Source organism: Thioflexithrix psekupsensis, from assembly GCF_002149925.1.
Taxonomy (GTDB): Bacteria; Pseudomonadota; Gammaproteobacteria; order Beggiatoales; family Beggiatoaceae; genus Thioflexithrix; species Thioflexithrix psekupsensis.
Genome location: NZ_MSLT01000012.1, coordinates 634,387 through 749,729, shown reverse-complemented (window position 1 = coordinate 749,729; position 115,343 = coordinate 634,387). Strand labels below are relative to the sequence as shown.

Sequence of the window (115,343 nt, the reverse complement as noted above, 5' to 3'; positions counted from 1 at the left end):
CTGCGCCTTGTGTGACAATATACAACTGAGGTGAGCTATTTAACCATTCTCGCTGCACCAACGCCTGCGCCAAATGCAGCGTCCCCCCCAAAATTGTGGGCAAATTCCACTGATCGGGTGCAGAAAAATCTACATGAGAAGGCGTTACCCCCCACATTTGTACCACACCATGACAAGGGCGCAGATTTTTGGTAAAAATATCGTCTAACAAACGAGCGAATTGTGTAGGCTGTTTGGGATCAAGTTCAAAGCGATGATCATCGATTTGACGATACGCATCGCCTGCGCATATTTGCACACACACTTCGCCAATCGATTGTAATTGTTCAATTAAACGACGAGATAAAGCCGTATCAGGCGCGAAAATCAACCAACAACCTGTATTTTCTGGCAAGGCTAAGGCTTGCGATTTGGGTACATTTTGCCATGAAACATCATACAATAGCGCATTCACATCCTTTTCAAGACTACGCAATAATGCACTACGATTGGCTTTGCGACACTCCAAACCTATCGCCTCCGCCATCACCCAGCCCGATTCATCAAATAAACAAATGTCAATCGCCAATGAATTACCATCAGCCGACGGTTTAATTTTCATCCAATTCCATAACGTACTCTGATTAGCTTGGCGATGAAACACGAATTTTTCCAAACTGAATGGCACAAATGTACTATCCGCTTCTATCGGAAAACTCAGGAAAAAAGGTTGAAAACAAGAATCGATTAACCCCGGATGCACTTCGTATTCATCTGCATCATCAAGTCCTTGCGGGCGTTGTAAACGGGATAAAATCTCATTTTCACCCCGCCACAAGGTCTCCACCCAATGAAAACTGTCGCCTAAAGCAAATTGATGTTTAGACATCGTTTCATAAACGAGATCGCCCGCCAATTGCTCCGTGCAACGGGCTTGAATGTCACTCAACGACACTAAAGCCGTGGGAGGCGCACGATGCGCTAAAATACCACTTAAATGCTCTGCCCACACATGACGATCATCCGCTAACCCATTGGTAAAACTGATTAATTTAAACGCATGGCGATCTGGTTTCTCTGACTTTTCTGTTTCTGGAGTCAACACCACTTGTACAGTACGTGGTTGATTTTCTAAAATAATTAAGGCTTGGAAAAACAAGATTTTTTCCAAAGTGCAGGCTTTTTCTTCAAATAACAAACCTGCTGCCGCAATCAGCATAGAAATATGACTCGCCGCCGGCACCACACACTGTTGAAAAATAATGTGATCCGATAAAAAAGTGGGCGATTCAAAACTAAATCCCGTTTCAAAAACATTTTCCCGCAATAACGGCACATGCAATTTTTTCTGCCATAAAGGATGCAATGCAGGACTGTTATTGTCGGCGGAAATAGCTGTGGAATAAACAGACTTTTCTAACCAATAATATTGACGTTGGAAAGGGTAAAGCGGGAGATTAATCTTTTTCACCAATTGACGCGCTTCAATCGCTGCCCAATCTAATGCAAATCCATTGACAAATAAAACGCCTAAATTATGCTGTAATTGCTGCCAAGCCGACACATTGGGGCGTAAACTGGGCAACCATAGGGCTTGCGTGGGATGCTGCACGGCTTGCGCGCCCATTCCAAGTAAAACGGGTTTTGCGCCAATTTCTAAGAAAATATTACAACCCAATTGTTCTAAGGCTTGCATTCCTTGCGCAAAACGCACGGCTTGACGCAAATGTGTCACCCAATAATGGGGCTTTGTCATGTCAGCCGTAGCATCACCTGTGACGTTGCTCATAATCGGCAAACGCGGTGGATGTAAAGTAATTTTTGCCACATAAGCCGCAAATTCATCTAATATCGGCTGCATTAAAGGCGAATGAAACGCATGAGAAACCGTTAAATAAGTGGTTTTAATATTTGCGCTTTGTACATTATTGGCAATGGTTTTAATGGCCTCGCGTTCGCCTGAAATAATAACGTTATTGACACTGTTAATGCCTGCAATATCTACCCGATCTAAATAAGCAGAAATATAGTGCTGTACTGTTTTTTCATCGGCTTGCACGGCCAACATGTCGCCATTTTGTGGCAAGGATTGCATCAAACGCGCTCGCGTGGCAATTAAACGCAATCCGTCTTCCAAACTGAACACGCCCGCGATACAAGCAGCCACATATTCGCCCACGCTATGACCTAAAACGGCCACAGGTTGTATCCCAAAAGAGTGCCATAAACTCGCTAAAGCGTATTCTAAAGCGAATAAAGCGGGCTGCGTGTATTGCGTCTCATCTAACAACGCGCTGTCTTCCCCAAACATCACGGATAACAAGGGCTTAGGCAACTCATCGGCAAGGATTTGGGTGCATTCGTCTAAAGTTTGACGGAAAACGGGTTGTGTTTCGTATAACTCCTGCCCCATTCCTGCCCATTGTGAACCTTGTCCCGTAAACAAAAAGGCCACTTTAAATGCCGTTTGTGTTTGTGGTACACCATAGACGCTGTCGGGGTGTTCCGCTCCATCGCGTAATGCAGAAAGCTGCTCTAATAGAGCATTCGTATCACCTGCAATGAGCGCAGCACGTTGGGATAATGCAGTACGTCCTAAACGAGCCGTATGCGCTAAATCGGCTAATTCTATACTCGGATCGGTGTGGATTCGTTCATAATAACGCCCTGCTAATTGACGCAAGCCATTGATTTCTCGTGCAGATAAAGGAATGCAATGATAACTGGCTTGGGCAAGGGGAAGGTCATGGGCAGGAGGCGGATCGCACTTTGGTGTATTTCCCACGATCACATGCGCATTACTCCCGCCGAAACCAAAGGAACTCACTCCCGCATAGCGTCGCCCTTCGGTATCACTTGGCCAAGGCGTGGGCGCGGTGGGAATGTGAATGGTTTTATCTAATTGAATCAAGGGATTAAGTTGTTTAAAATGCAAATGTGGTACAATAGTTTCATGCTGTAAACACAAAATCACTTTGATTAAACCGGCAATGCCCGCGGCCGCTTCCAAATGTCCCACATTTGTTTTTACCGATCCCACCCAACAAGGCTGTTCTGGTGAGCGATTGGCGCGCAGTAATTCACTTAACGCATTCAATTCTATGGGATCGCCCAGTGGCGTACCCGTGCCGTGGGCTTCGACATAACTGATTTGGGTGGCGTTTACTTTTGCTGAATGTAATGCAGAATTGACTACAGCTTGTTGGGCTTTGCCATTGGGCGCGGTCAAGCCGTTGCTGCGCCCGTCTTGATTCACGGCTGAACCATGTAAAACAGACCATACCGTATCGCCATCACGTTGTGCTTCACTGAGTCGTTTTAATACCAACACCCCACACCCTTCCCCGCGTACATAACCATTGGCTGAAGCATCAAATGTTTTACATTGCCCATCGGGCGATAACATGTTAGCGGCTGCAAAAATTTCTGAAAAATCAGAGCTTAATATTAAATTCACTCCACCCGCCAAAGCCAATTCACTCTCCCCTTGACGCAAACTGACACAGGCTTGATGCACCGCAACCAGCGAAGAAGAACACGCCGTGTCAATCGCCATGCTCGGCCCTTGTAGGTCTAATACGTAAGAAAGGCGATTTGCAGCAATACAAAATGTATTGCCTGTTCCCGTATGCGCGGTGAGTGGCTCGCCTGCACGAACTTGTAAACGGGTATAGTCATTGGTGCTGATGCCAACGAATACGCCTGTACGACTGCCTTTTAAGCGATCTACGGGTAAATTTGCCGCTTCTAAGGCTTCCCAAGTGACTTCTAATAATAGGCGTTGTTGGGGATCGATTTGTTCGGCTTCGCGTGGGGCGATGGCGAAAAATTCGGGTTCAAAACCAGTAACTTGCGATAAAAATCCGCCACGGCGCGGATGTTCATCATGGGGATTTTGTCCTTTTCCGTAAAACGAATCTTGTTTCCAACGTTGACTGTTTGCGGGAACGACGGCGTTTTGTCCCGTGTGTAACAATTGCAAAAACGCCTCGCTGTTTTCTGCACCGGGAAAACGACAGGCTAGGCCAATAATGGCAATGGGTTCATCATTTTGTATTTCTGAAATTGCAACAGGTGTAAAACGTGAGGTGGCGGGCGCGCCCGTTAAATGGGCGAGCAATGCGTTTACATTTGGGTAATCATAAAGCAGCGTAGGAGAACACGGAATGCCTAAATTGTCTTCTAATTCACCCGCAATGCCCAAAGCCGTGACCGAATCCAAACCATAACGGAATAAGGGTTCATTAAAATCTAACTGTTCTGGGGTAATTTTTAAATACAGTTTAATCAATTCCAGTAATTTATTTTGAATTTCTGCCGTTGATTTTTGTGGGATATTTTTTGTAATGGAAGACGTGGCGACGGCAGATTTCACGTCTTGCTGCTGCCATCGTGCGACAACGTGCAATTCTTCTTTTAAAAAGGCTTCGCGGCAGGCACTGCGCTGAATTTTTCCGCTAGACGTGCGGGGGATTGAGTCGGTTTTCAGTAAAACAATAGCGTAAATTTGTAAGTCATGTACCTCTGAAACTGTTTGACGAATCGCCGAAAACACCGCGTTGCTGTCCAATTGGCGTAAGGCTTCGCGTTTGACTTCTTGTACAACAACAAGGCGTTCTTCTCCGTCCACTTGAATGGAAAAAGCCGCACCATGTCCATTTTCTCGCAGCGCAGAATGCGCCATTTCTACTGTATATTCAATGTCTTGCGGATAGTGATTGTTGCCACGAATCACCATCATGTCCTTAATACGTCCTGTGATAAACAATTGATCTTCTAATACAAATCCCAGATCGCCCGTGCGGGCGTAGGCTTTGCCGTGTAATTTTGCACCAAATGTCGCCGCAGTTTCATGGGGTCGCTGCCAATAACCATGTGTAACACTGGGACTGTTCAGCCAAATTTCCCCAATTTCCCCCGCCGCACATTCGTGTAACGTGTCGGGATTGACAATACGCAAATCGGCATCCGCTGCGACCACGCCTGATCCGACAAACCGTTGTTTTTCTGGATGTTCTGGGTGTGCGGCGACGGCGATGTGTTGGGTTTCAAGCAAATCGCCGCGAATATGAATGATATGGGGTTCATCTTGATAACGTGCGCCTGCCACCACTAATGTGGTTTCGGCTTGTCCATAACCTTGTGAAATTACAGTGTTTTTTAAGCCGCATTCTTTAAATGCCGCATAAAATTGTTCATAAGTTTCAGCCCGCACTGGCTCGGCACCGTTTAGGCTCATTTCCCACGCGCTGAGGTCAAGTTGTTGTCGTTGTTCTGGTGTAATCTTTTGCGCACATAAATCGTAGGCGAAATTCGGCGCGCCGCTGTGTGTCGCACGGTAATGCGAAATGGCGTGTAACCAACGAAACGGACGTTGTACAAAAGTCGCAGGCGACATCAAATAACAGGGATAGCCGTTATACATCGGGTGCAGAATGCCATAGATTAAGCCCATGTCGTGAAATATCGGCAACCACGTCACCATCACGCTGTCTACAGAACCCCCCCAAATATCTGCCATGTATTCGTTATTATGCAGCAGATTGCCGTGGCTAACCATGACCCCTTTTGGAGTACCTGTTGACCCTGATGTGTACTGCAAAAAAGCAAGCGTAGATCGTTCAATTCCTGTCGGTGCTGTCCAATCTGATGCGGCATCCAGTGACACGCTATCCGTCGCCAACCAAGGCAATTCGCGCAAACTGGGCGCATAATCTAAGTGTTGTGTAACATTTTGCTTTACATTATCCACCGTCAACACAATCGCCGCTTGGCAATCTTGCGCAATGGCTTGAATACGACTATCAGTGGATTTTCCTCGCGGCGGAAATACTGGAACACCAATCACTCCCGCGTATAAACAACCAAAAAAGGCCGCAACGTAGTCAATTCCTTGTGGATAAAGCAGTAAAGCCCGATCCCCAATTTGTACTTTTTTTTTGTAATTCTGCTGCAATGGCTTGGGCGCGTTGTGCCAGTGTTTTGTAGTCAATAGGAATCTCGCGGCCAATTTCACCGTCAATTAAAAAACTATAAGCCAGTCGATTCGGAGTCGATTCGGCACGCTGTTGTAATAATTCAATAAGATTGCAATAAGACATAATTATGAATATTTCCGTGTGATTGAAAGCTGTCTGAATTAGAATTAAGTAGTTAAATAAAAATATTCAGCTATACCAAAAAGATAGGGTTCGTAGAATCCTTATTTTGTCAGAATCAGAATTTACAGGCACAAGAATTTTCAAAATTAATTCTTGCCGATGATTTATTTTAAACAGATTTTTTATTCTTTAATTCTGAAAATCCTGAAATTCTGTAAATTCTGATTCTGACAGAAAATTTTACGAATGAATAACCTGAATTGGGTCATTCTCTCACAATTACGCTCCTGCTGCATGTAGCGCATCCACCAAACGCACTACGGGAATAATTTCCAATTCGGGTAAAGATTCTCTGGGCATATTGCCTTTGGGAACGATAGCCCGCTTAAAACCATGTTTAGCGGCTTCGCGCAATCGCTCTGTGCCGTTGGGAACGGGGCGAATTTCGCCCGCTAAACCCACTTCACCAAAAACAATCAAATCTTTCGATAACGGCGCATTGCGTAAACTAGACAACACCGATAACAACACCGCTAAATCGGCAGCCGTTTCCGTCACCTTGACCCCCCCCACGACATTCACAAAAACATCCTGATCATAGGTCACAATGCCCCCATGACGACTCAACACCGCCAATAACATCGCCAGCCGATTTTGATCCAAACCAACAGTGATACGTCGTGGATTGGGCGCGTGCGATTCATCCACAAGGGCTTGCACTTCAACTAACATCGGTCGGCTCCCCTCTCGCGTTACCATGATGACACTGCCCGCCACCTCCTCCTCATGGCGAGAAAGAAAAATCGCCGAAGGATTATTCACTTCACGCAATCCCCGCTCCGTCATGGCAAAAATACCCAATTCATTCACCGCACCAAAACGGTTTTTAATCGCCCGAATCACACGAAAACGGCTATCACTTTCGCCTTCAAAATATAACACGGTATCCACCATGTGTTCTAGCACACGAGGGCCAGCCAATGCGCCTTCTTTGGTCACGTGGCCGACGAGAAAAACAGCGGTATCCGTTTGTTTGGCGAAACGTACCAATTGTGCCGCGCTCTCTCTGACTTGTGCCACAGAACCCGGTGCGGATTGTAACAATTCAGTATAAACGGTTTGAATAGAATCGATCACCATGACCCGCGGTTGTTCTTGCTGTGCCAAGCGCAAAATATGTTCGACATGCGTTTCGGTGAGCAGCTTCAGCCGCGACACATCCAAGCCCAAACGATTGGCACGCAAACTGACCTGTTGTGCCGATTCTTCGCCCGTGACGTAAAGCGGAAAAAAACCGCTTAACTCACTGATTTTTGACAAAGTTTGCAATAATAACGTGGATTTACCAATACCGGGGTCGCCCCCAATCAGCACCACTGAACCGTTCACCAAACCACCCCCCAAAACCCGATCCAATTCGGTCAAGCCACAGGGAATACGTGCAGTGGGTTCAGCATGAACTTGGTCTAATACGCACAGATTGGGGTGCGCACCGCTGTAGTGACCCAAGCGGTGCGTTGTGGAGGCGGGTGTGGGGTCAACGCGAACTTCTTCTAAAGTATTCCATTCGTGACATTCAGGACATTGTCCTAACCATTTGTGTTGTGCTGCGCCACAGGCGGTGCAGACATACTGGGTTTTGATTTTTTTGGACATGAGGCCTTTTGGTGGGTCTGAATCAGACTGTTCAGTAGGAGGGGGAATAACAAGTTGTTTTTATTGTTAAAATCTAACAAGACAACTTGATCTCTTTTCTTCCCCCTCCTAGCAGGCCGACAACTTAGATTATTCTGTGCGCTTAGGGAGTGACCGTAAAGTTTAAGGGTTCACTGCCATAAACTAAAGTATTATCCGCCAATTGATAGCCGATAAAAAAGGTGAATTCGCCCACTAAATCGGTTAATTGACCGTCAAAAATAGGCAGAGTGATTTGTGCAGGCAATGCGGCCATTTCTTGCATCTGTCCCAATCCCAATAATGTCCCATCCCACACTTGCCATTCACTGCCGTGTAAAGCAAAAATACCATTAAACGCACTGCCTTGATACGCACCCACTAATACCAATTTAGCCGCTTGACCTTGATGCGCGGGATCAACGTCAATGACGAAATCGATTGTTACCGCTTCGCGTTGGTTGACGAGATTGGTGGGCAATTGGTCGGCTTTGCGGCTTAACGTGCCGAATAAATGGGCTTTGGTGTCTAGGGGATTGAGTTCGCTATCGACACTTAACCCATTGTTTTTATCCACAACAGCTTGCTCATCAACTTGTACTAAAGCCGCATGACTGCTGAGTGTTCCCGACGGATTGCGGATTTTTACCCAGTAATAACCGCTTTCAGTGACATTTTTCAGTTGTAAAACTTCGCTATTTGTGCCGACGGGACGGCGTGTGTCTCCTGTTTCGCCCGCATACCATTGATAAGTCACGGGTTGCCGTGCGGCTTGCGTTTCGTTGGTGGGAACAATGGTGACTTCTAACGTCGCCTCTGCGCCTGAGGTGATGCGGGTATTTTGCGGCTGTTGTTGGATGGTAAAATCTAAGTCTGCGGCTTCAATGTGTAATTGTAAACCACCCATTTCGCCATCGTAACCACTCACTTGTAGATAATAAATCTCATTCGGACGCGCCGACACGGTCACTTGTGAAGTGAGTTCGCCAAAAGAAAGCAAGCGCGCATCGTCATTACACGCCAATTCAAGGCGTTGTGAGTTGGCATCTTGCGCCCACACGGTCAATACGGTGTTGTAATCAGAATGTTCGGTGCTGATTTTAATTAAGCCCTCATCTTGGGGACGATAACTCAACCACACATCCGCCCCAGCCGACTCGGCACAACTGACCGCGTCTTGCCCCGTCGCACCATAGGTAAATTGGCTGTGATGAAGCGGTAAATTGCCCGTTAAGGCCTGCGCGTCTTCTAAGCGATCATTGGTGGGAATCGGGTGCAGGTTCAAACGCAATAAACCCGTTTCATCATCCACTCCGCTGGCACGTATCCAATACGATGTTCCTGCCGTTAAGCGTGCGGTGACGGATGAAGTGAGTACGCTGCTGTGCGATTCGTTGCAGGCGACTTCGGTGAGCGGGTGCGCTTGTCCCGTCCAGAGCGATAACACGGTGTCGTAATTAGAACCTGTGGTGGTGAAAACCACTTGTTGAGACTCACTCGGTGTGTAGCGATACCACACGCTGGCCGCACCGCCGCCACAACGACTGATGACCTCTTGGGTTTCACTGCTGGCGTTTTCGGTGATTTGTTCTCGGCTAAAAGCCTGTTGGGCGTTGGGGGTGATGGGGATGGCTTGGGCTATATTGTCGTTGTCTAAGCCCGACACTAAACGCGCTTGTAGGGATAATTCTCCCCCAGCCGCTTTGAGTGAATTCACACTGATCCAGTAGCGCGTTCCCGCTTCGACTTCGGCAAAAGCCAGTGATTGCGGCACTGTGCCTGAGTCGTCATTACAGGCTTGTTGGGTTAAGGGGTGCGCGTCGCCTGTCCAGATGGCTAACACGGTATCGTAATCTGACCCAAAAGTATCCACGAGCAAAACGCCCGCTTGAGTGGCGGTGTATTGATACCAGACGCTGCCTTGATAGCGATCTCCCACACAAGTATAAGCGGCTTGCTGGGCTTCGTCGGTGGCGTTGCGCGTATCTTGTTGTTGTGAGAAGGGTAAGGTGGTGATGGGCGTGGCTTGAGTGAGGGTGTTATTGTTGGGAAGGGCATAGACCCCTTGCGGCAATAATACACAAGCCACTGCCCACGCGAGACGATTGATTTGACTAGAGTGATTCATAAAGAAATCCTTCTGGAGTAATCCGTGTCTTGGCGCACGGTTTTTTGCAAATAAAAAAAGCCGAGTTCTAAAACAGTGATCATTTTAGCGACTCGGCTTGACATCAAGCCGCTGTATTTAAACAAGAAACACAGCGGTTATATTGTGACAACTGACAAGGTTCTATTCTTCGTCAGGACAATCTTCAAAAACACCCTTTAAGGCGACACCGTCATTCATGCACTCGGTGAAGAGGTAGGCAGTGAAGGCACCGGTCATTTCTGGGGTTCTGGTGAAGCTGAAGGCGATGGTGTAGAGTTCAGGCGGGTTGCCGTCTTTCATGGTTACGCCGTACATCGCGCTTCTCTTGTCAAACACAACGCCCGCAGGAGTGGTGTGATCGAAGTCATCCATTGCATCTAAGTTAGGTTCTCCCAAGCCACCTAAGAAGTTCCCTGCAACGATACTGGTTGGTACTTTACCGCCTTTGTCGAAGTTTGCAAAGTAGCTGTTGTCAATGGATACGTGACCCAAGGAAGGCACAACAGGGTTGCCTGAGAAATCAACTTTAGCATTGTCCAAGTAGTTCTTGAGGCTACTCCAGCCGTAGTTGCTAGAAACAACGGATTTGTTAGAAATCACATCATACAAACCGAGTTCAGACACGCCAGAGTCGTTGGCTGCACTGAAACGAACCGCGTAAACACCACTCTTTGGCATAACGGGGTTAGGATTTTGCTTAGTGGCTTTAGGCATTTTCATCTCAAAGACTTTGCCACCTTGTGCATTCGCAGAGAAGTCTAGCATCAAGTCGCCCCAACTAATGTTTTTGCCACCGTAGTTTAAGCCTTCTAAAGGCAGGTTGGTACGAATCACAACAGTCACTTCTTCACCCACTTGTTTCATAGACAAGCTGTAAACTTCAAAGCCATTGCCACCAAATACGGTCTTGCCACCAATTGCTTCACTGGCATCGTTGGTAGAATCGACCACGGTTTGCCATGGAGTCACTGGACAAGCTTGAGCAACTGGTTCTTCAACCACGGGTTCTTCAGCAACTGGCTCTTCAACCACAGGTTCTTCAGCAACTGGCTCTTCAACCACAGGTTCTTCAACCACGGGTTCTTCAGCAACTGGTTCTTCAACCACAGGTTCTTCAGCAACTGGCTCTTCAACCACGGGTTCTTCAGCAATTGGTTCTTCAACTACTGGTTCTTCAACTACTGGTTCTTCAACCACAGGTTCTTCAACTACTGGTTCTTCAACCACGGGTTCTTCAGCTACTGGTTCTTCAACCACAGGTTCTTCAGCAACCGGCTCTTCAACTACAGGTTCTTCAACCGCACAGACGTAAGGAGGAACAGCTAAACTTTCGATGTCATAGTATGCGGCAGGCATTGGGATTTTATCCACAATTTCTAAACCACAATTAACAGCGTCAAACTCAGCGCGGTAAATCGCAGGACGTTGGTTGTTATGCAGAGCAAACAACAATGAACCATCCGCTAACATTTCAATCACTTCAGATTGTGAACGGAATACATTAGCACAACGGTTTAATGCCCCAGTTTCCACGTTGAAACTGACGATGTCTCGATTGGCTGCGCCGTGTAAAACGGTGTGGCCTTCGCTGCTCACGCCAGTGGTTAAACTTTCAATGTGCAGTTGTGGTGCATTGGTGTGGTAAGCCACAACTTCGTCTAAAGTGACTTGACCATCACGTAACGCAGCGGCATCAATTTCCACCAAAACGCCATCGTAATCGATCCAACCCCACAATTTTTGACCATCTGCACTAAAGGTTAAAGCAGATACTTCACCTTGATACAGTTGACCTAAACGAGTTGTCGCACCAGTTTCAATATCGACACGATACAATACGCCCATATCTTCTGGGTTGGCTGCATCGTCACCAGAACTAACATACAATTCGCTGGTAACAGGATGGAATGCCAAGCCTTCAATGTCCATACCGAGCTGCTCAGTACCTAAGTTTTCAACCAATACCGCCTTGGTGACTGGATCAACGTAAGTCTTGAACAATTGTGAGTCGTTCAACAAGTTATCTTGTACGCCATAAATCGGCACTGCGGTGACTGGACAATCATCCGTTGGATCAACCACGGCCACTGGAGGAGGTTCATCAACCACAGGTTCTTCAGGAGCAGGTTCTTCTGCAACGGGTTCATCAACCACTGGCTCTTCGGGAGCAGGTTCTTCTGCAACGGGTTCATCAACCACTGGTTCTTCGGGAGCAGGTTCTTCTGCAACGGGTTCATCAACCACTGGCTCTTCAGGAGCAGGTTCTTCTGCAACAGGTTCATCAACCACTGGCTCTTCAGGAGCTGGTTCATCGACAACAGGCACATCAGGCACATTAGGTGTTGTACAATCAGGGCCTGCCATGACAGATTCAGCATAACCGTTTGCAGCTTTCACCAGCACGGGAACGGATGCCGTCGCATAATCACCATCCAGTGTAAAGCTGAATGTGCCACCACTGGAATTCCATTTAATTCCAGAGAACACTTGATCTTTGATACTGCCGTCAACGCCGATTTCTGCACCGGCGGTGTAGCTGACATATTTGCCTTGACAGCTTGGAATACCTAAAACCCAGTGACTTAAATCAAAGCCTTTTGCTTTTGAAACTTGGTACGTCCATGTGTTGCCTTGACGAGATTGCAACACGACTTGGAACGTAGAACTACGGTTGTCGTTAATGGTAATGCTTACACTGTCGGCCGGAGGAGGCGCACCCCATACAGGCACGGTATAAGCCACGCTGGTTAAGCAACTGCTGACCAGTAACGCGGTTAATTTTCTGTTGTTCACGGTAATTACTCCTAAGAGATAACTGTGTCGTATTTAATTGTAAACATTTACAAAGCACAACGCAGTATAAAAAATCAAACTTAATAAAAATACAATCTACGGTTAGGGGCATCGCTTCGGACACTTTACCGCATACAAAAGTATGCAACTCAACCCGAAAATCAAAGCACCCGCGACTGCTCCCCTGCTCCGACCACCAACCCCGCTGCGCTGGCATATTGTGGAGCCTAAGTACAATCTGCACAATCATCTGTCAACGTAGTCAACAGTCGGCGATTCACAGTAAGTCAAAATCGTTATGTGGGCGGGTCTAATTGCTTTACAGCGGCTAAATTTAAGCAAGTTTAAAGCCATTTTTTAGCCAAATGCGAGTACTTCGGAAATTTTTTAATGCTTATTTGTCTGGAGACCAAACCCATTTACCATCGGTTGATGTGTTTTTTGGATTCGGTCACGATTCTAAGTATATCCTGACAAAAGGGCATACACACCAAGTTTTACGGATAAAAGCCAGTTTTTAGTGGATAAACGTTAATAAGATTACATTATCAGTTTCATTAACGCATTAGAAATACTTTTTTCTATGAGAACATGCTGGCTTAAATAGTAGTCCAATTTAAGCAGAAAGGCAAGTAGAATTTGGAGCGTTATTTACAGTTTTGAAAATTTTGAAAAAATGTTTAGATATTAAGATTATTTGCCCATTTTATTTCAAATTTATCTCAAAACTGTTTTTTAAAACAGTCTATTTTCTACATTAGAATTAGCCAAAATGGCAAACATAATGGACAGGCGCATTATTCAATGCTTCAATATCGAAACGCGTGTGTGCAGCGACACTGAATTGTTCACCGGGCTGATAAGTTTTCCATGCAGACTCAGCAATATTGGCGCGACAACTTCCCTCAATAATCTCCATGATTTCAGGCGCGCCCGTATTAAAAGTTAAAACCGCATTAGGCATAATCACCCCAACACTTTTACGAGTACCATCCGCAAATAATAAGGTGTGACTAACACATTTTCCTTCAAAATAAACATTGGCTTTTTTGACAACACTGATGTGATCAAACTGATCCACGATGAAATTCTCCGTTTAGGTCGTTAAAAAAAGGGATAAATAAAGCGAACTTTACGTTATCCCTTTTACGTATATTAGTGCGTTATCGCTACAGCGATTATTTCACCACAGAAACCATATAAGCAACGGCGTTTTTTACTTCATCGTCACTTAACTGAGCAAAGCCGCCTTTAGGGGGCATGACACCGGATTCACCTTGAAAACCATTAAGTGCGTGATTGATCAACGTGTCCATTCCTTTGGCAATGCGGGGATTCCACTGCTCTGGATCGCCAGATTTGGGCGCGCCTGCAATTCCTGCGCTGTGACATACAGAACAGGCTTGGTTGTATGTGGCTGCGCCTTGCTCTAAATTGGCCGTAGCAGCGGGAGTTTCAGCGGGTGCAGCCGCCGGTTCAGTTGCCGCCGCAGGAGCAGCTTCTTCAGTTGCAGGAGCAGCCGCGGGTGCAGCCGGTTCAGCGGCTGGGGTGGCTTCTTCAGTCGCAGGCGCAGCGGATGCGGGGGCTTCTGTAGTGCCACCAGTGACTTGAGCCACCATGTATTCAACAGCAGCCTTCACTTCGTCATCGCTCAGATGGGCAAAACCACCTTTAGCGGGCATTACGCCAGACTTACCTTGAAAGCCATTAATGGCATGATTCACCAATGTATCTATGCCCTGCGCAATACGTGGATTCCACTGTTCTGGGTCGCCAGATTTAGGTGCGCCCGCAATACCTGCGCCGTGACAAGTGACACAGGCTTGGTTGTAAACTGCATCCCCAGTTAATGGCGCGGCGGCCACAGCCGGTGCGCTGGATTCGGTGGCTGCGGCTGAGGCCGTTTCAAGTTTCTCGATGGGTTTTAAACGTTCGGCAGTGGCTTCGTATTGAAATTCAAGACTTTTTTCGCTGGTGGGAAGGGGAATAAATTGCACCACCACAAAAAATACCAAACTCAGTAAAGCACCGCTTACCATGAGGTTAGAAAAGTTTTTCGACATTGCTTCATCGACTTTAGCCATTATTAATTTCCTCTCATCAAAAGTTATTGCAGTTATTTTAAGACCACTTTTTGTGTTTTCTTATAACCGTTCTGCATTCCATGTTACCGCGCATTATTTTGCTAGAATCCAACAGAAAACGCCAGCCCGCGCAGTATAGCACAACGCCGCCCCGATCATCTCGTGGCGGTCAGTGGTTTTCTTGGATCATTCAGGGAACATTTTATGATAAATGCCACCCGATCTCCGCCGCACTCAATCGTCGCACGGGTCTGATATTGAAAAGCCTTGTTTCCATTGCCTCAATGTCTCCGCGCCGGGAACTCCTACCAACAACGCAAAGCTCTCCAACAAATGTATCTCTACTGCACGCTGTTTTTGCGTGGTTATCTGTTCCATTTCAGGTGCGTAGCGTGGTGTTAGACAAATAATCCGTTGATTTGACGATCCCCGTAGGCTTGTTCCCTCGTTTCGCTCTGCCTCATACTGCCCGTCAATCAGCACATCAATGTGCGACAGAAAATTCCTCAGCGCAGCATTTGTTCCTCCCAAGCGCAGCAACTGTTCATACACGTAGCCCGTATAAACGATCACCCCCCATTCCTTTTCTTTCAATTGCGCCACCAAAGCCCCTAACGCCGCCGCCTGAGCGAAGGGTTCGCCACCGGTGATCGTGATCCCTTCCACGTCGGGCGTGGCTAACATCTCCTGCGCCAGCTCCGCCACCGCCACCCGTTCTCCCCCCGCAAAAGGCAAACTCTCTGGAGTCATACATTCAAGACAGCGAAACGGACAACCTTGCACCCATAAGCCATAACGTTGCCCAGTCCCCAGCACCCGCGTCGGTGCGACTCGCGCATACAGCGATAAATAATCCGTTTCACGCGCCATCACGGTAGCCCTTTCACCCGCATCGATAAACGCAACGCCTCCGCATCGCGCCCTGATTCCGCACGAATATCCTCAAATAAGGCTTGTTCTTGGAATTGTCTGATCGCCGCCGCGGGATCAAGAGATTGACCCCGCACCGTGAATTGCAATCGCCCGTTTTGATAAGCCCACGATTCAAAAATGGCCCCGGTCGGCATCACGCCTGCGGCTTTGGCCATGATTTCCAGTTGTGAGGGGTAGCGAATTAAACCCCGTAACGTTTCTATTTGCTGTTGGGTTTGTAAGGCTTGATTGCGCGCCGTGAGAATCGGCACCGCTTGTTCACTGACTTGTTGCGTTTCCTGTTCTAACTGCGCGATGCCCTTTCTTAATTCCCAAATCGGCACCCCTTCCCCTATCCATAACACCACGAATAACATGATCCCTACATAAACCCATAAGCGTTCATCCCGCAATAAAGCACTGTGATCCATTTTTGCCGATTTCGCCCACGGCCGTGCCGCCAAATCCCCCTCGACCACGGCAGGCAAACCCGTCTCCGGTGAGAACTGATTCGCCCGTAAAAAAATGTGCCATTCTGTCACACAAGGCATTTGTGGCCACCAACGACTGGCCACCAACTGATGTTCTCGCCACAATTGTCCCTCAACGCCTTCCAAACACGCCACGCATTGCGCACCCTCTTGTAACGTCGGATGTAGCAGCGTTTCGGGCAGAATATGAAGCGTATGAATGGCTTGAGTCTGTTGTGCGGTGTGCAGCCTTGTTTTGTCCCACATCCACACCCACGCTGCTTGTTTACGCCACACCACATAAGTGTCGTACTCATCAAACGGCGACCATTGGCGAATTTGGCGCATTAAGCTCTGATGACGATGCGCCACTGGCACCTCGCGCAAATCAAAATAACGATAGTGATACAAGCTGCGCGCCAAAACCCACTCCACCCGTCCGCGTGTTCGGTGGGGTGATTGTATCTCATTGCGGGTCTGCTGGAATCTCCGTGGCACAGATAGGGTACGATAAAAGGAGCGGAGTGCGTTGAGCATAGCTGGAATCTAGGGGTAAAGTGTGGGTGTAATGAATTTGCCACGGCATCAGTTCATGGGCAAAAGGCGTTAAGGTCAAATGCCACTGCTGCATGACATTGGCTTTGGGATGCCACAGCGTTATACGTACACTGTTCGATGGAAACAATAAAACCTCTTCAGGGCTGCTGAATTCTACAAAATTAATGGCTTGAGTGTAATCGATAAAAGGTTGTTGGCGACGCATCTCAATCATGAGCTGTGCGGTTTCCGCGCTTAATCCGAAATAGGCTTGTAAGACTAATAAAGGTGCAGTATTCACGTTGGGCGTGGTAAAAGCATCGGTCGAAGTCAATTGTGGCCATGCCGAAGCCTGCCACAACAGCGGATACCGCTCCCAATCTAATACTTTTTTGACTTCCATCGCGGTTAAAAAAAAGCGATTGGTGGGTGGCGGCCGTCCGTGTTGCTTGTAATCATCTCGCTCCGCGCCGTTAAGACGAATTAAATCATCCGTATCCATATAATCTTGCAATTTTGCCAACAATGGCCCCTGTTCTTCCACTGGAATATCGAATAATTGTAATAAACGCATTAATGCTGATTCTGCGGCAAAATTAGGATTGATTAAACCGCGGGCATCCTGTATGGAAAATAATGCTTCCGCACAACCTTGATAAGCCTGATCATCCAGCGCAATTTCTCCCCCAATCGGCATGAGCCAATCGTTACTTTCAAAATCATCAAAAGACACACTGCGCGTTTTATTATCCATGCCCGCTAAGGTTATCCCACTGAAAGTATAGCGTTGTGTGCTGAGTAAATAGAGTAATGCGGTGCGGGTTTCATGATAGGCCATTTGGTGGCGAAAATCCGCTTGCAATTGCTGCACTGCTAATAATTCGCGTTGAATCCACGTGGCAAAAAAACCAATGATTAAGGTGAGAATCAATAAGAACCACAATACGGCAACTAAAATAAAACCTTTTACGCGATGATGTGGCATTTTGATTAAAATTCCATTAAGCGTAAATCGGGTTTTGGATTGCGTAAGGCATTCATTTTAATAAACCAAGTGACGGGATGTCGTCCGCGTTGTGCGGTGAGCAAAATGGCTTCGGGTAATTGGGGGGGTTCAATGCCGAATTGTTGCGGCGGCCACGTGTCGTGCCATTTGCCTTCTCGGTCTGCGTATTGAAAACCCATCGTATGCCCTTCTCCCGACCACTGTAAAACTGACCAAGTCTCACTTTTTGTCTGATATTGTAAAATATGTTGTCCTTTTTCTTCAACAATCGCCCACGCAAACGCCGTAGGAACGCCCGCATCCGCATGAAGCGCGGCTGTCGTTAAACCTGAAAAACGACGATGTTCACCTTTAAAGGCTTGATTATCTTCAATATCGGGATAATCGGCAATTAAACCCGCAGTAGAATGGCGAAACCAAAATTCTTGAATTGCGCCTTGTTGAAATGTATTCAGTTGGCGCAAAATGTGAACGCGCGCTGTGGCGACGTGATGGAGCGTTTGCAATAAAAACGTCATCAATAACGTCATGATCACCAACACCACTAACACTTCTAATAAGGTAAATCCTGTGATAATCGGGTATTTTATGGGTATTGGGGTGATTTTTAGGCGATTTTTGCTAACCATCGAAATCTAACGCCGCAGGTTGCCGCACTTGTTCATAGCCCACTTGAGTCAGGGATAATTGGGTAATGAGTTGATTAAATTGAAAAATATCAATAGTGACTTGATACAAACCCAATTTGTATAAACTTTGCGCGCCCAGATGATTCACGCCATCTTGCTCAGGTTTAACCAAATTAGCCTGCCAACGAAAGGTGTAAACGCCAATTTCTGCTTCTCCCTGTGGGTTTTGCATGGGATTTAGCGTATCGATAAACGCCAGCGCATTACGTGTGGCTTCAATGCGACGTTGAGCGTGTTCCATACGGCTTAAACTGTCAAGACTACTGTTGAGCCAACTCAACAACGCCATGCCCACCGTGGCAATTAATACTAAGGCAACCAGGGCTTCAAGTAAGGTAAAACCACGTTGTGTCATGTGTTTTTCTCGCGCCTACGCGGCGTGGAACGAGAGATAAAGGGGGTTATTGATGATCATTGAGTTTAAAAAACTGAGTTAATTCATTTAATTGATTGGCTTGATTTTTCATTAATAAACTGGTTTTATTAGCGTTTTCAACCAACGTCACATTTTGTTGTGTTAATTGATCCATTTGGGCAATGGCGCGGTTAATGAGTTGAATGCCTTCTGATTGTTCCATGCTGCTATTGGCAATGTCTTGCACCATTTGCAAAACCCGTTGATAAATCTGTTGAATATCGCCTAATGTCGTTTCAGATTGGCGCGTTAATGCGTAACCGCGATCAATGCGATGGGTGCTTTCTTGAATCAAATGGCGAATGTCTTTGGCAGCGGCCGCGCTACGCTGTGCTAATTGTCTTACTTCAGAAGCCACGACGGCAAAACTACGCCCATGATCGCCTGCTCGTGCGGCTTCCACCGCGGCATTTAAGGCTAACAAATTGGTTTGAAACGCAATTTCATCAATCAAAGTGGTAATATCCGCCACGCGGCGACTGCTTTCTGCAATACCAGACATGGCGTTAATGGTGTCATTGACCACTGTATTGCCTTGCTGGGTTTTTTCTAAGGCTTGTTGTGCCAATTGGCGCAATTCTTGAGAATAAGCGGCGTTTTGCTGCATAGAACCCGTCATTTGCTCAATACTGGCCGCAATTTCTTCCAAACTGGCTGCATGTTGGTTGGTTTGGGCATTTAATACATCGCTGTCGGCTGAAATGGTGTCGGCCGCTTCGTCTACTTCGCTCGCGCTGTGCTGAATTAATGATAAAGTTTGATTTAACTTTGTCATGGTGAGATTAATATTTTGCATTAATACCGCTAAACTGCCGTGAAAATCACCTTGTAATGTTTCTGTTAAATAACCTGCGGCCATTTTTTCAAATAAGGTATTTAATGCCGTTAAAATAGTTTGGTTGGCGGTGAGAATTTCATTCATGCGTTGGCTTAATGTTAAGAAAAAGCCTCTTTTATTATCTACTTGAATGCGGGCTGAAAAATTCCCTTGTGCAGCGGCGGTGACGACGTGATTAATTTCTTGTTCAATTAACACTTCAACCGTAATATCTCGCCATTCCATGACCCAACCCAATTGTTGTTGTTTTTGATCCAGCACGGGCGTTATTTTACACGCCAATTCCGTATGTGCCAAAGTCAATCGTGTAGAAAAACTATGAGTTATTGCAGATAAGCTATTGGGAAATGTGCCAATAAGATGTGTTTTTAATTGGGAAAAAGGCTGATTTATTAAAGATTCTGCCGTGTTTTCTTTTAAGTTTTTATTAAGAATTAATTCTGCTGCTTTATTGCAATAAATTAACGTTTCTCGCGTATCAATAATAAATGCGCCTGTTGCCGCATTGTCTAAGGCTTGTTTAATGCGCGACATAGCGGCATGACTGGCTTGCGTTTCGTCATAGGCGAATTGCAGTTTCTCACAAATATCATTGACTAAACGCGCCACATCTCCCACTTCATCTACGCCAAAATCGGGTAATCTTCTTTTAAAATCAATTTGTTCTGCTTGTGAAATGCACTGCATGGCGTGAATCATCATGGTCATAGGACGGATCAGTGTCCGCTTACCCAACCACAAAGTAAATAACGAGGCAATAATTGTTAAAGCCAATGTGGATAATAAAATAATTTTTAAGGTATAAACTTTTTGATTTGATAACTTTTCTAATATCGCTGCGGCTTGCTGAGAAGATTCAAAAATTGCCACCCAATTATCGCGCAATATATCAAGCGCATCATAATAGTTATCAGAGAATAAATTTAAATGAGGGCTTATTAAATACTGCAAGGCTTTTTCACTGAGTTGCCAATGCTGCTCTACGGAAAGTAATTTTTCTTTAACCAGTGCGGGACTCATGGGTAATTCGATTAATTCCCCATTCGTATCTTCTGCTTTTCCACCGTGTAATAACGCCTGCAAACTATGGCTAAAAAGAGCTATAGAATGGCTTAATGTTGCCATTTTTTCTGTGGTAGAAGATTGGCTTTCTAGGGCTAAAATTAACGTATTGGTTTGATTTTGGATGGTTAAAATAAGCGTTTGTTGACGTGCGGCAATGCCTATGGCGGCGGCATCGGAAGTTTGGCTATTCACAATAACTAATGTGCCTAATACCGCGATGAGCATAAATGTCATGAAACAGCCTAAAATAAAAATAAATTTAGTTTGCAATCGCCGAAAAATAATCATCACACTTACCCTCATTTTGTCAGAATCAGAATTTACGGAATTAAAGAATTTTCAAAATTGATTCTTGCCAGTCGTTTATTTTCAATCAGCTTTTTATTTCTTAATTCTGAAAATCCCAAAATTCTGTAAATTCTGATTCTGACAGAAAAGTTTTATAAATGGTTTAATTTTGCTATTTAAAGCATTATTTTACCCCGACAAAACGCTTTTTAATCACTGCTTGTCCCTCTGGAGATAATGTCCAATCTAAGAAATCTTTAACCGCGCCTTTAGGTTCGCCATAAGTAACCAGATAAAGTGGTCGGCTAATGGGATAATTAGGATTTTCTACGCTGGCGATTTGTCCATCAATGGTTAATGGTTTGACTTGAAAATTAGGGTCTAAAAAGGCAAAGCTAAGCTGTCCAATGGCATTGACATCGCGGCTAATGGTCGGCAACATTCTTGCGTCGGGCGTAATCACTTCAACTGCGCCATAATCATGTCCGTCTAAGATGGCATCAGCGAATACTTGGTGTGTGGCTGAGGCTTCTTTGACCACAAAAACGGTAATTGCTGCATCGTTGCCGCCCACTTCTGACCAATTTTTGATGTTGCCTGAGAAAATGCCGCGCAATTGTTCTTTGCTTAACGCATTGATTGGGTTATCTTTATGGACTAAAGCAGCAATGGCATCTTTGGCGATCAAGGTTTTGACTAGGCCACGTTCTAAAAAGGCAGGGGCGATTTCCCGCGCTACACCACCCAAATCACAACGCTGTCTTACTGCGCATTGTTCGCCGCCCGCGCTTTCTGGCACGGTGTTGAGCGTAAAACGCGCATGGGGATAGACTTCGCTGGCATCGCTAATAAATCTGCCGATGGTCGATGAGCCTTCATAAGACAAGGATGTTTGCGCAGAAACAGCCACAGAAACAGACAAAGCCGCAAAGCACGCGGTAATCAGAAAATGAGATCGCATGTTGAATTCTCCTTTGGGGTGGGATATGGATTAAATTTAGCGCATGTGAGATTATACCGTCAAATAATTCTGAATCATGTCATCATTTAATTCGGTCATTTTGCCTGAACTGACTGCGCGTCCTTTGTCTAAAATGCAAAATTCTTGCGCCACACGGCGCGCAAAAGGCAGTTTTTGTTCCACCAATAATACCGTCATTCCTTCATCTTGATTTAAATGACAAATAATGTCGCCAATTTCCCGCACAATATTGGGTTGAATGCCTTCTGTGGGTTCGTCGAGAATGAGTAATTTGGGGTTAAAAGCCAAAGCGCGTCCAATTGCCAATTGTTGTTGTTGTCCACCAGAGAGATCGCCGCCGCGCCGTTTTAACATTTGTTTTAACACAGGAAAGAGTTGAAAAATTTTCTCAGGGATTTCTTTGAATTTTTCTTTGCCTGCCATTAAGCCGATGTGTAAATTTTCTTCCACGGTTAATTGGGGAAAAATTTCGCGTCCTTGCGGCACATAAGCAATGCCCAATTTAGGACGTATATCCGCAGGATAATGCAGCAATTGTTCGCCTTCAAATAAAATTTGTCCTGATTTAGCGGGTAACAAACCCATTAATGTTTTTAATAGCGTTGTCTTTCCCATGCCATTACGTCCCATAAGACATAAACAAACCCCTTGCGGAATGGTGACATTGATGTCCCATAAAGTGTGACTTTCGCCGTAAAATTGGTTTAAACTTTCGATATGCAACATGGTTTTTTCTCAAAATAGAATTATTGGCGAGAATCATGTCGCGCAGCACGCCGCCGACGTAATTCTAATAAAGTGAAGGCAGGCCCCGAAAACGCATAAAGCAAAAAGATAATAAATAATACTTGTGGCGGATCAATAGAAATTAAGACAAAGACTAATACCATCATTAAAATGGCAAAAAAGGGTACTTTACCTTTCAAATCTAAATCTTTAAAACTGCGATAACGAATATTGCTCACCATTAATAAGCCGATTAATACAGTTAAAATTAAGCTGGGAATGGCTAAAGTAGCGGCTTCCATTTCATAATCAGTCACCGTCCACACCAATCCCGCTAAAACACCCGCCGCCGCAGGGCTAGGAAGTCCTTGAAAATAGGCTTTATCCAATTTGCCGACTTGGGTATTAAATCGAGCGAGACGCAGTGCTGTAGCCGCGGTGTAAATAAAAGCCGCTAACCAGCCCGCTTTATCCAAACCCGCTAAACTCCATTCGTACATGACCAACGCAGGCGCAAGTCCAAAAGAAACCAAATCAGACAAGCTATCATATTCCGCACCAAATGCACTTTGGGTATTGGTCATGCGCGCCACGCGCCCATCAATACCATCAAAAATCATGGCAATAAAAATAGCAATAGCCGCTGCTTCAAAGCGATCATTAATCGCCGCTACAATGGCATAAAAACCTGAAAATAAGGCCGCTGTGGTAAATAAATTCGGTAATAAATAAATTCCCCGCCGATAACGCGGCGGTGATGGCGGTTGTACTGGTGGAGGCGTTGATTCATTCATGGTGTTTTTGGAGGGAGAATATGCAAAATGCTATGGATAAATTTTTATTTTAGAAATGAGAGCGTTGCGCGTTATGATTTTAAGAAAACCTTATTTTTTCAGTCATTGACAACGAATAGCCTGCCGATTATAAGCGAAAAAATGGCGTTTTGCGAATTACTGGTGTAGAAAGACACCCCTCACAGCATGCTCAATTTGCCCGATAAAATCGCTGAAAATTTAGACCTTCCATCAATTCTAATTCTGACAAAAAGTGCTACATTAATTGATTCACATCTAATATCCCTTGACAACCGCCTTTTATCGCCAATTTGGCTAAATTATCTAAACTTTCTTTCGGGTTATTCATAATTTTAATTAACATCGGCAAATTAACCCCCGCAATCACGCGCACAGGATAACGATTATGAATTAAACTACAGGCGATATTGCAGGGCGTTGCACCAAATAAATCCGTTAATACCAATACCCCATCCCCTTCGTTTAAACGACTGCAAAAATTCTCTGCATGATAACAAAAACTTAACGGTTCTGATTCATGACGAATGGGCAAGGCTTTAATGGTCAACGGTAATTGTCCAAACATCTGCTCTAAACTGCCAATTAAGCTAATCCCAATATCATCATGGGTAATCAATAAAATAGAAATACTCATGATAATTCCCGATGACGCAATAAAACACCGCGTCGATTCGTTTTAAAATGAAGGGCTAATTGTTCTGCAATATAAACCGAACGATGTCGTCCACCCGTGCAACCAATCGCAATCGTTAAATAACTGCGATTGTCGGCAATAAAAGCAGGCAACCATTGTTCTAAAAAATCTCGAATGCTAGATAACATTTGCTGCACTTGCGGTTGCGATTGTAAAAATTGCTGCACATCGCTTTCTTGACCCGTTTGGTGACGCAATTCCATCTGCCAATAAGGATTAGGCAAACAACGCACATCAAACACAAAATCAACATCACTCGGCACGCCATATTTAAAACCAAAAGATTGAAACAATAAAGACAATTGCTCCGAAGGTTGTAAACCCACCCGCGCCCGAATCATATCGCGCAATTGATGCACGTGCATTTGACTGGTATTAATGCGAATATCGGCTCTGGTCGCCAAAGGAGCTAATAAAGCTCGCTCATGACGAATCGCTTCAGCCAAAGGCAATTGATCTGTGGTTAAAGGATGTTTACGGCGCGTTTCGCTAAAGCGTTTAATTAACACCGCATCTTCTGATTCTAAAAATAAAATTTCTAAAGGCAACGTTAATTGCATTAAAGTATCGAGTAATTTAGGCATTTCATGCGTTGACGCACTGCGCGCATCCACACCCACAGCCACACAATCATGTAACTGCCCTAATTGCGGCACGTGTTCGATAAAAGCAGGCAATAAACAAACGGGCAAATTATCCACACAATACACGCCCATATCTTCTAAGCTATGCAGTGCAATGGTTTTACCCGCGCCCGATAATCCGCTGACAATAATTAATTTCATAAAATCAGAAAAATCACTGATAAAAACAGGGATAACCTCTTTTATGAATTAAAAACCCAATAAAAGACGTTATCCCTGAGAAAAAATTACGATAAGTCACGCATTAGTAGCGATAATGCTCAGGTTTAAAAGGGCCTGTGACTGAAACGCCTAAATAATCGGCTTGTTCTGGCGTTAATTGCGTCAATTGTACGCCCAAACGTTTCAAATGCAGAGAAGCCACTTTTTCATCTAAATGCTTAGGCAACACATACACTTTATTTTCATAACGGTCGCCATGTTGCCACAGCTCAATTTGTGCTAACACTTGATTGGTAAAAGAACTGGACATGACAAAACTGGGATGTCCCGTGGCACAACCTAAGTTGACCAAACGCCCTTCCGCTAACACAATCAAACGCTTACCATCAGGGAAAATCACATGATCCACTTGCGGCTTAATATTTTCCCAACGATATTGGCGCAACTGGGCAATTTCAATTTCTGAATCGAAATGACCAATATTGCACACAATCGCTTGATCTTTCATTTGCTGCATGTGTTCTAAAGTGATCACACCGACGTTACCTGTTGCCGTCACGAAAATATCGCCAATCGACGCGGCTTGTTCCATTGTCACCACGCGATAGCCTTCCATAGCCGCTTGTAAGGCGCAAATGGGATCAATTTCCGTCACCCATACTGTCGCCCCTAAACCGCGAAAGGCTTGCGCGCTGCCCTTGCCCACATCGCCATATCCCAACACCACGCACACCTTGCCCGCAATCATGACATCGGTGGCGCGTTTAATCCCGTCCATTAACGATTCCCGACAACCATATAAATTGTCAAATTTCGATTTAGTGACAGAATCATTGACGTTAATCGCGGGCGTTTTTAAAGTCCCTGCTTTCATCATTTCGTATAAACGATGTACGCCTGTGGTGGTTTCTTCAGAAACGCCTTTGACTTGCTGAATTAATTCAGGGTATTGTTGGTGCATAATTAAGGTCAAATCGCCACCATCATCTAAAATCATATTCGGCCGCCAATTATTGGGGCCAAAAATGGTTTGTTGAATGCACCATTCATATTCTGATTCGCTCTCACCTTTCCATGCAAAAACAGGAATTCCTTCCGCAGCAATAGCGGCTGCGGCATGATCTTGCGTAGAGAAAATATTGCACGATGACCAACGCACTTCCGCGCCCAACGCGATCAAGGTTTCAATCAACACCGCCGTTTGAATGGTCATGTGTAAACAACCAGCGATACGTGCGCCTTTTAACGGCTGTTGTTGTTGATATTCTTGACGAATCGCCATTAACCCTGGCATTTCGGTTTCAGCAATCGCAATTTCCTTGCGACCCCAAGCGGCTAAACTCATGTCAGCCACTTTATAATCGGGCGTTAAATTAATCACGGGTTGTGAACTCATTAGTCTCTAATCCTCAAACAAGATAAAAAATACTAAAAAAATTAAACGGCGGCCGCTTCGCGTAACATATCCGCTTTATCGGTACGTTCCCACGTTAAATCTAAGTCATCACGGCCAAAATGCCCATAAGCTGCCGTCGGTTGATAAATCGGATGTAACAAGTCTAACATGGCAATTAACCCGCGTGGACGCAAGTCAAAATGTTCTCGTACCAAATCAGTTAAACGTTTTTCTTCGATTTTGCCCGTGCCGAAGGTTTCTACCCGAATTGAGGTGGGTTCAGCCACGCCAATGGCATAAGACACTTGAATTTCGCAGCGTTCGGCTAAACCGGCGGCCACAATATTTTTCGCCACATAACGCGCTGCGTACGCGGCTGAACGATCCACTTTTGACGGGTCTTTGCCCGAAAATGCACCGCCCCCATGCCGCGCCATGCCGCCATAGGTATCAACAATAATTTTACGCCCGGTCAAGCCGCAATCGCCCACGGGGCCACCAATCACAAAACGGCCGGTGGGGTTAATGTAATAACGGGTATCTTTATCCAACCATTCCGCAGGTAACACAGGTTTAATAATTTCATCCATGACCGCTTCATGCAACGCCTTGTTGCTGATGTCGGGATCATGTTGCGTGGATAATACCACTGCATCAATGCCCACGGGTTTACCGTCTTGATAGCGGAAGGTCACTTGACTTTTGGCATCGGGACGTAACCAACTAAGAATACCGTTTTTCCGCACATGGGCTTGTCGTCTCACCAAACGATGGGCGTAAGTGATAGGCGCGGGCATTAATACATCGGTTTCATTGGTGGCATAACCGAACATTAAACCTTGATCGCCTGCCCCTTGTTCGTGATCATCGGCATGATCGACACCCATAGCGATGTCCGCCGATTGTTTACCAATAGCCGACAGCACCGCACAAGAGTCCGCGTCAAAACCGATTACGGAACTGTTATAACCAATATTTTTCACCGTTTGGCGCACAAGGGCTTCGATGTCAACATTGGCGTGGGTGGTGATTTCGCCGGCCACCAAAACCATGCCTGTTTTAATCAGGGTTTCACAGGCCACGCGGGCTTGCTTATCATGGGTTAAGATGGCATCCAAAACCGCATCGGAAATTTGATCAGCGACTTTATCAGGATGTCCTTCTGAAACAGATTCGGACGTGAACAACAAGGTATCGGTCATAGATGTTTTCTTCGCTATTGAAACAGTGGAGAAAGAAGCAGCCTAGTTATATTACTAGAGCAAGTAAAATACAATATGCGCTGCCAATTCATGATGAAACTGATTATGATAGCGCAATTTGATGACATTGCGGTGGTTTATGTGATGGGAGTGGGAGTCATTTTGTAGACTCCTCATTTTTAACGATAAGTCCGCAAATAACTCCATTCAAATGCCCGCTTTAACCAGTGAAAAATCGGTAATTTCGGTAATAAACGCGCCCGTTGCGTGTCTCGATACACCAACATGCCACTGTTTAAGGTATCGACAATACAAATCAGTTCCGTTTTAAATACCGCATCAGCCGCTTGACCGCGTTGTGTGGCTAACATATTTTTTACGGCGGTTTCGGCTTGTAAATCGGCAATATGGGCTTGTTTCGGCAACCAATCAGGTCCCGGATAACTCCCCGCATCACCCGCTACAAAAATACTCGCAAAACCTTCTACTTGACACTGTTCTGTCGCCTTAAAAAATCCCCCCGGCGATAACGGCAAACCACTCTTTTCTGCCCAAACCGGCCCCGTCATGCCCGGCATAAATAAGGTGAGATCGCTAGAAATATTCCCGCCTTCCGTCATCACACTGTTGGCAGAAAATCCTTTCATTTTGTGTCCCAAATGGGTTTCGATTCCGCGCTTGCCCATTTCCGCTAACAGGTGTTTAACCGCCTTTTCTCCCAAACGCTTACCGGGTTCAGCCGCTGGATTGAAAAACACCATTTTAAAACGGTCGCGTCGTCCCTGTTGTCGCAGTAGCGTATCGATGCCAAATAAAAACTCAAAAATCGGCCCCCCACGCATTGCTGATTGTTCATTCGGATTGGACGCAAAACCAAAAGCCAATGTCCCACTTTGTAATTCTGCTAAACGATCACTGTAGGCTTTGGTGGGTGCGTAGCCTTCGCAGGGCGTGTAAACATGTTCAATACCGGGCAATTTTTTAATAAAACGCCCTCCCGTCGCAATCAATAATTGATCGTAACTCAGATCGCCCTTATCGGTATGAACCCGCTGTTGATCGGGAGACAAGCCTGTGACGTGTCCCTGATGAAAATGCACCTGATGACGCGCCAAAAAATTATCCAACGGAATATTTAAATCCGCTTCACTGCGCAATCCCGCCGGCACCCAAATGAGACTGGGATAAAAATGCAATATCGGTTGCGGTGATACCAAAGTAATCGAATCCCGACAGCCTGCTTTGCGCAATTGACGAATGGCTGTTAAGCCCGCAAATCCCGCCCCTAAAATTACAATTCGTCGCATTCATCAACTCCTAGAGAAACACATAATAAAGTCTGAATCGCCATAGGAAAATTGGGATTCAGACGAGGTAAGAAAATAAGCTCAACGTTTCAAGTAATCCAAAAACAACGCTTCATCAAGAAAATAATAAGTCAATTCCACGTCTCCATGCGCCAACACAGGCACTTTGCGATCATAACGCGCTTGCAAATCGGGATCAGTGTCAATATCGACGATATGCACGGTAAACGCCTGATCACGCTGTAACGCGGAAAGTTCTCGCATCATGTCTTCACACAAATGACAACCTTCACGCGAATACAGCGTAAATGCCATGATCTCACGGCTCATTTTGGGATTTTTAAGGCCAAAAATGAAGGATTACCGCGACGATTGATCAACACAGGAACAGTGCGGCCGGCTTCTAAGCCAGACACCAATTCACTGAAGTGTTTCACATCTTTGACCCGTTTGCCATCCAACATCACAATGACATCATTGTCACGAATCCCAGCCTCTTGAGCGGGGCCGCGTTCCACTTTCTGCACTAACACACCATCTTCAGCGATATTTAATTCTTTGCGCTGTTCGGGGGTCAATGCCATGACAGAGACACCCATGCGATTGCTGGTGGTGCTGGAGCCTTGACCGCGTGCCGCAGAACGAACTTCTTCTTCTGGGGGCAGTTCAGACACGATCACGTCAATGTTTAACACCTCACTGCCACGCAACACCTCAGCGACCGCAGGTTTATCCAGTTCAGACATACCAACCAATGGCGGTAATTCCGCTGAACGTTCAATTGTTTTACCATTGAATTTTAAAATAATATCGCCGACTTGAAAGCCCGCCGCTTCGGCTGGACTATTTGGCAATACTTGCGCGACCAAAGCCCCTTGTGGTTTATCCATCGCAAAAGACTCGGCTAATTCTCGTGTCACATCTTGAATTAACACGCCCAACCAGCCACGAGTCACTTTACCATTCGCCTTTAACTGTTCTACGATATGTATCATCATATCAACGGGAATGGCAAAAGATAAACCCATAAAGCCACCGGTACGGCTATAAATTTGGGAATTAACTCCAACCACTTCGCCGGCCATGTTAAACAAAGGCCCACCTGAATTGCCGGGGTTAATGGCCACATCGGTTTGAATAAATGGCACATAAGTGTCTTTGGGTAAACTGCGCCCTTTCGCACTGACAATACCCGCAGTCACTGAATATTCAAAACCAAACGGCGAACCAATCGCCAATACCCATTCACCCACTTTTAACGCACTAGAACTGCCTAATTTAACTGTGGGCAAATCCGTGGCTTCCACTTTTAATAAAGCCAAATCACTGCGTTTATCCGCACCAATTAATTGTGCAACAAATTCCCGACGATCATTCAATCGCACAATAATCTCGCCTGATTCTTCTATCACGTGATTATTCGTCACCACATAACCATCCGCAGAAATGATAAAACCAGACCCCAAAGAAGTAGAAGGAAGCTCTTCCATAAAACCGCCTTCGGGTTGTTCATCAAAAAAACGGCGGAAAAATTCGTTAAAAGGGCTGTCTTCTGGAAGTTCAGGAAGGCTACGCCCTCCGCCGCCGTGTTCAGAATTTTCTTCTGTTTTGCGACTGCTGGTGCTGATATTTACCACGGCGGGGCCGTATTGTTCGACCAGTGGGGTGAAGTCAGGCAAATTAGTGGCGTGCAATGATGTATTCCAAAAAATCAGTACACACCACACACTCAACACACCGATCATCAGCCCATTGCGGGTTATCTTCTTTGCGACTGTCGTCATGGACGAATCCTTTTTGCTTAATTTAATCAATTTTCAATTCCTAAATCATCAGAAAAAATACAGAGAAAGAGGGACGTTACGGCACACTTTATGGTAATGTTTTCAACAACACCGGTTGATAACGGCTGTCATCCGCCAAGCGTTGCGACCACCAGCGCACGCCCAACAGTCCCCCCACAAATCCAAGTAAACCACCCAGCAGGCTGTAGCGTTCATCGGCCGCAAATAGCCCTATGCTGGCCAGACTTTCCACCGCGACTGCGGCGGTGAACAGCGTTAATAAGGGCAATAGGTACAGTAATAAAGAGCTACGCACTAAGGCTTGTTCTTCCAAGCCGATCACCACGTGATCACCGACTTGCACCTGTAAGTGATTCATAACGCGTATTTCATTATACTTTTGTCCTAGCACTTGCGCTAAAGTAGCAGTGCCACAGCCGCTGCTGGATGAACAATGACCGCAACTGCTTTGTCGTTGAGTTTTGATCCACGCATAAGTGTCACTGACTTCAACCACAACGCCATATTCTTCAATCATGATTAAGCACTCCAAACGCGACGTGTTATCTAATGGGGAATGGTGAATTATAGCAAAATTAACCGCTTCATAAAATTTTTTGTCTGAAAAAGCATTGACAAAAACTATTATTTGTAAAAACACATGATAAGTAGGTATTAATTCTGTACATTAAACAAGTCGCTCATTTCTGATTCAGACACAACAATCGCTCTATGAATCACCCCCCCTTTATCTTTATAATTCTCAAAAAAATAATTATTCATTATTCATAAAAAAAGGAACTCACCATGAATCAAGAACAACTCGAATGTGACGCGCTGGTTATTGGTAGCGGTGCGGCGGGGCTTAGTTTAGCACTGATGCTGGCTGATTCGCTGCGGGTCGTGGTTCTTTCTAAAGATTTGATTGATTCGGGCAGCACCCAATATGCGCAGGGTGGTATTTCGGTTGTCATGGGAGAAGATGACTCTGTGGCGGCGCATGTACAAGACACTTTAGATGCGGGCGCGGGTTTATGCGACCCGCGGGTGGTGGAATTTACGGTTTCTCAGGGGCCAGCGCGTATTGATTGGCTGATTTCGCAAGGCGTTCCTTTTACGCAAGAAGTCAACCGAGACAATGGCCAAGTGACGTATCATTTAACCCGCGAAGGCGGCCACAGTCATCGTCGGGTGATTCATGTCGAAGATGCCACGGGGCGCGCTGTGGCAACGACGTTGGCAGATCGGGCTAAAAATCATTCTAATATCCAAATTTTAGAACGGCATTTGGTGGTCGATTTGATTACCACACATAAATTGGGTTTGGCGGGTCGTCGTTGTTTGGGCGCGTATTTGTATAATAGAGAAACGGCTAAAGTGGATGTGGTTCGCGCTCGTTTTGTGATTCTTGCGACGGGGGGCGCGGGCAAAGTGTATTTGTATACCAGCAATCCCGATGTGGCCACGGGAGATGGCATTGCAATGGCATGGAGAGCGGGTTGTCGCGTGGCAAATATGGAATTTATCCAATTTCATCCCACCTGTTTATATCATCCGCAAGCCAAATCATTTCTAATCAGTGAAGCCGTACGCGGTGAAGGAGGGCGTTTACTGTTACCCGACGGCACACCGTTTATGTCGCAATTCGATCCACGGGCTGAATTGGCACCGCGAGATATTGTGGCTCGCGCCATTGACCATGAAATGAAACGCTTAGGCAGTGATTGTTTATTTTTAGACATTAGTCATCAACCTGCTGATTTTATTATTAATCATTTTCCTAATATTTATCATCGTTGCTTAGAATTTGGTTATGACATGACGCATCAACCGTTGCCGATTGTTCCTGCGGCGCATTACACCTGCGGCGGTGTGATGACCGATTTGTCGGGACGCACCGACGTAGAAAATTTGTACGCCATCGGTGAGGTCGCTCATACTGGATTACACGGCGCGAATCGCATGGCAAGTAATTCATTGTTAGAATGTTTGGTGTTTGCACATTCAGCCAGTGAGGATATTTTACGCAAAGCGCAATCAGATATTCGGGTGCCGTTGCTACCGGCGTGGGATGAAAGTCGGGTGACGGATTCGGATGAGGAAGTGGTGGTGTCGCACAATTGGGATGAATTGCGGCGATTTATGTGGGATTATGTGGGCATTGTGCGCACGAAAAAACGTCTACAACGTGCTAAACGTCGTATTGAATTGTTAGAAAGTGAGATTTTTGAATATTACAGCCATTTCCGTGTCAGTAATGATTTGATTGAGTTGCGTAATTTAGTGCAAGTGGCTGATTTAATTATTCGTTCGGCATTATTACGCCGCGAGAGTCGCGGACTCCATTATACATTGGATTATCCCAATACTTTACCCGTGGCCGCTAACACAATTTTAACACCAGACAGTTAAACTCATTCGTTCCACCCTACACCATCTACGGAGTATATTATGACCACAAAGTTTTTCTGGCGCAGACTGTGGGTCAGTGCGTTGGTTTGTTTTATATCCAGTCTAGTTGTCGCACAAGAAACCCAAGAAACTCAAGCCCCCCCCACCGAAGAAAATACAAACCGCAGCTATGTATTGGCAACAGCTACTACAGGTGGCACGTTTTACCCTATGGGTGTGGCGATTGCGACCGTGAGTAAAGTCAAGTTAGAACCCAAAACGGGTATTTCTTTATCGGCGATTAGCTCGGCGGGTTCTGCGCAAAATATTGATTTTCTGAGAAACGATCAGGCACAATTTGCCATATTGCAAAGTTTATATGGTGCGTGGGCATGGAATGGCACGGGAGAATTGAGCGCGCAAGGGGCGTATAAACAATTGCGTGCCGTCACCACCTTATGGCATAATGTAGAACATTTTGTTTTGCACAAACAATTTGTGAAATCGGGAACGTTGGCTGATTTACAAGAATTATCGGCGATAAATTTCAGTTTAGGTTTACCGGGTTCGGGGTCAGAGGGTTCTGGGCGTTATATTTTGTCGGCTTTGGGGATTGTGCCGGAGACGGTTTTTACGTTGAATCCATTGGGTTACGGCCCTGCTTCCGATGCGTTACAAAACGGTATTATCTCAGGGATGTACACTCCCGGTGGTGTGCCAGTTAATGCGGTATCACGGGCTTTTGCGACAGTGGGAGAAAATTTGGCGATTCTAAACATCACCGATGAGCAGTTAGCCACCATTAATCAACAATATCCATTATGGTTACGTTATTCCATTCCGGCGGATAGTTATCCTAAGCAAACGGATGTGATAAACAGTATTGCTCAAGGCAATTTATTGGTGGTTCGGGATGATGTGAGTGAGGAAGCGGTGTATCAGATTGTGAAGATGATTTATGAGAATTTATCTTTTTTGCAAACCATTCATAAATCAGCCAGTGCAATTGCGTTGGAATATGCCTTAAACGCCTTGCCAATGCCGTTACATCCCGGTGCTTTAAAGTATTATCAAGAGCAAGGTTTAACCATTCCTGATAATTTGCGCATGACCACGAATTAAGCGCAGATAAGCAAACCTAATAGGTTTTAAAAGCCTATTAGGCTTGTCGAACGTTCTAATGCTCGGCTGAATTTAAGCACAAAATGATACGGTAAAATAATCTTCGACATAAAATTTGCTGAATTTTCTCAGCAAAACTTGAAAAAAAATGCAATGGGACTATCTCAGGCGTTTTATCCCTTTTAATTGTTAAGAGGACTGGACTCATGACCAAAACTAGATTTGCTCGCTATGCTGGACTGACAGTGTCGGCATTATGCGCAGTCACCCTGCTGTCTGGATGTGGCAGCAATAAACAGCCACCAACAGAAAAATTGACCACCGCTGAATCGTTTATCAATACCGCACGTGATACTGAAGCGCGTGAACTGATCGAATTGCGCCGCGCCGAAGACAAATTGGCACAAGCCAAAGCCGCTGTTGCCAATGAAGACTACGAAACAGCAGAACATCTTGCCGATCAAGCCCTCATGGATGCCCGCTTGGCTGAGGCAAAAGTGCAATCTATCCGTGCGCGTCAAGCCACCGAAGACTTGCGTCGCAGTATTGAAACATTACGCCGCGAAATCAATCGCTAATTCCAGTTGAACTCGTTGAACGCAACGCTGAGGAGAATTGTATTATGAAAATGAGCAGGGCAGCCCATTACACCAAACTCGCTATTGGTGTTACGACGTTAAGCGGGCTTTTGTGGGGATGCAGCGGTGTACCCGAAAAAGACAGCATTTTAAAAGATGCCCGCAGCACTTTTTCGACCGCAAAAAATGATCCGAATGTCTCTACTTACGCCCAAACGGCCTTATATGACGCGGAGAAAGCGTTAAAACAAGCCGAAAGTGCCGATAATTCCGTGCAAATGCAACATTTAGCCTATTTGGCACAGCGTCAAGCCGAAATTGCCCAAGCGGTCGGTACGCGCCGCGCTGCCGAATTGGAACGAGATACCTTGTCAAAACAACAAGGTGAAGTGGTATTGATGTCACGCGAGCGGGAATTAAGCCAAAAAGCCCAGCAAATCGACCAAAAAGCCAGAGAAGCCCAATTGGCACAAGAACAAGCCGAACGCGCTCGTTTACAAGCCGAAGAAGCCCAAAAACAAGCCGAACGTTTACTGGCGCAAAACCGTGAATTGCAAGAACAAATCAAGGAGTTACAAGGACGACAAACCGAAAAAGGTTTAGTGCTGACTTTGGGAGATGTGTTATTTGAAACGGCAAAAGCTGAACTTTTACCCAGTGCCACGCATAATCTCAATAAAATCGCTGATTTTTTAAATCAGAATCAAAATCGTAACGTCCTGATCGAAGGTCATACCGATGATCGCGGCGGCGATGCGTACAACCAAGGTTTGTCTGAACAACGTGCCGAATCGGTGCGTATGGCGTTGGTACAACGTGGCGTATCACCGCAACGTATTATTACTCATGGCTACGGTAAAGCCCGCCCCATCGAAAGTAATGCGACAGAAACCGGCCGCCAAAAAAATCGACGGGTAGAAATTACTATTCTTAATGAAGGCGAGCGTTGGTAATCGCTTGTTTTCTCACATTTTTTTAATGTGGTTCTAACAGCAACGCAGCCGCGACCTGTCGCCCTTCAGCGGCAACAATGTTATAAGTATAACAAGCGGCTTGCGTTGCCATCACTTCTAAGCCAATGCCCATTTGTAAAACCGCTTCCATGACACTGCGATGCGGAAAACGTTGCAAAGCCCCCGTACCTAACACAATTAATTCCGGCCGATGGGCTAAAATGACCTCCATTTCTGCCATAGAAATCGCCAATGGATCGGCAATTGTCCAAGCTAATAACTGATGGGGCATGACAATTAAATGATCTCGATACATCGTATCATTAATTTTAATTTGCCCTTGTTGATAAGATTGAATGCGATAACCTAAAATATCTTCTAAATGTAACTTCATAAATAAACCTTTATTTATCCATTAATCGCGTAATTCCATCCCAATTTTCATCTGGAGGATTAGTTAAAAATTCTCGGCAGCGAGTGCAATAAATCTGCACAATATGATCTGTCTCTGGTGCATATTGAGCGATACGTTCAAATTGAGTTAAGGCTTGCGCCCAGTCTTTTTCTTTATAAGATTTTAATGCACATTGATAATCAGACAATGTTGCTTGTTTATAATTCCGCATAATAGATTCATCAGCATCAAAGACTTCATAAAAAGTAATGGCATCTTCTTTACCTTTAACGCGCACCGTATCCATTTCTCGAATTAAAAAAGTATGTTCCGCACTTAAATAAGACAATGTGTTAGCGGTAATAGCGATGTTAATGCCATATTTTTTTGTTAGGCTTTCTAAGCGAGAAGCCAGATTAACGGTATCTCCAATCACCGTACTTTCTAAGCGCGTTTCAAAACCAATAATGCCCAAAGTTAATGCGCCCGTATGAATGCCAATCCCAATATGAATTGGCGGCAATTGTTGGCTTAATCGTTTATTATTTAAGACAGTTAATTGCCGCATCATGCCCACCGCTGCCGCCACCGCATCATATCCCATATTCACACTGTGACCAGGGAATAATGCCATAATGGCATCACCAATATATTTGTCAATAAAGCCGCCATTAACAGAAATATTAGGGCCAATACAATGCAAATATTCATTGAGAAAATGAAAGGTTTCTTCTGCGGTCAAATGCTCAGAAATATCGGTAAAAGAACGAATGTCAGCAAATAAAACAGACATTTTTTCTTGAGACGCATTACCCAACTGCACTTGTTCAATTTCTTGATGTCCTAAGCGGGATAAAAATTCAGTTGGCACGAAGCGTTTAAAAGCAATATTTTTATGCTCAATCCGCTGATAATTACGCGCATTATCAATGGCTACAGCAGTTTGTGAAGCGAGAGAATTAATAATTTCAATTTGGTTACTATCGGTTAAAACATATTTGCCTGTTTTCGGGTCTGATGGATTGATCAATTCCAACACGCCCACAATGTTTTGCAAGCGGTCGAGTAAAGGAACAACTAACATTTGTTGTAGCGGATAACCTACAAATAAATTAATATGTTCTCTCTGTTGACTTATTTCTTGTTCATTCACCACTAAAATGCGCTTTTCTTTAGCACACTTTGCCACAAAAAAATCACTGTCTAACTCAATTGTTTCTAAATTCGCCAATTCGGGTGAATTATCATTTAAAAATAAATTCATGGTGCGATTTTGAATAATTTTAAATTTTAAAACATTCTGTTCTAAAATATATAAATTGCCCGCATCCGCATTCATTAAACGACGCGCCTCAGAAACACACAATTCTAATAGCCGAGTTAAATCATTTTCCGCAGACAATGCCGTGCCAACTCGAGTCAACGTATCTACAGTGTTTTTTAACATTTGGTCAATTTCTTTTTCGCGGGTAATATCTCGAATTAAAATAACGGTGCCTATATAACGCGAGCCAATATAATGATGTTGATGATTTTCATCAAAGGCATCTTTTTGAATAATGGCCGTGGCCACGGCTTTAGCAAAACGCTGTTGTGTTAAGGCTAATTCCACCGAATGGGTGGCGTTTATTTCTTCTTGAGAACGGCTGGTAATGTCGGCAATTTCTGTGTTTAATAACGCAGCAAAAGGCTGCCCTTGCAAATTTTTTTGTTCGGGAAACATTGCTGATAATGCAGGGTTATAACGAATTACTCGCCCTTTGGTATCCGTCACTAATAAACCATCCGCCATATTGTCAATAATTGCCGTCATGTGGGCGAGAGTATTTTGCAATTGGCGCGTGGCATCGGCAATGCGTTGTTCTAAAGTATTAAATAAATCATTAAGTTGGTGAGACATGCTATTAAAAGAATGGGCTAATGTACCTAATTCATCTTTTAAATTAATCATAATCTCGTACGATAAATCTCCCGAAGTGACCCGTTTAACGCCTGTTAATAATTGGTAAATGGGAATTAAAATACTGCGCGCCAATAAGTAGCCTAATAATGAAGCCATTAAAATGCACAACACCATAATGAAAACTAAAGTTTGCGCCGCATGTTGGGTGGTATCGACATAAGGTTGTGCTGAGATATTGATGCCTAAAACGCCAATGGGTTGCTGTAAAATATCAGTTAATACTTTATATTCGGCTAATTGTCCTTGAGAGCGAATGTCTATTTTTTCGGCTTCTTTTTGTTTTCCTGTCATTAAGTATTGATATAATTCAGCAGGAATAACAGGTTGAGTGTGTTCATTAGCAATTTTGGCGTCAATAATGACATTTTCATGATAAATAGCCGCAGTGACATCTAATAATTCTTTAATATTATTTAAAACCACATCGCTGCTATTAAGCAAATAACGCACTAAAACCACGCCTGTAAATTCAGGTTCTGATGAACTGGGATTTGAGTTTTGTTTAACCACATTGCTGCTTTTAGGAATGGGCGCGGCGGCCGAAATAGATAATAAAGGTATTTGTGCCAACATTATTTTTTCAGTAGCCGCCACGGGCTGTTTTCTTAATAGAGCTTGTTTAATTAGCTCATTGTCTTGATAGCTGAGTTGTTCTAATTCGCTAAAAGCACTGGTATTGGCTTGGGCTAGTATTTCATTTTGCGTATTAACCACCACCACTTGGTGATAATCGCGGGTATTTTGTAAAGATTTTTCTAAATATTCATTAATCTTATTGCGTATGGTGAAATTCACTAAAATCTGCAATCCACCATCCGCCGCCATGATAGAAACACCATTGCGAGATTCCATAATTTTATTTTTATAAACCAAATCGGCCACACGAATATATTTGCGCATATTGTACGTGGCTTCTTCATGAATCTTATGCGAGAAATAATAAATAGAAAATAAAGTGGTCGCAGCGGTTGAAAGGGTAGTAATAAGAAAGAAAGAAAATAGTAACTTATTTTTTAATTTTAAATTTTTAAACATGATTTTTTCTCCAAGTGAGGGTATTTTGGCTAATGTGCCTGTTAATGGTAGCAAAAATCATCAGTAATATAAATTTAAAATAGGCCTTAAAATGAAGAATTACATTTATGTGTTTCCATTGCCTCTGTTTGTTTTGTCACGGCTGTATTTTATTGATTGGATTAAATTCAAGCGGCCATTTTGTATGGCTATAAAATGATCCGTTTCGTTTTCGCTCACTGTTAATCTTTTCCCGTGACACCTGCAACATATTGTCCCAAAAATGAAGCACAGCTTTTCTGGTCTTGAATCAAATCTACTTTATGGTTTATCATTAAATTTCTTTTAATATCATTGTATTAGAATATATTTAGTATCGGCCTAGTTCTTGCTGCATAGCAACGCCACAATAAGGGATCGTGGACGCAAAAACGTCTGACTTAACCCTGTCAACAATAACAACACCAAACACCATATTTCTTTATGGCGATTTATGGTGAGGAGAAACTTAATGCAAAAGTCTTTACATATTAATCCCGCTAAATGCACAGGCTGTTTACAATGTGAAATGGCTTGTTCTTACGAAAATGAAGGCGTTTTTAACCCGTCTAAATCGCGGATTAAAGTGTTTAATTTTGAACATGAAGGCCGCTTTGTGCCTTACACCTGCACGCAATGCGCTGAAGCCTGGTGTTTGCACGCTTGCCCAGTGGAAGCCATTCGCGTCAATCGAGGAACGGGCGCAAAAGAAGTATTAACTTCTTTATGTGTGGGCTGTAAAGTTTGCACGATTGCTTGCCCATTTGGCACCGTTAATTACAGCCAAGAAACCGGTAAAGTGGTGAAATGTGATTTATGCGGCGGCGATCCGAAATGTGCCGAAGCCTGCCCCACGCAAGCCATTACTTATGTCGATGCCAATTGGACCGGCCTCGATAAAATGCGCGCTTGGGCTGCAAAAACTGGCACGTCACACGCCGCTTAATCATCATTTTTCACTTTAAATCCCTCGTTTTTAGGAGTAACTGTATTATGGCATGGACAAGAAAAGTACTGCGCGTCAATTTGACCGAAGGCACGTGTAAACCTGAACCTCTGAATATGGAATGGGCAACCTTGTATCTCGGACAACGCGGCTTGGCCAGTAAATATTTGATCTCAGAAATCGATCCGAAAATCAACGCCTTATCCCCAGAAAATAAATTGATCATGACCACAGGCCCCTTGACAGGTACGCCTGCATCTACGGGTGGCCGTTATTCTGTGGTGACCAAAAGTCCCCTGACTGGCACGATTGCTTGTTCTAATTCAGGCGGCTTTATCGGGGCAGAAATCAAAATGGCCGGCTGGGACATGATTATTTTTGAAGGTAAATCCCCCAAACCCGTGTATTTATTTTTAGAAAATGATAAACCTGAATTACGCGATGCCAGTTTTATCTGGGGACAATCTGCGTGGGAAGCCGATAAACTCATTCGCCAAAAACACCAAGACCCATTAATCCGTATTGCTACGGTGGGACGTTCGGCGGAACAAGGTTGTTTATTTGCGGGCGTTATCAATGACTTACATCGTGCCGCAGGACGTTCTGGTGTGGGAACGGTGATGGCTTCCAAGAATTTAAAAGCCGTTGTCGTTCGTGGCACAAAAGGAGTCGCCAATATTAAAGACCCTAAAGCCTTTATGGAAGCCGTGCGTAAAGGTAAAGAAGTGTTACATAACAATGCCGTCACGGGGCAAGGTTTGCCGCAATACGGCACACAAGTGTTAATGAACGTGATCAACGAAGTGGGCGCAATGCCAACCCGTAATTGGCGCGAAGTCCATTTTGAAGGCGCGCATAAAATCTCTGGCGAAGCGATGCACGAACCCCGCGCCAGTGATAATAAACCCAATTTAGTCACCAATGCCGCGTGTTTTAGTTGTACAATTGCCTGCGGTCGTATTTCTACAATCGATAAAGAGCATTACACGATTGTCAACAAACCCCAATATTGGGGCGCATCAGGTGGACTCGAATACGAAGCCGCTTGGGCTTTGGGTTCTGACACGGGCGTAGATGATTTGGACGCGCTCACTTATGCCAATTTCTTATGTAATGAAGATGGCATGGATCCAATTTCTTTTGGTGCAACCGTCGCAGCCGCCATGGAATTGTACCAAGAAGGCGTGTTGACGACAGAGCAAACGGGCGGTTTAGAATTAAAATTCGGCTCTGCGGAAGCCCTGACAACTCTGGCCGAATTGACCGCAAAAGGCGAAGGTTTCGGTAAAGATATTGGTCTGGGATCGAAACGTTTGTGTGAAAAATACGGCCGTCCCGAATTATCCATGACCGTAAAAGGGCAGGAATTTCCTGCTTACGATGCGCGGGGTATTCAAGGAATTGGTTTGGCGTATGCTACCAGTAATCGTGGCGCGTGTCATTTACGTGGTTATACAATTGCTTCTGAAGTCATGGGAATTCCCGTTAAAACCGATCCGTTGCACACCGAAGGCAAAGCAGGATTGGTTAAAGCGTTTCAAGATGCCACGGCGGTGGTGGATTCTGCGGGAATTTGCGTATTCACAACGTTTGCGTGGTCGTTAGAAGACATTCAACCACAAATCGCAGCCGCATGTGAGGGCGATTGGTCAATGGAAAAATTGGTGACCATGGGCGAGCGCGTTTGGAATATGGAGCGGGAATTTAATCTGGCCGCGGGTTTAAGCGCGAAAGATGACACCTTGCCTCCGCGTTTGTTGAAAGAACCCGCCAATACTGGCCCCGCACAAGGCAGAGTCAATGAATTAGACAAGATGTTGCCTGAATATTACCAATTACGCGGTTGGAATGCCGAAGGGGTACCGACTTCTGAAACCCGTCAACGTTTAAGTTTGGGTTAAGGGTCGTTTCGTTTTAATCTGTATTTTTGAATTTCTACCGTTTCTTCTGCAATACGAAAAACGGTAGAAATATCAATATCCATCAAGGACATCCCCATGCAACACATTATTATTGGCGCAGGCCCCGCAGGCGTGATCGCCGCAGAAACTTTGCGTCGTCAAGACCCTTTTTGTAGTATAACAATAATCAGTGATGAACCCGAATTGCCTTATTCTCGGATGGCGATTCCGTATTATTTAATTCAAAAAATTGGCGAGGAAGGCACGCATTTACGTAAAACACCACACCATTTCCAGCATGAACGCATTGAATTGTTACAAGGGAAAGTGGAAAAAGTCGATACCAGACAACGCATTGTCAAATTAACCAATGGCACGCGGCGCGATTTTGATACTTTATTGATTGCGACGGGATCGAGTCCGTTAAAACCACCGGTGCCGGGGATTGATTTGCCGAATGTCTATAATTGTTGGACCTTGGAAGACGGACGCAAAATTGCCGCACAATTACGGCCGGGTGCGAAAATATTGTTATTGGGTGCGGGATTTATTGGTTGTATTGTGTTGGAGGCTTTGGCTTTACGCGGTGTGAATTTGACTGTAGTCGAAATGGGTGATCGGATGGTGCCGCGTATGATGAACAAGACCGCAGGTAATATGATCAAACAGTGGTGCGAAAATAAAGGTGTGGCCGTTCATACATCAACTCGCGTGGTGAAAATTGAAAGTACTCGTGATGCGGTGATGTCTTCAGAGCCTGAAACGGCTCCTGCCCAAGTGCCGCCCGTGCCTGAAACGCATGAACCTAAAGGCTTTTTGGCGCGTTTATTCGGCGGGGGTTCTACGCCTACTGCACCTGCGCCCGCGCCTGTCGCACCGCGTGAAACGCCAAAAGAGATAACAGAACCGTTGTTAGTGCATTTGGACAATGGGGAAAAATTAGCGGTGGACATGGTGATTTCTGCGGCGGGTGTAAAACCGAATATTGATTTTTTACAAGGCAGCGGCATACAAATGAATCGCGGAATTTTGGTGGATCACCATTTACAAACCAATGTTCACGGTATTTATGCCGCAGGTGATGTGGCTGAAGGGCGCGATTTTTCGACATGGAACTTGGATGTTCACGCGATTCAACCCACCGCCAGCGAACACGGACGAGTGGCCGCGTTAAATATGACAGGTGAAGCCACTTATTACCGCGGTAGTTTTAACATGAATGTGTTAGACACTTTAGGTTTAATTTCGACTTCGTTTGGTTTATGGATGGGCGTGAGAGGGGGAGATGCGTCTGAATTTCATGATCCCGATCATTTTCGCTATATTAATTTAGAGTTCGACGGCGATATTCTCGTGGGCGCGACGACGCTGGGTATGACGCAACATGTGGGTGTTTTACGCGGATTAATTCAAAATCGCGTGCCATTGGGTCATTGGAAAGAACGCTTAAAAACTGATCCAACGCGCTTAATGGAGGCGTATATCGCTTGTACTCAGCCTGCGAGTTTGACGGGAATACCCGCTTAATGTGGGGTGTTTATGAAAATTACGCTAAAGTTATACGCTAATTTAAGCGGTTATTTGCCTGCGAATGCGCAATATAATCGCGTAGAAATCGACATCGCCCAAGATAATACACCGCATCAAGTGTTATCGGCTTATCATGTGCCGTTGGCAATGGCGCATTTGGTGTTACTGAATGGGGTTTATTTGTTGCCTGAGCAGCGGGATCAGCCGCTGTTAAAGTCAGGTGATACATTAGCCGTATGGCCGCCTGTGGCGGGGGGGTAATGGGCGTGGTTTACTTTTGCGTATTTTCCCCTAAAAATCCCACCAATGACGCAATAACATGGCGGTGTTCGGGTTCTTGGTAAACAGAAACGACAACCCGACGTAAACGCGGATCGATAGTGTTACTGACTTCGATCCGCCAAAACCAGGATCGCTGTGCCATATCTGTATTTCCTTCTTTTTCGCCTACGGCGACCCATTCATTTTTCACTTGCAATTCAGTCAAAACATTGTGCGCAACCCATTGTCCCAGCGTGCGATCTTGTAAATAACGTTGATTTTCCACTTGCTGCCCTAAGGCTTTAATCACCGCCGCCAAGGCAATCGCCACCACAGCCAAAGCCACTAACACTTCTAAGAGGGTAAAACCGTTTTTTGGGGGGGAGGATAGGGTCATTTTTGCGGTTTTTGTCTGAATCGGGATTAATGGGGGGCAGAATTTTCAGGGGGGAATTAATTTTGTCAATTTTGACTCAGACAAAAAATTTTATGAGTAGCTTAATTTGGTATATTTAGCTCTTTCTGATAGTACCGAAGCTGGTTTACAAAATTTAACTCCAAACCTGTCACATAACGAAAACTTTGGGGAGGAGTAAATGAGTAAGATTCTTGTCTTAAAGATTCTAGTGGGATCGGGTCAGTTAATTCCCAAAATCGGCTAATAAATATAGCAACACCTATGGATGTACCTTGAAAATAGCTGTTATATTCTTGTTTAGAGAGAGCTGATTTCTTTTGTACTTTTTTCCATAATTGCCCAACTGATTCCTCTATCACTTTTTCAACTTCAAAAGTCCCAACAAGAGCCTTTACAGGCGCAGATTCATAAACCCATATTAAATCCCCATCATTTAAATGTTTTGGTTTAATTCGTCTTAATTCAACTGTTTTTGTGCCATCAAATATTTTTCTTGCATATTGTGGCTTTATGGATAACAATAATACATTTCTCATTTGTTTTTATCCGAATTCATTTGACCAATTTGATAGAGTTTATAAAAAATATCGTTAGGGATAGAAATAGGTTGTTGAACACTTGGATTAAATGATTTTTTTAAATCCTCTAACCATATTTCTTTCAACATATTAACAGATAAAGGATTGGAAAATAATTCTGTTTTAGTAAATTCAAATGCCATGATCATCTGCTGCTTATTATTTTTAGCTACCCCAAACACATCTTGCCATTTATATATACCTAAATGCTTAAATTTTCTAAACAAATTTTTTGGCACATCTATATGTATTTTTTCTATGTAAGAACAAGCTCTAATAGATTGTGTTCCTTGAAATTTTCCATCACTTTTTATAACATACCATAATACTCTACTGGGGGCAGTAATAATCTTTTGGCGACTAGAGCGGTAATAAACATTTTCAGTGCTAAACAAAGTGTTTAATTTAGCACCAATTAAATCTTGCAATCGATAATCAAATAAACTCATTGCCCATACTGGTTCTATGGGAACAATAAAAGTAGGTATCTCTATATCTGTAATTTTGGCAGGATACAGAGCATATTCAACGGGTAAAAGATAATTTTTTGGACTTTTATGATAATTTAAAAACTTTTCCAATTGTTCCTCAATAAATATTGATAAATTAGGGGAATAGGTTTTTATTTTATCTAAATGAGGCTGTAAAGAAACAACATTTCCAACATGATAAATATTAATTTTGTACCACTCCGGAACAATAGGAATAAATCCGTATTTTTTAAAAGCAGACGAAAAATCTTCCACGATATGTTTATCTGATATTTTGATAACATTCTTTTTCTTATCAGTTGCATATTGCAATATTTGACCAACCAAAAACTGAGCAATGGTTGGAGAAAAATCTAAGTTTCTTTTAATTCTTAAAATAGGTATTTCTAACTCTTGTTGTATTGAACAAAAAACAATTAATCCAAGCAATTCATTATCATGATTTTTTAGTATTTTAACCTCTGAATGATATACGTCAACTAAAAGCGGTTTGATAATTTCATTAAAGTCTGATTTTTTCTCATCTTGAGGTGCTAAAAAAATTTGCGAGAGTTGGGTAACATATTTATCAGTCACATTTTCAAAAGAAATTGCTTTTCCTTCTAAACGAATGGGCTGATATTCTCTCTCACTAAGCAATTCATTTAGATAGGTTATAAAATGAGCAGGAGATAATATTTTAACGCCAAAACGCTGCTCTATTTTATCTTTTTTACTTTGTAAGGCTTCATCTCTGGTTAGGAAGAAATAAATACCACTTGCTATTGTATGCTCTAAATGTTTTAGATCGGAGTTATCATTATCTGACAGATCAGGGTTAGTATAGAAGTTTCTCAGTTCATCTGCTATGTCCTGATTTTTTTCTTCAATTAGCGTGTATCTACTAACTGCTTCTTCCGCTTTTTTGCGCGCACCATCATCTTCTTTTCTATTTATTTCATTATAAATTTCACTAGTCAGGCAAATTTCAATACTCTCCTGTAACCAATCAGCGAGTAATTCGTGAGATTCAAAATTATTTTTGGTTATTTCATTTTGTAAATCAAAAAACACATTGGCATCAATCACAACTCTTTGTTTTGTGCTTAACTTATCAGGATCGCCGGAGCTAAAAAGAGATGGTGTTTCGTAGCTGTACCACCAAACCGTTAAAATAGTACCTTTTTTACTGCGACCTGGTTTGTTATATCTTGGAGAAAAGCCTAATTTTTCCCAAAAGTTATTTATTCCATAATCACGACGACAATGAACACGAATACCATCATAAAATCCATTGTCAGTTATCTTTTTTAATTCAGTGAATAAACATTCAGCAACACCTTTGCCACGGTATTTAGAGTCAATACAAAGATGTACGATGTAAACCACCCCTCTGCGATTAGAATTATAAAGTAGATAGCCTAAAAGATTAGCATCTTCACTAACAGCAACAAGAATTTGCTTATTTTTAGCACACTGATGAAATGCCCCTCTTGGAAAATGACCTAATCTGCCACTATTGCTATCGCCCAATTCTATAACTGATTCTAAATAAATAGAATTTTCATCTATTATTTCTATTTTGCATTTCATGTTTTTTCGCTACTTTGCTTAATTTAATAAGTCGTCATTAGTAATGATAAATTAACAATTTTATTATAAGATAAGGAATTTTTTTGTCAAGATGCTTAATATCTTGAATGATGTTCGGCATCAAGTTTTACGCAATAATGTGTATCAGCACGTATTTTTGCGCCATTAATCCAGCCATATAAATGTCGCATGATGTATCGCTTATGCAACCTCCGCGAGTTAATTGCAAAATCACATCAGGTTTATTTAACATGGTTGAAAATACTCCGTTTTAACAAAGAATCAGTTTTTTTTAAGGGGTTCATTCTGGAAGTGCTTACTGTAGCAATTTTTTGTTTGGATTAGAAGTATCGTCACGAGAGCGGATGCGCATGGAGATTGAAAAAAGTGAGTTCTTTTGCCGTGTTGGCACTTGGGAATGAGATTAAGCCCAATTTTAACCTATTCAATTGGCTACGGCGCAGCAACGGCAATATTTCACGCTGGTTTTTTGGTGATGTGTCTTAACATTTTGCCGATAGACTGCTATGCTAGAAAACGCTGTCTATTTTCAATGAGACCATTCCTATGCTGACAAGATTTGAAGTGACTGATTTTAAAAATTTTAAAGACAAATTTGTTTTTGATTTAACCACCACTGGCAATTACGATATATTTTTATTTTCAGTCGGTTTTTTATTCTTTCATTCTGAAAATCCTAAAATTCTGTAAATTCTGATTCTGACAGAAAAATTTTATGAATGGCTTAATTTTGGTATAAATGCCTTCCCCCTACTTTTGCTTGATGACTATGGTGCAAAAGAGCTTGTTAAAAAAATATCTCTACTTTAACCCATCTCAGACCCAAACGATTATCCCATCATGCTGAATGCTTATGTAAAAAAAATCTTGCAAGCCAGAGTTTATGACGTGGCGAGAAAAACTCCCCTAGATAAAGCGATTGCTTTATCGCAACGTTTGAATAATCACATTTGGTTAAAACGAGAAGATTTACAACCTGTTTTTTCTTTTAAAATTCGTGGCGCGTACAATCGCATCGCGCATTTATCCGCCGAAGTGCGGGCGCGAGGTGTCATTGCCGCTTCGGCAGGAAATCATGCCCAAGGCGTAGCTTTATCGGCAGCGCGTCTGGGAATTCGCGCCGTGATTGTCATGCCAAAAACAACGCCTGACATTAAAGTAAGTGCGGTGCGGGGATTTGGGGCTGAAGTTGTTTTACATGGTTCTGCGTTTGACGATGCCAGCCAACATGCCCAACATCTCATGCAAGCCGAAGGATTGACTTACATTCCGCCTTACGACGATGAGGATGTGATTGCTGGTCAGGGAACGATTGGCATGGAAATTTTGCAACAGCATACGGGAGAGCTAGACGCGATTTTTATTCCTGTTGGCGGCGGGGGATTGATTGCGGGCATCGCGGCGTATGTCAAATATGTGCGGCCAGAAGTAAAAATTATCGGAGTCGAAGCCGATGATTCGGCCTGTTTATACGCGGCGTTGCAGCAAAAAGAACGGGTTATTTTAGATCAAGTGGGCATTTTTGCGGACGGCACTGCGGTCAAACAAGTGGGCGTTTTACCCTTTGAAATTGCACAACATTATGTCGATGACGTGATCACGGTGACAACGGACGAAATTTGTGCGGCAATCAAAGACACTTTTGATGCTACCCGCAGTATTGCAGAACCTTCTGGGGCCTTGGCTTTAGCGGGATTAAAGCGTTACATTCAACAAACCCGCTGTGAAAACCGCCACTTCGTCACGATCAACAGCGGTGCTAACATGAATTTTGATCGCCTCGGTTACGTCACCGAACGCGCAGAAATCGGTGAACAACGCGAAGCCTTATTTGCCGTGACCATTCCCGAACGTCCCGGTAGTTTTCGTGAGTTTTGTCATACTTTAGGACAACGGCAGATTACCGAATTTAATTACCGCTATTCTGACTCCAGTTTAGCGCAAGTGTTTGCGGGCATTCGTTTAACGCAAGGCGCAAGCGAAAAAGAAGCGTTAATGGCGAAACTGATTGAAAAAAGTTATCCTGTGGTCGATTTAAGTAATAATGAAATGGCTAAACTGCACATCCGTCACATGGTCGGCGGCCACGGGCAACACGTGCAAAATGAGCGGTTATATCGTTTTGAATTTCCGGAGCGTCCCGGTGCCTTGCTGCATTTTTTGACCAACATCGGGTATCATTGGAATATTAGCTTGTTTCATTACCGCAATCATGGCTCTGCTTATGGTCGGGTTTTGGTTGGGATTCAGGTTCCGGAAACTGATTTGCTGGCATTTCAGCAATTTTTAGACACGTTAGGTTATGCCTATTGGGAAGAGCGAGATAATCCCGCTTATCAGTTATTTTTAAATTAATGGTGGCAGTAAAAATAATGGCAGAATCACGTTATTCTTTTTCTGATTATAACGAATATAATGTGTTAAAAATACCTTTGGCATTTATATTAAGTGCAATTTATTTGTTAAAATATTTTGTTATTTTAATTTTACTGCCGATCCTGTCCAAAGTTCCAAAACTCGGCACCTCAATAGAACCGTTAATGCCTTATATTGGACAATTCGCCCATCAACATGTGAATTTATTATTATTATTGCCGTCTATTCCTGCTTTATTGGTGGTTATTGCCGCCACTAAGCGCGCGCCTACAACACAAGCCACATGGATTCGCACGGTGTGGAAAAATGCGCGAATGTTATTATTACTCGCGGTGTTATTGGATTTATTTTTATTAACTTTATTTTTATTGTTGGGCTTAAAACATCTTAGCGGATTACTTATTGTCATTTTATACCTAAATGCGGTGATTTTGCTGTATTTATTGCGTTCAAAACGTTTGCCTGATGTGTTAGCCGAATTTCCCGATTACGTGCCGAGTGAAAATTGAGCATAAAAGAGCCATTATTCTCGACTCTCGAATTTGTGAATTTTGTCTGATTCAGACAAAAATTTTTACGATACCCTAAACAATACGAATGATTCAAATGACCATGACTGCAAAGCTCCTCGATGGTAAAACCATTGCCGCACAACAACGCCAAACTTTACGTGAACACGTTGCCGCTCGCGTCGCGGCCGGGCAATCCGTACCGGGTTTAGCGGTTGTATTGGTGGGCGACGATTCCGCTTCTCAAATCTATGTGCGCAATAAACGTACGGCTTGCGCAGAAGTCGGCATTGAATCCACTGCATATCACCTGACTGCGGACACCTCTACCGCTGAATTATTGGCTTTATTAGACCAACTGAATGCAGACCCGCGAGTTCATGGGATTTTGGTGCAGTTGCCTTTGCCTGCCTCGATTGATACGCAACGGGTGATCGAACATATTGCCCCAGAAAAAGATGTGGATGGATTTCATCCTTACAACTTAGGACGCTTGGCGCAGCGTCGTCCACTCTTGCGTTCCTGCACGCCCAAAGGCATTATGACTTTATTGGCGCATACCCAAGTGGAATTGGACGGATTGGATGCCGTGATTGTGGGACAATCGAATATTGTTGGGCGGCCGATGGCGTTAGAATTGTTGGCGGCGCGTTGTACAGTAACCATCTGTCACAGCCGCACCCAACACTTGGCTGAAAAAGTACGCGCTGCCGATGTCTTAGTTGCTGCGGTGGGCGTGGCTGAATTAATCCAAGGCGATTGGATCAAACCCAATGCCATCGTGATCGATGTCGGCATGAACCGCGCCACACATGGCGGATTATGCGGCGATGTCCAATTTGCCTCCGCTTTACAAAAAGCCAGTTGGATTACACCAGTTCCCGGCGGCGTGGGGCCAATGACTATTGTCAGCTTATTAGAGAATACCTTACAAGCCGCTGAATATGCCCCATCTCACTTGCTCTAGCTGACGTAAAAAAAAAAGCCATTCTTCTCTAAGGTCACTGCGCTTATGAAACCTCGTTATACCGACAGAAACGTGATAGAACCATTAGAACGGTTAAAAGCACTGAATCAGATCGGTGTGGCCTTGTCGGCCGAAAAGGACGGCACGCGCTTATTGGAACGTATTTTAGAAGAAGCAAAAAGAATTACATTTGCCGACGGTGGTACTTTATACACCCGTGCAGAGGGTAATCAGTTACAGTTTGAAATTATGTTTACCGACAGTCTCGGCATTCGCAAAGGCGGCACCAGCGGCGAACCAATCCCATTTCCTCCCTTGTCTATGTACACGGAACAAGGCGAACCCAATTTAAAAATGGTGGCCGTATGCGCGGCGTTGCGCGGGCAAACCATTAATATTCCTGACGCTTACAGCAATACTGAATTTGAGTTTTCCGGCACCCGCAAATTTGATCAACAAACCGGCTACCGCTCCCAATCTTTTCTCACCGTGCCGATGAAAGACAACGAAGATGAGGTGATTGGTGTTTTACAGTTGCTCAATGCACGTAATCCATGCACGGGAGAAATCACGGTTTTTAGTGCGTTTGATCAAGAGTTGGTGGAATCCTTGGCTTCTCAAGCCGCGGTGGCCTTGGTGAATCAACGCTTATTGGAAGAACAACGGACTTTATTTGAAGCCTTTATCGAATTGATCGCTAACGCCATTGACGACAAATCCCCTTATACCGGCGGGCATTGTCGGCGCGTGCCTGAATTAACCAGTATGTTAGCCGAAGCCGCGGCCGCAGTAGAAACGGGGCCACTCAAAGCATTTACCATGAGTGATGAAGATCGTTATGAATTAAAAGTGGCCGGCTGGTTGCACGATTGCGGTAAAATTACCACGCCGGAATATGTGGTGGATAAAGCGACCAAATTAGAAACCATTTTTGATCGCATTCATTTAATTGATACCCGATTTGAAGTGTTAAAACGGGATTTAATTCTCGCCCAACAACAACGCCAAATCACGGCATTAAAACAGGGAGAATTTTTTGATGAAGCCGCCGAACAAAAGATTTTAACTGAACAATTAGCGCGTTTAGATGAAGATCGAGAATTTCTCCGTCGTTGCAATATTGGCAGTGAATTTATGGCCGATAAAGACAAGGCCAGAGTCGAACAGATTGCGACGCAACGGTGGGTGAATCCACAGGGAATTGAAGAGCCATTTTTATCCGAAAATGAATTGTACAATCTCAACATTACCCGCGGCACTTTAACCCCAGAAGAACGCCAAGTGATTAATTACCACATTGTGGCGACTATCAATATGTTAGAAGCTCTGCCTTACCCGCGTTATTTGCGCAATGTGCCAGAATATGCCGGCGGACACCATGAACGCATGGACGGTAAAGGTTATCCTAAAGGCTTAACACGAGAACAAATGTCAGTGCAAGCCCGCGTCATGGGCATTGCAGATATTTTTGAAGCCCTAACCGCCGCAGATCGCCCCTATAAAAAAGCCATGACGTTATCCGAAGCTTTAACGATTTTAGGACGAATGAAATTAGACCACCATATTGACCCTGATTTATTTGATGTTTTTATTCATGAGAAAGTGTATTTAAAATATGCAGAAAAGTTTTTACGTCCTGAGCAAATTGACCATGTGGATGTTACACAAATACCGGGCTATTGTTCGCTGTCTCGTTAATAGAAACAGAGAAAAAGGGCGTAATGTGATTGTCTGGTGTTTATTTTTATTGTGGTCATTGGAAATGGTTTTTGTGGCGAGTATTGCGGCTGACGACCCGCTGGCTCCCAGCCCAGAACAATTGCGACAATTGGAAATTCGTATTCGCACACTGCAAAGCCGAATGCACGATACCCAAACCGAATACGGACAACGACAACAACAATTACAACAACAAGAAGAAGCCATCGGCAAAATCGTAGAACGTATGCAGCAATTGGAACGCGAACGCCACGCTTGCCAAGTCAATCTGGATGAATTAGAACAACAACGCGCCGAACAATTACAACAATTAACCGCACAACGCAATGTATTAGCACAACAAATTCGTGCCGCTTATTTAATTGGTCGTCAAGATTATTTAAAATTATGGCTGAATCAAGAAAGCCCCGACCATATCGGACGCTTATTAACTTATTATGATTATTTTAATCGCGCCCGCGCCGATCAAATCGAAGCCATTAACGACACCTTAGCCCAAATTCAAACCCTAGAGAAAGCCATCGCACAAGAAAAAAATCGTCTTAACGAATTAATTAATAACTTAAATCATCGTAAAATGGCGTTAGATACCACCCAATTAGAACGCCAACGCCTTCTCACCGACACACTCGCATTAATCTCGAGTCAAGAAGCTGAATTAAAGCGTTTACAAGAAGATAAACAACGTTTAAGTACGCTGTTAGGTGGATTAGACAGCGTTATCAAGCAATTACCTCGCCCTAATACACCCCCATTTCACCAACTTCGTGGTCAACTGCCCTTGCCCGTAGAAGGGAAAATCGCACGTCAATTTGGTGAGGCGCGGGCGGGTCGTTTAAAATGGCAAGGATTATTAATTGCGGCTGATTTGGGAGAAAAAGTTAGCGCAGTGGCCGCAGGGCGGGTGGTGTTTGCGGAGTGGTTTCGCAACTTGGGTTTACTGATCATTTTGGATCATCAACATGACTATATGACGCTATACGGTTACAATCAAAGTATTGAAGTCAAAGTCGGTGATTGGGTCAATGCGGGCGATGTCATCGGGCGCGTCGGCGACAGCGGCGGCCAACCTCAATCCGCATTGTATTTTGAGATACGCAGACAAGGCGAACCCATCGATCCCCGACCGTGGTTGCAACCTTAAAAACGTAAAATTTAGATATTATTAATATATTCCATAAGATAGCACAAAACAAAACGGAGGAAGCGAGACAGGCGACTCAACAAGTCGGTGCTATCCCTACTCTGCATGGGCAGAGTTCTCGCGCAGTGATTATGAGAGTTTTGTCTTTGTCTAATTTTTTCACAGGCGCGCTGCTGGGGGGCTTTATTGCGTTGGGCAGCGGCGTGTTGGCCAATCGGGACACACCGTCTGATACCGCAATTCCTTTTGAAGATTTACGCGCTTTCACGGAAGTGTTTCAACGCATTAAAAACGATTATGTCGAAGAAGTTGATGACAAAACCTTGTTAGAATATGCCATTCAAGGCATGTTGACCGGTTTAGACCCCCATTCTAATTATCTCAACGAAGAAGCCTATCAAGAATTGCAAATTGGCATGACGGGAGAATTCGGGGGATTGGGCATTGAAGTGGGCATGGACAATGGTTTTGTCAAAGTGATCGCGCCCATTGACGACACCCCCGCACAACGCGCCGGGATACAAGCCGGAGATATGATTGTGCGTTTAGACGATCAACCCGTGAAAGGGATGAGTTTAGGCGATGCCGTCAAAGTAATGCGCGGTAAACCCGGCACCTCAATCCGTCTCACGATTGTGCGCGAAAATGAAGATAAACCCTTACAAATCACCATTGAACGCGCCATTATTCAAGTCAGAAGTGTACGCAGTGAATTGTTAGAAACGGGCTATGCTTACGTTCGCATTAGCCAGTTCCAAGCCCAAACCGCCAACGATTTAAGCAAAGCCTTAACCACATTGAAAGCGGAAAACCAAGGTGAGTTGAAAGGGTTAATTTTAGATTTGCGCAATAATCCCGGTGGTGTGTTAAATGCGGCAGTCGCGGTTTCTGATACTTTTCTTAATGACGGCCTGATCGTCTATACCGAAGGGCGCGTACCCGATGCCTATTTAAAATTCAAGGCCAGACCCAAAGATGCCTTAGAAGGCGCGCCTATTGTGGTGTTGGTGAATGCGGGATCAGCTTCAGCATCGGAGATTGTGGCCGGGGCTTTACAAGATCATAAACGCGCTATTATTATGGGAAATAAAACCTTTGGTAAAGGTTCAGTTCAAACGATTATTAATATGAACAATAACGCGGCTTTAAAATTAACCACTGCCCGTTATTACACCCCTTCGGGTCGTTCTATTCAAGCTGAGGGCATCGAGCCAGATATTGAATTAAGATCGGTGGAATTAAAACCCAAAGCCCAAGATATTGATCTCAGTGTGACGGAAGCCAATTTGGCCGGTCATTTGGACGGTCGTAAGCCCAGCGATTCTGAAAAAACCAGCGATTCCAAAGCATCTGAGGAATCTAAAGAATCTGACGACTCCCCAGACTCCACAAGCACAGACAAAACCACAGAGACCACTCAGGAAAAAACCCCTTTGTTAGAAACAGATTACGCCGTGCATGAAGCGTTAAATTTGCTCAAAGGGTTAAGTATTATTGAGTCCAGACGCAGCAAAATGTAAGGTGATTGCGGTGTTGGGCGAATCGGCGTGTTCGCCCACAACGACAAACGAAAAGAGGTAAACATGATCACAGTATTAGTTCCTTTAGCGCAAGGATGTGAAGAGATGGAAGCAGTGACCATCATTGATATTCTGCGCCGTGCGGGCATTGATGTTGTCACTGCTGGGCTAGACTCTCGTCCCGTCAAAGCCAGTCGCGGAGTTACTTTGCTCCCTGATACCACCTTAGAACAAGTGGTTGATCGTTCGTTTGACATGGTGGTGTTGCCCGGCGGCTTGGGCGGGACGGAAGCACTCAACAGCGACCCACGCATTCATAAGATTTTAGAAAAAACCTACCGTTCTGGCCGTTATTTAGCGGCTATTTGTGCTGCGCCAAAAGTGTTGGCTGATGCGGGATTGTTAGAACATCGTCATGCCACTTGTTATCCGGGCGTTTTAGACAGCCAACACTATCCCGAGGTTAAATTATTACCCGATGCCGTGGTGTCGGATGAGCGGCTGGTCACCTCTCGCGGTCCTGGTACAGCGATAGATTTCGCATTGACGTTGGTTGAACTGCTCAAAGGCAACCTTGTACGGCAACAAGTCGAAGTGGGGTTGGTGCGCGGTGCTTAACACTTATTCCGATTACGATCTATGCGCCAAACTGGTGATGTGTTATCGTTGGTTACGGCAATACGAATTGAATGATTCTCACAGCGGCAATGCCTCAGTGCGCTCTGGACAAACGGTTTGGGTTACGCCCACCGGTGCGTGTGCGGATACCTTGACCGTGTCAGATTTGATTCAATGCCATTTGGGAGAAAAACCGCCTGCCGGTGCTTCTCTGGATGCGCCGTTACACTTGGCGGTGTATGAAAAAAATCCCCAAGCCCAAGCTGTATTGCATAGCCATAACCCTTACACCGTGGCCTTGACGATGGACGGTAAAGATTTTGTGCCTATTGATTTTGAAGGACATTATTATTTTCCCGTCGTGCCGGTGTTATCGATTCCTTACGCCCGCTACGTGGCGGATGCGCCAGAACAAGTCTCTACGGCATTAATAGGGCATCCGGTGGCCGTGGTGCGGGGACATGGGGTATATGCGCAAGGTGATACATTAAATTTGGCTTATAAGTGGGTCTGTTCACTGGAGTTATCCGCTAAAACGGCATTTATCGCCCGACAAGTCCGATAAATTTTGCAATTCCCATTTACCGTTAATCGTTTTGGATAGGTTCTAAATGGAACGTTTACATGAAGCCTCACCACTGCCGGGATTATGCCCTTATGCGTTGACGCACGCGCCTTTATTCGCGGGGCGTAATGCGGTCATCAATGAGGTGATCACCCAATTACAAGCCTTGGCCGACAAGCATTACCCTTGTTTGGTCATCAGTGGTCAAAGCGGCAGCGGTAAAACTTCTTTGTTGCAAGCGGGGATTTTGCCGCGGTTGTTCGCCCAAGAAGACACCCAATGGCGACATGCGTCGTTACACGCCCGCAGTGCTGATGTATTCGGTCAATTGTCTGAGGCCTTATTACAAGCCTTACCTGAATTAAGTAAAACCCAGTCACTTAATGCCGATGAATTAATGCAATTATTACGCGAACATCCGGATACTGTGCGTTTATTACTTCGCACCACCTGCCATTTACTCAGTGATTTAAGCGCGTCTTGTGCGACGGAAAAAACGAATTCGCCCACGAAAATTATTTTATTTATCGATCCGTTAGAAGATTTTTTACTGGAAGAATTAACGCCCACTTTACGCCATCAATTTATTTATACCTTAAAAGCCTTATTAACCAGCGATCACGTGTGGATTATTGCCGCATTGGATAGCAGAGCCAGTCGTCATTTTTTAGAAGGGCAAACGGTATGGTTAGAATTATTTGCGACGGCGGGACATTATGCGTTACCCGCGCCAAGCAATGAAGAGATACAAGAAATTCTCCAACACACTTTAGAATTAACGGGCTTAACCATTAAGGACAATGAAAGTCAGTTAAAGGCACAAATGGTTCAAGCGACATTAGCCACTTTACCCGTACTCAGTGCATTAGGTTTAGGGCTGCAACAATTATATCAACACCGTGAAGGGCAATACTTCAGCGCAGCCGCGTGGCAGCAAACGCCGATTAGTGAACAATTAATTGCACAACAATTAGAACTTTTTTATCAACAATTATCCCCAGAATCACAAGTGATTATCGCTGAATTATGGCGCGCTTTATCACAACCTTCGCCCATAGGCAGTTATCGTTTGCGTTATGTCAGTGAACGGCGTTTAATTCGCAGTGAATGGCATCAACAATTAATTGATCGTTTATTGCAACAGGGTTATTTGATATTAGATCAACGGCATTATTTACAATTAAGCCATTTGGTGTTAATTGAAAACTGGCCGCGAGCGCAACAATTCTTAACGCTAAATGCCCTGCAAATCACGGGAACATCGTCCACCGCCGCGACTCGCGCCGAATCTCGCCAAGCGCGTCTTATTCAGAAACAACACCATCAGCAATTAATGACTGAAGCCAGTCGTAAATTATTGGCGGTCATGCACCATTTATTCAGTCGCTGGCATCTTCCGCCCCGTCCGATTCCGCAAGCCCAAGGTGGCAATCGCGCAGTGATTACCCTCAGTTTGATTGGAGGAGTGGCGGTGACCAGTGTCGTACTTGGCGGATATGGCTGGACTTATTTCAAGCAACAACAGGAAGTCACGCGAGAAAGCCAACGGGCTTTAGCCCTGAGTTATCAAGAAGTTGGCGGTTTACAACAGCGTTTAGGGCAATCTTCAGCGGCTTTGCAAGCGTATCAACAAGCGTATTCTTTATTACATCGTCTGGAGTCAACGCTGCCGACCGTGCGCTTATTGGCTGAAACGGGCTTGAACGTAGGCGATATTTACCAACAACAAGGCGAATGGCAGCAGGCGTTACAACATTATCGCGGCGTGCAGTTACAATTGCAGACTTCGTTACAACAATCGCCACATTCACCTGAATTTAATCACTTATTGATTCGCAGTTTGCAGCAACAGGGAGATTTACAGCGTCAATTGGGGCATCTTTCCAGTGCCATTCATTTTTATCAAAACGCTTTAGATCACATGGAATTATGGGGCAATCAAGAACATCCATCCCTACGCACTAAAGCCACATTACACCAAACCATTGCCCAATTATTAGACCGCTTAAATCAAAATCAATCCGCCTTATCACATTATCAAAAAGCACAACAATTATTTCAACAATTAGCCCAATACAGCAGTGAACAATCGCTGCAAGATCAAGCAGAAAGTTATCGCCAAATTGCCCAAGTACAGCATTCTTTGGGACAATTAGACCTTGCGGTTATTTCCTATCAAAAAGCCTTAGCTTTACGGGAAAAAATAAACCAAGATTTTCCCTCCAGCGAGGCACAATGGGCATTGGCAGATACGCACCGTCATTTAGCAGAAGTCTATCAAAAACAAGCCAATTATCCCTCAGCGTTAGAACAGGCTGAGAAAGCCTTAGCCTTATGGCAAAAACAAATTTATCAACCCGATCATTTAGCAGCTTTACAGTCTTTAGCCGAATTATACGATCTCATGGGACAAATTCATTTTAAAAATGAAGCCTTTGCCTCCGCATTAACTCAACATCAAAATGCACTTAATACGCGCCAATTACTCGCCACCCGCATAGACAGCGTCAATTTACGCGATTGGGCATTAACGCATGATTATTTAGCTAAAACTTATCTGGCTTTAGAACAACCTGAAGACGCATTAACCGCATACCGTCAATCCCTTGCATTAACCGAACAATTAGCCCAACACGATCAGGAAAATTTAACCTTACAACGCGATCTGTCTATTAGCTATGAACATGTGGGCGATGTCGAGTCTTTATTAAAAAATAAAGAAGCGGCATTAATCGCTTATCAACACTCATTAACATTAGCGCAACAATTAGCCGAACGTCGGCGCATGGAGAATACTGATCCGTTGCTCAGTGCCGAAATGGTACAACAACAACGCGATTTGGCGATCAGTCACGACAAAGTCGCCAAAGCCCAACAAGATTTATACGATTACGAAGCCGCGTTGACCCATTATCGCGCTGCATTGAGCTTACGCGAAGAATTACCCAATGAAAACATCGCGTTGCAACGGGAAAAATTATTTAGTTGGTTTAAAATGGGTGATTTACTGCGTCTGTTGGACAGAACCGCAGAAGCGAGAGCGGCTTATCAATCCGCACTGGGTATTGCGCAAATGCTGGCAGAACGCCAGCCCAATCACGCGCAAACAGAACGTGATCTTGCCACGATTCAACAGCGTTTAGAGCGTTTAAATTAAGAATAGAGAGTGACTGATGCGCCTATACCTCGCCTCCCAATCTCCGCGACGGGCTGAATTGTTGCGACAAATTCGCGTCCCGTTTGAACAGTTCAGTGTTGATCTTGATGAAAGTCGCTTTCCTCACGAATCGGCCAATGATTACGTACAACGTTTGGCACGCGCAAAAGCCCAAGCGGGTTACGCCCAGTGTCAAGATAAGACGGCTTGGGTGTTGGGGGCGGATACGGTGGTGGTTTATCGCCAATACTTATTCGGCAAACCCGACAGCCCGCAAGAAGCCCAAGACATGTTACAACAATTGTCAGGGCAACGGCATCACGTCATGACCGCTGTAGCTGTCGCACATAACGCCCAGTGTTATCACCAGATTAACATCAGTGAAGTGGAGTTTCGCCCTTTAACGCTGGCGGAAATTCAAGCGTACATTGCCACCGGTGAGCCATTGGACAAAGCAGGCGCGTATGCCATTCAAGGCTTGGCCGCGCCATTTATTTGTCATTTATCAGGCAGTTACTCAGGTGTTATGGGATTGCCTTTGTATGAAACCAGCCAGTTATTGCAGGAAATTGGGTTTTCTTGGCTTTAAGATGGAAGGCGGGCTTTATTGAGAATTTGCACCCAATAATGATTAGGAATGGTTTCCTTGCCAATCACGTAAGAAAATAATTCTGGATCAGGCAATTCTAATAACTCTTGAAATGCCAGTTGTTCTTCTGCACTGGCTTCGGGGTAATGTTCATTTAAATAACGAGTTAATAACAAATCTAATTCTCGCATTCCCCGCCGACAATGCCAGCGTAAACGTGAGATAAATTGCGCGTTATTATTGTTCATTTTGTTTTCCTTTAACTCTAAGTGAATCTATCTAGGAAAACGAAAGTTTTCATAAAAATTTTACAACGATAAAGTGGCGCGCCCGAGGGGATTTGAACCTCTGACCTTTGGCTCCGGAGGCCAACGCTCTATCCAACTGAGCTACGGGCGCGTGACTAAAGCAGACTATTCTAGCACGAGCAACTGTAAAAAAACAATGCCATTTTTGGTATTCAATATTTGCACTTAAAACCCTCTCTACATGTAATTCTTGAATCGTTTGAGAGGGATTAAGTTAAGAGTGACTACATCATGGTGTATTAATGGCTTAATTTAAAGTATCAGCCAATTTTTCCGCATGAAGTTCATTTTCTGAGGGGAGAGATTCTAGTTTTTTCTTCTTTTTCTTTTTATCTTTCTCAATAGAGACATGAACTGGCAAACGAATAATAAAAGTGCTGCCTTTGCCTAATTCACTTTCTACCTGAATAGAGCCACCCATTAATTCACAAAAATGGCGCGTAATGGCTAAACCTAAACCTGCCCCATCATGACGACGTGTGGCCGAATTATCGGCTTGAGTAAAGGCTTCAAATAAATGCGGAATTTTCTCTGCATCTATCCCAATGCCTTGATCGCGTACACCAAAAACAATCCAGTCTTGTTTGCCTTCTTTCTCAGGTGCAGCAAATAATAAAATTTCACTGTTTTTAGAGAATTTATTGGCGTTACTTAACAAGTTTAATAAGCATTGGCGCACTTTCATGGGATCGGCATGTAAATGGTCGAAATAATCACATTTAATTGCCAACACATTATTATTCGAGCGCAACATGGGATGAATAGTACTAGCCACTTCTTGCAACAATTCTTGAAAATGAAATGACTCTAAATGCAATTCCACTTTACCCGCTTCAATTTTGGAAATATCCAAAATATCGCTAATTAAACTGAGCAAATGCTTACCCGCTTGCAAAATATGCGATAAATCTCCTGCGAATTCCGTTTCTCCCTGTTCTTCTGCCTCTTCTAATAGCAGTTCACTATAACCCAGAATGGCATTAATAGGGGTACGCAATTCATGGCTCATATTCGCCAGAAAACGGCTTTTAGCGTGATTGGCGGCTAAAGCTTGTTCTGTGGCGGCTTCGGCGCGCATGGTGGTAATCATTAATTCAGCCGTGCGCTGTTCTAATTGCTGCACTTTTAAGGCGAGGGCTTGATTATATTTTTGCGTTTTAATCTCCGTAATTCTACGCAACAAATCCATCACCGTTCCCATACCGCGATAAAGCCCACTTTCGGCAATAATAAAATCCTGTGCAATGGGATGTTGCATATTATTGGTAATGTATTGGCTGGCGATTTCAATAGGTAAATGGCTTTCAATAATTAACGGATTGGCATCCATAAAACGCACAATCTGTTTACGCCCGTGCAATTCACGCCCATAACTGCTTAAATAAACATCCATTAATTGATAACGATGCACGATACCAATTGGAATTTGTTGCTGCACGACGGGCAAAGAATGCAAATCAGGATGCGCAATAAACAATTTACCCACATCTTCCAGTGAGGACTCAGGCGGAATAAAAGTCCGCTCCAAAATAAGATTAGACATTGTTTCAACAATGCGATTTTCTAAATTAGCTAATTCTTTAGCCAATAGTTCTGCTTCTGAGGACATCATGATCACACTCGCAGCTTTACATCAAATACGTTTTAAATTTAAAAGCCCAGATTAAGGGTGTTGAGAGTTTAACAAAAAATAATGACAAAATGATGTCAGTAGCGCACTTTATTTTATTTTGAAACAAAGCCAAATCAATCGGTGTTGGCCTTATTAAAAATAGTACACACCTTTGGTTATTGTCAACGTGAAATCAGGGGATGTAAAAAATTTAACGAATTTGTTTTAATTCCGTCCAAAGTTTATCCACGCGCTCAATAGAAACAGGCACGGCTGTTTTTAATTCTTGCGCGAATAAAGACACGCGCAATTCTTCTAATAACCAGCGAAATTGTTCAATTTGATCAGGCGTGGCTTTTAGCTGTTCACGAGTGGAGCGAAACGCTGACCAATAACGTTCCATTTGTGTGGCGCGTTTGGCATCATTATGAGGAGAATGGGTTAAGCGTTCTAAACGAATTAGAATGGCTTTTAAATAGCGGGCTAAATGATTAATTTGGGATAAAGGCGTATTTTGAATAAAGTGTGGATAAATTAAGGTGTCCAAATGGCTGCGAATTTCGGCTAAAGCAGGATGCGGCGGCGCGGAATTGCTTTTATTTAAATTTTGCGTGAGTTCATGATAAATATCAAAAATTTTAATGAGTTGCTGTGCCGTTTCCGCAGCCAACGGTAATAAACGCGGTTGTCCTGTTTGCAGCCGTTGTAAAAAAGCCTGCGCATTGCGCGGTAAAGGCGCGGTTAAAAAAAGTGTTTCTACCAACTTTTCTAATAGCTCTTGTTTTAAATCTTCACAGCGTCCAATTTTGCTATATTGCAAGCATAAACGGTGATCAATTGGCAGTTGTTTTAATAAAGACTTTAACGGTAAATTTAATAAAAATAACCGTCGCAATCCCGCATAAAATAAATGTTCAGCCTGTTGTGGACTGTCCACTACTTTTAAATCAACATGGGTTTTTTGGTCTAATAAAGTGGGAAATCCTGGAATATCGATCCCATTTAACATTAAAGACACTTGCGACGGCAATTCGCCAAAATCCCAGCGGGTTAAATGCGTGCGTTCGATGCCGCTATGAGCAGCAATCACTTTTTGACATTCGGCACTGGCTTGATCGCCCCATTTGGCTTTTAATTGCAATAAATCTCGGCTTAATGTCAATGCCCGATCTTCGGTATCGACCAATAAGAAACTCATATTTAAATGCACAGGTAAACTGTCTAAATGAAATGGTTTTTCAGGTAAAGGTTCACCTAAATGGCGTTGTAAAAAAAGCGTTAATTCCGTCAATAATGATCCCGTTGGCGTATGGGGATTGCCCATTTTTTCCATTAAGGCCAAAGTCGCCGCTTTAGCCACATCAGGCACGGGTACAAAATGCCGTCTTAATGCTTTGGGTAAACTGCGAATTAATGCCGTAATTTTTTCTTCTAATAACCCCGGCACTAACCATTCAAATGGCGTAGGCGTTAATTGATTTAATAAGCTGGTGGGAATGGTGACGGTGACACCATCTCGATCATGTCCTGGTTCAAAATGATAAGATAAAGGTAAAGATACGCCGTGTAATTGCAAATGATCAGGGAATTGTTGCCGTGCAATTTGATGGTTAGAATGAGAAACCACATCATCATGCGTTAAAAATAATAATTTTGGGTTATTTTTTTCTGCTAATTTACGCCATTGTTCAAAATCATGAATATTATAAATTCCCTCTGGAATTCGCGCATCATAAAAAGCAAATAATTGTTGTTCATCGACTAAAATATCTTGTCGCCGCACTTTATGTTCTAATTCTTGTATCTCTTGAATTAATTGTTGATTGTGACGAAAAAAAGCGGCATTGGTTAAAACCTCTCCCGCGACTAATCCTTCACGAAGAAAAATTTCTCGTGCCAATACGGGGTCTTTAGGGCCATAATTAATGCGTCTTTTTGCCACCAACGTTAAGCCGTATAAAGTGACGCGTTCAAATGCGCCGACTTGTCCGGTGCGTTTTTGCCAATGCGGTTCAAAATAATGTCGTTGACATAAATCTCCGGCGACTTGTTCCACCCATTCTGGCTCAATTTTCGCCACACAACGCGCATATAATTTTGACGTTTCTACTAATTCCGAAGCCAATAACCATTTCGGTTGTTTTTTAAATAAACTGGAACCGGGGAAAACATAAATCTTTAAACCCCGTGTGCCTTGATAATAATCTTCCATTGATTTAGTGGCCACATTGCCCAATAACCCCGACAATAAACAACGATGCAAGGCGATATAATCGGCTTCAATTTGATTTAATATCCAACCTAATTCGCGCACCAATGTTTTTAATTGTTGATGAATATCATGCCATTCTCGCATTCGCAAATAAGAAATAAAATGATCGTGACACCATTGGCGCAATTTATTATTCGATAAATGTTGCGATTGCTGTTCATAGGCTGTCCATAATTTAAGAAAACTTAAAAAATCAGATCGCTCATCCATAAAAGCCAATTGCGCGGCATCAGCCGCCGCGGCAGCATCCAAAGGACGCTCACGCGGGTCTTGAATGCTTAATGCACTGGCAATAATCAACATTTCGGTTAAACAATGTTCCTCTTTTGCCGCTAAAATCATGCGCCCAATACGCGGATCAATCGGCAAACGGGCTAATTGTTTGCCTAATTCGGTTAATTGTCTTTTCGCATTGACCGCGCCTAATTCAATTAATAAAGTAAAGCCATCATTAATCATTTTCGGCGTGGGCATTTCCACAAATGGAAAATGATAAATATCGCCTAAATGCAGCGATAACATTTGTAAAATAACGGAGGCTAATGAAGTGCGTAATAATTCAGGTTCAGTGAATTCAGGGCGTTGTTGATAATCCAATTCCGAATAAAGACGGATACATAAGCCCGGCGCAATCCGCCCACAGCGTCCTTTACGCTGATCCGCACTGGAACGGGAGATTTTTTCAATGGGCAAACGCTGCACCTTATTACGCACGCTATAACGGCTAATGCGGGCTAAACCAGGGTCAATCACCGCTTTAATGCCCGGCACCGTCAACGAGGTTTCTGCGACATTTGTCGCCAGCACAATGCGGCGTTTTTGACTGGGAGAAAAAACGCGATTTTGTTCATTTACTGATAAACGCGAATAAAGCGGCAATAATTCAGTATTAAGCCATTTATGTTTGCTTAATGCGTCGGTGGTTTCTCTAATTTCTCGTTCGCCGGGCAAAAAGATTAAAATATTGGCTTGACGATCATGTTGATTAATTTCTTCAACTGCATCAATAATGGCTTGTTGTAAATCTCGATCTTGCTGTTCTTCATCCTCATTCATTAACGGACGATAACGCAATTCAACAGGATAAGTTCGGCCAGAGATTTCAAGAATAGGCGCATGATTAAAATGCGTAGAAAAACGCTGCGTATCAATGGTGGCAGAGGTGATAATTAATTTTAAATCAGGGCGTTTAGACAAAATTTGTTTTAAATAACCTAATAAAAAATCAATATTTAAATTACGCTCATGGGCTTCGTCGATAATTAACGTATCATATTGTTCTAAAAACCGATCATTTTGCGTTTCGGCCAACAAAATTCCATCGGTCATTAATTTAATATAACTTTGCGGACTTGTTCGATCCGTGAAACGCACTTTATAACCGACGGCATGTCCCAAAGGATGATTGAGTTCTTCGGCGATTCTTTGGGCGATACTTCGCGCTGCAATTCGTCGCGGTTGGGTGCAGCCAATAAAGCCGCGCATTCCCCGACCAATACTTAAACAAATCTTTGGCAATTGGGTGGTTTTTCCCGATCCCGTTTCCCCTGCAATAACGACCACTTGATGCTGTTTAATTAATTCGCCAATTTGCTCTCTGTGCATAGAAATGGGTAATTCTTCAGGAAATGCTGGCACCGGACAATTGAGAATCCGTTGTTGTTTTTCTTGCGTGGAACGCGCAATGGCTTGTAAGAAATTTTCATATTGATCGGCTGGAATGGGTTTTTTATGTTTAAGATATTGTTGCCAATCGCGTAACTGCCGTTGCAATCGATAATGATCACGGCTCATGACTTCGGAAATAGAAGAAAATAGAGATTGTAAGTGTTGTGCAGTGATAGTTGTCATTTTTGTATTTGCAATACTGCAAATCCCTCGTTCTGTGTCACAAAATATAATACATTGCGTCGAGTGTGCGCAAGCCTTCAGTTTTGCCATATTTTCGCAATAAGTATTTCGCGTCCACAGGCATTTCTAACAGGTGTAAAATGATGGGCTGATCCGCGCCCAACATTTCGCCCGAGGCAATGCGAAACAGTAAAGAAGAAGTACCTCATTTACCGAGTCAATCTCGCTATACCGATTATAAGCCACAACGCAGCTCAGGTGGAGTCATTGATGAGGCGATATGACAAAAAAACTAGGGCAAGAAATCATGGAACAGGTTTTAGAATATTTGAAGATAAATTACACTTATTGTTTCAAAAAATAGAAGATATATAAATCATGAAAACTGAAAACAAATATTTAGATACTTCTTGGGATTTTAGAACTGCTAATGTTAAAGAATATACCCATTGTTATCATAATTATCCCGCAATGATGATTCCTCAAATTGCAAATAGATTAATTAATCTTTATGGTAAAAATGCAATAAGGTTATTTGATCCCTATTGCGGCACGGGAACATCTCTGGTCGAGGCCACTTTAAAAGGAATTAACGCTTTTGGGACGGATTTAAATCCAATGGCAAGATTAATTGCTGAAGCTAAAACGACGGTAATAGAATTGCCAATTTTAGATTTATATTTAAAAGAATTTAATGCGTTTTTATTTTCGCTGAATTTTGGCATCAATACGATTAATGTTGTTGTTCCTGATTTTAAAAATATTGATTTTTGGTTTAAAAATGAAACTAAAGAAAAATTAGCAATAATTAAAACTTTTATAGATAATATTAAAGATGAAAAGATTAAGCAATTTTTCTGGGTGGCATTCAGTGAAACGATTAGAGAAAGCAGCTTGACAAGAAATAGTGAATTTAAACTTTATCGAATGCCAGAAAAACAACGGGATAAATTTAATCCTGATGTATTTGGAATGATTAATTCTAAATTAGCGCGCAATAGAAAAGGATTAAAAGACTATATCGAGAAAAGAAAGGATGTTGAAGCTGTTATTTATGCGTTTAATTCTTCTGAAAATATTGAAAAAATAGACGATAATTCTATTGATATTGTCGTCACCTCTCCGCCTTATGGCGACAGTAAAACAACAGTGGCATACGGCCAATTTTCTCGCTTATCAAATCAATGGCTTGGCATTGAAAACGCCAGTCAAATCGATAACCAACTGATGGGCGGAAAGGCCAGAAATGTGACTAAGCTAGGGGTTAAAATCATAGATGAGGCGATTGAAAAAATAGCCGAATTAGACGAGAAAAGAGCCAAAGAGGTTTATAGTTTTTATGTTGATTATAGCCAATCGATTGCGCATGTTGCAAAAGTGATAAAAAAAGGCGGCTATGCGTGTTATGTTGTGGGAAATAGGAGAGTCAAAGAGGTGATATTGGAAACCGATGAAATAACAAAATCATTGTTTCAAGCACATGGATTTGAACATAAAAATACTTTCATCAGAAATATACCCAACAAAAGAATGCCCAGCAAAAACAGCCCAAGCAATATCATAGGAAAAACCGCCAGCACCATGAATAATGAATATATTGTGATTATGCAGAGGCGGTAATAAACAAGGGATAACACCACCACCGATGTTATCCCTATTGAATTGGCTTTTAATTAAGCCTTAAAAACTCGCCATTAAGCCAATAAATCAGCTACCGCATCGCGTTCTTGTTCTAATTCTTTTTGGGTGGCATCCATGCGGGCGCGGCTGAATTCGTCGATCTCTAAACCTTGTACAATGCTGTATTCGCCGTCTTTCGTGGTCACAGGGAAAGAGTAAATTAAGCCTTCGGGAATCCCATAACTGCCATCGCTGGGGATCGCCATGCTCACCCAATTGTCACCTGTTCCCATCGCCCAATCGCGCACGTGTTCTAACGCCGCGTAACCTGCCGATGCCGCACTGGATTTGCCACGTGCTTTAATGATCGCCGCACCACGTTGTTGTACGGTGGGGATGAAATCATTCACGATCCACTCTTGATCCACTAACTCTTTTGCCGCTTTGCCTGCTACAGTTGTATGGCTGATGTCAGGGTATTGTGTGGCAGAATGGTTGCCCCAAACGACCATTTTCTTAATGTCAGTGACACGTGAACCTGTTTTGGCCGCTAATTGGCTTAATGCCCGATTGTGGTCTAAACGTGTCATGGCTGTGAAATTTTTCGCGTCTAAATCAGGCGCGGATTTCATCGCAATATACGCATTCGTATTGGCTGGATTGCCGACGACCAACACTTTTACATTGCGTTTGGCGTAATCGTTTAAGGCTTTGCCTTGTTTGGTGAAAATGTCGCCGTTAATACGCAATAAGTCGTTACGCTCCATCCCAGGTCCACGCGGAGTCGCACCGACCAATAACGCATATTCTACGTCGGTAAACGTGACTTTCAAATCGTCGCTCATGACGATGTCGTGCAGCAACGGATAAGCACAGTCATCAATTTCCATCGCCACACCTTTTAAGGCTTCTAAGGCCACAGGCATTTCTAACAGGTGTAAAATGATGGGCTGATCCGCGCCCAACATTTCGCCTGAGGCAATGCGAAACAGTAAAGAATAAGAAATTTGACCTGCGCCTCCAGTGATGGCAACACGAACGGGTTGTTTCATAATGTATTTCCTTTACGTTGTTTTGAGTGTTGGTGAGGAGTTGGCCGGAGTTCGGTTATTTTTTTGTTGAACCCAGGCCGTAAAAGTCAGGAAGTCGTCGTAAAATCCCTTACAATACGGGATGTTGTCACGATGAATCACCTGCTTTTGAGTTTAAGGGTATGGACTAAGACAAGCCGTACAAATAAACTTCGATTTATGATAACAAATAACTTATCATTATACTTTGATAAAATGATCCAGTGAGCCAAAACATCTTTTGATAGGAACAAAAATGGATACACAAAGCTATCTCTATAATGCTGACTTTATTGATGAATTGTACGAAACCTACTTGATTGATCCCCAACAAGTCGATGTCGGCTGGCGGCAGTATTTCGCACGCTTGCAACAAGAACAACCGCTGTCACAGCCTGAAGTACCTCATTTACCGATTCAAGCTCGCTATACCGATTATAAGCCACAACGCAGCTCAGGTGGAGTCATTGATGAGGCGATGCTGGCGGCGTTTGCGAAAAAGCAAGCAGCGGTGTTGCGTTTAATCAATGCGTATCGTTTTCGTGGACATCAGCGGGCGCAATTAGACCCTTTGAACTTGCAAGAGCGTCATGCTGTCCCTGATTTAGACCCTGAGTTTTACGGTTTAACCGCGGCGGATATGAATGCGACCTTTGACACGGGGTCATTATATGGTACGGAACGCGAAAAATTGTCCAATGTGATCGCGTTGTTGAAAAAAGTTTATTGCAATACTATCGGTGCAGAATACATGCACATTACCGATACCACGCAAAAACGTTGGATTCAGCAGTATTTAGAAGGGGCCAAGGGAGAGTTTAAGCTGGATGTGGAGACGAAAAAACAAATTTTAGAACGTCTCACGGCAGCACAAGGTTTAGAAGATTATTTGCATACGCAATATGTGGGTCAGAAGCGTTTTTCTTTGGAAGGGGGCGAAAGTACCATTCCTTTGTTAGACGATTTGATTCAGCGGGCGGGCGGTTTGGGTGTGGCGGAAGTGGTGATCGGAATGGCGCACCGCGGACGCTTAAATGTGTTGGTGAATATTTTAGGTAAACGTCCTAAAGATTTGTTTTCAGAATTTGAAGGCAAAACAGAACACCAAGGCACACAAGGCTCTGGCGATGTGAAATATCATCAAGGGTTTTCTTCTGATGTCAGTACGCCCGGTGGCAATGTGCATTTGGCCTTGGCATTTAATCCGTCGCATTTGGAAATTATTAATCCTGTCGTGGAAGGTTCTGTACGCGCCAGACAAGAACGCCGCGGCAATAATAAAAATTCAGTGTTGCCGATTTTGATTCACGGGGATGCGGCGTTTGCCGGTCAAGGTGTGATTTTGGAAACGCTGAATTTGGCCGAAACTCGCGGTTATGGCACGGGCGGTACGGTGCATATTGTGATTAATAACCAGATTGGTTTTACCACCAGTGATCCGTTGGATTCGCGTTCGACTTTGTATTGTACTGATGTGGCGAAAATGGTGCAGTCGCCGATTTTTCATGTGAATGGAGATGATCCGGAAGCGGTGATTTTTGTGACACGCTTGGCCATGGATTATCGCATGGCGTTTAATAAGGATGTCGTAATTGATTTGGTATGCTATCGCCGCCACGGGCATAACGAAGCCGATGAACCCGCCGCGACACAGCCTGTTATGTATCGCAAGATTAATCAGCAAGTGAAAACCCAAGCCTTGTATGCGCAAAAGTTGGCACAGCAGGGCATTATCGGGCCAGAAGAAGGCGAGCTGATGTTACAACAGTATCGCGCTTCTTTGAAAACAAAGGATGTGGTGTCGCGTCCGGTGAGTTTGGAATTTAAGAATATGATTGATTGGCGGCCGTTTGTCGGTACGCATTGGACACAGGAATGTGACACAACGATTTCCCTTGATGTGTTGCAAGATTTGATTAAACGTTTTACAACATTGCCCGACGGTTTCCAATTAAATCGCAGTGTGGCGAAATTGATGGATGCGCGGCGGAAAATGGGATTGGGTGAGTTGCCATTGGATTGGGGGTGTGCGGAGACGTTGGCTTATGCCAGTTTGTTGGAAGCAGGGACTCCGGTGCGTTTGTCAGGTCAAGATTGTGGACGCGGTACGTTTGCCCATCGTCACGCTGTTTTACATGAAGCGGAAACGGGTGAAACGTATTTGCCTTTGCGTAAGTTGTCGGATAAGCAGGCGAATTTTTTGGTGATTAATTCGCTGTTGTCCGAAGAAGCGGTTTTAGGATTTGAGTTTGGTTTTAGTTCTTCTGATCCGCATACCTTGGTGATTTGGGAGGCGCAGTTTGGTGATTTTGCCAATGGCGCGCAAGTGGTGATTGATCAGTTTATTAGTTCTTCTGAGTCGAAATGGGGACGCTTGAGCGGTCTCGTGATGTTGTTGCCACATGGTTATGATGGTCAGGGGCCTGAGCATTCTTCAGCGCGTTTAGAGCGGTATTTGCAGTTGTGTGCAGAGGATAATATTCAGGTTTGTAATCCTACTACGCCCGCGCAGTGTTTCCACATGTTGCGTCGTCAGATGTTGCGTCCTTATCGTAAGCCTTTGATTGTCATGACTCCTAAGAGTTTGTTGCGTCATAAACGCGCCGTGTCGCATTTTGAGGAATTTACGGATCGCGGTTTTCAGGTGGTGATCGATGAAGTCGATCCAAATATTGTCCCTGAGAAAGTGAATCGTTTGTTGTTCTGTAGCGGTAAGGTTTATTACGACTTGGTTGAAGCCCGCGAGGAACATGGTATTGATGAAGTGGCGATTATTCGTTTAGAACAGCTTTATCCGTATCCTAAACAGGCGATTGCTGAGGTGTTGGCGCGTTATCCTCATGTGAAGCATCGGGTTTGGGTGCAGGAAGAACCACGTAATCAAGGCGCGTGGTGGTATATGCGGGCGCACATGGATGTGAATTTGGGTCATGAGGAGAGTGGCCGCATTGAGTATGCTGGCCGTCCTGCTTCGGCTTCGCCGGCGGTGGGGTCGTTGCAGGTGCATCGTCAGCAGTTGCTTGACTTTTTGAATGATGCGTTGCAGTTGGATGAGCGGTCGGCTAAACGTCGTACTGCTTAGTTTTTTTGAGTCCGACAGGAGTTTTTTGGGGAATTTCTGTCGGGTGTTTGGTTTTTTTAGTCCACCAAAAGGAAAATAATAATGTCTGTTGAAGAAGTTAAAGTGCCTGTTTTGGCTGAGTCTGTGGCTGAAGCGGTGGTGTTGGAATGGTATAAAAAGCCCGGTGATGCAGTTGCCGAAGGCGAGAAATTGGTTGATATTGAGACGGATAAAGTGGTCTTGGAAGTGGTCGCGGGTCAAGCGGGGGTGTTGACTGAGATTGTCAAGCCTGCGGGCGAGATAGTGGCCAGTGAGGAGTTATTGGGTCGGGTGAGTGTGGGGACGGCTGCGGCCGCTGCGCCTGCGCCTGTTGCGGCTGCACCGGTGGCTGCTGCGCCTGCTGCGGCCGCCAGTGATCCGAAAACAAGCCCGGCGGTGCGTAAGTTGGCCAGTGAGTCGGGAATTGCGCCTGCCTCTGTGCCACATCAAGGGGATCGGGTGACTAAAGCGGATATGTTAGGCGCAATCGCAGGCAAAACCACGGCTGCTCCTGTTACGCCCGCTCCTGTCGGCGCACGGTCAGAAGAGCGTGTGGCGATGACGCGCTTGCGTAAGAGTGCGGCTAAACGGTTGTTAAATGCGCAGCAGGAACATGCGATTTTGACGACGTTTAACGAAATTAATATGAAGCCCGCTATGGATTTGCGGAATAAGTATAAAGATGATTTTGAGAAACGGCATGGGGTTAAACTCGGTTTTATGTCGTTTTTTACTAAAGCGGCTGTCGCGGCTTTGCAGCAATTCCCGATTATTAATGCGTCTACGGAAGGGGATGATATTGTTTACCACGGGTATTATGATATTGGGATTGCGGTGAGTTCGCCTCGCGGTTTGGTGGTGCCAATTTTACGCGATGTGGATGCGATGTCTTTCGCGGATGTGGAGAAGTCTATTTCTGATCTCGGTAAAAAAGCCCGCGATGCGAAATTGACGATTGAAGATTTGACCGGTGGGACTTTTAGTATCACGAATGGCGGTATTTTTGGATCGATGATGTCCACGCCTATCTTGAATCCCCCACAAAGTGCCATTTTAGGAATGCACAATATTGTGGAACGCCCTGTGGCTGAAAATGGACAAGTGGTCATCCGTCCGATGATGTATGTGGCCTTGTCTTATGATCATCGTATTATTGATGGCCGCGATGCGGTGCAGTTCTTGGTGGCGGTGAAAAAGGCAGTTGAAGACCCCGCCCGTTTGGTGTTGGAACTTTAAAGCGTTTTTTTTTCGTCCATTCCCGTTTTCTCCCCTCTGTCGCTGGGAGGGGAGAAGGTTGAAGCGGGGCGGTTTTCTTCTTCATGGTTTTTTTTGAGGTTGTGTTATGTCTGATTTTCAAGTGTTGGTGATCGGCGCGGGTCCCGCAGGTTATGTGGCGGCTATTCGTTGCGCGCAGTTGGGTTTTAAGACGGCTTGTGTGGAAAAATGGATTGATCCAAAAGGCGCGAATGTTTTAGGTGGTACGTGTTTGAATGTGGGGTGTATTCCTTCTAAGGCGTTGTTGGATTCGTCTCATCATTTTTTACATTTGCAAAAACATGCGGCGGATCATGGCATCGCAGTGGATGGTTTGAAACTGGATGTGGCGACGATGTTGGCGCGGAAAGATAAGATTGTGCAAAATTTGACTTCGGGCATCGCGGGGCTGTTTCGTAAGAATAAGGTGACTCGTTTGGAAGGGGCGGCGCGTTTTGTGTCGGCGAATGAGGTGGCGATTACGAAGGCGGACGGTTCTGTGGAGACGGTTCGCGCTGAGAATGTGATTGTGGCGACGGGGTCTGTTCCTGCTCGCTTGCCCATCGCGCCTGTGGATGGGGAGTTGATTGTGGATTCAACGGGGGCTTTGTCTTTTGCGTCTGTGCCTAAGCGGTTGGGCGTGATCGGAGCAGGGGCGATTGGTTTGGAATTGGGCAGTGTGTGGTCGCGCTTGGGCAGTGAGGTGACGATTTTGGAAGCTCTGCCCACGTTTTTAGCTCCTGTTGATCGGAAAATCGCTACGGCGGCTTTGAAAGAATTTAATAAGCAGGGTTTGACGATTCATACGGGCGCGAAGTTGGCCGCGGCTGAGGTGAAAGGCGGTGAGGTGCATTTGTCGTATGAAAAAGACGGCACTGTGCAGTCGTTGGTGGTGGATAAGTTGGTGGTGGCGGTCGGACGTAAGCCTTATACGGAAGGTTTGAATTTGGAAGGGGTGGGCGTTCAGGTGGATGAGCGCGGTTTTGTGAAGGTGGATTCGGGACGTTGGACGGGTGTTGGTGGTATTTATGCGGTGGGTGATGTGATTGGGGGGCCGATGTTGGCGCATAAGGGGTCTGAGGAGGGGATTATGGTGGCTGAACGTTTGGCCGGACAGAAGACGGAAATGCACTATGATGTTATGCCTTGGGTGATTTATACGTGGCCAGAGATTGCGTGGGTTGGTAAGACAGAAGAGGAGTTGAAGGCGGCAGGTGTGGCGTATAAGGTGGGTCAGTTTCCTTTTGCGGCCAGCGGTCGGGCGATGGCGCATGGGGATACGTCGGGGATGATTCGTATGTTGGCTGATAAGCAGACGGATCGGATTTTGGGTGTGCATTTGTTCGGTATTTCGGCTTCGGAGTTGTTGGGTGAGGCGGTGTTGGCGATGGAGTTTGAGGCGAGTAGTGAGGATTTAGCCCGCACGATTCACGGTCATCCCACGTTGTCTGAAGGTTTGCATGAGGTGGCTTTGGCGGTGGATGGTCGTATGATTCATGCGTAGTTTTTCTTAGGTTTTTTGTATTTTATTTTGGGCTTTTTTCCAGCGTGTTGGGTTTTTTTGTTGCGTTTTGGATGAGGCTATGAAATAATATCCCAACTTCGACCTCCGTTTACGCCAAAACCCTAGGGGGTCGAAGTTGATAACGAAGAATACGGTAACGAGAAATCAAGAGGTTACAAAGTATGACTGATTATATTACTTTGCTTAATCGAGCGTCAAGCCGCATTTTTCGGAGGGTTTCAATTTCCCGTTTGGGGTAGAAAGTAACCAGTTTGTGTACCAGTCTTATACTTCTATTCGTTTCAATTTCCCGTTTGGGGTAGAAAGGTAAAAATACAGCAAAAAGAAGTTGTTAAAGAGCCTAGTTTCAATTTCCCGTTTGGGGTAGAAAGTGAGAATGGCATTAGTGATGCCGTTAATAGTGTATTTGTTTCAATTTCCCGTTTGGGGTAGAAAGCAATTAGATGAATTGGAGGCTGCAGGAGCATGTGGAGTTTCAATTTCCCGTTTGGGGTAGAAAGAGATTTGCGTATGGACTGTTTGAGAAGGGCAGTAGTGTTTCAATTTCCCGTTTGGGGTAGAAAGATGACGCATCGTCGCTCTTTTTTAGTTCCTCTATTAGTTTCAATTTCCCGTTTGGGGTAGAAAGGTGATTCATGAGGTATTACTAACTGTCAATAATAAAGTTTCAATTTCCCGTTTGGGGTAGAAAGACTGATAATTCAGATGGCTCCGCGATAGCTTTTGGCTGTTTCAATTTCCCGTTTGGGGTAGAAAGAAAGAGCGTAATCAATGAATTATAACATTGATTTAAGTTTCAATTTCCCGTTTGGGGTAGAAAGTATTGATGATGTCAATACCTATTTTTTGTATTATCCGTTTCAATTTCCCGTTTGGGGTAGAAAGTTAGAACCTAAAATAGTCGCCTTTTGTAAAAACGTTTCAATTTCCCGTTTGGGGTAGAAAGTAAGCTGCGAATCTCATGAAACGTAGGCTTTTCACTTGTTTCAATTTCCCGTTTGGGGTAGAAAGGCACTAATCTGTTGTTTATTTATCTTTGCGCTCGCATAGTTTCAATTTCCCGTTTGGGGTAGAAAGTCAACCTGCACGCAAGGCGTTGTCGGCACTTACATAGTTTCAATTTCCCGTTTGGGGTAGAAAGAAGGTAGGACTTAAAAAAGTGACGGTTTTAGATATGGTTTCAATTTCCCGTTTGGGGTAGAAAGGATGCTATTAAGAGTGAAAAAGATGGCTTAATTGAAGTTTCAATTTCCCGTTTGGGGTAGAAAGAACTCTGACTCAGTCCAATTTTGTAGCTTTTTAACCGTTTCAATTTCCCGTTTGGGGTAGAAAGAGCTTTTCGCTCGGTGATAGCGCGGCGTGGATTTTGTTTCAATTTCCCGTTTGGGGTAGAAAGATGTTAATCATGGGGCTTGACTGGGTGTGGTTTTCTGTTTCAATTTCCCGTTTGGGGTAGAAAGCAGAGATTGTTAAATTTGTTGAAAATATTGAAACAGTTTCAATTTCCCGTTTGGGGTAGAAAGACAAGAGATTTTGGTAGATATTTTTAACCGCTTACAAGTTTCAATTTCCCGTTTGGGGTAGAAAGTAGTGCTGAGCTTGCAAAGTTCATCACTTTCGCAGTGGTTTCAATTTCCCGTTTGGGGTAGAAAGTAATTTGGTGGAATTCCACCAGATTAGCCACATCACGTTTCAATTTCCCGTTTGGGGTAGAAAGTACCTTAAATAAAAATGATTATATTTTAATTATATGGTTTCAATTTCCCGTTTGGGGTAGAAAGTTTCGGTATATAATTACACCTAAATAACTTGTACCCGTTTCAATTTCCCGTTTGGGGTAGAAAGTAACCACATCAGTTTCAATACTTTAGCAGCGTCTTCGTTTCAATTTCCCGTTTTCCTCGTTCCCACATGCCATGTGGGAATGCAGTCCAGACGCGCTGCGTCAGGAATCAAGCACCATTCTGTATCAATTTGTCCTTGTTTATTACTCGACGTGGCACGTCGTGACTGCGTTCCCACATGGCATGTGGGAACGAGATAACGAGATAATTTGAGAATTGACAAAATTGATTCGTGCTGGAAAATAGGAAAAGCAAATTCTTTAGATTCTGAAAATCCTGAAATTTTCCTCGTTCCCACATGCCATGTGGGAATGCAGTCCAGACGCGCTGCGTCAGGAATCAAGCACCATTCTGTATCAATTTGTCCTTGTTTATACTCGACGTGGCACGTCGTGACTGCGTTCCCACATGGCATGTGGGAACGAGATAACGAGATAATTTGAGAATTGACAAAATTGATTCGTGCTGGAAAATAGGAAAAGCAAATTCTTTCCTCGTTCCCACATGCCATGTGGGAATGCAGTCCAGACGCGCTGCGTCAGGAATCAAGCACCATCCTGTATCAATTTGTCCTTGTTTATACTCGACGTGGCACGTCGTGACTGCGTTCCCACATGGCATGTGGGAACGAGATAACTTGGATATGGGTGTGTGATTTTGCATCAATCAAGGCATACCATGCGCTTGTATCAACAAAAAGTTCTGTCATGGTTTTTTTCCGTATAAATGGCTATCATGATTTTCAGCAATCGTAGGGTCATCACTTTCAAAACAGCCTGCTAAAGTATCAAGTGCAGTGTTTGTATTAGTGGTAAAATGTGTTTTTGCTTGATGTTGTTGGATATAGACAAATAAAAGTTGATTAACTAATTGTTCTAAATTTTTTTGCTCGCTATATTGCAAGGCTTGTTGTGCAAGCGTTTCATTTAAATGGACTTGTGTATTCATGAGTGTGATGCTTAGGGTTTGATAGTAAGTACAGATAGACTGAGGCAGAAAGCCCATCAATCGTGTGATTCGACAGATGGGCTTATGGCGGGTGGGAGAGTGCCGTAGGGTGTGCGAAATGCCGCCATGATGTTTAATTTTAGCACGGTGTTTGACGGCATTTTGTTCAATGATTTGTGGTAATGGTGGGCAAATGCCGTTAGGGTTTGTGTTAAAAAAAATTTAATGGCGGCATTTGTTCACTCTACACAGCACACGACTAGAGTATTACTCTATACATTATTTGTTTTCTGCTCGTTTCGTTCTTTTTCTTTGCTGTGCATATATATTATATCTGATACCCATGCTAGCTCATTTTCTTTCATCAATCCATAAAACTGATTGATAAGTGGATGATCTTTTATAGATTTTTCATCATTTAATGGTTTCCCAATGTCATTTTTTTTTCTTGATGTAAATAGATAATTAATGCTATTAGCTAAAACATCAGCTAATAAAGTTAAACCACTATTCTTTGGTTCAATTTCTATTTCATACTCAGTGTTTTGAATCTCTAAAAAACCATATGATTCAGGTATTTCAAAACTTATTATCATAGTCCGTTTGACAATTTCTTGTTTTTTTGTATCATAGCCTGTGAATTTTTTTTCAGTAGGTGAAAAATCAATAATATTTTCAGCGGTTTCTTTAAAATTTTTCAACACAGGATTATCAATATTATCAGATAAGAAAACTAATTCATAATCCTGACCAAAGGTATCAAGACAATATGCAATAGACTTACAAAACAAGCCTTGAAATAGACTGACATGTAAGCTATTATGTTTAGGGTTTCCACTTATTTTTATATCTGATTTAACATTAGCCTTTGAATCATTTTTTATTTTATCCATTCTTCTGTGTTCTGCATAAAATCCTTCCACATGAATAGCTTCATGTATACAAACGAGATTTTCATCCTTTATTATTCCATAAACATCTGATCTTAAAGATTCTTTTTCTGGATCAGGTAAGTCCGTAATGTGCTGTTTTCCATTTATAAAATATGAATTAGCAATGTTATTTAGTTTTTCTCTTATATCCTCTATCTTATTTTCTGGAATAAAAACCCCTGCAAATACCCCTGTTTCACCTTCATATTTTTCAGTTTTATTAGAATATCCCTTTGCACCAGACTCGTCACAAACTAAATATATTTTCATGATCCACCGTTTAAATGCTTATAAAGCACAAAATTATAAGTTGTTTACCATAGAACATCAACATCAATAGTTCGGATAATTTTTTAAAGTATTTAATAAAAGTTAAATATTTAATGAGTTAAGGTTTTTAGCAAAAACATATAACCTATTGATTTAATTAAATACCTTAAAGAACTGTCTGAACCATTGAGATATAGGAGTTATAGCTAACCATCAAAAGATTATAACTTTTGTGAAAAACTATTCGAATTACTTGTGCTATTCTATCATAGAAAGAACCAAAAAGTTCACAAAAAAATAAAACACAACCCCATCAATACCCCTCATAAATTTTATCATTTGCCCATACCAAATACTAATAATACACTGTTTTGCTAAACCCCTAAAAAAACTAACCCGCGTCGAGCCACCACCCAAGCGCGGTAAGCTGCTATCCAATACACCATCACTCCCCTTACAAATCCATTTCCGAATAATGTAAACCGCTCATTTTTTCTTCTAAATTACCCAAAGGGGTTATTTTAGTTTCGCCTGATTGATCGGTCACGTGTAAAGTAAATAATAAATTATCATTCACGGCAAAACCAATGCGCCATTGATTATCCGCATGAGGATTGGGAATAAAATCGCGTAAATGACCGCGTAAATCAATATAACGCCGCCGTCCATTCGCCACATCTAAAAACAAGGTTAATGCAGTGGTATCTAATGCCGCTTCACTCATGACTTTTAACCACATCGCCGTATAATGTGGTTTTTCATAAATCGCCAATTCCTTACCTTTCTCTAATAACAATAAATCCACTTCTTCTAAATAACGATTTCTGGCTTTAATGCCTACACTAATCGGACACGTTAAAGTCACCTTAAACGACTCATTAGCAATTAAAGCCGCGCCCTTGGCAATCGCCAATGCCGTATCGGTTAAATCAAAATAACTGTGAAATCGCTGATCGGCTTCAGTACGCGAGGCGAAAAAATGCCGTACCGTTTGCCGTGTTAAATAAAAATTAGAAAATCCCCCAACTAAAACCACATGAAACTGTTCACTTTCTTGATAATTAACTTGATGCTGTTCTAAATAACTTTGCATTTCTTGCAAGGCTTTATCTAATTCAGGTTTAATTAGCGTATCAAAAACGCTGGCCAAATCGGCCGCTTCTATCGACATATCCCCAACTTCAAAAATCTTTTTATTCGTGGCCGCATTGCGGTAATAACGTTCTAAGGCTTTAGAAATTTTCTCAGTTTGTGCAATTTTTTGTTCTTCAAATTCTTTTAAAGCACGATAAAAATGGCGCGGTGAATGTTCGTTAGAATAGCGTTGTTGTACTTTTTGCAACACGGCTTCATCAAAAGCGACTCCGGCCGCGCCCAGCGTTTGCCCAACTTCGCCGCGTCCCGTGCCTTCTAAAATGGTCACCGCTCGATCTTGTACGTGGCATAGACTTAAATCCAACGTTCCCCCACCATAATCGCAAATTAACAAATGACCTTGATACGTCCGCTGTTCTTTTTGCTGATAACAATGCGCAAAATAAACCGCCGCCGCGACCGGTTCACTCACCAAGCGCACTTTATGCGACAAGCCTAATTCATCACAAATTTGTTGTAACGTTTCGCGGGCGGCATGTTGTCCTTCTCGCACCCAAATTTCAGGCACAGTCAGCACTAAATGCGTAATGTCCTCAACTAAACCCATTTCTTGACAATAACGCGCTAATAATTGTTGTAAATAAATTCGCGCAATCGCCCGCGGCGCATGTTCCGAATAACCGCGGTTTTTTAAATAATCCTGATTATTTTCTGCCAATAACATTTTAAAATGACTATACCAAAATTAAGTCATTCATAAAATTTTTCTGTCAGAATCAGAATTTACAGAATTTTAGGATTTTCAGAATTAAAGAATAAAAAATCTGTTTAAAATAAACGAGTTGCAAGAGTAAATTTTGAAAATTTTTTAATTCTTTAAATTCTGATTCAGACAAAATAAGGATTCTATAAATCCTATCTTTTTGGTATATAAACCCAATAATCATTATCGCCCTGATTTAAACGCGCCGCTTGACCGATTTCAATTTGTTCTTGATCTTCTTTTTCCAGCGACAATACCGAAGGAATATAAGGCGAAGCGGCCGCCCCTCCCAAACTAAAAGCCCGCAATTGTTGACCGTCATGATAGGCTAATATGCTGGTGGTGGTGCCGAAATCTAAACCTAAATGCTGCATTATAAAAGGTCTTTATGAAGAATGAGGACGAGGATTGGCCGTGATATTTTTCGGTAAAAATATTTTATAATCAAAAAGTTATATTGATTTTTTCTGCTCTATTTTACAGATTCTGGCATTCTAACAGCTTGCACCCCGCACGACAAGAGGAGAAAAAATGAAGGTTTTTATTTTTCAATCGCAAAAAATAGTAATAGGTTAATGTCAAGAAACCGATTTTTGTTTTAACATGCGGTTATCGGAAAGTTGATAAACCCAACGATGTAGATAAACGCACTTATTCACGCGCAATTTATCTGTGATGGGTCGGTGAATTATCCGTGTTTTTTTGTTTATTTAAGTAAAGATTGCCTGAGCTATTATGAAACCATCAAACGAATCTCATGATGCGGCTGTTGAAGATGTTCAACAGACTTTATACGCAAAACATCAAAAAATTTATCCCCGTAAAGTCACTGGGTTATTTGCTAATTTAAAAATCACCAGTGTCTTGGTGTTATTGGGAATTTTTTATATTTTTCCTTGGATACAATGGGGAGAAAGACAAGCGGTTTTATTTGATTTGCCAGCACGTCAATTTTACGTGTTTGGTTTAGTGTTTTGGCCGCAGGATTTTATTTATTTGGCGTTTTTACTGATTATTGCAGGCTTATCGCTGTTTTTCTTTACGGCATTAGCGGGACGATTATGGTGTGGTTTTGCTTGCCCGCAAACGGTATGGACGGAAGTTTTTTTGTGGATTGAGCGCATGGTGGAAGGCGACCGCCCGCAACGCATGAAATTGGATAAAACCAGTTTAGATGCGCGTAAATTGCGTTTAAAAGCCACTAAACATACACTATGGATTCTCTTCTCTCTTTTTACAGGATTTACTTTTATTGGCTATTTTACGCCGATTCGGGACTTGGCCGCAGGGTTGTATCCTTATCAATTAAGTGGTTGGGAAACATTTTGGATGTTTTTCTATGGTTTTGCCACTTATGGTAATGCGGGTTGGATGCGCGAACAAGTGTGTACTTACATGTGTCCTTATGCCCGTTTCCAAAGTGCCATGTTTGATAAAGACACCATGATTATCGCCTACGACACCAAGCGCGGTGAACCCCGTGGTTCGCGTAAACGTGGCGAAGATTACCAAGCAAAAGGTTTGGGTGAATGTATTGATTGTACCATGTGTGTGCAGGTTTGCCCGACGGGTATTGACATTCGCAACGGTTTGCAATATCAATGTATTAGCTGTTCGGCCTGTATTGATATTTGTGACGAAGTCATGGACAAAATGAATTATCCCAAAGGGTTAATTCGCTATACAACTGAACACGCCTTGTCAGGTACGCCCACACATATTTTTCGTCCGCGTATTTTCGTTTATGGTGGTTTATTGTTGCTGTTAATGGCGATTTTAGTGGTCGCTATTGCAACGCGCAATCCTGTGCAATTAGATGTGATGCGTGATCGTGCCAGTTTGTATCGAGAAACGCCTCAAGGTTTAATTGAGAATGTCTATATTGTTAAAGCGATTAATAAGAGTAATATCACCCGCAGTTTTGAATTAACGGCCAGTGGTTTGGACGGTGTTCAAGTGGTTTTAGATCGGGAAATTATGGTGGAAGCGGGTGGTGTATTGGATGTGCCTGTGAGTTTAGTGGTTGCACCTAAAGCGATTCCTGAACGCAGCAACACGGTGATGTTTAAATTAACCGCTAAAGATGATCCCAATTTGAGCAATGAAGAAGAGGCTCGTTTTTTGGGGCCAGTTTATCGTTAAGCGGCTTTTCTACCGATGATTCCGTATTGAAATAACACCGCATGAGCGGTGTTATTTTTTGGCAATGAAATCAGCCGCTTTTTATTTTTCACAAACAGAGGAAATAGAACGTGACAGCATCGAAAAAAGCATGGTATTCAGAGCCTTATGTCTGGTTAATGATTGCGATTCCCTTCAGTGCAGTGATAATGGGTTTTTTTATGCTGCGTTTAGCCATTAACAGTGATGATGGGGTGGTGGTTGATGATTATTATAAGCAAGGTCTAGCGATTAATGAACGTTTAGAGCGAGAGCAAATGGCGCAGCAATTGGGATTGCGGGCGGAGGTGGATTTTAAACCCACACAGCAGGTTATCTTCGTTTCTTTAGAAGCGCAAGCAAAAGATTATAATTTGCCTGCGCAATTGGAATTGCGTTTTTTACATCGCACGCAAGCAGGACATGATCGCACGGTGATATTAAAACGCATTGCCGATACGTTATATCAAGCTGATTTACCGCAATTAATTGCGGGCAATTGGTACTTGCAATTAACTACAGACGACTGGCGTATGTTGAAATCGGTCACGTTACCGCGTCAAACGCCTGTTGAAATTTTACCTGAGCTTTCTTAATTTTTTATTATGATGACACAAGAATTTTCTTTATTAACGGCCTTTATGATGGGGTTATTGGGATCGGTGCATTGTATTGGCATGTGTGGGGGCATTGTGGGGGCATTAACGATGGGATTAGGGGAAAATATTCGCCAATCTCAATTAAAATTAATGCCTTATTTAGCCGCTTATAATATTGGCAGAATAACCAGTTATTCTATTGCGGGCATTCTCGTTGGTTTCCTCGGATCGCAATTCACGCAATTATTGCCAGAACCCATGTTAATTGGGCGTTTATTTGCGGGTGTTTTTATGATCATTTTGGGATTATATATCGCGGAATGGTGGCGGGCTTTGGGTTGGTTAGAGCGGGGTGGGGCGTATTTGTGGCGACAAATTGAGCCATTGGGACGGCGTTTTTTACCCGTAAAAAATTTACCTCATGCGTTGGCTTTGGGTTTGGTGTGGGGGTGGTTGCCTTGTGGTTTGGTGTACGGCGCGTTGGCGTTGTCGTTGGCTTCAGCGAGTGCGACACAAGGCGGTTTGTTAATGTTGGCGTTTGGTTTAGGCACGTTGCCCACACTGGTGACGATTGGCAGTGCCGCGTCGTGGTTAAACCGAATCACTCGTAAAGCAATTGTGCGGCAAACGATGGGTTTATTGATTATATTATTCGGTTTATACACCCTCTTTGCGCCACATAAACACGGCAGTCACGGTAAACATCATGCTCCCGCGCCCGCACAGCAGCAACCCCTTGAAAAGGAAGCAATGCCACAGGGAGAAGTAGGACATCAGCATCATTAAAAAATGACCCTGAATCATGATGTTCAGGACTAATCCATTCCGACAATAAATGTTATCTCGTCCCCACACGCCGAGCCTGTAAAAGAACTCCTAAAAGCCCCATTTTTTCGTTCGTAAGCTCAGGTTTCGGCATGTGGGAATGAGGAAAAACAAGATTAGCGCGAACAATACCCATCTAAAGATAAACGTAAAGGCTGAGTTTCGGTACGGCGTAATTGACTTTCAAAAATCCGCGTATAAAACAATACTCGTTTCACATAAGTACGGGTTTCTTCAAAGGGAATTAATTCCACAAAAACATCCGTAGGCAAACAACCGTTGTCCTGCGCCCAACGTTTGGCGCGGCCGGGACCTGCATTATAAGCGGCGGTGGCTAACATATAATTGCCATTAAAACTCTGCAACATTTGTTTTAAATAAGCCGTTCCTAATAAGACATTATTATCCAGTTTCAAAATGTCGTTATTATTACTAATCGACAAGCCAATTTTACGCGCCACATAACGTCCCGTTGTGGGCATTAATTGCATCAAACCTAAAGCCCCCGCATGAGAACGCGCCGAGTGCATAAACGCACTTTCTTGGCGCGTAATGCCATAAACCCAAGCCAAATCTAATTGCTGCGATTTTGCACCATTTAATAATTCATCATAATAAGCCAGCGGAAAACGCACATTTAAATCATCATAAAAACCCGCTTGCGCCATCGTAAAAATAGCCCGATCATACCACCCCCAACGATTCGCCAATAAAGCGGCAATTGCCACTTGTTCATTCGGCAAACGTTTCATTAAATATTGCCATTCGCGGCGGGCATGAGTTTGCAAATCCAAATGATAAAATTCTTGTGCCGCCGCCATGCTGGGATGTTTCAACAATTGTGCTTCTTTTGCAGGAGAACTGGGCGTTGGAATATGCAGCACATTGTGCGGCAATTTAAGCTGATCCGCCGCAAGAAAACCGTAATAATCCCGCTCCTTTGCTAATAAACTTAATAACGTTTTTCCCTCATTTCCTTCCCCATCTTTCTTACCTGTTTGCATTAAAGCCCGCGCATACCAATAACGCCATTGATAATCACTTTTTTCATCTTCAGATAATTCCATCACCAAATCAGCAATGGCTGCCCAATCTAATTGTCTTAATGCAGAATGAAAACGAAATTCATGCAATCGTGGCGTTAATTCATCTTCAAATAAAGCCGTAATTAACGCATAAGCATCAGGATGTTTTTGTTGCTGTGCGGCGAGGGCTAATGCGGTTTTTATCGCGCCCAATTGCGCCACATCAAAAGCATAACGAGACCGCAAAGTTTGCCAATGGCGATTGGCTTCGCTGTAATTATTTTTAGCAATTAAACCAATGCCATGCACAATAATATCGCGTGCCATCGGGTGATCGCTGGCATTAAATTGACTTAATGTCGTGGCTGCATTGCGGTGCATAGATTGCCATAAAGGAATCCATTGCGCTTGGTGAGAATCGCGGAATTGATCGCCCAAACGAGTGGCAAAAGTCACCTCTCCATTCGCCATGGCCAAATGAATGCGTTGCCAAATTAAATCATCGCTAATAAAACCCTGTTGACTCAACGCATTAAACGCAGGATCACAGGCCGCAGGCTGCGATTTACCGACCAACCATAACGACATCGCCTCATCTTTTAAATTATCAATATTCTGCCCGACATTAAGACGCGCCGTTAAATAATGACAACGCAATGTCACTAAATCATCGTCTAAAGTATGTCCGTGCATTGCCGTAACAAAAGTTGGCCAATCATTACGTTTTGCCAATACATACAACCACTTACGACGCAATAAATCACCATGTCCCGTATCGCCATAAGGCGTTAAAAAGCCAAGCAATTCAGTATTGCTTAACGTTTCAACTTGCGGTTCTAAATAACGATATTGCAAATAAAAATAAAGGGGATAATTCGTCAATTGCTCGCTCAGATTTAAAAAAGAATGAATATCTTTTTTATCTAAAGCCTGTTGTGCTTGCACAAATAAAGCGCGTTGTTGTCCTAAAGTATTGGCGTGTGCCAACGAATTAAAACAGATAAATATCAAGCTGAATAACAGCCAATAAATTCGTGTGGTCATAAAAGAAATCCTGCCTATATTATAAGTGGGAGTAGGAATAAAATTAAAATAATGGCTATAATCTAGTTTTGCCTTGCATCATACGAATATATTGTTTGCCCCATTCCAATAATGTTTCTGCCTCCAAAGGTGGTGCGTAAAAATAACCCTGTACAAAATCACAGCCGTGATCAATGAGAAAATCGCGCTGCTCATCTTTCTCAACGCCCTCCGCAATGACCGTTAAACCCAAAGCATGCGCCATATCAATAGTCGCCACAGTAATGGCGGCATCTTCTGCCGTTGTTACAATGCCTTTAATGAAGGAATGATCAATTTTAATGGCATCCACAGGAAAGCGTTTTAAATAATTTAAACAAGAATAACCTGTGCCAAAATCATCAATCGTCACTTTAAAACCAATATCTTTAAAAATACCCAATGTTTTTACCGTTGATTGCACATCTTCTAATAACAAACTTTCCGTAATTTCTAAAGCCAAATTCTCTGGAGAGACATTAGCCATTTTAACCGCATCAACAATTGAACGAATTAAATTACTATTACGAAATTGATGCGGCGATAAATTAATAGCAACGCTATTTAAATATAAATCGGCATGTTGCCAATGTTTTAATTGTTGGCAGGCGGTTTGTACAATCCATTCGCCTAATTTAACAATTAAACCTGTGTCTTCTAGTACATTAAGAAACTCAAAAGGCAGAATTAAACCATTTTGCGGATGTCGAAAGCGAATTAAAGCCTCCACTCCCACTAACTGCTCGGTTTGCAATTCGATTTGCGGTTGATAAAATAACACAAAATCTTGTTGTTCTAAAGCGCGATGAATATCCGTTTCAATTTGTAAGCGGGACATGGCTTCAGTGTGCATGGTTTTATTAAAAATTGCATAGCAAGATTTACCCATGCGTTTGGCGTGAAACATGGCGGTGTCGGCATCGCGCAATAAGTCGGCACTTTCTCCCGTCTTTGAGTCGTAAGCAATGCCAATGCTGGCCGAGGCAATTAATTCATAACCGTCTAAAACAAATGTGCGGCTTAATTCTTGATTAATAAAATTGGCTAAACGGCTGGCTGTTTCTAAACTTTCTATTCCTTCTAATAAAATCATAAATTCGTCGCCACCCGAACGCGCTAATAACGCATTTTCAGGCAAACAATTTTGCAAACGATGCGCCGTTTCCATTAACACCCAATCGCCCATGTCATGCCCTAAACTTTCATTAATCACCCGAAAACGATCCAAATCTAAAAATAAAACTGCCACGTGATAATTAGAACGAGAATGGGCGCGTTGAATGGCTTTTTCTAAATACTCAATAAATAATTGTCGATTCGGTAATCCCGTTAAAGGATCGTTTAAATTAGCATGTAATAATTGTTGTTCAATTAATTTATGTTCGGTTAAATCTCGCCCTTCAATTAATATCCAATTAACACGCTCATCCGATAAGCAAATTGGAGTCATGGTGACATCAATGGTTACAGACTCTTCAGGAGGATTGTCGATGTTAATTTCATAGCGCACAAAACGATTTTTTTGCGCCGTTTCAAACATACTGCGCAATTGGGCTTGCGTTTGGGGGCGACGTAAAGCCAGCGGCGTTTCCCATAAAATTAATTCTTTAATGTCGCTGCGAATATCGAGAAATTGACGCGCTGCTTGATTGACCTCTTTTAAATAACCATCACGGTCTAAAAGAGCCATAAAAGTAAAAGCATGATCGAAAATTAAACGAAATTGTTGCGTTTCAGCATGACAAGATAATAAACTTTTTAATCGCTCATAACTGGGTAAAATTTGTTTCCAAGAAAACTTCTCTTTATCTAATAATTCAAAATGCAAGTCATTGAAATAATTATTTTTAAAAACCTGCCCTGATAGCGTTAAAAAAATGAGGGGGGTGGATTTAAGATTTTTTAATGTCGCAGTAAAAGGCAAAGTGCTTAATGTATCGTAATAAGCAATCAGTAATAAATCATAATTATTTTTTTGCAGCATTTGGCTGGCTTTATCATAATTCGGTGCCCAATCCAAAGTTAATATATCACTGGATTCTGCATCTAAGGATTGACGCAATTTTAAATAATCTTGCGCACTTTCTTCAACCAATAAAATATACACAATATAATCCCCAATAGCGGGTTAATGTAAAAAGTAGAAAATAACGAGGGGTAAATGAGAAAAAACGCTGAAATTTATCCCAAATAAACTCCAGCGTGTTTTATGCCATAATGGTGCAAAACGACTTATTTTTGTCGCCATTGACCGCTATTGTCTTGATACCACCAGCCTTTTTTAGCGCGTTCAATCCAACGGGCAGCAAAAACATTGCGAATTTCTTGTTCCCATTCAGGATGACCATTAGCGCGGGCAATTTCTCGATATAAATCAGTGCGATCTTGGTTTTCTTCATTCACCCAGCGGTTGACATTATTGCGATCTTTTAGTGCAACCACTTTGGAATCGCGCACCGTAATGAAGCCGTCCGCTGTCAAACCAATGGCACCATTGTCATAAAATTGTTCTAAATTTCTATGACGCTCGCTCATTCGACTTTGAATCACTTGAATGGCAGGACTGGAAATGTCGATATTGGCTGAAGCCTGCGCTTCTTGAAGAAAGAAATGAAATAAAACTGAAAAATAAGCAGGAGATAAATCCGATTTTTCAGGCGTTAAAAAAGTAGAATCAGGCATTTTATCTGCGGGGGAATCTGTTCCCCATACTTTATCGATAATTTGATCAGCCGCTTTCTCTGCGGCGGCGGCAGGAAAATAGACGTTAATCGTCACGCAAGCAGTGATGAAAAAACTCGCCCAAATAAGCAAAAAAGAAGGCAAATAACGCATCATAAATCCTCTTAAAAAAAATTACTCAATCACAGGAGTGCGAATATCTTTAATGTGATTAATTCGCTTTAAACGTTCTAATAACACTTTCCAATCGACTTGTTGATTATAACCAATTAAATTAATGCTGGGCAAACCGCCCCCTTTTACAATGTAATAGCCATTATTAGCCGCTGCCACGCCGCGCATTTCACAAATGCCACTACGCAAACGACAGCCCAAGCCTAAGCGTTCATAAGAAAAATTATCAAATAAATTGAGAACGCCCCTAGAAATCGCATTGACCGTGCCACCACCGCCTAAACTGGATAAATTATTGACTGCTTTTTGATTAATTCGGCGTGGCACTTTGCTATTTTCCGAAGTGCTAATAAAAGCATCAAAAGTGATAGGCTGCCAATTGACTAAATGCAAATCTTTAACGTAGCCAGAAACCTCTCCTTCCACTGCGCCAAATTGTTCAAATACTCCCGTTAATGTGCCTAAATTAATACGCTCTAATGCCACATGTGCGAATAATTGCGGCGTTTTGCTAAATGGTTCAATTAAACGCATAGATTGAATATCAATTTTACCATCAAAAACAGCAATACTTAATTCTCCACCGATTTCAATTTGTTTATCTTGATAATAAATCGCGGGAATATGTCCTGAAAATTGTCCTTTTAATGGTGGCCCCCCTAATGCCGTGCTAAATGCTTGCATAGAAATTGGCCAAATTTTTGAACTTAATTGCCATTCTAATTGTTCTAAATTATCCAAATGACGCAAATGCAATTCATTAATTTGCACCGCACCATCTAAAATTGGAATATACCACGGCCGTAATAAGGCTAATTCATGCTGATTAAGTTTAAAGTTAATTTCGCTATTGCCTAATGTCACATTATTAAAAAAATAAGCAGAACGCCAATACAATTGGCTGGGTAAAACCGTTGCAATCGGATCGGATTGCCAATAAAGCTGTCCATTTAAATCGTCTAAACCATAAGTTTTTTCTGCATTTTCTATACTCACATTGGCTATGCTTAATCGTAAATCGACCGTTTCTTTTTTAGAAAATAATAGATTTAAACTGCCCATCAACATTAAAGATTGAAACCCTAAACTTTCTAACCAATTTTGCAAATAAGCCTGATGAAACCACGCTAAATTAGGCAGATTAAGATTGCCTTGCATCTGTTCAATTTCTATTCCCTGTCCCAATTTTAGTACCATTTCCGCATTAAGCCATAATACTTCGGGATGGATTAATTGTATATTTTTCAATTCTAAGCGATTTTTATTAAAAATAAATTTAAATTTTCCTTGTAACTTTCTTGATTCTGTTGCCATATAAAGCGGCTCAATAAATAATTCTCCGCCTTGTTGATTCAATTCCACATCACCTTGCCATTGCTGATCCGTTTTAATCAAGCGGCTATTAAACGCTAAATTAACATTTTCTCCTAAATGATTGCCTTGTTCATTACTAAAATGTGCTTTATGAATATCTCCTGAAAAGTTTAATTGAAGCCGATCTTTTTTCTGTTGTGCGGTTAAATTTAACGCCATTTCTCCTTGCGTTATCGCATAATCAGCTAAAGTCACATCAAACAGTTTATTTAATTGTTGTTGTAATTGAGATAACGCTATTTTTTTTGCATCTAATTCAACTGTCCATTGTTCTGGCGTATAAGCAAAATGAACTTTTAATAAACCACCCGAAAAAGGCAATTGGGGAATAGTCAATTGTATCGCTTTGGTGATTAGATGATAACTAAATGTGATCGCCATTGGTTTTTTAGCAAAAATAGCATGATTTATTTTTAATGTCCCTTGTTGACAGGTCACTTGAGCTTGGCGTTGTTCAATTTTATTACAACGTAAAGTTATATCCAATAACGGTTGTTTTAATACACTTAATTCTAAGCGTTTTATGCTTAATTCTAAGCCAAAACGATGGCTATCTGGAGCGCGAATATCCAGTTCTAATGCCAATTGCTCCACCCGCCAATCTTCTCCACTGACTTGGGCGAAACGAAGTTCTAAAGTTTCTATCGCCCAAGCCGGTGCAAAACTTAGCCACAATAGCAGTAACAGTAAAAATTTAATCATGCAAAATCAAAGGATAGCGTTATGGAATCCGTTGATAACGTTCGCTTGTGCCATCCGCTTCATATAAAATAAGCAGATCATTTTGCAGGCTAATCGTGGTGTATAAATGCAACACTTCGCCTGTGCTGGTGGTGATTAATAATTGTTCATCTTGCAATTGCCAAATTCCCGCTTCAAAAGGCGCATCATTAAGCCAAGAACTAAATTGAGTTTGTCCATTATTGCGGCTGAAATTCAGTTGTAATTGGTAGCCTTCAGTTAAGTTTTTCCACTTGCCAATTAAATCTTCTGCATTCACTAATTCGGCGGGTTGAGCGGGTTGTAAAAAGGGTGTGTTGTAATCGGCTGGAGGAAAAGCCATTTCAGGCGTAGCATTTCCTGTAAAAAGCGTGGCATATTGACGCTTTAAAGTTTCGGTGCGCTGCCAAGTGATTTCAGTTAAACAATCATTTCTTATTGCATCGTAAATAGAACCACCCTTTGCGTCTAACGCATAATGATCGCAGTGGCTATCACGGAATTTAATCCAAGCCAATTGCACTCCCCGTAATGAATCACGTTGAATTTTAGTTAATGTGGGGCGAATAATTTTATAAGCGTCATTTAACGCCTTATCCGCCACTTTATAATTCGCAAGACTACACTCGGTAATCTCCGCTTGGGTGATCGCATCACGACACAATGCTTCACGGTTATCTTCCGCACCCGCAGCAACAGGTAAAAAACACAATAACAACAGCCAATAACGCAACATGGTGACTCCTCAAAACAAATGGTGAATAAGAAATAATAATGGTGATCAGTCTATCATGTTGCCCCCTTCTCTGGATCAAAACAATCCTATCCCAAGCCACTGTAAACAATCAGCAAATCATAAACGATAAATTATTTATATGCCAAAAATTATAAAAAATTATGTCAATTTGAATATACTTGATACTGCAAGGGTTTTTGCAAAAAAACACACTTTTTTACAAAAATCCCCTATTGACCTTTTGAATATAAGCCGTTAATAATAAAATAATGTCAGCTCAATCACCCGCTGCTGACTCGTCACCCAGTCTCCATTTGCACATCCGCAAGCACAGACCGTGTCTATCCTAAAATCAAAAATTTTAAGAAAAAATGGCTTTAGACATGCCACCATACATTTAACTTATTGCTGGTTAAGTTTAAATAGGGTTATTTATTCATTATTTTGCTTTACTTGAGGGGGGTTATCATGTCAGTTGAACATCCAATTATTTCTGTTACAGGCTCTTCCGGTGCGGGAACAACCACTGTGAAAAAAGCCTTTGAAGACATGTTTCGTCGTAAAAAAATCAAGGCCGCTGTCGTAGAAGGCGATAGTTTTCATAGCCTTGATCGTCAAGAAATGAAACAAGCCATCAAAATCGCCGAGCAAGAAGGGCGCAATATGAGCCATTTCGGAGCTGATGCGAATTTGTTTGATAAATTAGAAGAATTATTCCGTACTTACGCCAAAACTGGTACGGGAATGAAGCGTTATTATTTGCACAACGAGGTTGAAGCCGCGCCATTCGGACAACAACCCGGCACGTTTACCCCGTGGGAGCCGCTGCCTGAAAATACCGATTTATTGTTTTACGAAGGTTTGCATGGTGGTATTATTACGGATAAGGTAGATGTGGCACAATGGGTGGATTTGTTAATTGGGGTGGTGCCGATTATTAATTTAGAGTGGATTCAAAAGATTAGCCGTGATTGTGCGGAGCGTGGTTATTCGGCTGAAGCGGTCACACATACTATTTTGCGTCGTATGCCTGATTATATCAACTACATTGTGCCGCAATTTTCCCATACGCATATCACATTCCAACGCGTGCCATTGGTAGATACGTCTAATCCTTTTATCGCTCGTGATATTCCCACAGCCGATGAAAGTTTAGTGGTCATTCGTTTTAATAAATACCGCGATCAGGATTACACTTATTTATTGTCAATGATTCACGGTTCTTTCATGTCGCGTCCTAATACGTTAGTGGTGCCGGGGGGACGCATGGGTTTTGCGATGCAAGTGATTTTCCAACCGATTTTAGATGAATTAATGGAGAAAAAACGCAAGGCTTATCGTTAATTATCGTTCGTTTTTCTCGTGATTGATAACAAGGGCATGTCGAATAGTACAATTCTGACATGCCCTTGTGTATTTTTCTAACGCGGTAAAAATAGGTTAAAAAAGATGAGGCTATACAAATAAGGTAAATTTATTGTTATCATTAGCGTCCGTAAAATTTCCATACCGCAAACGTTCGCAACGGCGTATAATGGAACGTTTTAGATGCACTTTTGTCACAAGACCAGAGGATGAAACACCGTGTTAGAAGCCTATAGAAAACATGTCGCAGAGCGTGCCAGTGAAGGACTCCCCCCACTGCCCTTGAATGCTGAACAAGTCGCGCAATTGGTTGAATTATTAAAAAATCCCCCCGCTGGCGAAGAACAAACGCTGGTCGATCTGTTGACACATCGTGTTCCGCCGGGGGTGGATCAGGCTTCCTATGTGAAAGCAGGATTTTTGGCCGCCATCACGCAAGGACAAGCCAACACGCCCCTGATCAGCAAACAACGTGCGGCTGAACTACTCGGCACGATGTTGGGTGGTTACAATATTCAGCCTTTGATCACGCTGTTAGACGATAAAGAATTAGCTCCGATTGCCGTTAAAGCCTTATCCCACACTTTGTTAATGTTTGATGCTTATCATGATGTGGTAGAGAAGTTTAAAGCCGGCAATCCCCACGCAAAAACCGTAATCGAATTTTGGGCAGCCGCGGAATGGTTTACCAGTAAACCTGTTTTGGCTGAGGCCATTCAAGTGGTGGTGTTCAAAGTTCCCGGCGAAACCAATACGGATGATTTGTCGCCCGCTTCCGAAGCCTGGAGTCGTCCTGATATTCCTTTGCACGCCAAAGCGATGTTAATCAGTCGCATGGACAATGCCTTAGAAAAAATTGAATCCTTAAAAGCCAAAGGTCTGCCTTTAGCTTATGTCGGCGACGTGGTTGGCACAGGGTCATCGCGTAAATCGGCAATGAATTCTGTCATGTGGCACATGGGAAATGATATTCCTTTTGTACCCAATAAACGCCAAGGCGGTGTGGTGTTGGGTGGCAAAATCGCCCCGATTTTCTTTAATACCGCTGAAGATGCCGGCGCAATGCCTATCGAATGCGATGTGACTCGCTTAGAAATGGGCGATGTGATCACCATTAAGCCCTACGAAGGCAAAATTTATAACGAAAAAGGCGACGTGATCAGCGAATTTACAGTGCGTCCAGTGACGTTACCGGATGAAGTGCGTGCTGGTGGTCGTATTCCTTTGATTATCGGCCGCGGTTTAACCACGAATGCACGGGCAACACTCGGTTTACCCGCTTTAAATTTATTTATTCAACCCGAACAACCCGCCGACACGGGCAAAGGTTATACGCTGGCGCAAAAAATGGTCGGTAAAGCCTGCGGTTTACCCGGCGTTCGTCCCGGCACCTATTGCGAGCCAAAAATGGCAACGGTCGGTTCTCAAGACACCACCGGCGCAATGACTCGTGATGAATTGAAAGAATTGGCTTGTTTAGGTTTTTCGGCCGATTTGGTTATGCAAAGTTTCTGTCATACTGCAGCGTATCCCAAACCCGTTGATATTAAACTACAACATTCTTTGCCCGAATTTATCCAAAATCGCGGCGGGGTGTCTTTGCGTCCGGGCGACGGCATTATTCACTCATGGTTAAATCGCATGATTCTGCCTGATACGGTGGGTACTGGTGGTGATTCGCATACTCGTTTCCCCATTGGGATCAGCTTTCCAGCGGGATCGGGTTTAGTCGCGTTTGCGGCGGCCTTGGGGGTTATGCCTTTGGATATGCCTGAATCGGTTTTAGTTCGTTTTAAAGGCGAAATGCAACCCGGCATTACTTTACGCGATTTAGTTAATGCCATTCCTTATGCGGCCATTCAAAAAGGCTTATTAACCGTGGCTAAAGAAGGCAAGAAAAATGTATTTTCTGGCCGCGTATTAGAAATTGAAGGGCTGCCTAATTTGAAAGTGGAACAAGCTTTTGAATTGGCCGATGCTTCCGCAGAGCGTTCTGCCAATGGTTGTACGGTGCATTTGAGTAAAGAACCGATTATTGAATATTTAAAATCGAATGTCACTTTATTGCGTTGGATGATTGCCAATGGTTATGGCGATGCGCGCACCATGCAACGTCGTATTGAAGCGATGGAAGCCTGGTTAGCCGATCCGCAATTGTTGCAACCGGATGCCGATGCGGATTATGCCGAAGTGATCGAAATCGATTTGAACGAGATTAAAGAGCCATTATTGGCGTGTCCTAATGATCCCGACGATGTGAAGCCTTTATCTGAAGTGGCGAATACTAAGATTGATGAAGTCTTTATTGGTTCTTGCATGACGAATATTGGTCATTATCGCGCTGCCAGTAAGGTACTGGAAAAGTTAAGTGGTCAAGTGCCAGTGCGTTTGTGGATTTCTCCGCCAACGAAGATGGATCAATACCAATTGACGGAAGAAGGGGTTTATTCGATTTTCGGTAAAGCGGGAGCGCGGATGGAGATGCCGGGTTGTTCTTTGTGCATGGGCAACCAAGCGCGAGTAGCGGACAATGCGACGGTGGTTTCGACATCAACCCGTAATTTCCCCAATCGTTTGGGTAAAGGCGCGAATGTGTACTTGTCCTCAGCCGAATTAGCGGCGGTGGCTGCTAAATTGGGTAAATTGCCGACGGTCGCGGAATATTTAGAAAACGTAGAAATGATCGCGCCTTTGGCCGATAATATTTACCGTTATTTGAATTTCCACGAATTAGAAGCCTACTTTAAAGTCGCCCAAGATGTCGTGGCGAATAAGGAAAAATATATTCCTATTAAAGCGGCGTAATTATTCGGTTTAAAGTTTCTGTTTTTGGAAGGGATAACATGTTGGTTGTGTTATCCCTTTTTTTTGGTTGATTAAAAATGCAGTATATTAGTTTTTCTCTACCATTTTTCTCAAACAAATAACGCCCCGAATTTGGGGCGTTATCTATTTCTAATTTATCTCGATTTAGCTTTTATCATTTGCACGACGAACTAACTCGAATCGTCGCTTATCATAGTGAAAAACAAGTAAACCAGATTCACTGTCCAATAGTGCTAAAATCAAATCAAGAGGCTCTCTGTAATAAGGACTGCCTGAGTCTCTACTTTCCTCTATAATCGGTTCTTTCAACACTTCGACCACTTTACACAATTGATCTTCTTTGGGATATTTTTTGTTCTTCAGTCCCTTTTTCCAGCGTACAATATCACCCTTTTTAAACTCAGGTGTTTCTTCCATAAAGAGATTAAACTTTCTTTCCAGATCGTCTTCATATCTCTCTGGTGATTTCTCTATGCTTTTTTCTTGAAAAAGTTTTCCAAGTTTTTTTAATACATCAACATCTTCGGGAGAAATAGACACATCTGCATTGCCGTTGCTCATTATTTATTAACTCCTAATTGTCTGGGGTAAAATCATCTGTATTTGAAATAGATTGAGTGTCGAGAAAAAGGGCAGTATCAACAGAAAGAGCAACATCAATAAAACTATCCAAATTTGAGCCAAATTCTGTACTGTAATGATCATATTCAGCGACATCACTATCAATTAATCCCATTTCATCAAGGAATTTAAATAGAGTTGTGGTCTCAATTAAAATCAAGTAGTTGTGTTTAATCGGAAGTTATGTAGTCCTGCACAGCAGGACAAAATTTTATCATAAAAATCAAGGCAGTGGATTCTCAATCGGTCTGATAAAATTCTAAATACCTTTACTCCGCAAATTGCATTTTCCACAACAATACGCTTTGAAGATAGAATTCTATTCTCCTCTTTTTGTTCTCGAGTAAGCGGCTTATTTTTGGATTTCTTGTGAGGAAAACACACCGATTTACAATCATATTGTTTATCCATACCTAAAAAATCTAAATCAACTAAAATATTAGACTCAATAAAATATTTTTTATCTGGAGAAAGCATTTTCTTTAACACGTTAAAATCATGGCATTTACCATTTACAGGATGGCTTATATACAAAATTTCTTTAAGTTCATTAACAATCACTAACATCTTTACTGTGTGAGTTTTTTTTTACCCGAATAAAATTCCTTTTGGATTTCTTTATCCGATGGACGTTGTATATCTTGCTCTGTCACATCAATAATCAACTCCTCTATATCGGAAAAATAGGCTTTAAAATCATCGATATTGTCTATGTCTCTGGCAGGCATATGCTTTAAAACACACAAGGCATGAGTTAAAATACGCAAGCCTAATCTCTGCGTTTTCTTGGCGTGAGAACCATCCATACCTGCCATCACACCTAAAGCATCATAAGTTAAACTTTGCTTTAAACTGGTTAGCGTAAATAACAATAATTCTCTCTCGCTATTAATGCAGTAAGTGGCTTTATCATTCATCAATCTTGATTTCAGAGTTGCACCTTGCAAAACGAGATAAGATTCTTTAAAAACTTCCAGCAGTATATCAAACTGCTTTGCATCCAGAGCGATTAAGGCTCTCCATTGTCTGGTTGTGTTTTTATTTGTCAGATTGAAATTCATTTTGATACTCCTTTTTGGAATCGGTTGATACTGGATTTTTTTGATACCACAAGTCTAATGATATTTCTAAAGATTTTTTTGCCTGCTCAAATATACCAAAATTATGTGAGATATAAAAACAAATTAAGTTTTAATATCTAGCTAGATATTAGGTATAAGATACTGTTTAATTTTATTAAACTTAAACACTTTACCTGACAAAAAGGTCTCAAACATACTAGTGACTTCTTTAAAGCTTGATAGACGATGAAAATTCTTTCTGACCCAATTCTTACCTTGAAGCCAAATATCCTCGACTGGATTTTGCTCTGGGGCATTGGGCGCAAATCTTAATAAACGAACTTTCCATTCTGATTCTGGAAGTCCCCCATTTAATTTCTCTAAATAAGTTCTTAAACCTTCAGAACGATGATAACTTGCACCATCCCAAATAATCACATGACGGGCTTCTTTATATCTGTAAATGAGCCAGTTAATAAAGTCTATCGTATATTTTGTATCAGCTTTCTTTGCCCTATCTAAAATAAATTCTCCCGTATAAATATTCACCGCTCCATACCACGTTTGAGAAGTGCGATAATTACTCATCTTTATTGACGTTCTTTCTCCTTTTTTCGACCAAACATAACCACAAATATCTCCCCACAACTGATGGCTTTCGTCTTGCATCCAGTACATTACCTCTCCACTTTCTATCTGTTCACGCTCCTTATCTATTAAATCCTTAATCTCTTTTTTTTTAGCTTCTACTTTTACCTCATCTTTTGCCGAATTCTCTTTGTGTGTCTTCTTATAACTTAAATTCGCTTCTTCTAATAATTTAGTATAAGAAGTATTTGAAGAATAGAAAACATCATACTCCTCTTTTAAGTATCTCTTTAGTTCCTCTATTGTTATTGTCTTCTTTTCTTGTATCCAATTAATCACATCTTCTCGTTCACGCGGCTTTAAATACCCTGGCGAGCCTTTATACGCTAACTTTAATCCTTCCACCCCTGACGCTAAATAAATGGCTTTCCATTTATCCACAAATTGCACACTGACACAACACGCTAAAGCCGCTTCCGCACGCACAAAACCAAGCAAAGACATTCTTACTGCCATCGCTCGCTTCACTTCTCTCGCTTCACCTGTTGACATTAACTCTTCTAAATCTTCATATCTCTTGTTCATTATTCTCTCCTATTTAAAAAGTATTATTATACGACTCTGAAAAAATTGGTATATACCAAAAAGATAGGGTTCGTAGAATTCTTATTTTGTCAGAATCAGAATTTACAGACACAAGAATTTTCAAAATTTATTCTTGCAAGTCGCTTATTTTAAACAGATTTTTTATTCTTTAATTCTGAAAATCATGAAATTCTGTAAATTCTGATTCTGACAGAAAAAATTTTATGAATGACTTAATTTTGGTATATCAATCTGTTTTTCCTAGTAAACGCCATCATGCTGTTTTCTCGTTTCCTCGTTCTCACATGCCATGTGGGAATGCAGTCCAGACGCGTCGCGCCAGGAATTAAACACGATTCTGTATCTATCCTTGTTTATACTCGACGTGGCACGTCGTGACGGCGTTCCCACATGGCATGTGGGAACGAGATAAAATTAGTACCAGAATAGACTTGTGTAAATACCTTTGCCTAGCAAGGGGAGCGGTAGAAATGCTAATATCCCAGATTATTTCTATTTGGGTAGTTATGAGAGGAATAACGATGCACTGGACAAGCACATACCGCTCTTGGGGCGGTTTTCCACAGGCGGGGGCTTACGTGCATCCGCTGACGTGGATCAGCGAGGAATTACCGCACAGCGAATTACCGCTATTGGCGCGGGGTTTGGGACGGAGTTATGGCGATGTGTGTTTGAATGACGGCGGCATTTTGCTGGATACGTCGGGCTTGAATCGCTTGCAACATTTTGATGAACAACAAGGTTTACTGCGCTGTGAAGCGGGCGTGACCTTGGCGCAAATTCTTGATGACATTGTGCCGCGGGGGTGGTTTCTGCCGACTTCTCCGGGGACGCAATTTGTGACCGTCGGGGGCGCGATTGCCAATGATGTACATGGCAAAAATCATCATCGCGCTGGCACATTCGGCTGTCATGTGACGCAATTTGAATTGTTGCGGTCGAATGGTAAACGGCTGTTATGCTCGCCTGACAGTCACCCGGAATTATTCCGCGCTACAATTGGTGGTTTGGGATTGACGGGCTTGATCACGTGGGCAGAAATTCGTTTACGCCCGATTGTGCATCGGGCAATGTACACGGAAATTATTCCCTTTTCTAATGCCGATGAATTTTTTGACTTGTCGCAACAGTCTGATAGTGAATATGAATACACCATGTCATGGGTAGATTGTAGCGCGACTGGGGATAAATTAGGACGTGGCTTGTTTATGCGCGGTAATCATGTGACAGAAGAAAATAAACCCAAAAAATGGCGCGCCACCTCTCGACAATTCAATATGCCCATTGAGTTGCCGAATTGGGTTTTAAATCGTTGGTCAGTTCAGGCTTTTAATAGTCTTTATTATCATAAACAACGCGGCGTAAAATCGGCAGGTTTATCGGATTATGTGCCGTTTTTTTATCCCTTAGATGCCATTTTAAATTGGAATCGTTTATATGGCAAAACAGGATTTTTACAATATCAATTTGTTCTGCCCATGAGTGAGCAGAAACAATTGCGCGCCATTATGAATTATATTGCGCAAACGGGACAAGGTTCTTTTTTAGCGGTATTAAAGACTTTTGGCGAGGTGGTTTCACCGGGGTTATTGTCTTTTCCTAGGGCGGGATTTACCTTGGCGTTAGATTTTCCCATTCATGGTGCAAAAACGTTTGCTTTATTGGATCGTTTAGATGAAATGGTGATAGACAGTGGTGGCGTGATTTATCCTGCGAAGGATGCGCGTTGGTCGGGGCGTTATTTTCGTCGTTGTTATCCGCAGTGGGAGGTGTTGGCGCGCTATCGGGACAGTGGTTTTAGTTCTAGTTTTTGGCGACGGGTGACGCAGTCAGCGTGAAAACTCAAGGTTGCCATTTTTGACTATAACGTTATATAATGAAGTGCTTATATTAAACAGTGCTGTTTACAGTACGATTTTTGCCAGCGCGTTACAATACTACACCTAAGGAGCAGTTGTCATGGACAAAACTTATTACGAAACGATCAGCACGATGGAAAAGATGAACGTAGATCGTGAATACAGATTAGGCTGGATGGGTGGATATTTAGAGAATCCCATGCGCGAAGAACAACGTTTAACCGAAGCCTACGAAGCGGGCTATGCCGACGGTCAGAAACGGGATACGAAAGGTTTTGAGAAGTGGGTAAGTGCTGCGGCTTAATGCGACAGGTCGCGCCGCAGACACGGTGATGTTCTCGGTTCTCGTCCCCACAAGAGTTGGGGGCGAGACCAATTCGGTAATTATCGCTAATTACAAGTTTTTCTCCCCCTGCCAATAACCAAATAAACGTTGCAACATAAATTGCACGCTTAACCAAATGAACATCCCCCCCATAACAGACACTATTAAATTTAATAAGGGCGAACTAATACCCAAATCTTTATACAAGATATGGATAAAAATCATGTGTGTTAAATAAATATAATAAGCCGAAGCACTTAAATGCTGCATAATATTTTTTACTGCCCGCCACATCGGTACATAAGGCAACCACAATAAGATTAACCCGCCGCCCACAATCCAAATCAATTGGGAAAGTTGTAAATTTAATTCCACCGCAAAAATAATAATAAAAATTAAACTTAACACGATTTTTTGCTGTGTGGTGTGACTAAAGAATAAAACCCAACCCAAAATTAATAACCACATAAACATGTGCGGCACGCGATTGTACAGATAATTTGTGTCCCACACGTCAGGCACGGTTAAACGCAAAACAATCGCTATGGCTAATAAAATTAAACCAAAATGCCAAGGTGAATATTTCGCCCAATTTCTTACCTGCGGTATCGCTAAAATTACAGTAAAAATAACGATACATTGCACCAATAATTGAATAAACCAAGCAGGAAAAATAACATATTGCGTATCCGTTCCCAATAAGTTCCCATATAATAACAAAACCGCAGGATCGTAATAACCTTTATGCGTTTGATAAATCAATGCAACAATTAAATAGGGAACAACTAAATTTTGTAATAACGAAATGATTGGACTTAATAACTTGCCCTGCAATAATTGCGGCCATTGAAAGCGAGAGAAATTTAAACCCGCCACCAAAAACAATAGCATCGCCCCACCGCTGAGAGAAAAACCAAAAGAAAAGCCCGCATGATTAAAAACCACTGAAACAATCGCCAAAGCCCGCAATAACACACTGCTTTCAATACGACAAACTGGGGATTTTTCTGGCACTAATTTGTCCAATTCCGCCAGCGATACCCGCTCCCAATTCGGCGGCAAATAACCCAATTCTCGCTCTACTAGCATAGACAGTTGTACGTAAGACAAAGAGTCGCCACCCAAAGAAACAAAACTGTCTTCTGGCTTTAATTGTTTTAATTTCAATACGTTACAAAAAATAGTTTGTATCGCTGTTTTACCTTGAAGCGAGGGTGATGTTTGCGTTTGCGCTTCAGGAGTGTATTGCGCAGTGATTGCCCGCCGTTGTACTTTGCCGCTGTCGGTTTTAGGTAGCTGATCCAAATGAATAATATGTATTGCGCTTGTGGCGTTAATGTTCATTTGTTGTAGTTTTTCTAAAACGACATTGTATACTTCTGTTTCGTTTGCAGTACAAGCAGGCGTTAGGGCAATTAAAAAGCCATCTCCGTACAAGGCATCTGAGGTACGACAAACGGCTAAACCTTCTTGACAGGATAACGCCGCGTAAACTTGCGTTTCTAATAATTCTGGTGAAACTTTAATTCCCCCACAATTAATCACATCATCTGCCCGACCTTTATAATATAAATAGCCAGATTTGATGTCGCCCATGTCACTGGTAATTAACCAACCCTCTGAATCTTTTAGTGCTTTTTCTTGACCGTCAATCAGATAATTCGCCGCAACATGAGGGCCACGAATCGCAATTCGATGCTCTGGAGTGAGCGTTATTTCAACATCGCCCATCGCAGTTCCAACAGAATCTAATAATTCCCCTTGTTCTTTATGTATTTCTAATAATGTACTGCGAGAAGCTTCAGTAAGTCCGTAGTGCTGTATTATTTTGGCGTGGGGAAATAATTGCTGCATGGCTTGTTTTTCTTGCAAGCTCATGTATTGGCTACCAATTTCTATCCATTTCACTTTTTTGCCCAAATCACCAATCATTTCTTGGTGCGCTAAAAGAATACGCCAAAGACTCGGCACGGCTGAAATGGCATTAATTTCATCGGCTTGCAATAAGTGAGCAATTTCAGCGGGATTAAAATGATGGGGAATAAAAAATCTCCCGCCCGCACTCGCCACCGCCCGACAGCGTCCTAAACCAAAAGAATGGTAAACAGGCACACCAATGTATTCACTAATGCTGTGGTCAACGTGCATTAAATGGTTTAAGCGTTGCACAACATCAGCCAGATTACGATGCGTAAGTAGCACACCCTTAGGCTGCCCTTCTGTGCCAGAAGTAAAATTAATGAGGGCTATGTCGTCGCTGATTATTGGCGTAAACGAAGGCTGCATCCATTGTTCACCTGTTTGAGGCGTAATAATTTCAGTGACTTGGGCAGCTTGAATGCGATAGTCGTCTGTTTGGCTTCGCAAAGGCACAGCAATTTTACCCTCTTGCCAACATGTCAATATTGCCGCGACATATCCCGTATGATTAGTTGCAATAATACCAATTCTCGGCTTTGAGAATATACTATTCTGTGCTTGCATAATTCACCGTTAAAAATTTGGATTAAAATTGTTTACAATAATACTTGACAACAAGTATTTCCATAAGTTTTACAGCTAATTTACCACAAGCCTGCAATGGACAAAACTAATTTTTACAGATGGGAAGAAGGAAAAACGAGATTGGATTGTCTTGTTAAATTTTAATAATAAAAACAATCTGTTATTTTCTCGTTCGCGGAGAAGCGGGTTAAGGACGTAGGAGAGCGAGGAATTTGAACGATTTTAGCGATTCACTAAGTTTCTTGCGGAAGTGGGAAAGGAAAAAATGAAATGAAGAGAATATGAGTTATCGTCTTTCTACCCCAAACGGGAAATTGAAACCAGAAATAATAAAAGGTGCAATCGTGAGCGAGTTACTTTCTACCCCAAACGGGAAATTGAAACATTCTAATAATAAGCGCAAAAGTAATAATGCTCAAACTTTCTACCCCAAACGGGAAATTGAAACCCTTTTCTTCTGGGTTTAGTCTTTTGAAGTTTTCCCTTTCTACCCCAAACGGGAAATTGAAACTCATTTCTAAAAGAAAGATTGAGCCTGAATCTTTACTTTCTACCCCAAACGGGAAATTGAAACTAATAATGGTAAACTTAGTCTTGCTGTCGAAAAGGTCTTTCTACCCCAAACGGGAAATTGAAACAAACGAGCCATACGCAAGTCTGGTGTCACTAAATTTCTTTCTACCCCAAACGGGAAATTGAAACGCAACAAAAGACAATCCCCCCGTCTTAACTCATTTACTTTCTACCCCAAACGGGAAATTGAAACTTTTACTGCTTTGCTATCATCAATAAATGACAAATCTTTCTACCCCAAACGGGAAATTGAAACTTTAAAATCAATGTCAATTCATTGATTATGCTCTTTCTTTCTACCCCAAACGGGAAATTGAAACTTATTAAATTCAGTTGTTTTCCTGCTGGAAAAAGGGCCTTTCTACCCCAAACGGGAAATTGAAACATCAATGTCAATTCATTGATTGATTATGCGCTCTTTCTTTCTACCCCAAACGGGAAATTGAAACGCGGAGCCATCTGAATCACCAGCGGCTATTGCAAACTTTCTACCCCAAACGGGAAATTGAAACATGAGGCATCATCATCCTGACGCAAAGCTGCTATTAGCCTTTCTACCCCAAACGGGAAATTGAAACGGAGCCATCTGAATCACCAGCGGCAAGAGCTAAAGACTTTCTACCCCAAACGGGAAATTGAAACTCAATGTCAAATTCATTGATTGATTATGCTCTTTCTTTCTACCCCAAACGGGAAATTGAAACCTGATAAAGAGCAAGCAACTTGTTGTTAATAATGATCTTTCTACCCCAAACGGGAAATTGAAACACTAATATTTCAGTATTTAGTGGCTTTTTTATTTCTTTCTACCCCAAACGGGAAATTGAAACTGAGGTATTACTAACTGTCAATGATCTGTTATTACCTTTCTACCCCAAACGGGAAATTGAAACTGGCTTTTTTATTTAACTAGATATAGCGGTTTATATTCTTTCTACCCCAAACGGGAAATTGAAACCACTACTGCCCTTCTCAAACAGTCCATACGCAAATCTCTTTCTACCCCAAACGGGAAATTGAAACCGAATTTTGACGCTATCGAGTTAATGATAAAAGAGGCTTTCTACCCCAAACGGGAAATTGAAACGCCCAACGCTGTCGAAGAGCCATCTGAATTATCAGTCTTTCTACCCCAAACGGGAAATTGAAACATCACTATTGTATCTGCGTATAGTAAATATACTATTTCTTTCTACCCCAAACGGGAAATTGAAACCGAACCCATATTAAGTATTATGATGTGGCACGCAGTCTTTCTACCCCAAACGGGAAATTGAAACAACCGTTACACTTGATGAATCACGACCTAAATCGTGCTTTCTACCCCAAACGGGAAATTGAAACAAAGCCTAAAGCTATCGAAAAGCCTAAAAAGCCAAACTTTCTACCCCAAACGGGAAATTGAAACAAATATGCAGAATCACCCATGGGTATTGAGTATAATCTTTCTACCCCAAACGGGAAATTGAAACTTGATTTAAAAGGTACAAAGATTACCGAGTTACCACAACTTTCTACCCCAAACGGGAAATTGAAACCCTCCGAATTATGCGGTTTGGCGGCGTTACGACTAAGTAGCGTAGCACTGAAACACAACGTAACTTGTTGATTTTTCATAGACCGTATAACTCGCTTCAACTTCGACCTCCTACTGTTTTGGCGTAAACGGAGGTCGAAGTTGGGAAAATTATTTCATATTCATCCTAAAAAGTCAAAAAAAACTATCCCAACCCTAAAATAATACAAAATAACCCAAATTTGTCATTCAAAATCCCATTATTCCTGCAAAAGACGCGTACACGGCAGAAAAATGTAAAACAATAAAAACAAAAACAGAGCCATATCTCCACAACAGCAGATAGACCCATAGAAAAAACAACAGAAAAATGAACAAACTGAAAACTGGTCGGGGTGATAGGATTTGAACCTACGACCCTTGCCTCCCGAAGACAATGCTCTACCAGACTGAGCTACACCCCGACTGCCAATAAAACCGACACACCACAACTAATACGTGCGGTGAATAGAGAAATGCGCCAAACCACGCAATGCCTCAACATAAGGCGAATCTGGCAAAATAGACAACGCAGCCACCGCTTTTTCAGCCTCAACCCGCGCCGCTTGCGCAGTATAATCAATAGCCTCCGTAGATTCAATGGCCGCAATCACCGCACCAATACAATCCCGCCCACCCTGCACAATCGCCTCACGCACCACCGCCTGATGCCCAGAACTCGCATGACGCAACGTATAAATTAAAGGCAACGTCGGCTTTCCCTCCGCCAAATCATCACCGACATTTTTCCCCATCTCCTCTGGAGTCGCACTGTAATCTAAAACATCATCAATCAACTGAAAAGCCGTCCCCAAGTGCATTCCATAACTCGCCAAAGCCATTTCCACCGCCGCGGACTGCCCCGCCAACACCGCCCCCAACTGCGCGGCCGCCTCAAATAACTTAGCCGTCTTAGAACGAATCACCTGCAAATAACTCTCTTCTGTCGTATCAGGCTCATGACAATTCAAAAGCTGCAACACCTCTCCCTCAGCAATCACATTCGTCGCGTTAGACAAAATATCCATCACCCGCATCTGCTGCACTTCCACCATCATCTGAAACGCCCTTGAATACAGAAAGTCCCCGACCAACACACTCGCCTCATTCCCCCAAATACTATTTGCCGTCTGCTGCCCACGGCGCAAAGACGACGCATCCACCACATCATCATGAAGCAACGTAGCCGTATGAATAAACTCAATCACCGCCGCCAGCATGATATGATCGCGCTGGCGATAAGCAGACGCGCCCGCACTCAACAATACCAACATCGGACGTAATCGCTTACCACCGCTGCTGATAATATAATGACTAAGTTGGTTAATTAAGGCAACATTAGATTGTAAACGCTGTTGAATCAAATGATTAACGGCTTGCATATCTTGACTGACAAGAGACTGAATCGCAGCAATATCCATAGATTAGTTTTAAGTGGCAGCTTAGTTTAGTTGAGCATGGACGACAGGAACGGGACCAAGCAAAAAACGCCTACAACCCATAAGTCCGACAGCAAATCAGTATCTCACAAAGGGATGTAACATGAAATCACTATTTACTTATTATACGAATTTATCTTTACAAAAACGCCTCATGGTCGCCGTGACCACCTTAATTTTCTTAATGGTCGCATTAATGACTTCATTTGTTAATTTTCGCCTCTACCATTCCACCTTAGAACACGCCCAACAAATTGCCAGAGAAGCCGCTTATCACTACAGCCATTTTATTGAACAAAGCCTAGAAACTCGACTCAGTGAAGCCAAAACATTAAGCACCGTTCTCAGCGCATTGATTAAAACACAAGACGTGAAAATAAACCAAGACAATATTGCGCTTATTCTACCTTCTTTTTTACAGCAACATGAAAGCCAGATAGGGATTTTATTACTATTAGACTCATCCCTGCAAGCGACAAAAAATGATTATTACTGGCGAAAAAACGCCACAGATGCCATGCCTTCAGTATCAAACATACCTGAATCCTACCGTCCACTGTATCAACAATTGGCGCAAACAAAAAAAATAATGTGGTTTAATCCTTCGGCGCATTTTGACCTTACTTTAATCCCTATTTTAGGAGAAAAGGGCGAGTTTCTTGGCGCATTAGGCATAGAAATAGCCCTGAGCGAATGGCAACGAAAAATTGAACAAATGGATATTAAAGGTTTTCCCGATGCTTACGCCACCTTATTTGACGAAGAAGGGCTTGTTATTGCCAGTAAAAATCACACACGCTATCGCCAATCCATTACCACTTATCAAGAACCTGATTTTACGCAGAAAGTATTGGGTAAAGACCATTTTTACCTTAATCGCCATTCTCAATTATTACAACAAAACATTTTAACTTATGGCGTTAAATTAGATTTAGAAGGTCATTTATGGACAATGACCGTCAACATTCCCCACACCTATTTATTTAGCGAAATGGAACGCCTATTATGGGGAATTATCATGATTGCGGTGATGACCTTGATTATGGCTATTTTATTAAGCTCTCGATTAGCCCGTAGCGTGGTGTTGCCATTAAAGCGAGCGATTGCAGTTTCTCAAGAAATTGCACAAGGTCGTTTAGACACATCCATTCCCAAAGAATCCAGCCCAGAAATGACACAACTCATGTCTGCTTTTGCCGACATGCAAGTGCGTTTAAAAGAACAACAAGATCGAGAACATCACATTATAGATTCAGCGTTACGCATTAATGCGGCATTAAATAACGTCACCACAGGAGTCATGATCACCAATTTACAAGGGCGAGTGATTTACGCCAATCAAGCAGCAATTCACCTGTTTAAAGAAAAACAAGAACTCATTCGCAATGACCTGCCCCAATTCAACGCAGATCACTTATTAGGAGCGGGTTTAGACATGTTCCACGCCCACCCAGAAGTGATTCACCAACGTTTATTGGCTTTAAAAACCAGCCAAAGAGTGACCATGGAAGGGAAAAATTATAACTTAGAATCCCACATTACGCCCGTCGTCAATGAACAAAATGAACGACTCGGCTGGGTGACAGAATTTAAAGATCGCACCGACGAATTAGCCATTGAACGAGAAATTGACGCAGTGGTGCAAGCGGCTGCGTCGGGTAATTTCGATTTACGCATCACTTTAAATCCCCGTTCTCACTTTTTTTACACCCTAAGCGAAGGGGTTAATAAAGTGCTAAATTATAATCAAGCCATTATTCGAGATTTAAACCGTGTTTTTTCTGCATTAGCCAAAGGGAATTTAAGCCAATCAATAGAAGGCAATTATTCTGGGGCATTAAATGACCTTAAAATAGACATTAACGACACCATTGAAAAACTCACGCGAGTCATGGCCGACATCAAACAAACAGTAGAATTAGTCAGTCAAGCCTCAAACGACATTGCCCGCGGCAATTCCAGCCTAAACGAACGCACCTTACAACAAAGCGAAGCACTACAACAAACCGCTGCCAGCATGGAACAAATGACCCGCACCGTACAACAAAACACCCACAACGCCAGCATCGCCAGCGAATTAGCACAACAAGCCTACGACAAAGCCCGCGACGGCACACAGGTTTTAAATCGGGCGATCACCGCCATGCAACGGATCCAATCCAGCAGCCAACAAATCACCGACATTATCAGTGTTATCGACGACATTGCCTTTCAAACCAACTTGTTAGCGTTAAATGCAGCGATTGAAGCCGCCCGTGCGGGCGAACAAGGGCGCGGTTTTGGTGTGGTGGCAACTGAAGTACGTTACTTAGCCCAACGTAGCGCAACAGCGGCGCGAGAAATCAGTGCCTTAATTCACGACACCGTAAAACAAGTGGCCGAAGGCGACCAATGGGTAAACACTTCAGGTAAGACGTTAGTGGACATCATGGAAGCCGTAAAACAAAGCAGTGACATTATTGCCGAGATCGCCCACGCGGGACAACAGCAAATTGCAGGTATTCACCAAGTCAACAAAGCCATCACCCAAATGGACAACATGACCCAACAAAACGTTATCATGGTAGAACAAGCCGCTGAAGCCAGTCATTCCCTGCATCAACAAGCAGTTACACTAGAAAATCATGTTAATTTTTTCCAAACCAAATGGTGTCAATGAGTGAATAACCTCGTCTTATTGCCTTCCTTAAACTCCACGACTCCGTGCTAAACGGAGAAAGTGGAGTACAATAACGAATACTAAAATAATTCTAAACTCACTCCCGATTTTCATACGCCAAAATAGACGCTAACCATTTTTCCATGTCAGCCATACTTTTTCCTTTGCGTTTGGCGTAATCGGCGACTTGATCGGCTTCAATTTTTCCCGTGCCGAAGTAGCGGGCTTCGGGATGAGCGAAATACCAACCCGACACAGAAGCCGTAGGATACATGGCGAAATTCTCCGTTAAATGTAATCCAATATGCACATCAGGTTGCAACAATTGCCACAGCGTCGCCTTTTCCGTGTGGTCGGGACACGCGGGATAGCCCGGCGCAGGACGAATCCCCCGATAGGCTTCCGCAATCAGTTCTACATTAGTCAACTCCTCTTCAGGCGCGTATCCCCACCAATTCTGTCTTACTTCTTGATGTAAACGCTCGGCAAACGCTTCTGCCAAACGATCCGCTAAGGCTTTTAACAAAATACTACTGTAGTCATCTTGTTGCCGTTCAAACCGTTCAATATGCGCCTCAATACCAATACTGGTTGTCACCGCAAACACGCCTAAATAATCGGCTAATTGCGTCGTTTTTGGCGCGATAAAATCGGCTAAACATAAATTAGGACGCTGGGCATCTTTTAACGTTTGTTGCCGCAAATGATGCAACACCGTTAATACCTCTTGACGAGTCTCATCCGTATATAACTCAATATCATCTTCAATTCGATTCGCGGGAAAGAAACCAATCACCGCTTTTGCAGTCAACCAATTTTCTGCAATTAAGCGATCCAATAAAGTTTGCGCATCTTGATACAATTGTCGTGCTTGTTCACCGACAATATGATCGTCTAAAATTTTAGGAAATTTCCCTGCCAATTCCCACGCCTGAAAAAACGGAGTCCAATCAATATAATCACGCAAATCAGATAAGGCATAATTTTCAAAAATGCGAATGCCTAAAAAACTCGGTTTAGGTGGCGAATAAGCAGACCAATCTAATGACATTGCATTGGCACGCGCTTGGCTTAACGTACATTTTTTCCGTTGCGATTGCTGGCTTAATCGTTGTTCTCGAATTTTGACATATTCTTCTCGAATATTTTTAGCATAATCTGCTTTTAAATCATGAGATAACAAACTCTGCGCCACGCCCACCGCTCTCGACGCATCTGGCACATAAACCACAGGATGATCGTAATTAGGTGCGATTTTCAACGCCGTATGAACTTTGGACGTGGTCGCACCACCGATTAATAAAGGAATGCTAAATTGCTGGCGTTGCATTTCTTTCGCCACATGCACCATTTCGTCTAATGACGGCGTAATTAAACCCGATAATCCAATGATATTGCAGTGTTGTTCTTTAGCGGTTTTTAAAATGGTTTCTGCGGCCACCATTACGCCTAAATCAATCACTTCAAAATTATTACATTGCAACACCACGCCGACGATATTTTTACCAATATCATGCACATCGCCTTTAACCGTCGCCATTAAAATCTTGCCTTTAACGGCTTGTTCAATGCCTAATGCGGCTTGTTGGGCTTTTTCGGCTTCAATATAAGGTAATAAATAAGCCACGGCTTTTTTCATAACCCGTGCCGATTTCACCACTTGCGGTAAAAACATTTTGCCCGCACCAAATAAATCGCCCACCACATTCATGCCTGACATTAAGGGGCCTTCAATGACTTGCAAAGGACTTTGTAATTGAGCGCGAGCCAATTCCGTATCTTCTTCAATAAAATCAGTAATGCCTTTGACTAAAGCATATTCTAAACGTTTCTCAACCGATTCATTACGCCACGTTAAATTAACTTTAGTGTCTTGTTGCGCGCCGTCTTCACGATAACGATCTGCAATTTCTAATAAGCGTTCTGTGCTGTCTTCACGGCGATTTAAAATCACATCTTCAACGCGATCTCGTAATTCTGTGGGTAAATCTTCATAAATCGCCAATTGTCCTGCATTGACAATGCCCATGGTCATGCCTGCGCGAATGGCATGATATAAAAACACGGAATGAATCGCTTCTCTAACCGCATTATTACCACGAAAAGAAAACGACACATTAGACACCCCACCAGAAATTAATGCGTGCGGTAAATGCTGCCGAATAAACGCAGTGGCTTCGATAAAATCAACGGCGTAATTATTATGCGTATCAATGCCCGTAGCAACCGCGAAAATATTAGGGTCAAAAATAATATCTTCCGCAGGAAATCCCACTTGCTCCGTTAATATCTGATAAGAGCGGCGACAAATATCAATTTTTCTTTGATAAGTATCCGCTTGTCCTAATTCATCAAATGCCATCACAATAACCGCCGCACCATAACGGCGAATTAAACGCGCTTGTTCAATAAATTTCGCTTCACCTTCTTTGATAGAAATCGAATTAACAACGCCTTTTCCTTGAATGCACTTTAAACCCGCTTCTAAAATCTCCCATTTAGAAGAATCAATCATGATCGGTACGCGAGCAATATCAGGTTCTGAAGCGATTAAATTTAAAAAACGCACCATCACTTCTTTAGAATCCAGCAAGCCTTCATCCATATTAATATCAATGACTTGTGCGCCATTATCCACTTGTTCTTTAGCGATTTCTAAAGCAATATCAAATTGTTCTTCTTGAATCAATTTTTTAAAGCGGGCAGAGCCTGTGACATTCGTTCGTTCTCCCACATTGACAAACAGAGAATTTGCAGTAATATTGCACGGTTCTAATCCCGATAAACGACAGGCAGGCTCAATATCAGGAATCGCACGCGGGGGATAAGATTTAACCGCTTCGGCAATCGCGGCAATATGCGCAGGCGTAGTGCCACAACACCCGCCGACAATATTTAAAAATCCTGATTCAGCCCATTCTTTTAATTGGGCGGCCATTTGCGCGGGAGATTCGTCATATTCGCCAAATTCATTCGGCAAACCCGCATTGGGATGGGCAGAAACATAGGTATTGGCGAGATGAGAAATTTCCTCAATATGTTGTCTTAATTCCGCCGCTCCCAACGCACAATTAAAACCAATACTCAACGGCATCGCATGGCGTATTGAATTCCAAAATGCCGCCACCGTTTGACCCGATAAAGTACGCCCTGATGCGTCGGTAATCGTACCAGAAATCATAATGGGAAATTGGCACTGGTGATCGTCAAAATAACGCATTAACGCAAAAATCGCCGCTTTTGCATTTAACGTGTCGAAAATGGTTTCAATTAATAAAATATCCGCGCCACCTTTCACCAAACCATGCGCCGCTTCATAATAAGCATTAACCAATTGATCAAAATCAACATTACGATAACCGGGATCATTCACGTCAGGCGAAATAGAAGCCGTGCGATTGGTCGGCCCCAATACGCCTGCGACAAAACGCGGACGATCTGGCGTTTGCAAAGTGATTTCATCGGCAATTTCTCGCGCAATTCTCGCTGCGGTTTCATTGATTTCAGCCACCAAATTTTCCATTTGATAATCTGCCATCGCAATGCGCGTGCTATTAAATGTATTGGTTTCTAAAATATCAGCCCCAGCCAATAAGTATTGTTGATGAATCTCACGAATAATATGCGGTTGTGTCAGCACCAATAAATCATTATTTCCCTTGACATCACAGGGCCAATCTTGAAAACGATCCCCACGATAATCCGCTTCCGTTAAGCGATAAGATTGGATCATCGTTCCCATGGCACCATCTAAAATTAAAATGCGTTGGGCTAATTGGTTTTTTAATAATTCAGTTCTGGTTTTATTTGACATAACAATACTTTTTGGTTGAAATTAAATGAAATATACCAAAATTATGTGAGATATAAAAACAAATTAAGTTTTAATATCTACCTAGATATTAGGTATAAGATACTGTTTAATTTTATTAAACTTAAACACTTTACCTGACAAAAAGGTCTCAAACATACTAGTGACTTCTTTAAAGCTTGATAGACGATGAAAATTCTTTCTGACCCAATTCTTACCTTGAAGCCAAATATCCTCGACTGGATTTTGCTCTGGGGCATTGGGCGCAAATCTTAATAAACGAACTTTCCATTCTGATTCTGGAAGTCCCCCATTTAATTTCTCTAAATAAGTTCTTAAACCTTCAGAACGATGATAACTTGCACCATCCCAAATAATCACATGACGGGCTTCTTTATATCTGTAAATGAGCCAGTTAATAAAGTCTATCGTATATTTTGTATCAGCTTTCTTTGCCCTATCTAAAATAAATTCTCCCGTATAAATATTCACCGCTCCATACCACGTTTGAGAAGTGCGATAATTACTCATCTTTATTGACGTTCTTTCTCCTTTTTTCGACCAAACATAACCACAAATATCTCCCCACAACTGATGGCTTTCGTCTTGCATCCAGTACATTACCTCTCCACTTTCTATCTGTTCACGCTCCTTATCTATTAAATCCTTAATCTCTTTTTTTTAGCTTCTACTTTTACCTCATCTTTTGCCGAATTCTCTTTGTGTGTCTTCTTATAACTTAAATTCGCTTCTTCTAATAATTTAGTATAAGAAGTATTTGAAGAATAGAAAACATCATACTCCTCTTTTAAGTATCTCTTTAGTTCCTCTATTGTTATTGTCTTCTTTTCTTGTATCCAATTAATCACATCTTCTCGTTCACGCGGCTTTAAATACCCTGGTGAGCCTTTATACGCTAACTTTAATCCTTCAACCCCTGACGCTAAATAAATGGCTTTCCATTTATCCACAAATTGCACACTGACACAACACGCTAAAGCCGCTTCCGCACGCACAAAACCAAGCAAAGACATTCTTACTGCCATCGCTCGCTTCACTTCTCTCGCTTCACCTGTTGACATTAATTCTTCTAAATCTTCATATCTTTTGTTCATTATTCTCTCCTATTTGAAAAGTATTATTATACGACTCTGAAAAAATTGGTATAGTTAAACACTCATCTTGTATTTATTCAAGATTTTCTCTCGTCCGCGCTCCCGCGTTTGTTGAATATTCAACTAAAAAAGCTCAAAAAAACACCGCCAGTCAATAATAACTGACTGGCGGTGTTTATTTTTGGCATCAAAATAAGTGATTATTTCAATGCGGCATTCAATTCATCAACGGTGGCTTCGTCAGTGTAAATGCCCGCGCTGACTTGATAAGTCGTGCCTGCAACCGCTAAAGCATAAGACAGTTTTTCTGAAGGCTCTTCAGCACCGGGCTTTGGCCACATGTAGCTTACCCAACCGCCAGTTTCTTGTTTGCCCGCTTCGCACAGCGCAACAAACAGTTCTTTGCCTGCTTTGTCCTTGATGTGCATGACAGGTTTACCGGCCAAAGTGGGGTGGGCTAAGGCTTGATCGGCTTCGCAGTCGTAAACAAAAACATAAGTGTCTTTCCACGCCCACTTGCTGTCTTTGCCTTGGAACGCTGCGATACCGGCTTCGCCTGCGCTGGA

85 protein-coding genes, 2 tRNA genes and 2 CRISPR repeat arrays (2 of these 89 only partly in view) are annotated in these 115,343 nt (G+C 42.9%); of the genes, 30 read left to right on the top strand and 57 right to left on the bottom strand.

Features of this window, described 5'->3' with window-relative positions; genetic code table 11:
• The 24 genes from TPSD3_RS17770 to TPSD3_RS08250 all read right to left on the bottom strand — a co-directional run.
• Positions 1 to 5,935, bottom strand: the 5' portion of a protein-coding gene (locus tag TPSD3_RS17770) for a type I polyketide synthase (protein ID WP_245391570.1). Its footprint begins 1,472 nt before the window's first position; only the first 5,935 of its 7,407 coding nucleotides appear in the window; it begins with the start codon at positions 5,933 to 5,935; its stop codon lies beyond the left edge, outside the window.
• Positions 5,865 to 6,080, bottom strand: a complete 216-nt coding sequence (locus tag TPSD3_RS17765; protein WP_217884401.1) for a hypothetical protein — start codon at positions 6,078 to 6,080, stop codon at positions 5,865 to 5,867. Before TPSD3_RS17765 ends, TPSD3_RS17770 begins: the two co-directional genes overlap by 71 nt.
• A 279-nt stretch (positions 6,081 to 6,359) precedes the next feature.
• Positions 6,360 to 7,736, bottom strand: coding sequence for a DNA repair protein RadA (gene radA, locus TPSD3_RS08360; protein ID WP_086488101.1), 1,377 nt, complete (start codon positions 7,734 to 7,736; stop codon positions 6,360 to 6,362).
• 142 nt (positions 7,737 to 7,878) lie between these two features.
• Positions 7,879 to 9,882, bottom strand: a complete 2,004-nt coding sequence (locus TPSD3_RS08355; RefSeq protein WP_086488100.1) for a hypothetical protein — start codon at positions 9,880 to 9,882, stop codon at positions 7,879 to 7,881.
• A gap of 162 nt (positions 9,883 to 10,044) precedes the next feature.
• Positions 10,045 to 12,696 (bottom strand): XDD3 family exosortase-dependent surface protein, encoded by a 2,652-nt coding sequence (locus TPSD3_RS17510; protein ID WP_176329792.1) that lies wholly within the window; start codon positions 12,694 to 12,696, stop codon positions 10,045 to 10,047.
• Between the two features lie 763 nt (positions 12,697 to 13,459).
• Positions 13,460 to 13,777 carry a pyrimidine/purine nucleoside phosphorylase gene (ppnP, locus tag TPSD3_RS08340; protein ID WP_086488099.1) on the bottom strand — a complete coding sequence of 106 codons (318 nt, stop codon included), beginning with the start codon at positions 13,775 to 13,777 and terminating at the stop codon, positions 13,460 to 13,462.
• Positions 13,778 to 13,874: 97 nt separating this feature from the next.
• Positions 13,875 to 14,780 (bottom strand): c-type cytochrome, encoded by a 906-nt coding sequence (locus TPSD3_RS08335; RefSeq protein WP_086488098.1) that lies wholly within the window; start codon positions 14,778 to 14,780, stop codon positions 13,875 to 13,877.
• A gap of 234 nt (positions 14,781 to 15,014) precedes the next feature.
• Positions 15,015 to 15,650, bottom strand: coding sequence for a 4Fe-4S single cluster domain-containing protein (locus TPSD3_RS08330; RefSeq protein ID WP_086488097.1), 636 nt, complete (start codon positions 15,648 to 15,650; stop codon positions 15,015 to 15,017).
• Positions 15,650 to 16,585, bottom strand: a complete 936-nt coding sequence (locus TPSD3_RS08325) for a hypothetical protein (protein WP_086488096.1) — start codon at positions 16,583 to 16,585, stop codon at positions 15,650 to 15,652. The genes TPSD3_RS08330 and TPSD3_RS08325 overlap by 1 nt, the downstream gene beginning before the upstream one ends.
• A 43-nt stretch (positions 16,586 to 16,628) precedes the next feature.
• On the bottom strand, positions 16,629 to 17,684 hold the full coding sequence (locus tag TPSD3_RS08320) for a type II secretion system minor pseudopilin (RefSeq protein ID WP_086488095.1): 1,056 nt from the start codon (positions 17,682 to 17,684) through the stop codon (positions 16,629 to 16,631).
• Positions 17,685 to 17,689: 5 nt separating this feature from the next.
• On the bottom strand, positions 17,690 to 18,334 hold the full coding sequence (locus tag TPSD3_RS08315) for a prepilin-type N-terminal cleavage/methylation domain-containing protein (RefSeq protein ID WP_086488094.1): 645 nt from the start codon (positions 18,332 to 18,334) through the stop codon (positions 17,690 to 17,692).
• Complete coding sequence (locus TPSD3_RS08310) at positions 18,327 to 18,749, bottom strand: prepilin-type N-terminal cleavage/methylation domain-containing protein (protein ID WP_086488093.1); 423 nt, start codon at positions 18,747 to 18,749, stop codon at positions 18,327 to 18,329. Before TPSD3_RS08310 ends, TPSD3_RS08315 begins: the two co-directional genes overlap by 8 nt.
• A gap of 46 nt (positions 18,750 to 18,795) precedes the next feature.
• Positions 18,796 to 21,000, bottom strand: coding sequence for a methyl-accepting chemotaxis protein (locus TPSD3_RS08305; RefSeq protein ID WP_245391569.1), 2,205 nt, complete (start codon positions 20,998 to 21,000; stop codon positions 18,796 to 18,798).
• Positions 21,001 to 21,184: 184 nt separating this feature from the next.
• Entirely contained in the window at positions 21,185 to 21,961 is a 777-nt protein-coding gene (locus TPSD3_RS08300) for a phosphate ABC transporter substrate-binding protein (RefSeq protein WP_086488091.1), read from the bottom strand.
• 51 nt (positions 21,962 to 22,012) lie between these two features.
• The gene (gene urtE, locus TPSD3_RS08295) at positions 22,013 to 22,708 is read right to left on the bottom strand and encodes an urea ABC transporter ATP-binding subunit UrtE (RefSeq protein WP_086488090.1); all 696 of its coding nucleotides are present in this window, start codon (positions 22,706 to 22,708) and stop codon (positions 22,013 to 22,015) included.
• Positions 22,709 to 22,728: 20 nt separating this feature from the next.
• Complete coding sequence (gene pssA / locus TPSD3_RS08290) at positions 22,729 to 23,502, bottom strand: CDP-diacylglycerol--serine O-phosphatidyltransferase (protein ID WP_086488089.1); 774 nt, start codon at positions 23,500 to 23,502, stop codon at positions 22,729 to 22,731.
• A gap of 256 nt (positions 23,503 to 23,758) precedes the next feature.
• Positions 23,759 to 24,157 (bottom strand): PTS sugar transporter subunit IIA, encoded by a 399-nt coding sequence (locus TPSD3_RS08285; protein ID WP_086488088.1) that lies wholly within the window; start codon positions 24,155 to 24,157, stop codon positions 23,759 to 23,761.
• Complete coding sequence (rapZ, locus tag TPSD3_RS08280) at positions 24,154 to 25,002, bottom strand: RNase adapter RapZ (RefSeq protein WP_086488087.1); 849 nt, start codon at positions 25,000 to 25,002, stop codon at positions 24,154 to 24,156. The genes TPSD3_RS08285 and rapZ overlap by 4 nt, the downstream gene beginning before the upstream one ends.
• 103 nt (positions 25,003 to 25,105) lie before the next feature.
• Entirely contained in the window at positions 25,106 to 26,419 is a 1,314-nt protein-coding gene (ahcY, locus tag TPSD3_RS08275) for an adenosylhomocysteinase (protein WP_086488086.1), read from the bottom strand.
• A gap of 41 nt (positions 26,420 to 26,460) precedes the next feature.
• Positions 26,461 to 27,621: a methionine adenosyltransferase gene (gene metK, locus TPSD3_RS08270; RefSeq protein ID WP_086488085.1), complete on the bottom strand. Its 1,161-nt coding sequence runs from the start codon at positions 27,619 to 27,621 to the stop codon at positions 26,461 to 26,463.
• Positions 27,622 to 27,800: 179 nt separating this feature from the next.
• Positions 27,801 to 28,928: an NAD(P)/FAD-dependent oxidoreductase gene (locus TPSD3_RS08265; RefSeq protein ID WP_086488084.1), complete on the bottom strand. Its 1,128-nt coding sequence runs from the start codon at positions 28,926 to 28,928 to the stop codon at positions 27,801 to 27,803.
• A gap of 81 nt (positions 28,929 to 29,009) precedes the next feature.
• Positions 29,010 to 29,243: a glutaredoxin family protein gene (locus TPSD3_RS08260; protein WP_245391546.1), complete on the bottom strand. Its 234-nt coding sequence runs from the start codon at positions 29,241 to 29,243 to the stop codon at positions 29,010 to 29,012.
• A gap of 11 nt (positions 29,244 to 29,254) precedes the next feature.
• Positions 29,255 to 30,712 carry a DegQ family serine endoprotease gene (locus tag TPSD3_RS08255; protein ID WP_086488082.1) on the bottom strand — a complete coding sequence of 486 codons (1,458 nt, stop codon included), beginning with the start codon at positions 30,710 to 30,712 and terminating at the stop codon, positions 29,255 to 29,257.
• 88 nt (positions 30,713 to 30,800) lie between these two features.
• Positions 30,801 to 31,250: a SoxR reducing system RseC family protein gene (locus TPSD3_RS08250; RefSeq protein WP_086488081.1), complete on the bottom strand. Its 450-nt coding sequence runs from the start codon at positions 31,248 to 31,250 to the stop codon at positions 30,801 to 30,803.
• A gap of 269 nt (positions 31,251 to 31,519) precedes the next feature.
• On the opposite strand from TPSD3_RS08250, the gene nadB reads away from it, so the two are divergent.
• From nadB to TPSD3_RS08230, 4 genes are all read left to right on the top strand, one after another.
• On the top strand, positions 31,520 to 33,124 hold the full coding sequence (nadB, locus tag TPSD3_RS08245) for an L-aspartate oxidase (RefSeq protein WP_086488080.1): 1,605 nt from the start codon (positions 31,520 to 31,522) through the stop codon (positions 33,122 to 33,124).
• Between the two features lie 39 nt (positions 33,125 to 33,163).
• Entirely contained in the window at positions 33,164 to 34,225 is a 1,062-nt protein-coding gene (locus tag TPSD3_RS08240) for a TAXI family TRAP transporter solute-binding subunit (protein WP_086488079.1), read from the top strand.
• A gap of 206 nt (positions 34,226 to 34,431) precedes the next feature.
• Positions 34,432 to 34,803 (top strand): DUF4398 domain-containing protein, encoded by a 372-nt coding sequence (locus TPSD3_RS08235; protein ID WP_086488078.1) that lies wholly within the window; start codon positions 34,432 to 34,434, stop codon positions 34,801 to 34,803.
• Between the two features lie 44 nt (positions 34,804 to 34,847).
• On the top strand, positions 34,848 to 35,756 hold the full coding sequence (locus TPSD3_RS08230) for an OmpA family protein (protein WP_086488077.1): 909 nt from the start codon (positions 34,848 to 34,850) through the stop codon (positions 35,754 to 35,756).
• Positions 35,757 to 35,778: 22 nt separating this feature from the next.
• Here TPSD3_RS08230 and TPSD3_RS08225 read toward each other — a convergent pair whose 3' ends face one another.
• On the bottom strand, positions 35,779 to 36,150 hold the full coding sequence (locus TPSD3_RS08225) for an Mth938-like domain-containing protein (RefSeq protein WP_086488076.1): 372 nt from the start codon (positions 36,148 to 36,150) through the stop codon (positions 35,779 to 35,781).
• A gap of 10 nt (positions 36,151 to 36,160) precedes the next feature.
• The gene (locus tag TPSD3_RS08220) at positions 36,161 to 39,148 is read right to left on the bottom strand and encodes an adenylate/guanylate cyclase domain-containing protein (RefSeq protein WP_086488075.1); all 2,988 of its coding nucleotides are present in this window, start codon (positions 39,146 to 39,148) and stop codon (positions 36,161 to 36,163) included.
• Between the two features lie 490 nt (positions 39,149 to 39,638).
• Here TPSD3_RS08220 and TPSD3_RS08215 point away from each other — a divergent pair, with 490 nt between their 5' ends.
• From TPSD3_RS08215 to TPSD3_RS08200, 4 genes are all read left to right on the top strand, one after another.
• Positions 39,639 to 40,112, top strand: a complete 474-nt coding sequence (locus tag TPSD3_RS08215) for a 4Fe-4S dicluster domain-containing protein (protein WP_086488074.1) — start codon at positions 39,639 to 39,641, stop codon at positions 40,110 to 40,112.
• Positions 40,113 to 40,159: 47 nt separating this feature from the next.
• Positions 40,160 to 42,013, top strand: a complete 1,854-nt coding sequence (locus TPSD3_RS08210) for an aldehyde ferredoxin oxidoreductase family protein (protein ID WP_086488073.1) — start codon at positions 40,160 to 40,162, stop codon at positions 42,011 to 42,013.
• 96 nt (positions 42,014 to 42,109) lie between these two features.
• Positions 42,110 to 43,540 (top strand): NAD(P)/FAD-dependent oxidoreductase, encoded by a 1,431-nt coding sequence (locus TPSD3_RS08205; protein ID WP_086488072.1) that lies wholly within the window; start codon positions 42,110 to 42,112, stop codon positions 43,538 to 43,540.
• Positions 43,541 to 43,552: 12 nt separating this feature from the next.
• Positions 43,553 to 43,804 (top strand): MoaD/ThiS family protein, encoded by a 252-nt coding sequence (locus TPSD3_RS08200; RefSeq protein WP_086488071.1) that lies wholly within the window; start codon positions 43,553 to 43,555, stop codon positions 43,802 to 43,804.
• 10 nt (positions 43,805 to 43,814) lie between these two features.
• Here TPSD3_RS08200 and gspI read toward each other — a convergent pair whose 3' ends face one another.
• From gspI to TPSD3_RS18125, 4 genes are all read right to left on the bottom strand, one after another.
• Positions 43,815 to 44,201, bottom strand: coding sequence for a type II secretion system minor pseudopilin GspI (gspI, locus tag TPSD3_RS08195; RefSeq protein WP_086488070.1), 387 nt, complete (start codon positions 44,199 to 44,201; stop codon positions 43,815 to 43,817).
• Positions 44,202 to 44,302: 101 nt separating this feature from the next.
• Complete coding sequence (locus TPSD3_RS08190; RefSeq protein WP_086488069.1) at positions 44,303 to 44,758, bottom strand: ASCH domain-containing protein; 456 nt, start codon at positions 44,756 to 44,758, stop codon at positions 44,303 to 44,305.
• Positions 44,755 to 46,863, bottom strand: coding sequence for a GNAT family N-acetyltransferase (locus TPSD3_RS08185; RefSeq protein ID WP_086488068.1), 2,109 nt, complete (start codon positions 46,861 to 46,863; stop codon positions 44,755 to 44,757). Before TPSD3_RS08185 ends, TPSD3_RS08190 begins: the two co-directional genes overlap by 4 nt.
• A gap of 127 nt (positions 46,864 to 46,990) precedes the next feature.
• Positions 46,991 to 47,116, bottom strand: a complete 126-nt coding sequence (locus tag TPSD3_RS18125; protein ID WP_280938411.1) for a hypothetical protein — start codon at positions 47,114 to 47,116, stop codon at positions 46,991 to 46,993.
• A gap of 608 nt (positions 47,117 to 47,724) precedes the next feature.
• Here TPSD3_RS18125 and ilvA point away from each other — a divergent pair.
• The 10 genes from ilvA to TPSD3_RS08135 all read left to right on the top strand — a co-directional run bounded on the left by ilvA (position 47,725) and on the right by TPSD3_RS08135 (position 60,048).
• Positions 47,725 to 49,239, top strand: coding sequence for a threonine ammonia-lyase, biosynthetic (gene ilvA / locus TPSD3_RS08180; protein ID WP_086488067.1), 1,515 nt, complete (start codon positions 47,725 to 47,727; stop codon positions 49,237 to 49,239).
• A gap of 17 nt (positions 49,240 to 49,256) precedes the next feature.
• Positions 49,257 to 49,769: a DUF2919 family protein gene (locus tag TPSD3_RS08175; protein ID WP_176329790.1), complete on the top strand. Its 513-nt coding sequence runs from the start codon at positions 49,257 to 49,259 to the stop codon at positions 49,767 to 49,769.
• Positions 49,770 to 49,872: 103 nt separating this feature from the next.
• Positions 49,873 to 50,736: a bifunctional methylenetetrahydrofolate dehydrogenase/methenyltetrahydrofolate cyclohydrolase FolD gene (gene folD, locus TPSD3_RS08170; RefSeq protein WP_086488428.1), complete on the top strand. Its 864-nt coding sequence runs from the start codon at positions 49,873 to 49,875 to the stop codon at positions 50,734 to 50,736.
• 45 nt (positions 50,737 to 50,781) lie between these two features.
• Positions 50,782 to 52,434 (top strand): HD family phosphohydrolase, encoded by a 1,653-nt coding sequence (locus TPSD3_RS08165; RefSeq protein ID WP_086488065.1) that lies wholly within the window; start codon positions 50,782 to 50,784, stop codon positions 52,432 to 52,434.
• Positions 52,394 to 53,599 carry a murein hydrolase activator EnvC family protein gene (locus TPSD3_RS08160; protein ID WP_176329789.1) on the top strand — a complete coding sequence of 402 codons (1,206 nt, stop codon included), beginning with the start codon at positions 52,394 to 52,396 and terminating at the stop codon, positions 53,597 to 53,599. The genes TPSD3_RS08165 and TPSD3_RS08160 overlap by 41 nt, the downstream gene beginning before the upstream one ends.
• A gap of 131 nt (positions 53,600 to 53,730) precedes the next feature.
• On the top strand, positions 53,731 to 55,119 hold the full coding sequence (locus TPSD3_RS08155; RefSeq protein WP_086488063.1) for a S41 family peptidase: 1,389 nt from the start codon (positions 53,731 to 53,733) through the stop codon (positions 55,117 to 55,119).
• Positions 55,120 to 55,182: 63 nt separating this feature from the next.
• Positions 55,183 to 55,737, top strand: a complete 555-nt coding sequence (locus tag TPSD3_RS08150) for a DJ-1 family glyoxalase III (protein WP_086488062.1) — start codon at positions 55,183 to 55,185, stop codon at positions 55,735 to 55,737.
• On the top strand, positions 55,730 to 56,302 hold the full coding sequence (locus TPSD3_RS08145; RefSeq protein ID WP_245391545.1) for a class II aldolase/adducin family protein: 573 nt from the start codon (positions 55,730 to 55,732) through the stop codon (positions 56,300 to 56,302). The genes TPSD3_RS08150 and TPSD3_RS08145 overlap by 8 nt, the downstream gene beginning before the upstream one ends.
• 46 nt (positions 56,303 to 56,348) lie before the next feature.
• Positions 56,349 to 59,459 carry an ATP-binding protein gene (locus TPSD3_RS08140; RefSeq protein ID WP_086488061.1) on the top strand — a complete coding sequence of 1,037 codons (3,111 nt, stop codon included), beginning with the start codon at positions 56,349 to 56,351 and terminating at the stop codon, positions 59,457 to 59,459.
• A gap of 16 nt (positions 59,460 to 59,475) precedes the next feature.
• Positions 59,476 to 60,048: a Maf family protein gene (locus TPSD3_RS08135; RefSeq protein ID WP_086488060.1), complete on the top strand. Its 573-nt coding sequence runs from the start codon at positions 59,476 to 59,478 to the stop codon at positions 60,046 to 60,048.
• On the opposite strand, the gene TPSD3_RS08130 is transcribed toward TPSD3_RS08135, so the two are convergent.
• The 4 genes from TPSD3_RS08130 to hrpA form a co-directional block, all read right to left on the bottom strand.
• A complete protein-coding gene (locus TPSD3_RS08130; RefSeq protein WP_086488059.1) occupies positions 60,045 to 60,296 on the bottom strand; it encodes an FAD assembly factor SdhE in 252 nt (83 codons plus the stop codon). The two genes, TPSD3_RS08135 and TPSD3_RS08130, sit on opposite strands and share 4 nt — an antisense overlap.
• A 74-nt stretch (positions 60,297 to 60,370) precedes the next feature.
• Positions 60,371 to 60,447: transfer RNA gene (locus tag TPSD3_RS08125), tRNA-Arg, on the bottom strand.
• A gap of 156 nt (positions 60,448 to 60,603) precedes the next feature.
• Complete coding sequence (locus tag TPSD3_RS08120; RefSeq protein WP_086488058.1) at positions 60,604 to 61,968, bottom strand: ATP-binding protein; 1,365 nt, start codon at positions 61,966 to 61,968, stop codon at positions 60,604 to 60,606.
• A gap of 211 nt (positions 61,969 to 62,179) precedes the next feature.
• Positions 62,180 to 66,091 (bottom strand): ATP-dependent RNA helicase HrpA, encoded by a 3,912-nt coding sequence (gene hrpA, locus TPSD3_RS08115; RefSeq protein ID WP_217884400.1) that lies wholly within the window; start codon positions 66,089 to 66,091, stop codon positions 62,180 to 62,182.
• A 378-nt stretch (positions 66,092 to 66,469) separates the two neighbouring features.
• Between hrpA and TPSD3_RS08110 the strand changes: the two genes are divergently transcribed.
• Positions 66,470 to 67,711 (top strand): TRM11 family methyltransferase, encoded by a 1,242-nt coding sequence (locus TPSD3_RS08110; protein WP_086488057.1) that lies wholly within the window; start codon positions 66,470 to 66,472, stop codon positions 67,709 to 67,711.
• A 74-nt stretch (positions 67,712 to 67,785) separates the two neighbouring features.
• Here TPSD3_RS08110 and TPSD3_RS08105 read toward each other — a convergent pair whose 3' ends face one another.
• Positions 67,786 to 68,763 carry a malate dehydrogenase gene (locus tag TPSD3_RS08105; protein WP_086488056.1) on the bottom strand — a complete coding sequence of 326 codons (978 nt, stop codon included), beginning with the start codon at positions 68,761 to 68,763 and terminating at the stop codon, positions 67,786 to 67,788.
• 274 nt (positions 68,764 to 69,037) lie between these two features.
• Between TPSD3_RS08105 and TPSD3_RS08100 the strand changes: the two genes are divergently transcribed.
• From TPSD3_RS08100 to lpdA, 3 genes are all read left to right on the top strand, one after another.
• The gene (locus TPSD3_RS08100) at positions 69,038 to 71,863 is read left to right on the top strand and encodes a 2-oxoglutarate dehydrogenase E1 component (RefSeq protein ID WP_086488055.1); all 2,826 of its coding nucleotides are present in this window, start codon (positions 69,038 to 69,040) and stop codon (positions 71,861 to 71,863) included.
• 81 nt (positions 71,864 to 71,944) lie between these two features.
• Entirely contained in the window at positions 71,945 to 73,117 is a 1,173-nt protein-coding gene (gene odhB / locus TPSD3_RS08095) for a 2-oxoglutarate dehydrogenase complex dihydrolipoyllysine-residue succinyltransferase (RefSeq protein ID WP_086488054.1), read from the top strand.
• A 106-nt stretch (positions 73,118 to 73,223) separates the two neighbouring features.
• A complete protein-coding gene (lpdA, locus tag TPSD3_RS08090) occupies positions 73,224 to 74,639 on the top strand; it encodes a dihydrolipoyl dehydrogenase (RefSeq protein WP_086488053.1) in 1,416 nt (471 codons plus the stop codon).
• A gap of 236 nt (positions 74,640 to 74,875) precedes the next feature.
• Positions 74,876 to 76,505: direct repeats of the CRISPR family, unit length 28 nt; unit sequence GTTTCAATTTCCCGTTTGGGGTAGAAAG.
• Between the two features lie 39 nt (positions 76,506 to 76,544).
• Here lpdA and TPSD3_RS18330 read toward each other — a convergent pair.
• From TPSD3_RS18330 to TPSD3_RS08070, 5 genes are all read right to left on the bottom strand, one after another.
• The gene (locus tag TPSD3_RS18330; protein ID WP_425353088.1) at positions 76,545 to 76,919 is read right to left on the bottom strand and encodes a hypothetical protein; all 375 of its coding nucleotides are present in this window, start codon (positions 76,917 to 76,919) and stop codon (positions 76,545 to 76,547) included.
• A 290-nt stretch (positions 76,920 to 77,209) separates the two neighbouring features.
• Complete coding sequence (locus TPSD3_RS08085; RefSeq protein WP_086488052.1) at positions 77,210 to 77,452, bottom strand: hypothetical protein; 243 nt, start codon at positions 77,450 to 77,452, stop codon at positions 77,210 to 77,212.
• Between the two features lie 272 nt (positions 77,453 to 77,724).
• Positions 77,725 to 78,654 carry a hypothetical protein gene (locus TPSD3_RS08080; RefSeq protein WP_086488051.1) on the bottom strand — a complete coding sequence of 310 codons (930 nt, stop codon included), beginning with the start codon at positions 78,652 to 78,654 and terminating at the stop codon, positions 77,725 to 77,727.
• 454 nt (positions 78,655 to 79,108) lie between these two features.
• Positions 79,109 to 80,473 (bottom strand): Hsp70 family protein, encoded by a 1,365-nt coding sequence (locus tag TPSD3_RS08075; protein ID WP_086488050.1) that lies wholly within the window; start codon positions 80,471 to 80,473, stop codon positions 79,109 to 79,111.
• A gap of 191 nt (positions 80,474 to 80,664) precedes the next feature.
• Complete coding sequence (locus TPSD3_RS08070) at positions 80,665 to 80,886, bottom strand: hypothetical protein (protein ID WP_086488049.1); 222 nt, start codon at positions 80,884 to 80,886, stop codon at positions 80,665 to 80,667.
• 361 nt (positions 80,887 to 81,247) lie between these two features.
• Between TPSD3_RS08070 and ccoG the strand changes: the two genes are divergently transcribed.
• The 3 genes from ccoG to TPSD3_RS08055 all read left to right on the top strand — a co-directional run bounded on the left by ccoG (position 81,248) and on the right by TPSD3_RS08055 (position 84,057).
• A complete protein-coding gene (ccoG, locus tag TPSD3_RS08065) occupies positions 81,248 to 82,654 on the top strand; it encodes a cytochrome c oxidase accessory protein CcoG (RefSeq protein WP_086488048.1) in 1,407 nt (468 codons plus the stop codon).
• A 110-nt stretch (positions 82,655 to 82,764) separates the two neighbouring features.
• The gene (locus TPSD3_RS08060) at positions 82,765 to 83,268 is read left to right on the top strand and encodes a FixH family protein (RefSeq protein WP_086488047.1); all 504 of its coding nucleotides are present in this window, start codon (positions 82,765 to 82,767) and stop codon (positions 83,266 to 83,268) included.
• 9 nt (positions 83,269 to 83,277) lie between these two features.
• Entirely contained in the window at positions 83,278 to 84,057 is a 780-nt protein-coding gene (locus TPSD3_RS08055; protein ID WP_086488046.1) for a sulfite exporter TauE/SafE family protein, read from the top strand.
• Between the two features lie 155 nt (positions 84,058 to 84,212).
• On the opposite strand, the gene TPSD3_RS08050 is transcribed toward TPSD3_RS08055, so the two are convergent.
• From TPSD3_RS08050 to TPSD3_RS08030, 5 genes are all read right to left on the bottom strand, one after another.
• Positions 84,213 to 86,165, bottom strand: a complete 1,953-nt coding sequence (locus TPSD3_RS08050; protein WP_086488045.1) for a transglycosylase SLT domain-containing protein — start codon at positions 86,163 to 86,165, stop codon at positions 84,213 to 84,215.
• Positions 86,166 to 86,220: 55 nt separating this feature from the next.
• Positions 86,221 to 88,290: a putative bifunctional diguanylate cyclase/phosphodiesterase gene (locus tag TPSD3_RS08045; RefSeq protein ID WP_086488044.1), complete on the bottom strand. Its 2,070-nt coding sequence runs from the start codon at positions 88,288 to 88,290 to the stop codon at positions 86,221 to 86,223.
• 125 nt (positions 88,291 to 88,415) lie between these two features.
• Positions 88,416 to 89,021 carry a YdbL family probable chaperone protein gene (locus TPSD3_RS08040; RefSeq protein ID WP_086488043.1) on the bottom strand — a complete coding sequence of 202 codons (606 nt, stop codon included), beginning with the start codon at positions 89,019 to 89,021 and terminating at the stop codon, positions 88,416 to 88,418.
• Between the two features lie 18 nt (positions 89,022 to 89,039).
• Positions 89,040 to 91,115 carry a hypothetical protein gene (locus TPSD3_RS08035; protein ID WP_086488042.1) on the bottom strand — a complete coding sequence of 692 codons (2,076 nt, stop codon included), beginning with the start codon at positions 91,113 to 91,115 and terminating at the stop codon, positions 89,040 to 89,042.
• A 19-nt stretch (positions 91,116 to 91,134) separates the two neighbouring features.
• Positions 91,135 to 91,869, bottom strand: a complete 735-nt coding sequence (locus TPSD3_RS08030; protein WP_086488041.1) for a lysozyme inhibitor LprI family protein — start codon at positions 91,867 to 91,869, stop codon at positions 91,135 to 91,137.
• Between the two features lie 468 nt (positions 91,870 to 92,337).
• On the opposite strand from TPSD3_RS08030, the gene TPSD3_RS08025 reads away from it, so the two are divergent.
• Positions 92,338 to 93,213: a phosphoribulokinase gene (locus tag TPSD3_RS08025; protein WP_086488040.1), complete on the top strand. Its 876-nt coding sequence runs from the start codon at positions 92,338 to 92,340 to the stop codon at positions 93,211 to 93,213.
• A 240-nt stretch (positions 93,214 to 93,453) separates the two neighbouring features.
• Positions 93,454 to 96,039, top strand: coding sequence for a bifunctional aconitate hydratase 2/2-methylisocitrate dehydratase (gene acnB, locus TPSD3_RS08020; protein ID WP_086488039.1), 2,586 nt, complete (start codon positions 93,454 to 93,456; stop codon positions 96,037 to 96,039).
• Positions 96,040 to 96,204: 165 nt separating this feature from the next.
• Here acnB and TPSD3_RS08015 read toward each other — a convergent pair whose 3' ends face one another.
• The 5 genes from TPSD3_RS08015 to TPSD3_RS07995 form a co-directional block, all read right to left on the bottom strand.
• On the bottom strand, positions 96,205 to 96,621 hold the full coding sequence (locus tag TPSD3_RS08015) for a hypothetical protein (protein WP_086488038.1): 417 nt from the start codon (positions 96,619 to 96,621) through the stop codon (positions 96,205 to 96,207).
• A 13-nt stretch (positions 96,622 to 96,634) separates the two neighbouring features.
• The gene (locus TPSD3_RS17505) at positions 96,635 to 96,796 is read right to left on the bottom strand and encodes a hypothetical protein (protein WP_176329788.1); all 162 of its coding nucleotides are present in this window, start codon (positions 96,794 to 96,796) and stop codon (positions 96,635 to 96,637) included.
• Between the two features lie 41 nt (positions 96,797 to 96,837).
• Complete coding sequence (locus TPSD3_RS08005) at positions 96,838 to 97,248, bottom strand: transposase family protein (RefSeq protein WP_086488036.1); 411 nt, start codon at positions 97,246 to 97,248, stop codon at positions 96,838 to 96,840.
• A gap of 2 nt (positions 97,249 to 97,250) precedes the next feature.
• Positions 97,251 to 97,742, bottom strand: a complete 492-nt coding sequence (locus TPSD3_RS08000; protein ID WP_086488035.1) for a hypothetical protein — start codon at positions 97,740 to 97,742, stop codon at positions 97,251 to 97,253.
• Positions 97,743 to 97,883: 141 nt separating this feature from the next.
• Complete coding sequence (locus tag TPSD3_RS07995) at positions 97,884 to 98,915, bottom strand: IS630 family transposase (RefSeq protein WP_086486662.1); 1,032 nt, start codon at positions 98,913 to 98,915, stop codon at positions 97,884 to 97,886.
• Positions 98,916 to 99,457: 542 nt separating this feature from the next.
• Here TPSD3_RS07995 and TPSD3_RS07990 point away from each other — a divergent pair.
• Entirely contained in the window at positions 99,458 to 100,774 is a 1,317-nt protein-coding gene (locus TPSD3_RS07990; protein ID WP_086488034.1) for an FAD-binding oxidoreductase, read from the top strand.
• Between the two features lie 121 nt (positions 100,775 to 100,895).
• A complete protein-coding gene (locus TPSD3_RS07985) occupies positions 100,896 to 101,099 on the top strand; it encodes an Alvin_2107 family globule sulfur oxidation protein (RefSeq protein WP_086488033.1) in 204 nt (67 codons plus the stop codon).
• Between the two features lie 90 nt (positions 101,100 to 101,189).
• Here the strand turns inward: TPSD3_RS07985 and TPSD3_RS07980 are convergent, their stop codons facing one another.
• The 3 genes from TPSD3_RS07980 to ispB all read right to left on the bottom strand — a co-directional run bounded on the left by TPSD3_RS07980 (position 101,190) and on the right by ispB (position 107,174).
• On the bottom strand, positions 101,190 to 103,493 hold the full coding sequence (locus TPSD3_RS07980; protein WP_176329787.1) for an AMP-binding protein: 2,304 nt from the start codon (positions 103,491 to 103,493) through the stop codon (positions 101,190 to 101,192).
• Between the two features lie 425 nt (positions 103,494 to 103,918).
• A CRISPR array of direct repeats spans positions 103,919 to 105,736; the repeat unit is 28 nt; unit sequence CTTTCTACCCCAAACGGGAAATTGAAAC.
• A 365-nt stretch (positions 105,737 to 106,101) separates the two neighbouring features.
• Positions 106,102 to 106,178: transfer RNA gene (locus TPSD3_RS07975), tRNA-Pro, on the bottom strand.
• A gap of 27 nt (positions 106,179 to 106,205) precedes the next feature.
• Positions 106,206 to 107,174 carry an octaprenyl diphosphate synthase gene (gene ispB / locus TPSD3_RS07970; protein WP_086488031.1) on the bottom strand — a complete coding sequence of 323 codons (969 nt, stop codon included), beginning with the start codon at positions 107,172 to 107,174 and terminating at the stop codon, positions 106,206 to 106,208.
• Positions 107,175 to 107,295: 121 nt separating this feature from the next.
• Between ispB and TPSD3_RS07965 the strand changes: the two genes are divergently transcribed.
• Positions 107,296 to 109,851: a methyl-accepting chemotaxis protein gene (locus TPSD3_RS07965; RefSeq protein WP_086488030.1), complete on the top strand. Its 2,556-nt coding sequence runs from the start codon at positions 107,296 to 107,298 to the stop codon at positions 109,849 to 109,851.
• A 97-nt stretch (positions 109,852 to 109,948) separates the two neighbouring features.
• Here the strand turns inward: TPSD3_RS07965 and metH are convergent, their stop codons facing one another.
• The 4 genes from metH to TPSD3_RS07945 all read right to left on the bottom strand — a co-directional run.
• The gene (gene metH / locus TPSD3_RS07960) at positions 109,949 to 113,665 is read right to left on the bottom strand and encodes a methionine synthase (protein WP_086488029.1); all 3,717 of its coding nucleotides are present in this window, start codon (positions 113,663 to 113,665) and stop codon (positions 109,949 to 109,951) included.
• Positions 113,666 to 113,746: 81 nt separating this feature from the next.
• Positions 113,747 to 114,274 (bottom strand): transposase, encoded by a 528-nt coding sequence (locus TPSD3_RS07955; protein WP_176329747.1) that lies wholly within the window; start codon positions 114,272 to 114,274, stop codon positions 113,747 to 113,749.
• A 47-nt stretch (positions 114,275 to 114,321) separates the two neighbouring features.
• Complete coding sequence (locus tag TPSD3_RS07950; RefSeq protein ID WP_086486665.1) at positions 114,322 to 114,777, bottom strand: helix-turn-helix domain-containing protein; 456 nt, start codon at positions 114,775 to 114,777, stop codon at positions 114,322 to 114,324.
• A gap of 200 nt (positions 114,778 to 114,977) precedes the next feature.
• Positions 114,978 to 115,343: the 3' portion of a cache domain-containing protein gene (locus TPSD3_RS07945; RefSeq protein WP_086488028.1), read on the bottom strand. 132 nt of this gene lie beyond the right edge of the window; the window shows 366 of its 498 coding nt (coding positions 133–498); the start codon falls outside the window, past its right edge — the gene reads right to left on this strand; the stop codon is at positions 114,978 to 114,980.

Coding starts and splice junctions, on each gene's coding strand:
- TPSD3_RS17765 (WP_217884401.1), bottom strand. CDS start 6,080: ATGTCTTATTGCAATCTTATTGAATTATTACAACAGCGTGCCGAATCG.
- radA (WP_086488101.1), bottom strand. CDS start 7,736: ATGTCCAAAAAAATCAAAACCCAGTATGTCTGCACCGCCTGTGGCGCA.
- TPSD3_RS08355 (WP_086488100.1), bottom strand. CDS start 9,882: ATGAATCACTCTAGTCAAATCAATCGTCTCGCGTGGGCAGTGGCTTGT.
- TPSD3_RS08335 (WP_086488098.1), bottom strand. CDS start 14,780: ATGGCTAAAGTCGATGAAGCAATGTCGAAAAACTTTTCTAACCTCATG.
- TPSD3_RS08330 (WP_086488097.1), bottom strand. CDS start 15,650: ATGGCGCGTGAAACGGATTATTTATCGCTGTATGCGCGAGTCGCACCG.
- TPSD3_RS08320 (WP_086488095.1), bottom strand. CDS start 17,684: ATGCCACATCATCGCGTAAAAGGTTTTATTTTAGTTGCCGTATTGTGG.
- TPSD3_RS08315 (WP_086488094.1), bottom strand. CDS start 18,334: ATGGTTAGCAAAAATCGCCTAAAAATCACCCCAATACCCATAAAATAC.
- TPSD3_RS08310 (WP_086488093.1), bottom strand. CDS start 18,749: ATGACACAACGTGGTTTTACCTTACTTGAAGCCCTGGTTGCCTTAGTA.
- TPSD3_RS08305 (WP_245391569.1), bottom strand. CDS start 21,000: ATGATTATTTTTCGGCGATTGCAAACTAAATTTATTTTTATTTTAGGC.
- TPSD3_RS08300 (WP_086488091.1), bottom strand. CDS start 21,961: ATGCGATCTCATTTTCTGATTACCGCGTGCTTTGCGGCTTTGTCTGTT.
- urtE (WP_086488090.1), bottom strand. CDS start 22,708: ATGTTGCATATCGAAAGTTTAAACCAATTTTACGGCGAAAGTCACACT.
- pssA (WP_086488089.1), bottom strand. CDS start 23,502: ATGAATGAATCAACGCCTCCACCAGTACAACCGCCATCACCGCCGCGT.
- TPSD3_RS08285 (WP_086488088.1), bottom strand. CDS start 24,157: ATGAGTATTTCTATTTTATTGATTACCCATGATGATATTGGGATTAGC.
- rapZ (WP_086488087.1), bottom strand. CDS start 25,002: ATGAAATTAATTATTGTCAGCGGATTATCGGGCGCGGGTAAAACCATT.
- ahcY (WP_086488086.1), bottom strand. CDS start 26,419: ATGAGTTCACAACCCGTGATTAATTTAACGCCCGATTATAAAGTGGCT.
- metK (WP_086488085.1), bottom strand. CDS start 27,621: ATGACCGATACCTTGTTGTTCACGTCCGAATCTGTTTCAGAAGGACAT.
- TPSD3_RS08265 (WP_086488084.1), bottom strand. CDS start 28,928: ATGCGACGAATTGTAATTTTAGGGGCGGGATTTGCGGGCTTAACAGCC.
- TPSD3_RS08260 (WP_245391546.1), bottom strand. CDS start 29,243: ATGGCATTTACGCTGTATTCGCGTGAAGGTTGTCATTTGTGTGAAGAC.
- TPSD3_RS08255 (WP_086488082.1), bottom strand. CDS start 30,712: ATGACGACAGTCGCAAAGAAGATAACCCGCAATGGGCTGATGATCGGT.
- TPSD3_RS08250 (WP_086488081.1), bottom strand. CDS start 31,250: ATGATTGAAGAATATGGCGTTGTGGTTGAAGTCAGTGACACTTATGCG.
- nadB (WP_086488080.1), top strand. CDS start 31,520: ATGAATCAAGAACAACTCGAATGTGACGCGCTGGTTATTGGTAGCGGT.
- TPSD3_RS08240 (WP_086488079.1), top strand. CDS start 33,164: ATGACCACAAAGTTTTTCTGGCGCAGACTGTGGGTCAGTGCGTTGGTT.
- TPSD3_RS08235 (WP_086488078.1), top strand. CDS start 34,432: ATGACCAAAACTAGATTTGCTCGCTATGCTGGACTGACAGTGTCGGCA.
- TPSD3_RS08230 (WP_086488077.1), top strand. CDS start 34,848: ATGAAAATGAGCAGGGCAGCCCATTACACCAAACTCGCTATTGGTGTT.
- TPSD3_RS08225 (WP_086488076.1), bottom strand. CDS start 36,150: ATGAAGTTACATTTAGAAGATATTTTAGGTTATCGCATTCAATCTTAT.
- TPSD3_RS08220 (WP_086488075.1), bottom strand. CDS start 39,148: ATGTTTAAAAATTTAAAATTAAAAAATAAGTTACTATTTTCTTTCTTT.
- TPSD3_RS08215 (WP_086488074.1), top strand. CDS start 39,639: ATGCAAAAGTCTTTACATATTAATCCCGCTAAATGCACAGGCTGTTTA.
- TPSD3_RS08210 (WP_086488073.1), top strand. CDS start 40,160: ATGGCATGGACAAGAAAAGTACTGCGCGTCAATTTGACCGAAGGCACG.
- TPSD3_RS08205 (WP_086488072.1), top strand. CDS start 42,110: ATGCAACACATTATTATTGGCGCAGGCCCCGCAGGCGTGATCGCCGCA.
- TPSD3_RS08200 (WP_086488071.1), top strand. CDS start 43,553: ATGAAAATTACGCTAAAGTTATACGCTAATTTAAGCGGTTATTTGCCT.
- gspI (WP_086488070.1), bottom strand. CDS start 44,201: ATGACCCTATCCTCCCCCCCAAAAAACGGTTTTACCCTCTTAGAAGTG.
- TPSD3_RS08190 (WP_086488069.1), bottom strand. CDS start 44,758: ATGAGAAATGTATTATTGTTATCCATAAAGCCACAATATGCAAGAAAA.
- TPSD3_RS08185 (WP_086488068.1), bottom strand. CDS start 46,863: ATGAAATGCAAAATAGAAATAATAGATGAAAATTCTATTTATTTAGAA.
- TPSD3_RS18125 (WP_280938411.1), bottom strand. CDS start 47,116: ATGTTAAATAAACCTGATGTGATTTTGCAATTAACTCGCGGAGGTTGC.
- ilvA (WP_086488067.1), top strand. CDS start 47,725: ATGCTGAATGCTTATGTAAAAAAAATCTTGCAAGCCAGAGTTTATGAC.
- TPSD3_RS08175 (WP_176329790.1), top strand. CDS start 49,257: ATGGCAGAATCACGTTATTCTTTTTCTGATTATAACGAATATAATGTG.
- folD (WP_086488428.1), top strand. CDS start 49,873: ATGACTGCAAAGCTCCTCGATGGTAAAACCATTGCCGCACAACAACGC.
- TPSD3_RS08165 (WP_086488065.1), top strand. CDS start 50,782: ATGAAACCTCGTTATACCGACAGAAACGTGATAGAACCATTAGAACGG.
- TPSD3_RS08160 (WP_176329789.1), top strand. CDS start 52,394: ATGTTACACAAATACCGGGCTATTGTTCGCTGTCTCGTTAATAGAAAC.
- TPSD3_RS08155 (WP_086488063.1), top strand. CDS start 53,731: ATGAGAGTTTTGTCTTTGTCTAATTTTTTCACAGGCGCGCTGCTGGGG.
- TPSD3_RS08150 (WP_086488062.1), top strand. CDS start 55,183: ATGATCACAGTATTAGTTCCTTTAGCGCAAGGATGTGAAGAGATGGAA.
- TPSD3_RS08140 (WP_086488061.1), top strand. CDS start 56,349: ATGGAACGTTTACATGAAGCCTCACCACTGCCGGGATTATGCCCTTAT.
- TPSD3_RS08135 (WP_086488060.1), top strand. CDS start 59,476: ATGCGCCTATACCTCGCCTCCCAATCTCCGCGACGGGCTGAATTGTTG.
- TPSD3_RS08130 (WP_086488059.1), bottom strand. CDS start 60,296: ATGAACAATAATAACGCGCAATTTATCTCACGTTTACGCTGGCATTGT.
- TPSD3_RS08120 (WP_086488058.1), bottom strand. CDS start 61,968: ATGATGTCCTCAGAAGCAGAACTATTGGCTAAAGAATTAGCTAATTTA.
- hrpA (WP_217884400.1), bottom strand. CDS start 66,091: ATGACAACTATCACTGCACAACACTTACAATCTCTATTTTCTTCTATT.
- TPSD3_RS08110 (WP_086488057.1), top strand. CDS start 66,470: ATGAAAACTGAAAACAAATATTTAGATACTTCTTGGGATTTTAGAACT.
- TPSD3_RS08105 (WP_086488056.1), bottom strand. CDS start 68,763: ATGAAACAACCCGTTCGTGTTGCCATCACTGGAGGCGCAGGTCAAATT.
- TPSD3_RS08100 (WP_086488055.1), top strand. CDS start 69,038: ATGGATACACAAAGCTATCTCTATAATGCTGACTTTATTGATGAATTG.
- odhB (WP_086488054.1), top strand. CDS start 71,945: ATGTCTGTTGAAGAAGTTAAAGTGCCTGTTTTGGCTGAGTCTGTGGCT.
- lpdA (WP_086488053.1), top strand. CDS start 73,224: ATGTCTGATTTTCAAGTGTTGGTGATCGGCGCGGGTCCCGCAGGTTAT.
- TPSD3_RS18330 (WP_425353088.1), bottom strand. CDS start 76,919: ATGCCATGTGGGAACGCAGTCACGACGTGCCACGTCGAGTATAAACAA.
- TPSD3_RS08085 (WP_086488052.1), bottom strand. CDS start 77,452: ATGAATACACAAGTCCATTTAAATGAAACGCTTGCACAACAAGCCTTG.
- TPSD3_RS08080 (WP_086488051.1), bottom strand. CDS start 78,654: ATGAAAATATATTTAGTTTGTGACGAGTCTGGTGCAAAGGGATATTCT.
- TPSD3_RS08075 (WP_086488050.1), bottom strand. CDS start 80,473: ATGTTATTGGCAGAAAATAATCAGGATTATTTAAAAAACCGCGGTTAT.
- TPSD3_RS08070 (WP_086488049.1), bottom strand. CDS start 80,886: ATGCAGCATTTAGGTTTAGATTTCGGCACCACCACCAGCATATTAGCC.
- ccoG (WP_086488048.1), top strand. CDS start 81,248: ATGAAACCATCAAACGAATCTCATGATGCGGCTGTTGAAGATGTTCAA.
- TPSD3_RS08055 (WP_086488046.1), top strand. CDS start 83,278: ATGATGACACAAGAATTTTCTTTATTAACGGCCTTTATGATGGGGTTA.
- TPSD3_RS08050 (WP_086488045.1), bottom strand. CDS start 86,165: ATGACCACACGAATTTATTGGCTGTTATTCAGCTTGATATTTATCTGT.
- TPSD3_RS08040 (WP_086488043.1), bottom strand. CDS start 89,021: ATGATGCGTTATTTGCCTTCTTTTTTGCTTATTTGGGCGAGTTTTTTC.
- TPSD3_RS08035 (WP_086488042.1), bottom strand. CDS start 91,115: ATGATTAAATTTTTACTGTTACTGCTATTGTGGCTAAGTTTTGCACCG.
- TPSD3_RS08030 (WP_086488041.1), bottom strand. CDS start 91,869: ATGTTGCGTTATTGGCTGTTGTTATTGTGTTTTTTACCTGTTGCTGCG.
- TPSD3_RS08025 (WP_086488040.1), top strand. CDS start 92,338: ATGTCAGTTGAACATCCAATTATTTCTGTTACAGGCTCTTCCGGTGCG.
- TPSD3_RS08015 (WP_086488038.1), bottom strand. CDS start 96,621: ATGAGCAACGGCAATGCAGATGTGTCTATTTCTCCCGAAGATGTTGAT.
- TPSD3_RS17505 (WP_176329788.1), bottom strand. CDS start 96,796: ATGGGATTAATTGATAGTGATGTCGCTGAATATGATCATTACAGTACA.
- TPSD3_RS08005 (WP_086488036.1), bottom strand. CDS start 97,248: ATGTTAGTGATTGTTAATGAACTTAAAGAAATTTTGTATATAAGCCAT.
- TPSD3_RS08000 (WP_086488035.1), bottom strand. CDS start 97,742: ATGAATTTCAATCTGACAAATAAAAACACAACCAGACAATGGAGAGCC.
- TPSD3_RS07995 (WP_086486662.1), bottom strand. CDS start 98,915: ATGAACAAGAGATATGAAGATTTAGAAGAGTTAATGTCAACAGGTGAA.
- TPSD3_RS07990 (WP_086488034.1), top strand. CDS start 99,458: ATGCACTGGACAAGCACATACCGCTCTTGGGGCGGTTTTCCACAGGCG.
- TPSD3_RS07985 (WP_086488033.1), top strand. CDS start 100,896: ATGGACAAAACTTATTACGAAACGATCAGCACGATGGAAAAGATGAAC.
- ispB (WP_086488031.1), bottom strand. CDS start 107,174: ATGGATATTGCTGCGATTCAGTCTCTTGTCAGTCAAGATATGCAAGCC.
- TPSD3_RS07965 (WP_086488030.1), top strand. CDS start 107,296: ATGAAATCACTATTTACTTATTATACGAATTTATCTTTACAAAAACGC.
- metH (WP_086488029.1), bottom strand. CDS start 113,665: ATGTCAAATAAAACCAGAACTGAATTATTAAAAAACCAATTAGCCCAA.
- TPSD3_RS07955 (WP_176329747.1), bottom strand. CDS start 114,274: ATGCAAGACGAAAGCCATCAGTTGTGGGGAGATATTTGTGGTTATGTT.
- TPSD3_RS07950 (WP_086486665.1), bottom strand. CDS start 114,777: ATGAACAAAAGATATGAAGATTTAGAAGAATTAATGTCAACAGGTGAA.